Annotated in this window: 104 protein-coding genes and 4 pseudogenes; 70 read left to right on the top strand and 38 right to left on the bottom strand. The window is 37.5% G+C overall.

Features of this window, described 5'->3' with window-relative positions:
• Together J671_RS09590 and fba are read left to right on the top strand one after the other, a co-directional pair.
• A partial coding sequence (locus J671_RS09590; protein WP_031982076.1) for a hypothetical protein occupies positions 1 to 185 on the top strand: 185 nt, incomplete at its 5' end.
• A gap of 121 nt (positions 186 to 306) precedes the next feature.
• Positions 307 to 1,344 carry a class II fructose-bisphosphate aldolase gene (gene fba / locus J671_RS09585; RefSeq protein ID WP_002049840.1) on the top strand — a complete coding sequence of 346 codons (1,038 nt, stop codon included), beginning with the start codon at positions 307 to 309 and terminating at the stop codon, positions 1,342 to 1,344.
• 120 nt (positions 1,345 to 1,464) lie between these two features.
• Here the strand turns inward: fba and J671_RS09580 are convergent, their stop codons facing one another.
• Both J671_RS09580 and J671_RS09575 read right to left on the bottom strand, forming a co-directional pair.
• Entirely contained in the window at positions 1,465 to 2,775 is a 1,311-nt protein-coding gene (locus J671_RS09580; RefSeq protein WP_004887497.1) for a peptidylprolyl isomerase, read from the bottom strand.
• Positions 2,775 to 5,228: an LPS-assembly protein LptD gene (locus J671_RS09575; RefSeq protein ID WP_031959419.1), complete on the bottom strand. Its 2,454-nt coding sequence runs from the start codon at positions 5,226 to 5,228 to the stop codon at positions 2,775 to 2,777. Before J671_RS09575 ends, J671_RS09580 begins: the two co-directional genes overlap by 1 nt.
• Before the next feature lie 120 nt (positions 5,229 to 5,348).
• On the opposite strand from J671_RS09575, the gene J671_RS09570 reads away from it, so the two are divergent.
• From J671_RS09570 to pyrF, 28 genes are all read left to right on the top strand, one after another.
• On the top strand, positions 5,349 to 6,362 hold the full coding sequence (locus tag J671_RS09570) for an aminoglycoside phosphotransferase family protein (RefSeq protein ID WP_004887496.1): 1,014 nt from the start codon (positions 5,349 to 5,351) through the stop codon (positions 6,360 to 6,362).
• Positions 6,362 to 7,051 (top strand): N-acetylmuramate alpha-1-phosphate uridylyltransferase MurU, encoded by a 690-nt coding sequence (murU, locus tag J671_RS09565; RefSeq protein WP_002049766.1) that lies wholly within the window; start codon positions 6,362 to 6,364, stop codon positions 7,049 to 7,051. Before J671_RS09570 ends, murU begins: the two co-directional genes overlap by 1 nt.
• Before the next feature lie 87 nt (positions 7,052 to 7,138).
• Positions 7,139 to 7,771 (top strand): 16S rRNA (guanine(527)-N(7))-methyltransferase RsmG, encoded by a 633-nt coding sequence (gene rsmG / locus J671_RS09560; RefSeq protein WP_002050181.1) that lies wholly within the window; start codon positions 7,139 to 7,141, stop codon positions 7,769 to 7,771.
• A gap of 21 nt (positions 7,772 to 7,792) precedes the next feature.
• Positions 7,793 to 8,575: a ParA family protein gene (locus tag J671_RS09555; RefSeq protein ID WP_002050124.1), complete on the top strand. Its 783-nt coding sequence runs from the start codon at positions 7,793 to 7,795 to the stop codon at positions 8,573 to 8,575.
• Positions 8,572 to 9,459, top strand: coding sequence for a ParB/RepB/Spo0J family partition protein (locus J671_RS09550; protein WP_004709129.1), 888 nt, complete (start codon positions 8,572 to 8,574; stop codon positions 9,457 to 9,459). Before J671_RS09555 ends, J671_RS09550 begins: the two co-directional genes overlap by 4 nt.
• A gap of 49 nt (positions 9,460 to 9,508) precedes the next feature.
• Positions 9,509 to 10,144: a MotA/TolQ/ExbB proton channel family protein gene (locus J671_RS09545; protein WP_004887494.1), complete on the top strand. Its 636-nt coding sequence runs from the start codon at positions 9,509 to 9,511 to the stop codon at positions 10,142 to 10,144.
• A 15-nt stretch (positions 10,145 to 10,159) separates the two neighbouring features.
• Positions 10,160 to 10,588: an ExbD/TolR family protein gene (locus J671_RS09540; RefSeq protein ID WP_004887492.1), complete on the top strand. Its 429-nt coding sequence runs from the start codon at positions 10,160 to 10,162 to the stop codon at positions 10,586 to 10,588.
• Positions 10,585 to 12,312: a lipid A export permease/ATP-binding protein MsbA gene (gene msbA / locus J671_RS09535; RefSeq protein WP_006580783.1), complete on the top strand. Its 1,728-nt coding sequence runs from the start codon at positions 10,585 to 10,587 to the stop codon at positions 12,310 to 12,312. The genes J671_RS09540 and msbA overlap by 4 nt, the downstream gene beginning before the upstream one ends.
• Positions 12,313 to 12,314: 2 nt before the next feature.
• Positions 12,315 to 13,325 carry a tetraacyldisaccharide 4'-kinase gene (lpxK, locus tag J671_RS09530; protein WP_004887486.1) on the top strand — a complete coding sequence of 337 codons (1,011 nt, stop codon included), beginning with the start codon at positions 12,315 to 12,317 and terminating at the stop codon, positions 13,323 to 13,325.
• 9 nt (positions 13,326 to 13,334) lie between these two features.
• Positions 13,335 to 14,096, top strand: a complete 762-nt coding sequence (kdsB, locus tag J671_RS09525; protein ID WP_031982074.1) for a 3-deoxy-manno-octulosonate cytidylyltransferase — start codon at positions 13,335 to 13,337, stop codon at positions 14,094 to 14,096.
• Between the two features lie 11 nt (positions 14,097 to 14,107).
• Positions 14,108 to 15,088: a DNA polymerase III subunit delta' gene (locus J671_RS09520; RefSeq protein WP_004887483.1), complete on the top strand. Its 981-nt coding sequence runs from the start codon at positions 14,108 to 14,110 to the stop codon at positions 15,086 to 15,088.
• Between the two features lie 12 nt (positions 15,089 to 15,100).
• Complete coding sequence (locus J671_RS09515; RefSeq protein WP_001183024.1) at positions 15,101 to 15,442, top strand: PilZ domain-containing protein; 342 nt, start codon at positions 15,101 to 15,103, stop codon at positions 15,440 to 15,442.
• Between the two features lie 17 nt (positions 15,443 to 15,459).
• Positions 15,460 to 16,233: a TatD family hydrolase gene (locus tag J671_RS09510; RefSeq protein ID WP_004887481.1), complete on the top strand. Its 774-nt coding sequence runs from the start codon at positions 15,460 to 15,462 to the stop codon at positions 16,231 to 16,233.
• 37 nt (positions 16,234 to 16,270) lie between these two features.
• Positions 16,271 to 16,879: a TetR/AcrR family transcriptional regulator gene (locus tag J671_RS09505; protein WP_000375838.1), complete on the top strand. Its 609-nt coding sequence runs from the start codon at positions 16,271 to 16,273 to the stop codon at positions 16,877 to 16,879.
• A gap of 9 nt (positions 16,880 to 16,888) precedes the next feature.
• Positions 16,889 to 17,440 carry a type II secretion system protein gene (locus J671_RS09500; RefSeq protein WP_002049902.1) on the top strand — a complete coding sequence of 184 codons (552 nt, stop codon included), beginning with the start codon at positions 16,889 to 16,891 and terminating at the stop codon, positions 17,438 to 17,440.
• Positions 17,430 to 17,810 carry a type II secretion system minor pseudopilin GspI gene (gspI, locus tag J671_RS09495; protein ID WP_004887479.1) on the top strand — a complete coding sequence of 127 codons (381 nt, stop codon included), beginning with the start codon at positions 17,430 to 17,432 and terminating at the stop codon, positions 17,808 to 17,810. The genes J671_RS09500 and gspI overlap by 11 nt, the downstream gene beginning before the upstream one ends.
• Positions 17,810 to 18,625, top strand: a complete 816-nt coding sequence (gene gspJ, locus J671_RS0104345) for a type II secretion system minor pseudopilin GspJ (RefSeq protein ID WP_004887477.1) — start codon at positions 17,810 to 17,812, stop codon at positions 18,623 to 18,625. Before gspI ends, gspJ begins: the two co-directional genes overlap by 1 nt.
• On the top strand, positions 18,625 to 19,584 hold the full coding sequence (gene gspK, locus J671_RS09490) for a type II secretion system minor pseudopilin GspK (RefSeq protein ID WP_004887476.1): 960 nt from the start codon (positions 18,625 to 18,627) through the stop codon (positions 19,582 to 19,584). Before gspJ ends, gspK begins: the two co-directional genes overlap by 1 nt.
• A 229-nt stretch (positions 19,585 to 19,813) precedes the next feature.
• Positions 19,814 to 20,410, top strand: a complete 597-nt coding sequence (locus J671_RS09485) for a 6-pyruvoyl trahydropterin synthase family protein (RefSeq protein ID WP_004887474.1) — start codon at positions 19,814 to 19,816, stop codon at positions 20,408 to 20,410.
• A gap of 50 nt (positions 20,411 to 20,460) precedes the next feature.
• The gene (gene ung / locus J671_RS09480) at positions 20,461 to 21,174 is read left to right on the top strand and encodes a uracil-DNA glycosylase (protein WP_002049829.1); all 714 of its coding nucleotides are present in this window, start codon (positions 20,461 to 20,463) and stop codon (positions 21,172 to 21,174) included.
• On the top strand, positions 21,171 to 22,295 hold the full coding sequence (locus J671_RS09475) for an enoyl-CoA hydratase/isomerase family protein (RefSeq protein ID WP_006580787.1): 1,125 nt from the start codon (positions 21,171 to 21,173) through the stop codon (positions 22,293 to 22,295). Before ung ends, J671_RS09475 begins: the two co-directional genes overlap by 4 nt.
• A 6-nt stretch (positions 22,296 to 22,301) precedes the next feature.
• Entirely contained in the window at positions 22,302 to 22,805 is a 504-nt protein-coding gene (gene tadA, locus J671_RS09470) for a tRNA adenosine(34) deaminase TadA (protein ID WP_006580788.1), read from the top strand.
• A 69-nt stretch (positions 22,806 to 22,874) separates the two neighbouring features.
• Positions 22,875 to 23,315 (top strand): SRPBCC family protein, encoded by a 441-nt coding sequence (locus J671_RS09465; protein ID WP_002050033.1) that lies wholly within the window; start codon positions 22,875 to 22,877, stop codon positions 23,313 to 23,315.
• A 10-nt stretch (positions 23,316 to 23,325) separates the two neighbouring features.
• Positions 23,326 to 24,012 carry a (d)CMP kinase gene (gene cmk, locus J671_RS09460; protein WP_002049899.1) on the top strand — a complete coding sequence of 229 codons (687 nt, stop codon included), beginning with the start codon at positions 23,326 to 23,328 and terminating at the stop codon, positions 24,010 to 24,012.
• Between the two features lie 104 nt (positions 24,013 to 24,116).
• Positions 24,117 to 25,790 carry a 30S ribosomal protein S1 gene (rpsA, locus tag J671_RS09455; RefSeq protein ID WP_002050239.1) on the top strand — a complete coding sequence of 558 codons (1,674 nt, stop codon included), beginning with the start codon at positions 24,117 to 24,119 and terminating at the stop codon, positions 25,788 to 25,790.
• 156 nt (positions 25,791 to 25,946) lie between these two features.
• Positions 25,947 to 26,249 carry an integration host factor subunit beta gene (locus tag J671_RS09450; protein ID WP_002050043.1) on the top strand — a complete coding sequence of 101 codons (303 nt, stop codon included), beginning with the start codon at positions 25,947 to 25,949 and terminating at the stop codon, positions 26,247 to 26,249.
• A 24-nt stretch (positions 26,250 to 26,273) separates the two neighbouring features.
• The gene (locus J671_RS09445) at positions 26,274 to 26,639 is read left to right on the top strand and encodes a lipopolysaccharide assembly protein LapA domain-containing protein (RefSeq protein ID WP_002049904.1); all 366 of its coding nucleotides are present in this window, start codon (positions 26,274 to 26,276) and stop codon (positions 26,637 to 26,639) included.
• A 168-nt stretch (positions 26,640 to 26,807) separates the two neighbouring features.
• A complete protein-coding gene (pyrF, locus tag J671_RS09440; RefSeq protein WP_006580789.1) occupies positions 26,808 to 27,506 on the top strand; it encodes an orotidine-5'-phosphate decarboxylase in 699 nt (232 codons plus the stop codon).
• On the opposite strand, the gene J671_RS09435 is transcribed toward pyrF, so the two are convergent.
• Together J671_RS09435 and J671_RS09430 are read right to left on the bottom strand one after the other, a co-directional pair.
• On the bottom strand, positions 27,503 to 28,414 hold the full coding sequence (locus tag J671_RS09435; protein ID WP_004887467.1) for a lysine exporter LysO family protein: 912 nt from the start codon (positions 28,412 to 28,414) through the stop codon (positions 27,503 to 27,505). The two genes, pyrF and J671_RS09435, sit on opposite strands and share 4 nt — an antisense overlap.
• Positions 28,415 to 28,460: 46 nt before the next feature.
• A complete protein-coding gene (locus J671_RS09430) occupies positions 28,461 to 30,008 on the bottom strand; it encodes a flavin-containing monooxygenase (RefSeq protein WP_079377778.1) in 1,548 nt (515 codons plus the stop codon).
• A gap of 121 nt (positions 30,009 to 30,129) precedes the next feature.
• Here J671_RS09430 and J671_RS09425 point away from each other — a divergent pair, with 121 nt between their 5' ends.
• From J671_RS09425 to J671_RS09410, 4 genes and pseudogenes are all read left to right on the top strand, one after another.
• A complete protein-coding gene (locus J671_RS09425; RefSeq protein ID WP_004887462.1) occupies positions 30,130 to 31,149 on the top strand; it encodes a helix-turn-helix domain-containing protein in 1,020 nt (339 codons plus the stop codon).
• A gap of 83 nt (positions 31,150 to 31,232) precedes the next feature.
• On the top strand, positions 31,233 to 32,375 hold the full coding sequence (zapE, locus tag J671_RS09420; protein WP_002050256.1) for a cell division protein ZapE: 1,143 nt from the start codon (positions 31,233 to 31,235) through the stop codon (positions 32,373 to 32,375).
• Between the two features lie 370 nt (positions 32,376 to 32,745).
• Positions 32,746 to 34,911, top strand: a complete 2,166-nt coding sequence (locus J671_RS09415) for a malate synthase G (RefSeq protein ID WP_004887457.1) — start codon at positions 32,746 to 32,748, stop codon at positions 34,909 to 34,911.
• Positions 34,912 to 35,014: 103 nt separating this feature from the next.
• Positions 35,015 to 35,140, top strand: a pseudogene (locus J671_RS09410) (GNAT family N-acetyltransferase); the annotation flags it as partial.
• Between the two features lie 73 nt (positions 35,141 to 35,213).
• On the opposite strand, the gene J671_RS09405 reads toward J671_RS09410, so the two are convergent.
• The 5 genes from J671_RS09405 to J671_RS09385 form a co-directional block, all read right to left on the bottom strand.
• Positions 35,214 to 35,627: an ExbD/TolR family protein gene (locus tag J671_RS09405; RefSeq protein WP_004709090.1), complete on the bottom strand. Its 414-nt coding sequence runs from the start codon at positions 35,625 to 35,627 to the stop codon at positions 35,214 to 35,216.
• 19 nt (positions 35,628 to 35,646) lie between these two features.
• Positions 35,647 to 36,069, bottom strand: coding sequence for an ExbD/TolR family protein (locus J671_RS09400; protein WP_002050154.1), 423 nt, complete (start codon positions 36,067 to 36,069; stop codon positions 35,647 to 35,649).
• A 15-nt stretch (positions 36,070 to 36,084) separates the two neighbouring features.
• The gene (locus tag J671_RS09395; RefSeq protein ID WP_004887455.1) at positions 36,085 to 36,963 is read right to left on the bottom strand and encodes a MotA/TolQ/ExbB proton channel family protein; all 879 of its coding nucleotides are present in this window, start codon (positions 36,961 to 36,963) and stop codon (positions 36,085 to 36,087) included.
• 43 nt (positions 36,964 to 37,006) lie between these two features.
• The gene (locus J671_RS09390) at positions 37,007 to 37,723 is read right to left on the bottom strand and encodes an energy transducer TonB (RefSeq protein ID WP_004887453.1); all 717 of its coding nucleotides are present in this window, start codon (positions 37,721 to 37,723) and stop codon (positions 37,007 to 37,009) included.
• Between the two features lie 110 nt (positions 37,724 to 37,833).
• On the bottom strand, positions 37,834 to 40,506 hold the full coding sequence (locus J671_RS09385) for a TonB-dependent receptor (protein WP_004887451.1): 2,673 nt from the start codon (positions 40,504 to 40,506) through the stop codon (positions 37,834 to 37,836).
• Between the two features lie 776 nt (positions 40,507 to 41,282).
• On the opposite strand from J671_RS09385, the gene J671_RS09380 reads away from it, so the two are divergent.
• The 7 genes from J671_RS09380 to J671_RS09350 all read left to right on the top strand — a co-directional run bounded on the left by J671_RS09380 (position 41,283) and on the right by J671_RS09350 (position 51,557).
• Positions 41,283 to 43,073: an ABC transporter substrate-binding protein gene (locus J671_RS09380; RefSeq protein WP_006580795.1), complete on the top strand. Its 1,791-nt coding sequence runs from the start codon at positions 41,283 to 41,285 to the stop codon at positions 43,071 to 43,073.
• Between the two features lie 15 nt (positions 43,074 to 43,088).
• Positions 43,089 to 44,912, top strand: a complete 1,824-nt coding sequence (locus J671_RS09375; RefSeq protein ID WP_079377017.1) for an ABC transporter substrate-binding protein — start codon at positions 43,089 to 43,091, stop codon at positions 44,910 to 44,912.
• Positions 44,913 to 46,946, top strand: a complete 2,034-nt coding sequence (locus J671_RS09370) for a M3 family metallopeptidase (RefSeq protein ID WP_081403885.1) — start codon at positions 44,913 to 44,915, stop codon at positions 46,944 to 46,946.
• 12 nt (positions 46,947 to 46,958) lie between these two features.
• Positions 46,959 to 47,897, top strand: a complete 939-nt coding sequence (locus J671_RS09365; protein ID WP_031982073.1) for an ABC transporter permease — start codon at positions 46,959 to 46,961, stop codon at positions 47,895 to 47,897.
• A gap of 7 nt (positions 47,898 to 47,904) precedes the next feature.
• Complete coding sequence (locus J671_RS09360; RefSeq protein ID WP_004887442.1) at positions 47,905 to 49,047, top strand: ABC transporter permease; 1,143 nt, start codon at positions 47,905 to 47,907, stop codon at positions 49,045 to 49,047.
• 12 nt (positions 49,048 to 49,059) lie between these two features.
• Complete coding sequence (locus J671_RS09355) at positions 49,060 to 50,790, top strand: ABC transporter ATP-binding protein (protein ID WP_004887441.1); 1,731 nt, start codon at positions 49,060 to 49,062, stop codon at positions 50,788 to 50,790.
• Between the two features lie 107 nt (positions 50,791 to 50,897).
• A complete protein-coding gene (locus J671_RS09350; RefSeq protein ID WP_031944263.1) occupies positions 50,898 to 51,557 on the top strand; it encodes an SOS response-associated peptidase family protein in 660 nt (219 codons plus the stop codon).
• A gap of 53 nt (positions 51,558 to 51,610) precedes the next feature.
• Here J671_RS09350 and J671_RS09345 read toward each other — a convergent pair whose 3' ends face one another.
• Entirely contained in the window at positions 51,611 to 51,979 is a 369-nt protein-coding gene (locus tag J671_RS09345; RefSeq protein WP_002049893.1) for a hypothetical protein, read from the bottom strand.
• 309 nt (positions 51,980 to 52,288) lie between these two features.
• Here J671_RS09345 and J671_RS09340 point away from each other — a divergent pair, with 309 nt between their 5' ends.
• Both J671_RS09340 and J671_RS09335 read left to right on the top strand, forming a co-directional pair.
• Positions 52,289 to 53,146 (top strand): 3'(2'),5'-bisphosphate nucleotidase CysQ family protein, encoded by an 858-nt coding sequence (locus J671_RS09340; RefSeq protein WP_004887439.1) that lies wholly within the window; start codon positions 52,289 to 52,291, stop codon positions 53,144 to 53,146.
• Positions 53,147 to 53,203: 57 nt separating this feature from the next.
• Positions 53,204 to 53,938 carry a histidine phosphatase family protein gene (locus J671_RS09335; RefSeq protein ID WP_004709064.1) on the top strand — a complete coding sequence of 245 codons (735 nt, stop codon included), beginning with the start codon at positions 53,204 to 53,206 and terminating at the stop codon, positions 53,936 to 53,938.
• 56 nt (positions 53,939 to 53,994) lie between these two features.
• Here the strand turns inward: J671_RS09335 and rpsT are convergent, their stop codons facing one another.
• Complete coding sequence (rpsT, locus tag J671_RS09330) at positions 53,995 to 54,261, bottom strand: 30S ribosomal protein S20 (RefSeq protein WP_000013652.1); 267 nt, start codon at positions 54,259 to 54,261, stop codon at positions 53,995 to 53,997.
• Between the two features lie 212 nt (positions 54,262 to 54,473).
• Here rpsT and J671_RS09325 point away from each other — a divergent pair, with 212 nt between their 5' ends.
• From J671_RS09325 to J671_RS09295, 8 genes and pseudogenes are all read left to right on the top strand, one after another.
• On the top strand, positions 54,474 to 55,139 hold the full coding sequence (locus J671_RS09325; RefSeq protein ID WP_004709063.1) for an NAD(P)H-binding protein: 666 nt from the start codon (positions 54,474 to 54,476) through the stop codon (positions 55,137 to 55,139).
• An 11-nt stretch (positions 55,140 to 55,150) separates the two neighbouring features.
• Positions 55,151 to 55,657 (top strand): ribonuclease E activity regulator RraA, encoded by a 507-nt coding sequence (gene rraA / locus J671_RS09320; protein ID WP_004887438.1) that lies wholly within the window; start codon positions 55,151 to 55,153, stop codon positions 55,655 to 55,657.
• Between the two features lie 24 nt (positions 55,658 to 55,681).
• A pseudogene (locus J671_RS0104340) lies at positions 55,682 to 56,460 on the top strand (glutathione S-transferase N-terminal domain-containing protein).
• A 145-nt stretch (positions 56,461 to 56,605) separates the two neighbouring features.
• Complete coding sequence (locus J671_RS09315) at positions 56,606 to 57,538, top strand: Dyp-type peroxidase (protein ID WP_009504897.1); 933 nt, start codon at positions 56,606 to 56,608, stop codon at positions 57,536 to 57,538.
• 80 nt (positions 57,539 to 57,618) lie between these two features.
• Positions 57,619 to 57,975: a hypothetical protein gene (locus tag J671_RS09310; protein ID WP_004887430.1), complete on the top strand. Its 357-nt coding sequence runs from the start codon at positions 57,619 to 57,621 to the stop codon at positions 57,973 to 57,975.
• Between the two features lie 134 nt (positions 57,976 to 58,109).
• A complete protein-coding gene (gene mfd, locus J671_RS09305) occupies positions 58,110 to 61,571 on the top strand; it encodes a transcription-repair coupling factor (protein ID WP_004887428.1) in 3,462 nt (1,153 codons plus the stop codon).
• Between the two features lie 201 nt (positions 61,572 to 61,772).
• On the top strand, positions 61,773 to 62,207 hold the full coding sequence (locus J671_RS09300) for an HIT domain-containing protein (protein WP_000492048.1): 435 nt from the start codon (positions 61,773 to 61,775) through the stop codon (positions 62,205 to 62,207).
• A 52-nt stretch (positions 62,208 to 62,259) separates the two neighbouring features.
• The gene (locus tag J671_RS09295) at positions 62,260 to 63,729 is read left to right on the top strand and encodes an adenylate/guanylate cyclase domain-containing protein (RefSeq protein ID WP_001175670.1); all 1,470 of its coding nucleotides are present in this window, start codon (positions 62,260 to 62,262) and stop codon (positions 63,727 to 63,729) included.
• Between the two features lie 48 nt (positions 63,730 to 63,777).
• Here the strand turns inward: J671_RS09295 and fdx are convergent, their stop codons facing one another.
• The 8 genes from fdx to J671_RS09255 all read right to left on the bottom strand — a co-directional run bounded on the left by fdx (position 63,778) and on the right by J671_RS09255 (position 69,891).
• Complete coding sequence (gene fdx / locus J671_RS09290) at positions 63,778 to 64,116, bottom strand: ISC system 2Fe-2S type ferredoxin (protein ID WP_004887426.1); 339 nt, start codon at positions 64,114 to 64,116, stop codon at positions 63,778 to 63,780.
• A gap of 18 nt (positions 64,117 to 64,134) precedes the next feature.
• A complete protein-coding gene (gene hscA, locus J671_RS09285) occupies positions 64,135 to 65,994 on the bottom strand; it encodes a Fe-S protein assembly chaperone HscA (protein ID WP_004709050.1) in 1,860 nt (619 codons plus the stop codon).
• Between the two features lie 38 nt (positions 65,995 to 66,032).
• Complete coding sequence (gene hscB, locus J671_RS09280) at positions 66,033 to 66,551, bottom strand: Fe-S protein assembly co-chaperone HscB (protein WP_004887424.1); 519 nt, start codon at positions 66,549 to 66,551, stop codon at positions 66,033 to 66,035.
• Positions 66,552 to 66,636: 85 nt separating this feature from the next.
• Complete coding sequence (iscA, locus tag J671_RS09275; RefSeq protein WP_002050042.1) at positions 66,637 to 66,957, bottom strand: iron-sulfur cluster assembly protein IscA; 321 nt, start codon at positions 66,955 to 66,957, stop codon at positions 66,637 to 66,639.
• A 30-nt stretch (positions 66,958 to 66,987) separates the two neighbouring features.
• Entirely contained in the window at positions 66,988 to 67,374 is a 387-nt protein-coding gene (iscU, locus tag J671_RS09270; RefSeq protein ID WP_002049835.1) for a Fe-S cluster assembly scaffold IscU, read from the bottom strand.
• Between the two features lie 66 nt (positions 67,375 to 67,440).
• On the bottom strand, positions 67,441 to 68,658 hold the full coding sequence (locus J671_RS09265) for an IscS subfamily cysteine desulfurase (protein WP_002050229.1): 1,218 nt from the start codon (positions 68,656 to 68,658) through the stop codon (positions 67,441 to 67,443).
• A 1-nt stretch (position 68,659) separates the two neighbouring features.
• Positions 68,660 to 69,133: an Rrf2 family transcriptional regulator gene (locus J671_RS09260; RefSeq protein ID WP_002050146.1), complete on the bottom strand. Its 474-nt coding sequence runs from the start codon at positions 69,131 to 69,133 to the stop codon at positions 68,660 to 68,662.
• Between the two features lie 110 nt (positions 69,134 to 69,243).
• A complete protein-coding gene (locus J671_RS09255) occupies positions 69,244 to 69,891 on the bottom strand; it encodes a hypothetical protein (protein ID WP_002050024.1) in 648 nt (215 codons plus the stop codon).
• Between the two features lie 210 nt (positions 69,892 to 70,101).
• Here J671_RS09255 and J671_RS09250 point away from each other — a divergent pair, with 210 nt between their 5' ends.
• The 3 genes from J671_RS09250 (at position 70,102) to J671_RS09240 (ending at position 72,996) form a co-directional block, all read left to right on the top strand.
• Entirely contained in the window at positions 70,102 to 70,557 is a 456-nt protein-coding gene (locus J671_RS09250) for a phasin family protein (protein WP_002049921.1), read from the top strand.
• 169 nt (positions 70,558 to 70,726) lie between these two features.
• Entirely contained in the window at positions 70,727 to 70,999 is a 273-nt protein-coding gene (locus tag J671_RS09245; RefSeq protein ID WP_001043034.1) for an HU family DNA-binding protein, read from the top strand.
• Between the two features lie 131 nt (positions 71,000 to 71,130).
• A complete protein-coding gene (locus J671_RS09240) occupies positions 71,131 to 72,996 on the top strand; it encodes a SurA N-terminal domain-containing protein (protein WP_004887420.1) in 1,866 nt (621 codons plus the stop codon).
• Positions 72,997 to 73,035: 39 nt separating this feature from the next.
• Here the strand turns inward: J671_RS09240 and J671_RS09235 are convergent, their stop codons facing one another.
• Positions 73,036 to 73,980, bottom strand: a complete 945-nt coding sequence (locus J671_RS09235; RefSeq protein WP_031982070.1) for an AraC family transcriptional regulator — start codon at positions 73,978 to 73,980, stop codon at positions 73,036 to 73,038.
• A gap of 189 nt (positions 73,981 to 74,169) precedes the next feature.
• Here J671_RS09235 and J671_RS0104335 point away from each other — a divergent pair.
• A pseudogene (locus tag J671_RS0104335) lies at positions 74,170 to 75,393 on the top strand (alkane 1-monooxygenase).
• A 118-nt stretch (positions 75,394 to 75,511) separates the two neighbouring features.
• On the opposite strand, the gene J671_RS09230 reads toward J671_RS0104335, so the two are convergent.
• The 4 genes from J671_RS09230 to J671_RS09215 all read right to left on the bottom strand — a co-directional run bounded on the left by J671_RS09230 (position 75,512) and on the right by J671_RS09215 (position 80,165).
• A complete protein-coding gene (locus J671_RS09230) occupies positions 75,512 to 76,717 on the bottom strand; it encodes an acyl-CoA dehydrogenase family protein (RefSeq protein ID WP_004887415.1) in 1,206 nt (401 codons plus the stop codon).
• A 21-nt stretch (positions 76,718 to 76,738) separates the two neighbouring features.
• Positions 76,739 to 78,022 carry an acyl-CoA dehydrogenase family protein gene (locus tag J671_RS09225; protein ID WP_171073486.1) on the bottom strand — a complete coding sequence of 428 codons (1,284 nt, stop codon included), beginning with the start codon at positions 78,020 to 78,022 and terminating at the stop codon, positions 76,739 to 76,741.
• A gap of 229 nt (positions 78,023 to 78,251) precedes the next feature.
• Entirely contained in the window at positions 78,252 to 79,625 is a 1,374-nt protein-coding gene (locus J671_RS09220; protein WP_004887411.1) for an ABC1 kinase family protein, read from the bottom strand.
• Between the two features lie 237 nt (positions 79,626 to 79,862).
• The gene (locus J671_RS09215) at positions 79,863 to 80,165 is read right to left on the bottom strand and encodes a hypothetical protein (protein WP_004709029.1); all 303 of its coding nucleotides are present in this window, start codon (positions 80,163 to 80,165) and stop codon (positions 79,863 to 79,865) included.
• A 190-nt stretch (positions 80,166 to 80,355) separates the two neighbouring features.
• Between J671_RS09215 and ybaK the strand changes: the two genes are divergently transcribed.
• The 8 genes from ybaK to J671_RS09185 all read left to right on the top strand — a co-directional run bounded on the left by ybaK (position 80,356) and on the right by J671_RS09185 (position 88,823).
• Positions 80,356 to 80,820 (top strand): Cys-tRNA(Pro) deacylase, encoded by a 465-nt coding sequence (gene ybaK, locus J671_RS09210; RefSeq protein WP_031982067.1) that lies wholly within the window; start codon positions 80,356 to 80,358, stop codon positions 80,818 to 80,820.
• 426 nt (positions 80,821 to 81,246) lie between these two features.
• Positions 81,247 to 83,385, top strand: a complete 2,139-nt coding sequence (mtlD, locus tag J671_RS0104325) for a bifunctional mannitol-1-phosphate dehydrogenase/phosphatase (protein ID WP_004887408.1) — start codon at positions 81,247 to 81,249, stop codon at positions 83,383 to 83,385.
• 113 nt (positions 83,386 to 83,498) lie between these two features.
• Positions 83,499 to 84,122, top strand: a complete 624-nt coding sequence (locus J671_RS0104320) for a 2'-5' RNA ligase family protein (RefSeq protein WP_004887405.1) — start codon at positions 83,499 to 83,501, stop codon at positions 84,120 to 84,122.
• Positions 84,110 to 84,628: a bifunctional adenosylcobinamide kinase/adenosylcobinamide-phosphate guanylyltransferase gene (cobU, locus tag J671_RS09205; protein WP_004709022.1), complete on the top strand. Its 519-nt coding sequence runs from the start codon at positions 84,110 to 84,112 to the stop codon at positions 84,626 to 84,628. The genes J671_RS0104320 and cobU overlap by 13 nt, the downstream gene beginning before the upstream one ends.
• A 2-nt stretch (positions 84,629 to 84,630) precedes the next feature.
• Positions 84,631 to 85,686 carry a nicotinate-nucleotide--dimethylbenzimidazole phosphoribosyltransferase gene (gene cobT, locus J671_RS09200; RefSeq protein WP_004709021.1) on the top strand — a complete coding sequence of 352 codons (1,056 nt, stop codon included), beginning with the start codon at positions 84,631 to 84,633 and terminating at the stop codon, positions 85,684 to 85,686.
• Positions 85,679 to 86,278 (top strand): histidine phosphatase family protein, encoded by a 600-nt coding sequence (locus tag J671_RS09195; RefSeq protein WP_031982065.1) that lies wholly within the window; start codon positions 85,679 to 85,681, stop codon positions 86,276 to 86,278. Before cobT ends, J671_RS09195 begins: the two co-directional genes overlap by 8 nt.
• Positions 86,279 to 86,405: 127 nt before the next feature.
• Positions 86,406 to 87,974: a histidine-type phosphatase gene (locus J671_RS09190; RefSeq protein ID WP_004887401.1), complete on the top strand. Its 1,569-nt coding sequence runs from the start codon at positions 86,406 to 86,408 to the stop codon at positions 87,972 to 87,974.
• 108 nt (positions 87,975 to 88,082) lie between these two features.
• Positions 88,083 to 88,823, top strand: coding sequence for an adenosylcobinamide-GDP ribazoletransferase (locus tag J671_RS09185; protein ID WP_004887400.1), 741 nt, complete (start codon positions 88,083 to 88,085; stop codon positions 88,821 to 88,823).
• A 47-nt stretch (positions 88,824 to 88,870) separates the two neighbouring features.
• Here the strand turns inward: J671_RS09185 and J671_RS09180 are convergent, their stop codons facing one another.
• From J671_RS09180 to J671_RS09160, 8 genes are all read right to left on the bottom strand, one after another.
• Positions 88,871 to 90,991 (bottom strand): TonB-dependent receptor, encoded by a 2,121-nt coding sequence (locus J671_RS09180; RefSeq protein WP_004887398.1) that lies wholly within the window; start codon positions 90,989 to 90,991, stop codon positions 88,871 to 88,873.
• 66 nt (positions 90,992 to 91,057) lie between these two features.
• On the bottom strand, positions 91,058 to 91,549 hold the full coding sequence (locus tag J671_RS0104315) for a hypothetical protein (protein WP_004887396.1): 492 nt from the start codon (positions 91,547 to 91,549) through the stop codon (positions 91,058 to 91,060).
• A gap of 138 nt (positions 91,550 to 91,687) precedes the next feature.
• Positions 91,688 to 92,797: a 3-deoxy-7-phosphoheptulonate synthase gene (locus tag J671_RS09175; protein WP_009504867.1), complete on the bottom strand. Its 1,110-nt coding sequence runs from the start codon at positions 92,795 to 92,797 to the stop codon at positions 91,688 to 91,690.
• Between the two features lie 96 nt (positions 92,798 to 92,893).
• Positions 92,894 to 93,778: a sulfite exporter TauE/SafE family protein gene (locus tag J671_RS09170; protein WP_002049910.1), complete on the bottom strand. Its 885-nt coding sequence runs from the start codon at positions 93,776 to 93,778 to the stop codon at positions 92,894 to 92,896.
• A gap of 138 nt (positions 93,779 to 93,916) precedes the next feature.
• Positions 93,917 to 94,213 carry a hypothetical protein gene (locus tag J671_RS0104310; RefSeq protein ID WP_004887390.1) on the bottom strand — a complete coding sequence of 99 codons (297 nt, stop codon included), beginning with the start codon at positions 94,211 to 94,213 and terminating at the stop codon, positions 93,917 to 93,919.
• Positions 94,210 to 95,766 carry a PepSY-associated TM helix domain-containing protein gene (locus tag J671_RS09165; protein ID WP_031982064.1) on the bottom strand — a complete coding sequence of 519 codons (1,557 nt, stop codon included), beginning with the start codon at positions 95,764 to 95,766 and terminating at the stop codon, positions 94,210 to 94,212. Before J671_RS09165 ends, J671_RS0104310 begins: the two co-directional genes overlap by 4 nt.
• Positions 95,759 to 96,058 carry a hypothetical protein gene (locus tag J671_RS0104305; protein ID WP_004709000.1) on the bottom strand — a complete coding sequence of 100 codons (300 nt, stop codon included), beginning with the start codon at positions 96,056 to 96,058 and terminating at the stop codon, positions 95,759 to 95,761. Before J671_RS0104305 ends, J671_RS09165 begins: the two co-directional genes overlap by 8 nt.
• 60 nt (positions 96,059 to 96,118) lie before the next feature.
• On the bottom strand, positions 96,119 to 98,254 hold the full coding sequence (locus tag J671_RS09160; RefSeq protein ID WP_006581554.1) for a TonB-dependent siderophore receptor: 2,136 nt from the start codon (positions 98,252 to 98,254) through the stop codon (positions 96,119 to 96,121).
• Between the two features lie 220 nt (positions 98,255 to 98,474).
• On the opposite strand from J671_RS09160, the gene lpxB reads away from it, so the two are divergent.
• The gene (gene lpxB / locus J671_RS09155) at positions 98,475 to 99,650 is read left to right on the top strand and encodes a lipid-A-disaccharide synthase (protein ID WP_006581555.1); all 1,176 of its coding nucleotides are present in this window, start codon (positions 98,475 to 98,477) and stop codon (positions 99,648 to 99,650) included.
• Positions 99,651 to 99,653: 3 nt separating this feature from the next.
• Here lpxB and J671_RS09150 read toward each other — a convergent pair whose 3' ends face one another.
• Positions 99,654 to 100,295, bottom strand: coding sequence for a CerR family C-terminal domain-containing protein (locus tag J671_RS09150; RefSeq protein ID WP_004887381.1), 642 nt, complete (start codon positions 100,293 to 100,295; stop codon positions 99,654 to 99,656).
• A 116-nt stretch (positions 100,296 to 100,411) separates the two neighbouring features.
• Here J671_RS09150 and J671_RS09145 point away from each other — a divergent pair, with 116 nt between their 5' ends.
• The 4 genes from J671_RS09145 to J671_RS09130 are packed head-to-tail and all read left to right on the top strand — an operon-like array spanning position 100,412 to position 105,445.
• Entirely contained in the window at positions 100,412 to 101,431 is a 1,020-nt protein-coding gene (locus J671_RS09145; RefSeq protein WP_004887380.1) for an HlyD family efflux transporter periplasmic adaptor subunit, read from the top strand.
• Positions 101,424 to 103,187, top strand: coding sequence for an ATP-binding cassette domain-containing protein (locus tag J671_RS09140; RefSeq protein ID WP_004887377.1), 1,764 nt, complete (start codon positions 101,424 to 101,426; stop codon positions 103,185 to 103,187). Before J671_RS09145 ends, J671_RS09140 begins: the two co-directional genes overlap by 8 nt.
• Before the next feature lie 10 nt (positions 103,188 to 103,197).
• Positions 103,198 to 104,322, top strand: coding sequence for an ABC transporter permease (locus tag J671_RS09135; RefSeq protein WP_004887376.1), 1,125 nt, complete (start codon positions 103,198 to 103,200; stop codon positions 104,320 to 104,322).
• Between the two features lie 4 nt (positions 104,323 to 104,326).
• The gene (locus J671_RS09130; RefSeq protein ID WP_004887375.1) at positions 104,327 to 105,445 is read left to right on the top strand and encodes an ABC transporter permease; all 1,119 of its coding nucleotides are present in this window, start codon (positions 104,327 to 104,329) and stop codon (positions 105,443 to 105,445) included.
• A gap of 44 nt (positions 105,446 to 105,489) precedes the next feature.
• Here J671_RS09130 and J671_RS09125 read toward each other — a convergent pair whose 3' ends face one another.
• Positions 105,490 to 106,359, bottom strand: coding sequence for a DUF2797 domain-containing protein (locus J671_RS09125; protein WP_004887374.1), 870 nt, complete (start codon positions 106,357 to 106,359; stop codon positions 105,490 to 105,492).
• 39 nt (positions 106,360 to 106,398) lie between these two features.
• On the opposite strand from J671_RS09125, the gene J671_RS09120 reads away from it, so the two are divergent.
• Positions 106,399 to 106,860: a DUF6231 family protein gene (locus J671_RS09120; protein WP_002049924.1), complete on the top strand. Its 462-nt coding sequence runs from the start codon at positions 106,399 to 106,401 to the stop codon at positions 106,858 to 106,860.
• Positions 106,861 to 106,959: 99 nt separating this feature from the next.
• Positions 106,960 to 107,550 carry a YidB family protein gene (locus tag J671_RS09115; protein ID WP_004887373.1) on the top strand — a complete coding sequence of 197 codons (591 nt, stop codon included), beginning with the start codon at positions 106,960 to 106,962 and terminating at the stop codon, positions 107,548 to 107,550.
• Positions 107,551 to 107,654: 104 nt separating this feature from the next.
• Here J671_RS09115 and J671_RS09110 read toward each other — a convergent pair whose 3' ends face one another.
• The 4 genes and pseudogenes from J671_RS09110 to J671_RS09095 form a co-directional block, all read right to left on the bottom strand.
• Positions 107,655 to 108,716 carry a porin gene (locus J671_RS09110; protein WP_004701846.1) on the bottom strand — a complete coding sequence of 354 codons (1,062 nt, stop codon included), beginning with the start codon at positions 108,714 to 108,716 and terminating at the stop codon, positions 107,655 to 107,657.
• A 254-nt stretch (positions 108,717 to 108,970) separates the two neighbouring features.
• Positions 108,971 to 109,384, bottom strand: a complete 414-nt coding sequence (locus J671_RS09105; protein WP_000312749.1) for an HIT family protein — start codon at positions 109,382 to 109,384, stop codon at positions 108,971 to 108,973.
• Positions 109,385 to 109,402: 18 nt separating this feature from the next.
• The gene (locus J671_RS09100) at positions 109,403 to 109,672 is read right to left on the bottom strand and encodes a YARHG domain-containing protein (RefSeq protein ID WP_004701840.1); all 270 of its coding nucleotides are present in this window, start codon (positions 109,670 to 109,672) and stop codon (positions 109,403 to 109,405) included.
• Between the two features lie 302 nt (positions 109,673 to 109,974).
• Positions 109,975 to 110,228: pseudogene (locus J671_RS09095) on the bottom strand (IS5/IS1182 family transposase); the annotation flags it as partial.

Raw genomic sequence — 110,228 nt, 5'->3', positions numbered from 1 at the left:
GTGCGAAAAAAGAAGAGTCTTCTAAAGCAGGACAAGATGCAGCATCTACAGCAGTTTCTGATAAAGTAACTCCTGAACAGCAAGCTACAATTGATTCGCTTGATAAGCCAGTTTTAGATGAAAAGAATACAGATGTGGTTGAAGGTAGTGCGTCTAGCGAGGCGGCTGCTTCAGAAACTCATTAATTTGTTGTTTTTTGTTAAAAAGTCCCTGCAAATGCAGGGATTTTTTTTGAAATACTGTGATTTGTTGCTGAATTGAAATAAATGACAAGGTAGAATAAGCCGCACTACCTGGGAGGATATTATGGCACTCATTTCAATGCGCCAGCTCTTGGATCACGCTGCGGAACATAACTACGGCGTACCAGCATTTAACGTAAATAACTTAGAACAAATGCGTGCAATTATGCTTGCCGCAGATGCAACCAATTCACCTGTAATTGTTCAGGCATCAGCTGGAGCTCGCAAATATGCAGGCGCTCCATTCTTACGCCATCTTATTTTGGCTGCAATCGAAGAGTGGCCGCACATTCCAGTGGTAATGCACCAAGACCATGGTACTAGCCCTGATGTATGCCAACGCTCTATTCAACTTGGTTTTAGCTCAGTGATGATGGATGGTTCATTAGGTGCTGATGGTAAAACCCCTACAACTTACGATTACAACGTAGATGTAACTCGTCAAGTCGTAGCAATGGCTCATGCTTGTGGCGTGTCTGTTGAAGGCGAAATCGGTTGCTTAGGTAGCCTTGAGACAGGTATGGCTGGGGAAGAGGATGGGGTTGGTGCAGAAGGGGTACTCGATCATTCTCAACTTTTAACTTCTGTTGATGAAGCGAAGCAATTCGTTGCTGACACGAATGTTGATGCCTTAGCAATTGCTGTAGGTACTTCACATGGTGCTTATAAATTTACACGTCCACCTACAGGTGACATTTTAGCAATTGATCGCATTAAAGAAATTCATGCGGCATTACCAAATACTCATCTTGTAATGCACGGTTCAAGCTCTGTACCACAAGAATGGTTAAAAGTAATTAATGAGTTTGGCGGCAATATCGGTGAGACTTATGGTGTGCCAGTTGAGCAGCTTGTAGAAGCAATTAAACATGGTGTACGTAAAATCAATATTGATACTGACTTACGCTTAGCTTCAACAGGTGCAATTCGTCGTTTCATGGCGGAGAATCCAGCTGAATTTGATCCACGTAAGTACTTTGCTAAAACTGTCGATTCAATGAAGCAAATTTGTATCGATCGTTATGAAGCCTTTGGTACAGCAGGTAATGCTGACAAGATCCGTCCAATTTCATTAGAGAAAATGGTGGATCGTTATAAATAATTCCCGATAGGGTTTGATTTATGGAAACCGGTTATTTATGTAACCGGTTTTTTTATTATCTAAATCTTATCCATAAAAAAACCTGTGATAAACACAGGTTTTAATTAAATAAAAATTAACTTACTTTTGCAGATTCTTTTTGTCGAGACTTGGATCTTTAATCTCTACATAAGCATTTGCACGTACTTCACGTAACCAGCTATCAATTTCAGTATTGAATTGACGTTCACCTAAAATTTGACGTGCCATACGCTCTTGATATTCGTGAGTCATATCTTTTTCGCGTTTGTCTGTCACTTGTAGAATATGCCAGCCAAATTGAGTTTGGAAAGGTTCACTAATTTGACCTACAGGAATTTCCTGCATTTTTTTATCAAACTCAGGTACCATCATTCCTGGATTAACCCAGCCTAAACTACCACCGTCACGCGCGGAACCTGTATCGTTTGAATAAGTTGCCGCAAGAGTGGCGAAATCTTCACCTGCCTTCAATCGCTTGTAAATGCTATCAATGATTTGTTTTGCATTTTCAGGACTTACTACTTCGGAAGGCTGAATAAGAATATGGCGTGTTTGATACTGTGGTACCAAGGCTTTTTGTTCATTTTGCTTGCGTTCTAAGAGTTTTAGAACATGTACACCATCTCGTACAGAAATTAGATCAGTGGTTTGACCATCTTGTAGGGGAGTAATACGGGCAGCGAGTTCAGCCGGAATATCAGAAAGGGGACGGAATCCCATGTCTGCACCTTCAACTTTTACTGTTGCAGTTGAAAGTTTTTTGAGAGCATTTAAATCATTGCTTTGAGCCAGCTTTGAACGAACTTCTTTAGCTACACTTTGAACTTCTTGAGGATTGTCTCCAGAAATTCGCATATGGATCACATGTGCCTGATTGCCTAGAGCAGCTTGACCCTGTGGTGATTTTAAGAAATTGTCAACATCTTGATCACTAATCTTAATACGTGACATCACTTGCTGTTGGCGTAGACGATTAATTGCTAAATCTTCAGCAATACGGCCACGTAAATTTTCATACGTTCCTGGAGCAATCGCATCTAATTTTTGTTGAAATGCTTCTAAACTTTTACTGCCAGATTGACTCGCTACTTTAAGTACTGCCTCGTTTAGGCTTTTCTCATCAGGTTTAATACCATAACGTTTTACTTGTTCAAGTTGAGCTTGACGCAAGATGAGTTGGTCTAAAACTTGAAATTGTAAGTATTGTTGAGGTGGTACTTCTTTTTTTTGTGACTGTAACTCGTGAGTGGCTTCTGCCATTCCCTGTTCAAGGTCACTTTTTAAAATTACGCTATTGTCCACAATTGCCACAACTTCATCAGTGGGTTGGGCAAAACTATGCATTGATGAAGATATTAATACAGCAAGGGTTGTTGCTTTAAAAAACTGTTTAAGATGCTTTGCCTTCATTAACGTTGTGTCCAAGATTGATTAATTTTGTTAAAACCTAAAACGCGATTTTCAAGTATAGATGCAAGTTTGTTATTTAAACCACCTAAACCTTTAAGTGTGACTTCAGCCATAATCGCGCGTTTCTCGTTAACATTAGGAGATTTTGGATCATCTAGGTCGTTATAGTAAGAACGACCGTAGACTGAGATACCCCAGCAACATGATTCATAGTTAACACCTAATAACAGCTCACGAGCCACATCATTGTCCATGTCATATTGAACAAGACCCATAATACGCCAGTTGTCTTTAATTGGTTGTATAAACGATGCAACAACTTGGTCATAGTTATCTTGGCGACCAGGGATATCTTTACGATAGAAGTAGCCTAAGTTATATAGGTTGCCTTTGTCACCCGTGTAGTAAACTTGGAAATCACGCTGTGCGTTATCGCCGTTTGACATCCAAGCTGAATTTGCTGCAATCGTAAAGTTCTGGTTAAGTTGGCTTGTTAAGCTTACAACTGGTCCTGTATTGCGTTCGGTATCAAATGTATCAGGTTGATTTTGTAGAGTTACACGTCGATCTTCAAAATAATAGCTTTGACCTACACTTGCACGTAAACGTTCTAAACCTACTGTATCAAAAAGGCTATAACTTACGCCAAGTGATAAGAAATTGTTGTCTTCAAGGCGGTCATGCCCATAGAAGCGGTAAGGGTTAAAGAGTTGATCGTAGTTAACTGAAGCAGAGGTTGAATCGAAGTTTGGATAACCATTCTGATCTTTATAAGGGGCATAGGCATAAAATGCACGTGGAGTAATTGTTTGAAGATATTTACCATCACGTTCAAAAGTAAGACCAGTATCTAAAGTAAACTGAGGTACGACGACTGATTTAGACTCTGAACTGGCATCTAAACCTTGTGAGGCAATGCTATCTTTGTCATAAAAAGTCTGGATAGAACGTACAGAAACTTCAGGAATAACAAAAGCTGCTGGTGTACGATAGTTATAACGTGTTGCAAACTGGTTATAAATACGTGTACCGCTACTTTCCTGAGCAGAACCATCATTAATTGATTTTTTAAAGTATGCAGTATCGTTATTAAATTCGTACTGTAGACCTTGTGGATTACCAGTTACGTAGTTTAATAAGAACTGTGGTAAACGGGCATAAGGTTTATTCGCATCCAAAACTGAAGGATCTAGCGTCTGGAAGTCTTCAACTTTAAGCTGAGCTTTTAAACCCGGAATACCATGTTGATAGTTCAGTTCCCAAGCTCTTCGTAGATTTACATCGGTTTTAGAGTTTGGACTGCTGTCTAAGTCTGCAAAATAGTCTTTATCAGATGCATAGTGATATTCAAGGTTAGTAGACCATTGATCATTAATATTCCAGTTGTGGAGGAAATTAAAATCTTTACGGTCTTTATCGTTATATTCTTTATCAGATGGAAGAATACCGCCTGATATTACCCCTGCACCGAAGCCATCCGTTAAATAGCGAAATTCACCTTTGAGCATAGCTCCACGTTCTGATAGATATCGTGGAGTAATCGTTGCATCATAATTAGGTGCAAGATTTAAATAAATTGGAACAGAAAGTTCACCGCCACCACCACTATTTGAGAAACCTGAAAAACCAAACTGTGGGTTAAGCATACCCGTAGTTCGACGGTCATCAATTGGGAAGTTAAAGTATGGAACTGCTATAACTGGCACATCTTTAACATAGATTTTTGCATTACGAGTGACGCCTCGACCAGTTTCCTGATTTAGCTCAATTTTATTAGCCTGAATTTTCCAAGCAGGCTTTTGGCCTGGTGGACAAGTGGTATAGCTTGCATCATTAAGAACCATTACATTTGGAGAGGTTCTTTCGATTTTTCCAGCGTGACCATGTGCATGCTGCTGTTCAGAAATATAAAAACTATTATTTAAATCACCAGTTTGAGTCTTTAAATTGTAATTAATTTCATCACTTTGAGAGAGTAAGCCGCCTTGGGCTAACTGCACTCGACCTTGTGCATGAGCAAATGTTTGAGTTTTATCGATGGTAACTTTATCGGCACGTACAGTACGACCTTCTTGATCTATTACTACGTTTCCTTCTAGCTCAGAATCGCCAGCAGGGTTGTAATGACCATAATCCGCCGTTACAACCGATGTAGCCTTATCTGCATCTAATGCTTTAGTTTCAGGATTAATCGGTGTAATCCAAGTTCCTTGGCAAAATGCCGAACTCAAATATTTATTATTGCGCAACTGCGCTTCAGGTGCAGATTTATCAACATAATATTGTTGAAAGAATTCCTGCCCAGGATAGGCTTCCTTAATACTCGCCTTAAGTTGATTATTGTCTATGTTGGAGACAACACCAGCTGACTCAGCATAACTTGATTGTATGGAGCCACATAAGAGCGTAAAAATAGCGGTCGCTAAAGGATTAAATTTAAACTGATGCTTCATTGTCTCATTAACCAAGTATGCTAATTCACAATTAATTATTGTCGCATCATAGAGAAAAAGTTTATAAGTGGCTACACTTAACCCTTCAAAAATCTCAGCTTGTTTTAGATTTTATTGCAAATGAATACACAACGTGAACAATTGATACATACATGGCTTACATCTGTTCTTGAAAATGATCAATTTCAGATCGCTTATTTAGCAGGGGATGCCAGCTTTCGCCGTTATGCTCGCATCCAGTTACAAAATAAAACTTATATGCTTATGGATGCGCCTCCTGAAAAAGAAGACTGTGTTCCGTTTGTAACCATTGACGAATTTTTTGCAGGGCATGGGGTTCGAGTGCCTCAAATTGTTGCAAAGGATTTAACACAAGGTTTTCTATTGCTAGAAGATTTTGGTGATGTGCTGTTGTCGACATTATTAAATGATGCAACAGTTGATCAATATTACGAACAAAGCTTTAAACAGCTCACTCATTTGCAATCAATTAATGGTATTGATCATTTCCCAGCTTATTCTTATGAAAAGCTTATGTCTGAAATGCAGCTGCTAACAGATTGGATGTTGCCATCACTTGGGATTCATCCAACGGCTGAGCAAAAGAAAACTATTGATGACGCATTTGATTTCTTAGCTCATGCTGCATTGGCACAACCGCAAGTTATTGTGCATCGTGATTTTCATAGTCGTAATTTAATGAAAATTAGTAATGAAGAAGAATTGGGGGTAATCGACTTTCAAGATGCGGTTATTGGTGCCGACACTTATGATTTAATCTCGATTACACGTGATGCGTATGTACAGTGGAATGCTGAGCGTGTTTATCAATGGTTTAAAGTTTTCTATGAGCTTTTACCAGCATCTGCTAAACAAAACCGAACTTTTGAGCAATTTAAACGTGATGCCGATTTAATGGCAATTCAACGTCATATCAAGATTTTGGGCATTTTTGTTCGTCTGTTTGAGCGAGATGGTAAGTCTGGATATTTAAAAGACTTGCCGCGAGTCATGTGGTATTTAATTGAAGAGAGTCGTGGTTATCATGAGCTTGATGACTTCATGACGTTTATTCGTAACTCAGTCATGCCTAAGTTTATAGAAAAATATGGCCCCTATGAGGTAGCAGCATAATGAAAGCAATGATTCTTGCTGCTGGCTTGGGCAATCGTATGCGTCCACTTACGCTATATACACCAAAGCCTCTGCTTGAGGTGGGGGGTAAGCCACTTATTGTGTGGCATATCGAAAAGCTTAAGAAAATTGGTGTGACTGAAATAGTCATCAATTCTGCCTGGTTGGCTGATAAGCTCATCAGTAGCTTAGGTGATGGTTCTCAATTTGGTGTGGACATCCGTTGGACACGAGAAGAAGAAGGGCTGGAAACAGCTGGTGGAATTATTAATGCTTTGCCACTGCTTGGAACAGATCCATTTATTCTAGTGAATGGTGATGTATGGACCACAATGGGTTTTGAAGCGCTACGCGATATTAAGCTAAATGATGATTTAGCTCATCTTGTGTTGGTTGATAATCCTAAACAACATCCTGAAGGCGACTTTACATTATTGGATGGACGTGCTTTTGCATTCGATCAAGATGTGAAGGGCGAGAATCTCACTTTTAGTGGGGTATCTGTTATCAATCCTAAGCTCTTTGATGGATTGGAGCCTGGTAAACGTCCGTTAGCACCATTGTTGAAGCAAGCGATGCAGAATCAAAGAATATCTGCTGAAAAGCTTAAGGGTGCATGGGTGGATGTGGGAACGCCTGAACGTTTAATGGAGCTAGATTTGCAAATTCGTGAAGGCTTCTACGATTAACTGCGTAATCCCTAATCGTTAAATAGTGTTCCACGATGCATAAATGGGTATACTTTGTTTTAAATTTTACTTAGATGTTATTTGTTTATGCATCCATTTTTTCAAGAGTTACAACAGGGTAGTCAAAAATTAGGTTTGTCGCTTAGCGATGAAGCTTTGACATTATTGTTAAAGTATCAAGATGCTTTGGTACTTTGGAACAAAGCTTATAATCTAACAGCGATTCGTGATCCGAAAGAGATGTTAGTGAAGCATTTGTTAGATAGCCTAAGTATTTTGAAAGATTTACCACCAGGTCGATTGCTTGATGTTGGTACTGGTGGTGGTATGCCAGGCATGATCATTGCTTTATGTCAACCAGAGCGCTCTTGTGTATTGCTTGACTCAAATGGTAAGAAAATTCGTTTTTTGAAACAGTTTATTGCTGACCTTAAGCTTAAAAACGTAGTAGCTGTGCAAACGCGTGTTGAAAATCAAGATACAATTGATGAGCTTGGTCAATTTGATGTGATCACAAGTCGTGCATTTGCATCTTTAACTGATTTTGTTGAGGCTGCACGTCCATATTTACATGAGCATAGTATAATTGCTGCGATGAAAGGATTGATTCCAGTTGAAGAAATGGAAGAGCTTAAGCAGGAATTTTCATGTAAAGTGATTGAACTGCATGTACCAAGACTTGATGAACAACGTCATTTACTTTTACTTCAACGAATTTAAATAAAAAGTATTAGGGTTACCATGGCTCAAATTATTGCGATTGCAAACCAAAAAGGTGGTGTTGGTAAAACAACGACTGCAGTAAATCTTGCAGCATCACTTGCTGTATTGAAAAAACGTGTATTACTTGTTGATATAGATTCACAAGGTAATGCTACGATGGGGTCTGGTATTCAAAAGAATGATCTACTTTACTCAATCACTGATGTGTTATTGGGTGAAGTGCCAATTGAAACTGCAATTCAAAAGGCAGAGGTTGGATATAAAGTTTTGGGTTCAAACCGTGAGCTTTCAGGTGTTGAACTGGCAATTGCCGAACAAGAAGGTCGTGAGTTCATTTTAAAGAATGCTCTGAACGAAATTAGAAATTCTTTTGACTATATTATTGTTGACTGTGCCCCTAGCTTAAGTTTAATTACGGTAAATGCCTTGGCTGCCGTAGATAGTGTAATCATTCCTATGCAATGTGAGTACTATGCATTGGAAGGTTTGGCTGATTTAACCCAAACAATCGATCGTATTCAAAAAGCATTAAATCCTGATTTAGAAATTATCGGTGTTTTACGTACGATGTACGACGCACGTAATGCCTTAACTCGCGATGTATCAGCTGAGTTGGAGCAGTATTTTGGTAAGAAACTTTATGACACTGTGATTCCACGTAATGTTCGTTTGGCCGAAGCGCCAGCGCATGGTTTGCCAGTGATTTATTTTGAAAAGAGTTCAAAGGGTGCAGTTGCATACTTAAATCTTGCAGCTGAGATGTTAAAGAAAAGTAAAGTAAAGAAAGGAAGTAAAGTATGAGCATCAAAAAACGCGGATTGGCGAAAGGGCGTGGTTTAGATGCATTACTTGGTTCAATTCAAAAAGAAAAATTACAATTAGAAGCTCAAGCACTTGATCATGGTCAGTTAAAGCAAATTGATGTGAATTTGTTGAAGCGAGGTGAATATCAGCCACGTCGTTTTATCCATGAACATGATTTACAAGAATTGGCATCCTCTATTGAAAAACATGGGGTAATGCAACCAATTGTTATCCGTCCTGTAGATGATGAAGCTCATCCTTACGAAATTATTGCAGGTGAGCGTCGTTGGCGTGCAGCACAAATTGCCGGTTTAACTGAAATTCCAGCAATTGTTCGTGATTTAAATGATCAGGTCGCGATAGCTTTAGCACTTATTGAGAATATTCAACGTCAAGATTTAAATCCAATTGATCAAGCCTTGGCATTACAACGTTTTCATGATGAATTTGGTTTGAGTCATCAGGAAATTGCCGATACTGTAGGTAAAGCGAGAACAACGGTCAGTAACTTGTTGCGTCTATTGAGTTTGGCTGATGACATTAAAGAATTTATGCAACAAGGCCAGCTTGATATGGGCCATGCTCGTGCCATCTTGACTTTAAAAGGTAAAGAGCAACTTGAAGTAGCTAAAATTGTCATTGAAAAGGGATTATCCGTTCGTCAAACTGAGCAATTAGTACGTGATTGGAACGAACCTAAACAGGAAAAGGAAAAAACTCCTGTTGCACCAGACATTGAGCAATTAACTCAGAAATTATCGGAACGTTTTGGTGCCAATGTTAAAATTGATCATAACCAGAAAGGTAAAGGGAAACTTGTTATTCATTATCATTCACTCGATGAGTTAGATGGTATTTTGAATATTTGTTTGCCAGATTAATTCTAAGTTAGGTCATATATTTCTAATTTATATTCTTGGGGAAGAAAATATGTGGGAACTTGTGAAAGCGGGCGGCTGGTTAATGCTGCCTTTAATTTTGTGTTCAATTTTAACGGTCGCTATTAGTATTGAACGTTTTATACGTTTGAGACGTTCACAAGTTTTGCCTAAAGCACTGATGAGTGATGGTAGTGCAGATATTTCTCATATCATTACAAATTTGGAGCAAGATACTGATGCCTCAAGTACAGCATTAGGAAATATTCTAAAAGCTGGTTTTGAGCATCAGGAGCATGGAGAGCAATTTGCTCGGGCTCAAATGGAAGCAATGGCTTCTCAAGAAATTTCTTATTTAGAAAAAAATATTAACTTCTTGGGAACTTTAAGTGCTATAGCACCTTTGCTTGGGTTACTTGGAACAGTTGTAGGGATTATTGAGTCTTTTCTCGTGATTGATTTTGGTTCGGCAGGTAGTCCAAGTTTAATGATTCCTGGTATTTCAAAGGCCTTGATCACGACAGCGGTTGGAATGCTCATTGCAATTCCTGCACTTATTTCTTATCGTTATTTTCAGAGAGTGGTACAAAATTACATTGCGGAGTTAGAGCAACAATCTACACTCTTTCATGCATCATTGTTTTATAAACGTTCTTCTGTTGTGCAAGAACATCGCCGTGTTGGTTGATGGGTAGGTAGCAATATGAAGTTTAAACGTTCTCAAGTTGAAGACATTCATATCAATCTAACGCCCATGATTGATTGTTTATTGTTCATTCTGGTGTTTTTATTGTTATCTACCACTTTTAATCAGCCAAGTCGCATCAATCTAACTTTACCAGATGCCCAAGGCGTCCCACCAAAACAGTACGATCATAAAATTGAAGTCGTGGTAGACTCTAGCGGTCATTACGCTGTCAATGGTCAAGCATTGTCTACCAAGGAAGTCGCTGATTTGAGCACTGCAATTAAGCAAATTGCTCAAGAGCGCCGTGATTTTATGTTTATCATCGCTGCAGATGCAAAAGCGTCTCATCAGGATGTTATTCGTGTTATGGATGTAGCAGGACAACTCGGTTTTGTTAACATCAATATTAGTACCAAAGTTCCTTCTAGAGGTTTTTCTGAGTGAATCAAGATTTTAAGGTTTATTTGCGTCTCATATCCTATTTAAAACCTTATTGGGGCGTGGCCTTATTAGTTCTTATCGGATTCGGTATGAACTCAGCAACAGAGGTTTCTGTTGCTAAGCTCATTAAATTTATTATTGATGCCATTCAAAATGCGAGTAGAGCGGATCTAGACTGGTTCCCTTTATTAATCATTTTATTAGTATTTTTCCGTGGCTTAGGCCTATTTATGGGCGGCTACTATACTGCTGTTATCTCCCGTAGTTTAGTTTTTAGTATTCGCCAAGAAGTTTATGCAAAGCTTTTAAGACTGCCGGCTCAATATTATCTCGATAACTCTTCGGGACATATTACAGCTAAAATTATGTATAACGTTGAGCAACTCACAGCTGCTTCATCTGAATCATTAAAAACTATTGTTCGTGATGGTATGATTACATTGGGGCTACTAGGTTATTTGTTTTATACAAATTGGCGTCTGACCCTTTGTATTATGGTGTTCTTACCTATTATTGGGGTTTTGGTGCGCAAAGCATCAAAAAGAATGCGTAAACTTTCACTGCAAGTTCAGGACACTATGGGCGATGTTAACCATGTCGTACAAGAAAGTATTAGTGGTAATGCAGTTGTTAAAAGTTTCGCTGGTGAAGACTCAGAACAAGAGCGTTTTTATAAGTCGTCTGAAGAGAATCTAAAACGCGGTTTAAAAATGGTGATTGTACAAAACCTAAATAGTCCTGTTGTTCAAGTTGTAATGGCTTGTGCAATGGCTCTTATTGTATGGTTAGCCTTAAGACCACAAATTTTAGGAAATACCAGTGCTGGTGAGTTTGTTGCGTATATTACAGCAGCAGGACTTCTTTCTAAACCTGTTAAAAACTTAACTGACATTAATGAAAAGTTGCAGCGTGGTTTAGCGGCAGCACATTCAGTTTTCGAATTATTAGATTTACCTGAAGAAGAAAATACCGGTCAACTTAAACCTCAATTGCAAGGTGCAATTCGTTTTGATCATGTTGTGCTTAACTATGCTGATGGTACTCAGGCGATTAAAGACTTTTCTTTAAATATTCGCCCAGGTGAGACAGTTGCATTGGTAGGGCGCTCGGGTGCTGGTAAAACTTCATTAGTGAATATGTTGGTACGTTTTCAAGAAGTCTCAAGTGGTCAAATTTATTTAGATGACTTACCAATACGTGATATAGAACTTTCAAGTTTGCGCACACAAATTGCAATGGTTAATCAGCAAGTTGTTTTGTTTAACCGGACTGTACGTGAAAACATCGCTTATGGTCAGTTACATAATGCAAGTGATGAAGAGGTTATCGCAGCAGCAAAAGCTGCTTACGCCCATGACTTTATTATGAACTTACCAAATGGTTACGATACTGTTTTAGGTGCACAAGGTCTAAACTTATCTGGTGGTCAACGTCAACGTATAGCAATTGCTCGTGCAATTTTGAAAAATGCACCAATTCTTATTTTAGATGAAGCGACAAGTGCGCTTGATAATGAATCTGAACATTTTATTCAGCAAGCATTTGATGAGGCGATGCAAGACCGTACAACGATTGTGATTGCTCATCGTTTATCTACAATTGAAAATGCAGATCGTATTGTTGTATTAGATCGTGGACAAATTGTTGAGCAAGGCACTCATCAAGAATTACTTGCTAAGCATGGTGCTTATTATCAATTACATCAGCGTAATTTTGAGGACAACTAAGCATGTCTTTGGCCCAGCTAATACAAAACGCATGGAATAAGCAATCAAGTTGGTTGATTGTTTTGCGTCCGTTGTCATGTTTGTATCGTGCTGGGTTTTTATTGAATCGTTATTTTTATAATTCAGGTTTAAAAAAAACCTATAGTGCACCTCTACCAGTCATGGTAATTGGCAATATTACAGTAGGTGGTAGTGGCAAAACTCCATTATTAATAGAACTAGTCAATTACTTAAAACAGCATAATGTAAAAGTAGGCGTAATTAGTCGCGGTTATGGTGGAGCTGGTCCTTTTCCTATGTTGGTAACATCGGCCAGTCAGGCAGCTGAAGCAGGGGATGAGCCTGCTTTGATTGTACAGTCAACTGGTGTGCCTATGGCAGTAGGACCGAATAGACAGGCTGCAATCGAGTTATTATTAGCATCCACAAAACTAGATTTAATTATTAGTGATGATGGATTACAACACTGGGCTTTAGGTCGTCAAATAGAATGGATTGTGCTTGATCAAAATCGTGGACTTGGAAATAGAAAGTTATTACCAGAAGGCTATTTGCGTGAACCTGCTGAACGTTTAAAAACGGGTACAGTAATCGAACATACATTTGCCCCTTCAACAGCAATGTATATGCATCTAGAAGCGGGGCATCCTTACTTATTGAATCCTTCTTCAGCAATTGAATTATCATTCAATACACAAAATAATTACCATGCAGTAGTGGGTATTGGTTTTCCTCAGCGCTTTTACCAAACACTTAAAGGTTTAGGTGTAAATCAATTTCAAGAGCATGCATTTCGTGATCATCATGATTACGTTATTGATGACCTTGTATTTAATGATGATCAGCCTATCATTACGACTGAAAAAGATGCGGTTAAGTTGTTACCTTTACTTGAAAAGTATCCAGAATTTAAACGGCCTATTTGGGTCGTACCTGTTAAAGCAGTTTTGTCTGCAGAGTGCTATCAGGTTTTAAATCAGCAATTGCAAAAGCTTGATATTCAAATATCTTAGGAAGAAAAAATGAAACACATCGTTATTCCAGCACGCTTCTCAAGTTCGCGTTTGCCAGGTAAGCCATTGTTACTTATTCATGATCGTCCTATGATTTTACGTGTCGTAGATCAGGCAAAGAAAGTTGAAGGCTTCGATGATTTATGTGTAGCAACTGACGACGAGCGTATTGCTGAAATATGCCGTGCAGAGGGTGTTGATGTTGTTTTAACAAGTGCTGACCATCCATCGGGGACAGATCGTTTAAGCGAAGTTGCTCGTATTAAAGGATGGAATGCTGATGACATTATTGTAAATGTACAAGGTGACGAGCCTTTACTACCAGCTCAACTTGTTCAACAGGTTGCCAAGCTTCTGGTTGACAAACCAAATTGCTCAATGTCTACATTATGTGAGCCTATTCATGCATTGGATGAATTTCAGCGTGATAGCATTGTGAAAGTGGTTATGTCTAATCAAAATGAAGCTTTATATTTTAGTCGTGCAACTATTCCTTATGATCGAGATGGTGCTAAACAAGCTGAACCAACTTTACATACCCAAGCATTTCGTCATTTAGGTTTATATGCTTATCGTGTGAACTTGTTACAAGAATATGTTACATGGGACATGGGTAAACTTGAAAAGTTGGAAAGTCTTGAGCAATTACGTGTTTTAGAAAACGGGCACCGTATTGCTATTGCTGTAGCAGAAGCAAATTTACCGCCGGGTGTTGATCCCCAAGCCGATCTTGACCGTCTAAATAATTTGCCTGTTGAGTCTTTTGAGTAAGTGTTAATTTAATGAATCAGAATGTGACTTCTAAGGTTTATCCGTGGCAACAGACAATGTGGGAAACGTTAACAACACGTTTTCCTAATATTGGGCATGGCTTATTATTTTATGGTAAACAAGGTTGTGGTAAGCATGCTTTTGCCAAGCATTTTTTAGCATGGGTCCTTTGTTTAAATAAACAGCCTCAGGGGGCTTGTGGTGAGTGTAGTAGCTGTCAATGGTTAAAATCAGACACGCACCCGAACTATGTTCATATCACGACTGATGAAGAAAATAAAAAACAGAATGCAAAAATTAAAATAGAAAAAATTCGAGATCTATTGCCATTTGTCCAGCAAACTGGTGAAGGATGGCGTGTTATTGTTATTGAACCAGCCGAAGCTTTAAATCTTGCATCATCAAATGCGCTGTTAAAAACTTTAGAAGAACCCGGTGAGCGTGTTGTTTTAATTTTGTTGGCTGATCACTATTTGAAATTACCAGCCACCATTCGAAGTCGCTTACAGCATTTTGCTTTAGACCGTATTTCATATGAGCAGGCAACATCTTATCTAAATGAGCATTTGGCTGAAATTGCGTCAGTGCCACCTGAATTATTGTTAGGTCTTTCTAATGATATGCCTTTACAAGCAGTTGAAATTGCCACGAGTGATTGGTTTGCGAAAAGACAGTCCTTTTTAGAAGACTGGACTAAGGTAGTTAATCAAAAAAACATGCCTTTATTTTATTCGGTTAAATGGCAAAAAGAGCTTAACTTTAGTGATTTTATGATGCTTCTTGAATACTTGTTAGGAGATTTAATTTGTGTCAAGCTCAATCAACCACAGAAAAATATAGATTTACAGTACGTTCAATTGGCGCAAAACTATAATTTAGAGAGCTTATTCAGTCTTTATGAGGAATTGCAGCAATCTAAAAGATTAGTTGAACAAAATGTACAAACACAACTCATCATAGATCAACTTTTTATAAAATTAATGAACGTTTAAGGGGAAATTATAATGCAACCACAAATGGGTGGAATTATTCAGGTCAATATTCCTGATAGAGCAACCTTACAAGCAAGCTATATGGGGTACGTACAAGGTGGGGGCTTATTTGTGCCATCGAAGCAAAAGGTGAAGATGGGGCAAGAAATTTTTATTTTAGCTACGTTACCAGAACAATCACAAAAAATCCCTTTAACTGGTAAAGTAGTGTGGATTTCACATAAGCAAAGTGGTTTTAAGCCTCAAGGCTTCGCAATCCAATTAAGTGGTGATAAAGGCATTTACTATAAAGCTGAGGCTGAACGGATTTTAGCTGGTAGTATGTCTTTAGATCGTCCAAGTTATACTATGTAAGCAGATAGGAAAGAACAGTGTTTGTTGATACCCATTGCCATTTAACAATGTTAGATTTAACACCTTATAATGGTGATTTAGATCTTGCCCTTGCTGCTGCGCGAGCAGAAGGTGTCTCTAAGTTTATGGCAATTTCAGTTGACCTTGATGATCATATTGCTTTAGCTGAAATCGCAAAGCGTCATGAAGACGTTGGGTATACCGTTGGTGTGCATCCTTGTGAGGATGTAGACATCATGGCCCGAGCAACGACTGAGTATCTGACTGAGTTAGCTCAATCAGAAAAAGTGTGGGCTTTAGGTGAGACAGGCCTAGATTATTACCATAGCACTGATTTTATTAATGAGCAAAAGGCTTGTTTTGCTCGACATATTCAAGCTTCTAAAAGTGTAAGAAAGCCAGTAGTTGTTCATACGCGTTCAGCAAAACATGATACGGTAGATATTATTCGAGCTGAACAATCTACGCATGGTATTTTGCACTGTTTTACTGAAGACTGGGAAACAGCAAAAGCTGTATTAGATTGCGGGTACTATATTTCTTTTTCAGGTATTGTTTCATTTAAAAATGCTCAAGATTTACGAGATGTTGCCAAGCAAGTGCCTTTAGATCGACTTTTAATTGAAACAGATAGTCCTTATTTGGCTCCAGTGCCATATCGTGGTAAAACAAATGAACCAAAATACGTACCCTATGTAGCGAAAGCACTTAGTGAGGTATATGATAAATCGGTTGAGGAAATTGCAAGAATCACCTCGCAAAATTTCGAAAATTTACTCAAAGCGATTTAACTTATAGAAACTATACAAAGAGAGTAATTGCGTGAAGATGGACCGTCAAGCTCAGTTCCGAGCAAGAGAAGCGTTAATATTTCAAGTTGCGGAACAGTTGTTGTTAGAAAATGGCGAAGCCGGAATGACACTTGATGTGCTGGCTGCTGAGCTTGATTTGGCAAAAGGTACTTTGTACAAACATTTTCAAAGCAAAGATGAATTGTACATGTTGTTGATTATTCGTAATGAGCGCATGTTACTCGAAATGGTCCAAGACACTGAGAAAGCTTTTCCAGAGCATTTGGCTTTCTTTATGTTGCATCATTTGCACCACCCGGAACGAACAGTTTTGTTCCATCAAATTGAAGAAAAGCTTTCGATTACAGCACAAGGTGTGCATCATCTTTTTAATGAACTGTATCAAGTAAGAAAACAGCGCTTACGTATTATTATTCGTATGACTGATCATTATTTAGAATCAATCCAGAGTCATATGACTACGCGAGATTACTTGGCTTCAATTTGGTCCCTTACTCATGGAGCTGCGGCAATTCTGAATTCAAGTTTTTACCAGCGTTATTTGGGTTCAAGAGACACTTTGAGAGTAGCTTATATTGATCAGGCGTTGGCCTTACCGAAACAAGCAGTTGAACAATACGCTTAATAGGTCAATATGAAATTGAAATCATTTCAATCACAAAAAGGCTTTACCCTCATAGAGGTGATGGTAGTCATTGTGATTATGACAATTATGACTTCACTTGTTGTATTGAATATCGGTGGTATAGACCAAAAAAAGGCAATGCAGGCAAGAGAGTTATTTTTACTCGATTTACAGAAAATTAATAAAGAATCACTAGACCAATCACGTGTATTAGCTTTAGAAACTCATGGTGAGACAGATGTCTCACCATTTTCTTATGAATTATACGAATATCACGATCAAAGCACTTTACAAGTACAAGACTTAAAAAATCGCTGGCAGAAATATACCGAATTTAAAACACGACAACTTCCTGCGCATGTGTCTTTTTCAGTACAGCCTTTAGATGGTGAGAATTATTCTAAAGCTAAAAATACCGATTTGGTTGGTGGACAAACACCTCAGCTTATCTGGTTTGGCAATGGAGAAGCCAAGACCGTCAAAATACAATTTTATCTAGAGCAAAAACCGATTGGTTCAGAAATACAAATAGATCATTTGGGTAAAATAAATGAAATCTAAAGGCTTTACCCTCTTAGAAGTTATGGTTGCTTTGGCAATCTTTGCAGTAGCAGCTGTTGCTTTAACTAAAGTGGCAATGCAGTACACTCAGTCTACTTCTAATGCCATTTTAAGAACTAAAGCTCAATTTGTAGCTATGAATGAAATTGCTATGATGGAGATTAATCAAGAGTGGCTGCAGGGCACTCAAACTAAGCAAGTAACTTCTCAAGGAGAGACTTGGCAGATTTATAAATCAGCTGAATCAACTGTTAGCCCTAATGTTCAAAAAATTGATGTACAAGTTAGCTTATATGATCCGGATAAGGGAAAAGTACAAAACGGTATTACTCATATGGTCTTTTTTAATTATCCAGTGAAAGCAAAATAATGATAAAAAATAAGAATTTTCGAATTCAAAGCATTGCTTCTCATCTTAGAGCTCAGTCGGGTGTTATTCCGACTGACTACTCTGGGCATAGCTCTTCGTCTTACGCTCAGACAAAGCTTCGCTTTAGAGAGCCTCACACTCGAAACATGGTTTCTCGTCTTGCGGCGCGATCGAGCAATGCTCGATTAACTCGCGCCTTAGGATTTACGTTGGTTGAATTGTTAGTTGCGATTGCTATCTTTGCGGTCTTATCTTTATTGGGGTGGAAAATTTTCGATTACTTGCTTAAAGTTCGTGACCGTAATGCTGAACATGAAGTGCATTTGTTTGAGTTACAAGATGCTTATCAACAAATTCTTCGTGATAGTCTGCAAATTATTCCTTTATCTGCAAATCAAGGTGGCCAACTTCATCCAGCTTTAGAAATTGATAATCAAATTCTGCGTTTTAGCAAAGCAGGTGTAACGGATCCTTTAAAACAAGGTTTATCACCGTTTGAACGAATTGAATATCGTTATGATGCAGACCAAAAAAAATTATATCGTCTTAAATATACAAATTTGAATACTTCGAATAATGAGCAACCTTTATCGAGTACCTTGCTAAGTCAGGTTGACCAATATCAGATTATGGTTTTGACTCCGCAAGAGGTAACAAAGTGGCCTGAGGTTAATATTGATCCAACAAAGCCTAACGAATTGAAAAAATTACCGAAAGGAATAAAAATTCAACTTACTGTAGCAGGAGTAAGTTATGAATGGATCTATAGCTTAAATCAAAGTAATTTATCGCTTTCCCCACAAGGTGGCTCATAATGTTTAAAAATTATAAGCACCAACAGGGTGTCGCTTTACTGACAATACTTATTATGGTTGCCTTGGCTACAATTTTAGCTGCTTCTATTGCCAAACATCAAAATAATACTATGGAAAATACAGCTTATTTAATGCGTCAAAATCAATCTTTGCTCTATGCAAAAAGTGCAGAAGCTTTTTTTTCGGAGTTATTAATTCAAGATGCAAATAATGCGGGTGGAGTAGATCATTTAAAAGAGACATGGGCACAACCTATGCCACCGTTCCCAGTAGAAGATGGTTCTGTCTCAGGGCGTTTGCTTGATGAGTCCGGGAAATTTAACTTAAATAATTTGACCAATGGGGAAGGTATGGTAAATGAAGATGCTAAAAGTTGGTTTGAACGTTTGCTTGTGCGAGTAGGTTTACCTGCTGAGCTAAGTCAGGCTGTGATTGATTGGCAAGACCCAAATGATGAGCCAGCTGGACAAATGGGAGCAGAAAGTAGTTATTATCAAGGCTTAGATCCTAGCTATATGGCTGCGAATACTAAATTTCACCGTATTGAAGAGTTAAAGCTAGTTAGAGGCTTTGATGGGAAAAAATATGATTTGATCGCCCCATATATTTCTGCTTTGCCAGAAAATACGAAATTAAACATCAATACTGCTTCACCATTGGTTTTAGCAAGTATTGATGAAAAACTAGATGTTGGAGCGATCGAAAAAGAATTACAGGCGCGACAGCAAAATTTAAAGTTCTTCCAAAATGTTGATGAATTGTGGCAATTGAGTGCTTTTTCAGCGGTTGATAGTCAAAAGAAAAAGCAGGCAAGTGGTCTTATTGATGTTAAATCTAACTTCTTTCAAGCTCAAATTGAAGTTGTTCTAAACAATAGAAAGCGCCAATTTACTAGCGCATTAATGCGAAAAGATAAGCAAGTATATGTCTACTCAAGGAGTTTGGTTCCATTTAACTAAATAAATTTATTGATATTTTTCCTAAGTCTGTAATACTTGAAGCTTATTAATAAAAGGGATGAGGTCATATTTCTGTATAGACAATATTTAAAGTAAAAATCAATATCTTCAAAATTCCTTCACATCTCTTATCATACTTTTTGCTAATTGTTTCTATTTGAAAAGTGGTGCGAAGTTTTTATCTTTTGCTTTATAATAATGTTCTTAGAAGGAATGATCGATTTGGCACATGTTAATTCGTAAGTTATTTAAGTTTGAAAATGCACATGTAGTACGTAACTGTACATCAGATCGTTGTAAGCGATCGATTCATGGGCACAGTTATAAAGTCGAGTTATTACTTAAAGCTTCGAAATTAGATCATGGACAAATGGTATATGATTTTGGACTATTAAAAGGTGTGATTAAGGACCTTTTTGATAGTTTTGATCATGCGATTTGTTTCTGGGAAAAAGATGATCCACAATATATCGATGCTTGTAAAACTTTTAGTGCACGTTGGATTTCTTTACCAGTGTCTCCATCTGCCGAGCAATTTTCTCGTATTTTCTTCTATCTAGCTCAGCAAGTATTAAAATCAACCATTACCCAAAATGGGGAAGGTGATGTTGAAGTTTATTCAGTGATTGTTCATGAAACTGATACAGGGTATGCCCAAAGTTTTCTTGAAGATATTCAAAATGAACAAATGGGACTACTAAACCTTGAAGGTATTGTTTTCTCAGAACAAGTTCAATCTGAATGGACTGATCCACAAATGTATGAAAATTTAAAACAAGGGATTAAGTTTCAGAATCCATATGTTAACTTACAAGTAGAAGTGTAAGTTAACGTCCTTTTGTTTGTAGAAATGAAAATTGATCTAGGATGACATTAATGCAATTAACTGAGCAACAGCAAGACAAACTCAGTAAAGTTCAATTAGAAGAAAGCTGGAAAAGATCATTAACTCCATTTTTGCTGAGTCCTTACATGGATAGTTTGCGAGACTTCCTGTTTCAACAGAAGCAGGCCCAAAAAACAATATATCCACCAAGTAAACAAATTTTTAATGCGTTAAATATTACACCTTTAGATCATGTAAAAGTCGTGATTTTAGGGCAAGATCCATATCATGGACCGAATCAGGCAAATGGCTTAAGTTTCTCTGTACAAAGAGGGGTTGCATTACCTCCATCTTTACGTAATATTTTTCATGAATTAAATACAGATTTAGGTGTACCAATTTCGCGTCATGGTGATTTAACCAAATGGGCCGAGCAAGGTGTACTTTTATTAAACAGTGTACTTACTGTAGAAGCAGGACAGCCCACATCACACCAAAAACAAGGTTGGGAAGAGTTTACTGACGCAGTAATTGATGTCTTAAATGAACAACGCGAGCACATTGTTTTTATTTTATGGGGTGCTTATGCACAACGTAAAGGGCAACGTATAAATAGAGAAAAACACTTAGTTTTAACTGCTGCACATCCATCACCACTTGCGGCTAATCGTGGTGGTTTTTTTGGTTGCAAAGTGTTTTCAAAAACAAATCAATATTTGAAACAACATGGCATTGAGCCCATAGACTGGCAATTGGACGCATGATGAACTCTCCCAATGTAAATAGCTATCATCCGGATTTGGTAGTTGAAGAAGCGAAAAATGGTTGGCGTATAGTACGTTTGAATCGACCTAAATCATTACATGCTTTAGATGAATCAATCGTAACGGCTTTATTACGAGTATTTGAAGACTTCCGTGATGATGAGCGAGTGAAAGCAATTTGGTTGGACTCGACAACACCAAAAGCTTTTTGTGCAGGCGGAGATGTACGCAAATTACGTCAGCTGGTCATTAATCAAGAAGTAGAAACAGCAAATAAGTTTTTCCAGCAAGAATATGCTTTGGATTTACTTTTGCATAATTATGCAAAACCAGTTGTTGTATGGGGCGAAGGTTATGTAATGGGGGGCGGTTTAGGCTTGTTTATGGCTGCACCTTTCCGCTTAGTTACACCATATTCACGTTTGGCAATGCCTGAAATTAATATTGGCTTATACCCAGATGTAGGTGCAAGCCGTTTCCTTGCTGACCGTGGGCAAATTGGTTTATTTACTGGTTTGACGGGTTCTATCATGACTGCCGCTGGGGCCTACAGCATTGGTTGGGCGACGCATATTTGCGAAGCACAACGTGATAATGTTCTGCAAAAAGTACTGAATATTAATTGGGCTCACTATCCTGCAGGTGATTTCCGTGCGATTGACGATACTTTAAATAGCTTGCACCGTCCGGTTGCAGCAGGACCATTGCAAAATTCTTTAGACGTTATCCATAGCGTTTGTCGTGGTTCAAGTTTTGAACAAGACTATCAGGCGATTGTAAGCTTACGCGATGCAAGCAGTGATTGGTTGCGTCAAGCCAGTGAAAACTTACAAAAGGGTTCGCCAAGTACAGCAGCGATTACTTGGTTGTTATGGCAATGGGGTAAACAAGTTCATTCTTGGGACGAAGTTTTTGACCTGGAAGCGCAAATTTCTGAATGGAAAATTCGCCACCCTGACTTTGTGGAAGGTGTGCGTGCACGTTTAGTCGATAAAGATTTATCGCCAGAATGGAAAGCATGTGAAGACCTTACATTAAGAGGCATTTTGGCCGATGACCCACCAATTACGACTATTGATAGCTGGAATGCATTACTTAGACAGTATGGTGTAGTGTCATAATAAATAATGTCTAAATTTAGTGATGAGTATTGGATGCAGCTTGCTTACGAGCAAGCTGAATTAGCAGCCGAGCAGGGGGAAATTCCTGTTGGGGCTGTAATTGTAAGCCAAAATAAGTTAATTGGAGCTGGTTTCAATGCTCCAATTGGTTTATCTGATCCTACAGCGCATGCAGAGATTCAAGCTATTCGTTCGGCTTGCCAATTATTAAAAAATTATCGTTTACCAGAAGACGCGACTTTGTACGTTACGCTTGAGCCATGCACAATGTGTGTGGGAGCTTTAGTACATGCAAGAATTAAACACGTTGTATTTGGAACAGTAGAGCCTAAAGCGGGCTCACTAGTGAGTACACGTCAATTATTAGAAAATGGTTATTACAACCATAAATTTACTTTTGAGCAGGGATGTTTACATGAAAAATGTGCTCAGCAGTTAAGTCTTTTTTTTAAACAAAGACGTGAACAAAAGAAACAAGAGAAGCAACAAAAAACGTCCTTAAATGATTAAAAAATGTCATGTGGTTATGGCAAACTAACGCCGTTTCATTGACATGATTTATTTAAATAAGGAACTTTCATGCGTAATGTAATTACTATACAAAAAGAATTTAATGCTCCTCTTAGTGATGTATTTAACCTGCTTTCTAAACATGCAACTTACAATAAGGCATTTGCTCCATTACAAGTTGTACGTGTAAAAGACTCAGTAGATCCTGAAAGACCCGATGGGGTTGGTTCTGTTCGTCGTATGGGGTTTGGTACGATTAAACCACTTAAAGAAGAAATCACTTATCTCGAAGAAAACAAGCGTATTGAATATAAATTGATTGATAATCCCTTAGTTAAGCACCATTTAGGTCGTATCGAGTTTTCTGAAATAACCCCATATATTACTTTGGTTACTTATCGTATCGAATTAACGGCAAAAGCTCCTGTTGTAAGTAAATTAATTCTTGCACAGCTAAAACTAGCGATTACACTAGGCTTTTCGAGATTAGCTAAAGCATTTGCTTCTTAGTGAGAGTTCAATGACAGTTCAAATTATTACTATTGATGGTCCGAGTGGTTCGGGTAAAGGAACACTAGCGGCAAAACTTGCTGCTTATTATCAATTTCATTTACTCGACTCTGGCGCCTTGTATCGTTTGTTAGGGTTGTCATTACATAAACATGATTTATTGGAAAAATTAGATAGCCATTTAGATGAGTGTGTGAAATATGCTCGTCAGCTTAATATCAAGTTTGAAACTTCAGCAGAGGGAACATTGGTTTTCCTTGATGGAGAAGATGTATCACAAACTATCCGTACAGAGCGAGTTGGAGAATATGCTTCTAAAGTTGCAGCAATACCAGAGCTTAGACAAGCACTTTTTGAGCGTCAAAGAGCCTTTGCGCAAACTCCAGGTTTAGTGGCAGATGGCCGAGATATGGCAACATCAATTTTCCCTGAAGCGAATGCAAAAATTTACCTGACAGCTTCGGCAGAGTCTCGTGCTGAGCGAAGAGTAAAACAGTTGCAGGGCATGGGTCTAGATGCTAAAATAAACGACATTTTAGCTAATATACAAGCGCGTGACAAAAGAGACATGGAGCGGGAAGTAGCTCCTCTCAAGCCAGCCGCAGATGCTTATATCATTGATAGTTCGGAATTAACGATCGATCAAGTATTTAAGTTAATGGTTGATTATGTCAATAGCCGTACTATTAGCAACTAAGATTATCAGTTGACGCATAGCTTGATCAGTCTATAAAGACTATGTTGATACTTAACTAAACCGGCCTTGTCTGATCCAAGACCGCTGACTTTATCAGGTATATCATGACCGAATCTTTTGCAGCCCTCTTTGAAGAAAGTGAATTAAACCTCAACGTTGAAAAGGGTGCAGTCATCCAAGGTGTTGTTGTAAACATCGATAGCGACTGGGTTACTGTTGACACTGGCCTTAAATCAGAAGGCATTGTTGACCGTGCTGAATTTTTAAATGAACAACGTGAACTTGAAGTTCAGGTTGGTGACACTGTTGACGTAGTTGTTGAAGCTCTTGACAACGGTATGGGTCAAACAGTTTTATCACGTGAAAAAGCTAAACGTGCTGAGACTTGGACTAAACTTGAAAAAATCTTTGAAGATGGCGAAATCGTTACTGGTGTTATCTCTGGTAAAGTTAAAGGCGGTTTCACTGTTGACATCGGTCCTGTTCGTGCGTTCTTACCAGGTTCATTAGTTGACACTCGTCCTATCCGTGACACTACTCACCTTGAAGGTAAAGAGTTAGAGTTTAAAGTAATCAAACTTGATGCTAAACGTAACAACGTTGTTGTATCTCGTCGTGCTGTTATGGAAGCTGAATCTTCTGCTGACCGTGAAGCATTACTTGCTCAACTTGAAGAAGGTCAAACAGTTACAGGTACTATCAAGAACCTTACTGATTACGGTGCATTCGTTGATCTTGGCGGTATTGATGGTCTTCTTCATATCACAGATATGGCTTGGAAGCGTATCAAGCACCCTTCAGAAGTTGTTGAAGTTGGTCAAGAAGTTACTGTTAAAGTACTTAAATTTGACCGTGAACGTAACCGCGTATCTTTAGGCCTTAAACAATTAGGCGAAGATCCATGGTTAGCGATCATGAGCCGTTACCCTAAAGGTTCTATCGTTAAAGCACGTGTTACTAACTTAACTGACTACGGTTGTTTCGCTGAAATCGCTGAAGGCGTTGAAGGTTTAGTACACGTTTCTGAAATGGACCACACTAACAAAAACATCCACCCATCTAAAGTTGTTCAGATCGGTGACGAAGTTGATGTTATGGTTCTTGAAGTTGACGAAGAACGTCGTCGTATCAGCCTTGGTATCAAACAAACTCGTGCTAACCCATGGGAAGAGTTTGCTAAGTCTCATGAGAAAGGCGAAAAAGTTTCAGGCACAATCAAGTCTATCACTGACTTTGGTATCTTCATTGGTTTAAATGGCGGTATCGACGGTCTAGTTCACTTGTCTGATATTTCTTGGAACGAACAAGGCGAAGAAGCTATCCGTCGTTACAAGAAAGGTGACACTGTTGAAGCAGTTATCTTGTCTGTAGACGCTGAAGGTAACCGTATCAGCCTTGGTATCAAGCAATTGAACAGCGATCCGTTCAATGATTTCTTAGCTGCTAACGAACGTGGTGCTTTAGTTAAAGGTACTGTGACTGCAGTTGATGCTCGTGGCGCAACTGTTAAGTTAGCTGACGAAGTAGAAGCTACTCTTAAAGCTTCTGAAATCAACCGTGACCGCGTTGAAGATGCAACTAAATTCTTAGAAGTTGGTCAAGAAGTTGAAGCTAAAATCATCAACGTTGATCGTAAATCTCGCTCTATCAACTTGTCTATCAAAGCGAAAGACGAAGCTGAAGAGAAAGAAGCAGTAGCTAACTTACGTACAGCATCAGCTTCTCAAGAAAATGGTCCTAAGACTATTGGTGACTTGATCAAAGCGCAAATGAAGTAATAAGTTAACAAAGTACAGTTTCATGTAACGAAATTGTACTTTTTATACAAATTACTGTAAACGGTAGCGTAGTATTCAACATACTGCGCTACCGTTTTGTATTTAAACAGGTTATTATCAAACGACTTAGAGTAGTAATAAATAACGAGGTCGTAGATGACTACTGAAGCTCTTAATAAGTCTGATTTGATTGAACGCATTGCGCTAAAAAATCCACACTTGGCTGAACCATTGGTGGAAGAAGCGGTTAAAATCATGATTGATCAAATGATCGAAGCTCTTTCGACTGACAATCGTATTGAAATCCGTGGTTTTGGTAGCTTTGCTTTACACCACCGTGAACCTAGAGTTGGCCGCAACCCAAAAACAGGTAAGTCAGTAGATGTTGCAGCGAAGGCTGTTCCACATTTTAAACCAGGTAAAGCACTCCGTGATGCAGTGAATGAATCTGGAAAATAAATAAAACTCATAAGTGGGGTGCCTATGCGTTATATTCTAATTGCATTACTCATTATTGTATTTGGCTATTCTTTAGCACTTGTTTTGCAGAACCCAACAGAACTTCCTGTTGATTTATTATTTACTCAAGTTCCTGCAATGCGTTTAGGTTTATTATTGTTGCTTACCTTGGCGCTTGGAATTGTAGTTGGACTTTTATTAGGTGTACAAGTTTTCCGAGTTTTCCAAAAAGGTTGGGAAATTAAACGCCTTAGAAAAGATATTGACCATTTGAGAAAAGAACAAATTCAAAGTGCTCAATTGGCAGCAGCAGAAGCAGCTGCAAATGTAAGACATGAAAAAACTGTGGTAGATGTTTATCCTCAAGATAAAAACTCTACTCCTTTATAATTATTCGTAATACTACTCTTTATCTGGTTATAAAGAGTAGTATTTCCTCCCTATATTTCTCTTCATTCATTAAATTCAAAATCAATATTTTTTTATTCAAAAACTTGTCTTCATAGTTTTCTTTATTAGTAGCTGACTTGTCTATTATAATAGCGCTGATTTTATATGATGGAAGAAAGTCTCTTGAGTATCATTGTTGCGTTAGATGCTAAAAGCCAATATGACGCTTTAAAAATTGTTGAACAACTTGATCCTACATTATGCCGCGTAAAAGTAGGTAAAGAGCTTTTTACTCATGAAGGCCCATCTGTTGTAAAAAAACTTCAAGAAGAAAATTTCGAAGTTTTCTTAGATTTAAAATTTCATGATATTCCTAATACAACTGCTCAAGCTGTATGTGCTGCGGCAGACTTAGGTGTGTGGATGGTGAACGTACATGCATCAGGTGGTCGAAAAATGATGGAAACCTGTGTAGAGCGTTTAAAGGCTGGTAATTATCAAACTCAGTTAATTGCTGTAACAGTTTTAACTTCAATGGGGCGTGAAGACTTAAAAGATATTGGTTTAGATATTGAACCTGTAGAGCAAGTTAAAAGATTAGCTAAACTGACTAAAGAGAGTGGTTTAGATGGTGTAGTTTGTTCTGCTCAGGAAGCTAAAATTCTCCGTGAATTAATTGGACAAGATTTCTCTTTAGTTACCCCTGGAATACGTCCAGAAGGTAGTAATGCAGATGACCAAAAACGCATTGTGACTCCAAAACAAGCAATGCTTGATGGCTCTACCCATTTAGTTATTGGTCGTCCAATTACTAAAGCAGAAGACCCAACTCAAATGTTGAAGTCAATTCTTGCTTCAATTGCTTAAAAGTTTAAAAACACAGTAATTAAAAGTGGAGCGAGTAGGCTTAGAAGTAAGCCACTCATCATGGCATGTGGTACATAATGTGTGCCACATGACTGTTTTACCATTGCTAATGTTACATCCATCGAGGTGGCACCAGCACTTGAAATTGCTGGACGTGGAAAACGCCATCCCATGGTGTACATGAGTAAAATTGCAACTATTTCTCTAAATAGATCTGTAAGTAATGCAATTCCACCTAGCTCAGCTGAATGTAATTGTGTAAATAAAATACCTGACATTGAATACCAACCATAGCCTTGGGCTAAAGCCAGCATTTCATTAAGTGTAAAATGATTGCCTAATAAGAAATAGTTGAGAAAACCAGCTATACATGAACCTATAAAGGCAGCCAAAGGTACAATAAGAATTTTCCAGCTTAACCATGTTCGGTTAAAATGAGTAAAAGCTAATTCGATGCCAATTAGAAAAATAAAGACTAATAACAAATACCAACTATTAAATGAAATATGTATATTTAGTCGAGTAAAAAGAATACCTAAAATGATACCTACAGTTAAAGCTAGAAATGCCTTAGCAATATTTTTTAGAGCATTGATAAAAAGCTGAAGTGAAATTTTTCCTTTAACACTTTCTTTATCAAAAATTGCGTAGGCGATTAAACAAGTAAAAAAAGAGCCAAAAGATGTTGTAAATGCAATTAATAGGGCTGGTGGTAATATAGTAGATGGATTATTAATTTGATCAAGTGCAAGTGTTAATTCTAAAGCAACACTTGTTAGTAAAATATATGAAAAATAGGGTAAAATTTTAAAAATAAACTGCCGAATATTTAATGAGAGTTTAGGGCCAAGAAAGTATCCAAAAGCTATTACAATAAAAATTTGAATAATGAGGCTAACAGATTGCATATAATAGATAGATTGTTATTAACCTATCTATTATGTATTGAACATTTTATGCTGCATAGCTCTTAGAGAACTTATTTAGCAGTAAATAATTTTGGGGGTTAACTTTACGGGTTTCTAACCAATACTTCCAAGTATAAGTTGGCCATAAAGAAAAGTTTTTCCCATCAGCAGCCTGATACCAACTATTACAACCGCCTGCTTGCCATACGGTACCTTGAAGTTGTTTCTGTATTTCTTCATTGAAAGTATCTTGGACTTCCGGTTTAATTTCTACAGCGTGTTGACCAGATTTATCTACGAGTTCAATAAGTTGTAAAATATAATTAACTTGAGACTCAATCATAAAAATAACCGAGTTATGTCCTAAAACAGTATTTGGTCCAAGCAGCTGGAATAGGTTAGGGAAATTCTTGGTCACTATTCCATAATAACTTTCTGCACCGTTCTTCCACGCCTGCTTTAATTCAATTTGGTTACGACCAATACAAGTAAAATCTTTTAAGTAAATTCGGGGATCTGTAATAAAGCCAGTCCCATAAATCAAACAATCGATAGATCTTTCTTTTCCATCTTTTGTAATAATGCTGTGTTCTTTAATTTCTTGAATACTATCCGTCACTAATTCCACATTTTTACGGTTAAATGTCGGGAAGTATTTATTTGAAATAAGAATACGTTTACAGCCCATCACAAAGTCTGGGGTAAGTTTTTTAGCTAATTCTTTATCTTTTACTTGGAAGCGTATGAATGCTTCTGCCAATTTTTGGCCATACTTCATGATTTGAGGCTGAACTATTGGTACAACGCGTGATTCGTTACTCCAATAAAGGCGACTACGATGAAGTTGGCGATAAATATTAGAAGATTTGAATAATGCTTTACTTAAGCTTGAATATTTGCGCTCATCACGTGGAATAACCCATGCTGCTGTTCTTTGAAAGACATATAGTTGCTTAACATCTTTTGCGATTTCTGGAATATATTGAATCGCACTACCACCTGTACCAATCGAAGCAACTGATTTACCTTTTAGGCTATAGCTATGTTCCCATTGGGAGGAGTGAAAAACTTTACCCTTAAACTTTTCAATACCTTGAATATGAGGGATTTGTGGAATATGTAATGGACCAGATGCAAATACTACAAATTGTGCTTCTAGAGAAGGTTGGTTGGCAAAATCTAACATCCATACATGTCGCGTTTCATCATACTGTGCATGTGTAACTTCATGATTAAACTTACAGTAGTTTTTTATTTGATATTTATTAGTTATATCTTGAATATAATCAAAAATTTCAGGGGCTTCAGCATAGCGTTTTGACCAGTCTGTTTTAGGTGCAAAAGATAAAGAATACATGTGTGACTGTACATCACAGGCAGCTCCTGGATACCTGTTTTCTCGCCAAGTTCCTCCTACATCAGTGGATTTTTCTAAAATAAGAAAATCTGTTTGCTTGTTCTGTAATAGACGAATAGCCATTGCAAGGCCACCGAATCCAGCCCCAATAATTGCGATTTTAGTTTTTTGAGTAGCATGTTGTTTTGAATTTAGCATTGGAAACCCTGCATATGCGCTAAAGAGGATTGCAGGCAAGACTAACTTCTTTTGAACAGTTTAAACATGATTGTACCGACGTGAAAATTGATATATTCGGCAATTAATTTTATTACTTCTTTATAGTAAAACATTTCAGTCTAGGGAAATTGATAGAAGAATGAAACGATCGGCACTTGGTTTAATCTATTTAATTCAAGGAATGCGCAATGCGGGCATTGATGTCGACTCACGTTTGGCAGATATAGGTATAAAAGTAGATTCCTTAGACCCAAGCTCAACAATTCATGACAGTTTGGAATGGGATATACAACAAATTATTAGTGAGAATGTTGATCCTGAGAAAGGTTTGTTTATTGGGCAACACTATGCATTAGCAGGTTATGGTCCATTGTTAATGCTACTTGTAACAAGTCAAGATATACAAACTGCCCTGGAAAAAGGGATACAGTATCAAAAACTCACTCATTTATTTGGCACTTTGAGTTTACAAGAAACCGAAAAACATATCATTCTTAACTATTTACCGGTCGACTTAAAAACAGAAATTGGTTTACTTCGTGCCCAGTGTGAAATTTCAGGGACTTATAAATTTATTCAAGATATTTACACCATGATGGGCTTATTAATGCCTAATATGCGTATAGATTTGCCATTTCCTAAACCTACTAATCCAGATACTGTTGCTCAATATTTCTCATATTATGGAGATGATCTGCATTTTAATTCTACACATGCAGCATTTAGCCTAAGTAGGAATGTACTTGATATAAAAATTCCTTCAGCAGATATTATTACTCATCGTATCTATGAAGCTAAATGTATTAAAGAAATTAAACGATTAAATGAACAAGATCATCTAATACCACCTATTATTCAATATGTGCAAGATTATTTAGAGCTACAACAAGGAATTATCCCGAGCATGGCGGAAACCGCTTTTGCTTTAAAAATGCCTGAAAGGACATTAAGGCATCAATTGCAGCAGCTTAATACGAGTTATAAACAAATTCGTGAACAGATTATCAAGAATAAGGCGCTTAAGCTTATGGAATATAAAGAGTATTCAATTGAAGTTATTGCAGAAGCACTTGGTTATTCTGAACCTGCCGCTTTTAATCATGCGTTTAAAAGATGGTTTGGACAGAGCCCTCGGCAATATGGAAAAGAGTTTTACTGAGCATAACTCTTGATGCTAAAAGCTAATGTGGTCGGACAAAATGTTCGCTATACTCTCTTAAGTTAAAATTGAAATAAAATGATATGTTAAATTTAAAATCTTCTCATAGTACTGCATTTACTCCTTCTTCCCCAGCAGAGCGCTATGCTGAGGCATTGGCTTCAGGCCAGTTCATGGCAGATGAAGCACAAGCACAGGCAGTGCAAGAATTAGATCGTGTATGGAAAGAACTTTTAAATCGTTATAAAGCTTCTAAAAAAGCTTTTCGTCGTTTTCGCCGTCAAACCTCTCCAAAAGGTGTATATATGTGGGGTGGTGTAGGACGTGGTAAAACTTGGCTTATGGACCAATTTTATGAGTCTGTGCCATTTCGCCGTAAAACACGTATGCATTTCCATCACTTTATGCAACATGTACATAAAGAATTAAATAAACTTTCTGGTCAACGTAATCCACTTGATATCGTGGCTGATCAAATTTATAAAGATGCTGTTGTTATTTGTTTCGATGAGTTTTTCGTGTCAAACGTAACAGATGCAATGATTTTGAGTGATTTATTCCAGAAGTTATTTGTTCGCGGTGTAACACTCATTGCAACTTCAAATATTGCACCAGACGGTTTATATAAAAACGGGATTCACCGTGATCGTTTTATTCCCACAATTGAAATGGTCAAAAAGAACTGTGTCGTTTTAAATGTAGACGCGGGTGTGGATTACCGTTTACGTGTTTTAAAACAAGCTCAATTGTTTAAATCACCACTGGGCAATGAAGCTCAAAACTGGATCGCAGAGCGTTATAGTGCTTTAACTCAAACGCAAACAAATTCTCATGAACCAATTGTGATTAATAACCGTGTTGTTGAAACACTAGGTCACACAGAAGATGTTTTATGGTGTGAGTTCTCTGAGCTTTGTTTAAAGCCGCGTAGTCCTGCAGACTTTATTGAAATTGCCAATATCTATAATACAGTTCTGGTGAGCAATGTGCCGCACTTAACTGACTTCTTGTCAGAAGGTACCCGTCGTTTTATTTATCTAGTCGATGAGTTTTATGATCGTGGTGTGAAATTACTCTTAACTTCTCAAGACAGTATTATTGATATTTATCAAGGTGAGAAATTGGCTTTTGAGATTGAGCGTACACGTTCCCGTTTATTAGAAATGCAATCAGATGAGTATTTGCATTCTGAGCATCGTCATATTGATGCGACTAAAACTTCTTAAGGCATTAGATAGGAAAAGTGCTCTAAATTGAGCGCTTTTTTTTACAACAAAAATAGATAAATTTAGCTAAATAATACTTTTTCATTGTGCAAAGTTTGATATAACTAAATACGCTTTAGAAAAAATAAGATAGTGAAATTTTTTGTCTGTTAACAAAAAGTCTAGTTTCAGTATCTTTCAATATTGAATAAATTGTTGAGAAACCTAGTTAGAATTTTAATATTTTCCTATATAGAAAAATTTATCTTTGTCAATAGTTTTGCAAGAGAAAATGCTTACTATTTAGGAATGTGATATTAGTATTCAGCTTAATTTAAATCGGTATACTAGGTTTCTCTTGGTATAAAAAGTAGCAACTTCAGGAAAGACAATGACTGCACGTATTCAAAAAGGCAAGTTAGCGATTGCTAAAGAACTTTACGATTTTATCGAAAATGAAGCTTTACCAGGTTCTGGTTTAGATAGTGAAACTTACTGGAAGAACTTTGAGCAAGTTGTTGTCGATCTTAGCCCAAAAAATAAAGCATTATTGGCTAAGCGTGATGAATTACAAGCAAAAATTGATGAGTGGCACCGTAATAACAAATTTGAATTAGGTGCTTATAAAGCGTTTTTAACTGAAATTGGATATTTATTACCAGAAGTTGAAGATTTCCAGATTACAACCGAAAACGTAGACGAAGAGATTGCATTATTAGCAGGCCCACAGTTAGTAGTGCCTGTACGTAATGCACGTTATTGCTTAAATGCAGCAAATGCACGTTGGGGTTCTTTATATGATGCACTTTACGGCTTTGACGTAATTTCAGAAGAAGGTGGTGCTGAAAAAGGGAAAGGATATAACCCTGTGCGCGGCGCTAAAGTGATTGAGTTTGCTAAAAATTTCTTAAATGAAATTTTCCCACTTGCAGAAGGTTCACATGCTGATGCAACTAAATATGCAATTGAGCAAAACAAACTTGTTGTGACTTTAAAAGATGGTACTAAAACAGGTTTAGCTCATGAAGCCCAGTTCGTTGGTTTCAATGGTGAAGAAGCAAATCCTTCAGAAGTAGTACTTTTAAGTAATGGTTTGCATGTCATTATTGAAATTGATGCGAATAGCCCAATTGGTCAAACTGATTTAGCAGGTGTTAAAGATTTAACACTCGAAGCGGCGGTTACAACAATTCAAGATCTTGAAGACTCAGTTGCAGCTGTAGATGCAGAAGAAAAAGTTGAAGGTTACCGTAACTGGTTAGGTTTAATGAAGGGTACACTTCAAGAATCTATCGAAAAGAATGGTAAAACAATTGTTCGTGCGTTAAGCAAAGACCGCGAGATTAAAAACTTAATTGGTGGAACAACAAAACTTCATGGTCGTTCACTTATGTTACTTCGTAACGTAGGTCACTTAATGACGAATCCAGCGATTTTAGTAGATGGTGAAGAAATTTACGAAGGTATTATGGATGCATTGGTAACTCCATTGTTATCAGTTGCTGATATCCGTAGTACGAACGAAAATAAAAACTCTCGTAAAGGGTCTATGTATATTGTTAAACCAAAAATGCATGGTCCTGAAGAAGTTGCATTTGCTGTAGAGTTATTTGAACGTGCTGAGCAAGCACTAGGTTTACCAGCGAAGTCTCTAAAAATCGGTATTATGGATGAAGAACGCCGTACATCTGTAAACTTGAAAAACTGTATTGCTGCTGCTAAAGATCGCACTATCTTTATCAATACTGGTTTCATGGACCGTACAGGTGATGAAATCCATACTTCTATGGAAGCTGCACCAGTTGTTCGTAAAGAAGCTGTTAAAACACAAAAATGGATTGCTGCTTACGAAAACCGTAACGTTGCAATTGGCTTGAAATGTGGTTTACAAGGTAAAGCTCAAATTGGTAAAGGTATGTGGCCAAAACCAGACAGCATGAAAGATATGTTGGCAACTAAAGCTGCTCATCCAAATGCTGGTGCTTCATGTGCTTGGGTTCCATCACCAACTGGTGCTGTACTTCATGCGATGCATTACCATCAAGTAAATGTAAAAGCACGTCAAGATCAGCTAAAAGCTGAAGAAATGTTGTCATTAGACGACTTGTTAACACCTCCATTTGCACCTGATACAAACTGGTCAGCAGAAGAGATCAATAATGAGCTTGAAAATAACTGCCAAGGTATTTTAGGTTATGTTGTTCGTTGGGTTGACTTAGGTGTAGGTTGTTCAAAAGTTCCTGATATTAACAACGTGGGTTTAATGGAAGACCGTGCAACATTACGTATTTCTTCTCAACACGTTGCGAACTGGTTACGTCACGGTATTGTGACTCGTGAACAAGTTGAAGAAGTGCTTAAACGCATGGCAAAAATTGTTGATGAGCAAAATGCGAATGACCCATTGTATAAACCAATGGCAGCTAACTTTGAAACGAATATTGCTTTCCAAGCAGCTTCAGACCTTATCTTTAAAGGTTGTGAACAGCCTTCAGGTTATACTGAACCGTTACTACACGCTGCTCGCTTAAAATTAAAAGGTTATACAGGTGACTAATTTAAACCTGTTATAAAAAAAGCCTCTTCGGAGGCTTTTTTTATTTTCGGTATATTTTGTGCTTACAGATAAGGTGTGAATTTATAAATAAAGGATTTCAAGTTTGATTAACTTAAAAAATCTCGATCGTGAGAATTGGCTTCTATGCGCAAAATTATCATTAGATGATTCTCAAAAGGACTATGTTGCACCAAATGTATATTCTATTGCTGAGTCTAAAGTGGAGGATACTTCAAAAAAACGCTAACTGAAAATTCAAGTTAGCGTTGGAGATAATGGAGCTATATAAATTAAAAGAAATACTAGTTGCTACTTACAATTCCAATTTTAGTAACACCTAAACGCTGTGCTGTAGCCATAACCATCGCTACATTTTTATATTCAGCCATCTGGTCTGGTTTGAGTTTGATCTGGTCTTGATCTTTTTTTGCAACAACACCTTGAAATAAAGTCTCTAGTGCCTTTCGGTCCGAAACCGCTTGGTTATTCCAAAATACTTTGCCTGTTGCATCAATTCTTACATCAATCACTTCAGGTGGCTTTTCATTTGTTGGTGGCGGTGTGCCATTTGGCAAATTAATATTAATCGCGTTGTTTGGTGCAGGTATGGTAATAATAAACATAATAATGAGTACCAACATGACATCAATAAGCGGTGTCATGTTGACTTCCAACATCACATCGTCATCATTATTTGAACCGACATTCATACCCATAAAATTCTCCTTAAAATCATTACGGGGTGGCTGGAGGTGTAGTAACAAAGGCAATTTTGCCAATACCAGCTTGTTTGGTCGTACTAATGACCTGATCTATCGCTTCAAAATGGGTAAGCTGATCTCCTCGAATATGTACCTCTGGCTGCGGTCTTTTTTGCGCCACAGCCTGTAATTTCGCTAATAAAATTTCTTTATTTGGTACATAACTTTCATTCCAGAAAATATCTCCTTTCTTATTGACTGAGAGTTGAATATTTTCAGGGGTGGTTGCATACGGCGTATTCTTTTCTTCTGGTAGTTTCACCGGAACTGTATGAGTAACTACCGGAATAGTAATAAGAAAAATAATAAGTAGAACTAACATGACGTCCACCAAAGGTGTCGTGTTAATTGTTCCAATCATTTCGTCATCATCTTCAGAACCAACACTCATACCCATAATGTTTGCTCCTTATTATTTAATGCTGCGGTTAACTGAATTATTAGTATTAATTTCACCGCTTAATAAAACTGCATGTAAATCTGAACCAAATGAACGGACGTTTTCCATTACTGCTTTATTGCGTCGAGTCAACCAGTTGTAACCAAGTACAGCCGGTACTGCAACTGCAAGACCAATAGCAGTCATAATAAGTGCTTCACCAACTGGTCCTGCTACTTTATCAATCGATGCTTGACCTGAAATCCCGATAGCAGTTAACGCGTGATAGATTCCCCATACTGTTCCGAATAGACCCACGAAAGGTGCAGTAGATCCAACAGTTGCTAGAAAGGCTAAACCTCCACCTAAATGGTTTTGTACTTTTTCAATCGCACGTTGTATTGAAATGCTGACCCAAGTATTAAAGTCAATGCGTTCAAGTAATGAACCGCCGTGTGATTTAGTTGAGTTAATACCTTTTTCCGCAATAAAACGATATGCGCTACTTTGTTCCAAACCATCAGTGGCATTATCAAGAGAAGTGGCTTCCCAAAAACTTTTTTCTGCTTCTTTACCTTGACGTTTTACTTTTGCTTGTTGTAAGAATTTAGAGACAATGATGTACCACGTACCAATAGACATAAGTACGAGTATGAATAGGGTAGATTTAGCAACTAAATCACCTTCACGCCAAAGAGCTTCTAGACCATAAGGGTTCTTAACAGTTTCACTCGTTGCCGGCTTTGGAGGCGGAGTAGGAGTACTTGCGTTTGAAGTCGCTTCAGTAGTTGCTGTTGCAACAGGAGTATTACTGGTTTCTTCTGCAAAAACTGTACTTAATGGGAGCAGTGAGCATGCTGCGATTAAACTTGCAGAAGCGAAACGTACTAGTGGTTGAGTTGATTTTTTCATCGTGTTATCTCCAATATTTTTAATTTCTTACTAATTCAATTGTTTATTCAATTACGAATGGATATTCAATTTCATACCAGTCCTGCTGAGGCACGCCATCTTTCATTGCTGGTTTGAATGTACATAAGCTGTAAGCTTTAGTTGCCGCTTTGTCTAAGGTTTTACTGCCACTCGATTTTTTCACTTTGGCATCAATAACTTTGCCGGATGTATCAACTAAAACACGTATACGCACCGTACCTTGTTCTTCATTCATCAGTGCTTCGCGAGGATATTCCGGTTTTTCACAACCTGCGGAACCTTCTGAAACGCCACGAGTCACGCCAGTTGGTTTAGGTGCTGGTGCAGCAGCCGCCACTGGAGCGGGTGCAGCAACAGGGCTCGGAGAAGGAGTATTAGGTGCAGCAGGAGCCGGAGTAGCGACTTTAGTCGGTTGAGCTACCGGAGTAGTTTTTTGTACCGGTGTCGTTACTTTTTCTACCTGTTTAGGCGGCTCAGGAACCTTGGCAACCTTTTCGACCATTTTTGGCGGCTCCGGTGGTTTTTCCTTAGGTTTTGGCTCCTCTGGTTTTGGTGGAGGAGGCGGTTTAATATCCTGAATAATTTGTAATTCCACAGGTTTTTCTGCTGGTTTTTGAATATTGTTTGCTAAACCTGACATCAGAATATAGGCAACAAGAAGATGCAGAAAAAGTACTGCGGCAATACCAATAAGGCGTTTGGCAGATTTATTTTCTATGTCTGTAAAAGTCATGCCCATAGTTACTCCTGAAACTGTAGACAAACAATTTTTTAAAATGACTGTTTGGCTAAGAATGAGTATTTGTTCTGCAAACTAACTTTTGACAGTTATATTTGCAGAACAACCATTTAGAACTTATATGTACCTCGTACAAAGTAAGTACGTCCTAAAGGATCTGCGTAACGTGGGTCATAACCCATTTGGAAGTTATCAATTACGTTAGAAGCAGGTGGATCTTCATCAAATATATTTTTAATACCTGCTGTTAACTCTAGATTTTTAAATCCTTTGTAAGTTCCTGAAATATTGTAGGTTGTATAGTCACTTACTCTATGGTTTTGATCATTTGCATTTTGATCTTGATAACCACGAGAGAAGTTTTGTTGTAGGTTTAAAGCCCAGTTTTCGTAGTTCCAGTTCAGGTTTGCGGTATGTTTCCAGCGCAAAATAATCGATTGATAATCTAAACCGCTATATGACCCTGCAACACCTTTCCAGTCACCATCTGGTTCTGCTTGATATTTGTAGTCAGTGATATATGTACCATCAATATTGAAACCAAATCGGCCTGTGGCTGTCATTGGTGAAACCCAACTTAAGCCCACATCAAAACCAGATGTTTTAATGCCGCCTAAATTTTGTTGTGTAGTAATAATATAATTTAGTGAGCCGTCAGCATTACGTACAAATTTGTCTGCATATTTCACAGGATCTGCAAATATAGCCGCTTCGGATAGAGTAGCAATTTGCTTATCCACTTCTATATTAAAGTAATCAAGAGTGAAGGCTAAATTTTTCACAGGTTCAAATACTAAGCCCGCTGTAAAAGATTTAGACTCTTCTGGATTTAAACTCTTATTCCCACCATTTTGGCGTTTGAACTGCATATTACAGTCGCGCTCTTGTTTACCACCAGGTTGTACAACTCCTCCAGGACAAAGTGCTGGGTCATCATATGTCGCACCTGTATTCGTTACTGAGTTCGGGCCATTAACTTCCCAAAGTGTAGGAGCTCTGAAACCAGTACTATAAGTGGTACGGAACATTAACTGTTTAATTGGCTCCCAACGAAGTGCAAATTTTGGATTGAACGTATCACCAAAGTCATTGTAGTCATCATAACGAGCAGCAATTTGAGCTTCTAAAGTTTTGTGCAGTGGAATGTGAAATTCGGTAAATACCGATTTGATATTACGATCGCCCTTGTTTTCTGGTTCGTCTGGATCAGTACCTGTACTAGGAGCTAGTCGAGCAACATCTGCAACTACCTTTGAAGTCCAATCTTCATAACGATAGCTTGCCCCAACGGCGAATCCGACATCACCTGCTGGTAGTTTGAAAATAGGTCGACTTGCAGTGAAATCGACAGTTGTAGTATCTAAGTTGGCTTTTAGATATTTGCCTTTCACACCTAGTTGATCCCATACACCAGCATCTTCAGAATTTTGCGGTCCGAACGGATTTAAGGTGCCATTGTTTAAAGCTTCTTGAGTTTTGTCATAGTTTAAATAGCCACTCAAGATAGCATCAGAGGCACTACTATGCGCATAAGTCACACCTGAATTGATATCCCAGCCATGAGTTTCACCTTCAATACCGGCAAATATTCGATGTGACTGATTAATACTATTACTGATACGATTACCAGCTTGTGAACGTAAATAAAGATCAATAGGGCCCGTTGCACCAGCAAGAGCAGGAGTTATGCCATTTCCTGGATAATATTTACTACTAGGATCTAGTGTTAAATCAAAGAATACATCTGGTGCTACTGAAGTGGTAACCTCATTTCTTGCATATAAATATTCAGCAATTGCATTAAAATTATCGCTGAGTTTAAAAGTAGCACGGCCCATTACAGAAATATCTTCTGTTTTTGGAACAATTCCAATAACAGCCTGGCTGTTATATCTACAAGTTTTGCCATCAGGACTGCTGACTAGAGGGTCATTGCTACAACCTATAGATGCATAAGGATTGCCTAAACCTGGAACATTGGCTGGGAATGAACCACTACTGGTTTTATTTACACCTAATTCAGGTAATATGCCTCCACGTCGACTGACTTTACGGTCTTGGGCCATGACATCATCGCCTTTTCGGTAATCGACAACTCCAAAAACGTTATAGCCATTTTCCTCTAAGTCACCAAAACCGCCGAAAATGCTGTAGTCTTGTTGATCTCCACCTTTTTCTTCTGGTTTTTGATACCCAGCAGTTAAGTTAAGACCCGTAAACTGCTTTTTAGTAATGAAGTTGATAACCCCACCGATTGCATCTGTTCCATAAATGGAAGAAGCACCATCACGTAAAACTTCAATACGGTCTAACATAGCGAGTGGAATAATATTTAAATTGGTTACTCCGCTATCGTATGCATTGGCAGCTAATCTACGACCATTCAGTAAAATAAGAGTTTTGTTTGCCCCTAAAGCTCTTAGGTTTGCTGCTGACCCCACAGTTTTACTAGCGCCCACGTTGCTAGCAGTTACGAAGTTTGATTGGTTTGCACTAATCTTAGCTAATGCTTCTTCAGTTGAAGTTACCCCTTGTTTTAAAATTTCATCAACTTTTACAACGGTAATTGGTGAAGCACTTTGTGCAGCAACCCCTTTGATTGAAGAGCCTGTAACGGCAACTTTTACAACTTTTGCTGGTTTGTCATCATTACTTGTTTGTTCAGTTTCTGCTGCTTGTGCCATGGTAAGACACATCATGCTTAAACTAAGGGTACTTAATTTAAGTATTGTCTTGCCGATCTTGGGGGTTACCTGAGATCGAACATTGTATTTTTTTTTCATCGTGGACTTGATCCCTTTTTGTTGTAGTTAGCGATATTGCTGTAATGCTTTTAAGCAAAGCAAGTGCCAACTATATATTTTTCTTTTTTTAGTTTATGCAAAATACTGATAAATATTGATTTTATTATGTTTGAAGACAGAGTCTTTATTTGTTTTGATGAAAAATAAATTTTCCGTTTGGCAAATTTTTTTATATTGGCTAAAAGTTTCAAATTTATTTGTATAAAAAATATACATTAATGGACACTTCACATACTTAATAAATAAAAATGTATCGTTTTAGAACTTTACTATATGTAATGTTATACTATTTTCTGTAAGATTTTTTCACATAATTTTATTTAAATATCAAATAATTAAATTTATATTTTTTATTTGGTATAAATGAATTAATATGATGCATAATAAATCATCAATGTATTTTTTTTGTGCATTTAAGATGTTAAATGATTAACATATACAAATATAATATTTGGCAAAAAGTAACTTTTATTTATATAGTTCAAACGGATTTAAGTACCTAATAAAAATATGAATTTCGAATAATCTTAAATATTTTATTATGAATACCAATAGATGGCATGAAATTCGCTTTATATTCAGTAGTTACAAAACTCTGGGTACTTGAATTTATTTTTCCATTTGATCAAATAAAAAGATGATAAAGGAAAGTGAATTCCAAATCCCAAATAGGCCTATCTGCTGAAAAAAGAACTTTTCTTATGCGGATTTAGATGTTACTCAAAAGGTTAATATCTTTTAAAAAAATTAGTTATGTGGATATGAACTTGAAATTAAAATTTTTTAAGCTCGCCATTTTAAGTTTGGCTATTACTTCAATTCCATGTGCTTATGCAATTACGCCAGCACAACCAAACAAGATTTTGCATGTTGCCTATGAAGCACCAGATGACGGTTTTGACATGGTTAAAACCACCAATTTCTATAGTGCTAGTATTGCTGAAGCTATTTTTGAACCACTACTCAAATATGATTATTTAGCTCGTCCATTACAATTAGTTCCTTATACGGCTGAAAGCATGCCTAAGGTTGAGCAAGACGGTAAAGTTTATATATTTAAAATTAAGCCAGGGATTTATTTTACAGATGATCCTGCCTTTAAAGGCAAACGCCGTGAGTTAGTGGCCGAAGATTATATTTATTCAATTAAGCGTATTTTAGACCCTAAAAATCGAGCACCTTCTGTTTCTTTTCTGGATGGAAAATTGCTGGGTGCCGATGCAGTGGTAGCTCAAGCAAAGAAAACTGGAAAGTTTGATTATGCCGCCCCAATTGCAGGGCTTAAAGCGACTGATCGATATACTCTCCAATTTACGTTAACTCGCCAAGACTATAATTTTCCTTATATTCTTGCTTATATTGCTTTTGGGGCCGTTGCTAAAGAGGTTGTTGACTATTACGGTGATCGTATTGGTATGCATCCAGTGGGTACCGGACCGTATATGTTAAGTAAATATGTTCCAAGAAGTAAGGTCGAGTTGGTTGCCAATCCTGATTATCGTGGTTTTGTCTGGAATTTTAAGTCAACAGGAACACCGTGGGATAACCAGCTTGTTAAAGAAATGTCTGGAAAGAAAATGCCACAAATTGGCAAAGTTGTAGTGAGCATTATAGAAGAACAACAATCAAGATGGTTAGCCTTTCAATCGGGTCAATTAGATTTTGACAAACTTACGGCAGATGCCGTTCCTCAAGCGTTAGATGGCAATCAACTTAAAGCTTCTTTTCAAAAAAAAGGAATTAAACACTTTCCATATAAAGAACCTGAAATGACCTATACCATGATGAATATGCGTGATCCGGTTATTGGTGGTTTTAGTCCAGAAAAAATTGCACTTCGTCGCGCAATTACTTTGGCCTATGACCAAAAAGAAAGCATAAAACAGGCATATAAAGGTCAGGCAGTTAGAGCAGAAATGTTTATACCTGAAGGTGTAAACGGGTATAACCCAAAGTATAAAAGTAGCGTAGGATATAATCCTCGGTTAGCAAATAAACTACTTGATTATTATGGTTATAAAAAAGGAGCTGATGGCTATCGGACCTTACCAAATGGCAAGCCTTTAGTTTTAAAAATTAATAATGAAAATAGCTCAGCTGCAGTTATTCTTTCCGAACTCTGGAAAAAAAATTTAGATGCGATTGGCATTCGTGCTGACTTTAAAGTAAGTAATTTTGCAGATAACTTAAAAGCCGCGACACAATGTAAATATATGATCTGGAGTGGGGCATGGATTGCTGACTATCCCGAAGGAGATAATTTTGCACAATTACTATATGGACCAAATGCTGGGCAGGGAAACCATGCCTGTTATCAGTCTAAAACATATGATGCTCTTTATACTCAGGCCATTCATTTACCACCGCAACAACGTCTACCATATTATGAAAAGCTTAATCGCCAGATTGAAGCAGACAATCCTTGGATCATTCATGTAACTCGAATTCGCAATTGGTTGATACGGCCACAAGTTCAGGGTTTTAAACCTCACCCGATGATAAATACAAGCTGGCAATATCTTGATATTACCCCCGTTAAAAAATAATTTTAGATAAAGATCATCATGACTGAAAATTTAAGACTAAAGCTCAAGCACTGTAGTGTAGGCCTATTATTTGCCGGAATGGCATTAACGGGGAACACGACTATTTTTGCCAAAAGTCCAGCCGATCCGAATAAAATTTTACATTATACGTTCCCGACAGCTGAAACAGGTTTCGACCCAGCGTATATCCATGATTTATATTCGGCGCATGTAACTACTTCGATATTTGAAACTTTATATACCTATGACTATTTAGCAAGGCCAGCAAAGCTTATTCCTCAAATCGCAACTGCTATGCCTGAAGTGAGTGCAGATGGTCTGACTTATACTATTCACATTAAAAAAGGTATTTATTTTACGCCAGACCCTGTTTTTAAAGGCAAACCTAGAGAGTTAACGGCTTATGATTATGCATACTCTTTTAAGCGGTTATTGGACCCAACTTTACGTTCACCAAATAGCTGGTTGCTGGAAAACAAAATTGAAGGTATGGATGCGTTAGTACAATCAGCTAATAAAACAGGAAAATTTAATTATGATCAAAGTGTGAGTGGTTTGCAGACCCCTGATAAGTACACCTTGGTTATTCGATTAATAAAACCTGATTATAACTTTCCTTTATTACTGGCACATGACCCTACAGGGGCTGTAGCACGTGAAGTTATCGAAAAATATAAAGATAAAGCTGGCTTTGTTATGGGGCATCCAGTAGGAACAGGACCTTATATGCTCAGTAAATGGGTGCCTGCTTCACGCATAGTTTTAAAAGCGAATCCTGATTATCGTGGCTTTACTTGGAATTTTGTCGCCAGTACCCCTGAAGATCAAGCTATTGTGAAGCATCTTAAGGGAAAACAAATGCCTCAAATTGGTACAATTGATATTCAGGTGATGGAGGAAAACCAGTCAAGATGGTTAGCATTTCAGCGTGGTGAAGTTGATATCATTCAGCTCGAAGGGCAATTAGTCTCGAAAGCCATTAAAGACGGTAAATTAAGACCCGAGCTTGTAAAAGAGGGTGTGCAATTATCACGTATCGTCGATCCAGAAATTAGTTATAACTATTGGAATCTTAAAAATCCTGTAGTTGGTGGAATGAGTAAAGAAAAAATCGCTTTACGCCGTGCAATTGCAATGTCCCGTTCAATAGATCAAGAAATTAAGTTAGTGCGTAACGGTGATGCAGAGCGTCTACATTTCCCAGTTCCACCAGGTGTAGTAGGGGCCGAACCTCAATATAGAAGCAGTATCCCATATTCGGTTAAAGCAGCAAATTTATTATTAGATAAATATAACTACAAAAAAGATGCATCAGGATGGCGTACACAACCAAATGGTAAGCCTCTGGTCATTGAATATATGGCGCGTAATGACAGTATTGGTCAGCAAAGCGCTGAGCTTTGGAAAAAGAACTTTGACAGTTTGAATATCCGGATGGTGTACAAGCCAATGCTCTTTTCAGACCTCATTCGGGCACAAAAACAGTGTGACGGAATGTTCGGTTCCTCTGCATGGATAGCCGATTATCCGGATGGGGATAATTTTATGCAGAATTTTTATGGTCCGAATACCCATATGACCAACTGGTCTTGCGGTTCAATACCGGAGTTTGATCAATTATACCGTCAGTCTCAACAGGTTAAGCCAGGCCCAGAACGAGACATGATTTATCGAAAAATGACACGTTTATTAGAAGTTTATATGCCAGTGCAAGTCTTGTATGCACGTTATAGAAATATGTTGGCTCAACCACGAATCATTGGATATAAGAAGCATCCGATTTTACATGCTGAATGGATGTACTTCGATATTGATACAAATACGAAATCTAATCATTAAATGAAAAAAATTGGAGATACGATGAAAAATAACACACTGAAAATGACTAGTTTATGTATGTTGACGATAGGTATAAGTCAGTTTGCATCGGCAGAGACCACACGTGCAACCTTACCATTACTTAAGGCAGAACAACTCCCAGCATGGTGCGATTCTAATTTAAAAAAAATCCAGCAAGAGATTTCAAACTTTGAAAAAACACCTGTTAAAACTGATGCTGCCGCAGCTCCAATATTAGCAAAGTGGGATAAAATTTTTGCTCATCTTGAAGATTTTTCAGGACCCATAGGTTTATATAGTAATGTAGATCCAGATGCGAAATTACGTAAAGCAGCAGAAGATTGTGAGATCAAAATTAATCAATTTCATACTGATATATTCCAAAACCCAAAACTGTATAACGTAATTAAAAATACAAAAGCAACTGATCCGATAGATCAGAAATACCGTCAGGATATTCTGGATCAGTTTGAAGACACAGGTGTTCAGCTAGAACCAGCAAAACGCGCAAGAATGAAAGCGATTCTTGATGAATTGACTAAACTCGAGCAAGAATATAACCGCAATATTCGTGATAACCCTGAAAAACTTGAATTTACACCTGAAGAGATGAAAGGTCTGCCAGAGAGTTATATTTCAGGGTTAAAGAAAAATGCCAAAGGAAACTATTTATTAGGTTTTGAGTATCCGGAATATCGTCCATTTATGGAACTGGCAGATAATGATGATGCCAGAAAAAGATACCAGATTGCATTTACACGACGCGGTACTGAACAAAACTTAAAATTACTCAAGCAGGCAATAGATTTGCGTTATGAATTGGCGCAATTATTTGGCAAAGCAAGTTATGCTGATTGGGCGTTAAAAGACCGTATGGCAAAAACGCCAGAAACTGTAAATCAATTCTTAGCAGAAGTACAAAAAACGGTAGCACCACTTGAGCGCAAAGAAGTAGAAGAGCTCCGTGCATTTAAAGCACAAACTTTAAAAACACCATTAGATAAAACCGAGATAACACGTTGGAGTGAAGCTTACTGGAGTGAAAAACTTCGTAAGAGCAAATATCAAATTGATCAGGAAAAGCTTCGTGATTATTTCCCGACTTTAGCAGCACAAAAATGGTTATTTGCTATTTCATCTGATCTTTATGGTATTGATTTTAAACCTGTCAAAGTGAAAGCATGGCAGAGCGAAGTTGAATATTACGATGTAGTCGATAAAAAGACAGGAAAACTTCTAGGCGGCCTATATATGGATAAATTCCCTCGCGAAGGGAAATATGGTCATGCTGCCGTTTGGGGAGTATATGGTGGCAGCACTTTAACCAACCGCTTACCGGTTTCAGCATTAGTCACAAACTTTAACCGTAAAGGTTTAAATAGTGATGAGCTCGAAACTTTTGTGCATGAATTTGGTCATGCCTTACATGGCATTTTATCTAATCCCCGTTATGCAAGCCAGTCTGGAACATCTGTAGAGCGTGACTTTGTAGAAGCACCATCTCAAATGTATGAAGAGTGGGCACGCCGTAAAGAAACCTTATCTAAAGTGGCCGATTATTGTGACCCGGCATGCCCACGAGTTGATGATGAATTAATTGCCCGTTTAAAAGCAGTACATAACTATGGGCGCGGTTTACGTTACGCACGTCAAACGCTTTATGCACAGTACGATATGGCGCTTCATACGGCTGATGCCTTAAAAGTAAAACCTTTAGAAACTTGGCAAAAAATGGAAGCAGCTACAGCTTTGGGATATGTCCCAACAACAGAGTTTCCTGGTCAGTTTGGACACTTGATGGGTGGTTATCAAGCAGGTTACTACGGTTATATGTGGTCTGAGGTTTTAGCTTTAGACATGCTTTCTGCTTATGGTGACAACTTAAATAACCCACAAGTAGGACAACGTTATCGCCAGACTATTTTATCGCAAGGTAGCCAAAAACCGGCAGCTGAATTGGTTAAAGATTTCCTTGGTCGTGATCCTGACAATAAAGCATTCTTTAACGAAATTACCGGACAACGGGTTAAATAAGGAATTATCACTATGCTGGCATATGTTATTCGGCGGTTATGGCAGATGATTCCAACCATGTTGGGAGTAGTACTGTTTATCTTTATTCTTTTTAACTGGGTCGGTGGAGATCCGGCCTATATTCTGGCAGGTAAGATGTCTAATCCTGAGCAGATTGAAAACATTCGTAAGCAACTAGGTGTCGATCAGCCTTATTACGTTCAGCTCTGGATTTTTATTAAGCAGATTCTTACTTTTGACTATGGCGCAAGTTGGAGTACTGGCGAGCCAGTTTCACAAATTATTTTAACTCGCTTGGGGCCTTCATTAACGCTCCTAATTCCACTCACTATTTTACAAACCGTTATTTCAATTGTCTTGGCTCTAGCTGTATCGGCAGTACGTGGTTCTTTAACAGATCGTATGGTCATGATGTTATGTACTATTGGTATGTCGATCAGTATCTTGGTTTATATTATTGTTTTTCAATATGTTTTGGCTTATCAGTTAAGTTGGTTTCCAGTGCAGGGCTGGAGCGATAACTTTACCGATAATTTATTTAAGTTTGCCTTGCTTCCAATTTTAATTATGTTGGTGGTGAGTATTGCACCTACTTTACGTTTATACCGTAGTTTTGTGCTTGATGAGATTAACCAAGATTATGTTAGAACGGCACGGGCTAAAGGTGTAGGGGAAAGCCGAATTTTAGGTGTGCATGTTTTACGTAATGCCTCAATTCCTATTATTACCGATGTGATGGCGACTTTGCCTGCATTGCTCATAGGTGCATTTTTAATTGAACGTTTTTTTGGTATTCCCGGTATTGGTCGAGAAGTAATTATCGCGGTTGAGCGAAGTGATTTTCCTGTGATTAAAGCAATTACAGTGTATATCGCAGCTGCAACCATGATATTTAACTTGATTGCCGATTTGGTCTACAAAGTGGTTGATCCACGTGTACAGTTGAAGTAGGTGGGTTATGCTAAGTGTTCTAACAAAAAGAAAATTACAAACCCAGACAGCTCCAGCTTCAGCGGGTTTATGGCGCCTTGCAATGCGCCGTCTTCGGGCTGACAAAATTGCAATTGCATCGCTCATTGTTGTGCTGTTCTATCTGGTCGTATTGCTACTATCATTTACTGGCGTGATTGCATCAGACTGGAATAAAGAAGTTGCTGTCAGTTATGCACCTCCTACATTTATTGGTGCAGATAAAACAAATGAAGCTTTGCAAAAGACAGCTGCTGTAGATGAAGAGTTACCGGAAAATCCAGTCGATCCTTTAAAAGATGTCATTCACCAACTCAAGGCTGAAATTAAACAAGAAAAGACCTCTGGAAGTGCAATTGATTATTATGGTGTAGTTGACCCGCTAGCTGATGATATGAAAGCAATTGATCAGCAACTAGGTGGACACTTACTCGATCAGCAAAGTGAACTAAAAAGTACTCTTATATTTGGGGCCGACAAATGGGGACAAGATGTTCTTAAAAAAACCATTAAAGGTGCTGAAACTTCAATTATTGTAGGGCTAGTTTCTGCATTACTCGCAGTGACCTTAGGCACATTATTAGGGGCAATTTCAGGCTACTTTGGTGGTTGGGTAGATGACATCCTTAACTGGTTTTATAACATTTTTACTTCCATTCCATATTTATTATTAGTTCTTGCGATAGCTGCCGTACTGCAACAAAAGGGCATTTTATCTATTGTTTTGATTTTAGGTTTAACGGGTTGGACTGGTGTTTACCGTTTAATTCGTGCGGAGTATATGAAACATACCTCACGTGAATATGTTCTGGCGGCCAAGGCAATTGGTGTTGGCCATTTTCGCCGTATGTTTATTCATATTTTTCCTAATGTCAGCCATATCGCTTTGGTTCAAATGTCGATTTTGGTGGTTTCCTTTATTAAATCGGAAGTTATTTTAAGTTTCTTGGGCTTCGGTGTTCCTGTAGGGGTAGTGTCTTGGGGCAGTATGTTAAATGAAGCTCAAAGTGAACTTCTTTTAGGAAAATGGTGGCAGCTTGTTGCAGCCTCGGTAGCAATGGCTGTTTTGGTTACGGCATTTTCAATGTTTACTGATGCACTGCGTGATGCATTAGATCCAAAACTAAAATAAGAGGAAACGCTAATGTCAGAACAACAAAAAAATGTCCCATTACTTCACATTGAAAACTTACGTGTAAGTTTTAAAGGTGAAGACAAGCAGTATATCGAAACTGTTAAAGGAATCTCCTTTGATATTCCAGCAAATACGACTGTTGCTTTAGTTGGTGAGTCAGGTAGTGGTAAATCGGTTACTTCTTTGGCAATCATGGGTTTACTACCTGTAGGCCAAAGTAAAATTGATGAAAAAAGTAAGATTGTTTTTGAAGGTCAAGATTTACTCAGCTTATCCCGTAAAGATATGCGAAAAATCTGTGGTAAAGATATTGCCATGATTTTTCAAGAACCGATGTCATCATTAAATCCCGTTTTTACGGTAGGTAATCAAATCGCAGAAGTGTTGTGTTTACACATGGGTATGAGTCGTAAACACGCCCGTCAACGTGTTTTAGAGTTACTCAAAGAGGTCGGGATACCTTCACCGGAAACTAAGATTGATGCTTATCCTAACCAACTGTCTGGTGGTCAACAGCAACGTGTCATGATTGCAATGGCGATTGCTTGTGAACCTAAGCTACTGATAGCCGATGAACCGACTACGGCACTTGATGTCACCATTCAAAAACAAATTATTGATTTACTCGAATCGTTGCGCCAGCGCCGTCAAATGTCGATGCTTTTTATTACGCATGATTTGGCTTTAGTGGGTGAAATTGCAGATCAAGTCATTGTGATGCGTCATGGTGAAATTAGAGAGCAGGGACTTGCAGAACAAGTTCTAGAGCAACCTAAAGATGTATATACCCGAGCATTGCTCTATTGTCGTCCTCAAATATCACAGCGACCTTATCGTTTGCCTGTGACCAGCGATTTTATGCGTCAAGAAGACAATATATTGGTAGAGCAAAGTTTTGATGTTTCAGAAATTCCACAGCGTAAACGTGGTTTAAATGGCGATGAGCAAATTATTTTAGAAGTAAAAGATTTGAAAAAAAGCTTTTATAGCCGTAAGGGGTTATTTGGCAAAGAAGAATTTCAGGCGGTAAAAGGCGTTTCTTTTAAACTTGCTAAAGGTAAAACGCTTGGTTTAGTGGGAGAGTCTGGCTCAGGTAAAACCACTGTGGGCTTGTTGCTTATGCGTTTACATGAAGCATCTGGGGGGCAGGCTTTAATTGAAGGTAAAGATATTCTGTCTTTAACTGAAAAAGAGTTTGCCAAATATCAAAGGAAGATCCAAATCATTTTCCAAAATCCATATGCTTCGCTAAATCCACGCTTTACCATTGGGCAGATTTTATTAGAACCTATGCAAATTCATGGCATTGGTAAAGATGATGCGGAACGTAAGCAAATTGCACTTGGTTTACTTGAGCGAGTGAATTTACCTGAACAAGCTTATTATCGATATCCGCATGAGTTCTCGGGTGGTCAACGCCAACGTATTGCGATTGCACGTTGTTTAACGCTAAAGCCTGAAATTCTAATTTGTGATGAATCTGTTTCGGCACTAGATGTGTCGGTTCAGGCACAAGTACTTAACTTATTACAAGACTTACAAGATGAGTTTGGCCTTAGTTATATTTTTATTTCACATGACTTATCGGTTGTGAAATATATTTCTGATCAGGTCATGGTCATGAATCATGGTGAAGTTGTTGAAATCGCTAACTCAGATGAGCTCTATGCGCATCCGCAACATGACTACACTAAACGACTATTACAGGCCATTCCGCAAGGAATTCAGCACATTTCCTAAGCGTAAAGTTATGTCGTTAAAGGCACTTTCGAGTGCCTTTTTATTTGGTTTATAGAATAAATACTTATAAAATAAGAGATGTAAAAGTACAGTATTTTATTCTTGCTATGTGTGCCAACTTTAAACCTTTAACTCTTGCCCAATTGCAGCAACTTCAGTTGCCTGTGGTCGGCTTTAGCTATGCCGATGAGGTTTATCCGGGTGGGACAATGCCGCTATTATTCAAATCACCGCAAGGTTTTGAGTGGCGTGAAGTCATGTTCGGTTTGGTTCCTAAATGGGCCGAAGATACAAATATAGCAAAACATACTTATAACGCCCGTCATGAAACGATTTTCCAAAAACCGAGTTTTCAAGAAGCCGCTCTTAAATGTAAGTTTGGTGTAATACCCGTGACGGAGTTTTATGAGAGTAAATATATAAATGATAAACCTGAGCGATGGGGCGTCCGCCGTAAAGATGGACAGGCTTTTTTCATTGCCGCAATTTATGAAATTTGCAAAATGAATGAAACCATTATCCGTTCTGCAAGTATGTTAACTATGGATGCGATAGATCATCCCATGATGAAAGATTTTCATGAACCGGGCGATGTCAAACGATCAGTCATTGTGATTCCGCATGACCGTCTAGAAGAATGGTTAAGTTTAGAAACACCAGATATTTCAAGCTTTATTGAAGGTTTTCCTGTTGAGGAATTTGAATGTTTACACGTTCCCAAAGAGAAGATTATAAAGCCCACGCCTCAATTAAGTATGTTTGAATAACAACAGTAGAGTCAGGTTATTGGCTTAATTTTTAAGTCAATAACCTTTGTTATTTAGTCAATATTTTTACTTAAAGTTTCTACCTGCTCATCTTGGGCCAGATAAGCCAATTCAATTGGTGAAATCACAAAAGTCGAATTATCTGAGGTTTGTTTAAAAACAAATCCATATTCAAATGATTGTGTATTCTTACTTGGTAACCAGAATAAATAAGGGCAACCCGTATAGCTACCGTCCCAACCCATTTCTTTAGCTAAAGCCAAAGCTGTATCGGATTTAGCAATAATTTCTTTCAGTGATTCTTTGTCTCTTTGGGAGACATCACCATCATCATCAGCAAATGTTTGTAAAAACTCATTTAATGGGGTTAAGTCTTCCCAGTTATTTTCAATTGTTGAAAAGTGATATCCATATAGCGTCATATTTAGTCTTCCATTTTGTTATTGTGCTATTGAACATAGCAAGAAATGTGTGAAAAGGAAATGGTTGGTTTTACATTAAGTTGTTTATTTTTCATAAGTTATAATATGTTTTTTATACAAAATTTAACGTTACTTTCTCTTGAGTAATAAGTGGTTTAATAAGTAAAAATATAAAGAATCAGCTTTTAAGGTAATAGAAGACTTCTTAGTTAAAGATAAGAGCTTTTTGTAAGAATACTAGACTGTTGGTGAATACTGAATTTGTCACAATTCACTTATAATGAAAAGGAAAGTAAATAGAGCTTATTTATGTTTATAACAACAACTCGCCCCAATGATGTCTTAATTGAACAGCTACTACCAATATTGGAAGAGGCTAGTCAGATCTTATTACAAGAATATCAGAATTATTCAGCTGGATATGAGTTTAATATTCAAGAAAAACATGATGATTCACCTGTGACCCAAGCAGATTTAAAAGTAAATCAATTTTTATTGAAACATCTTGCAGAAATCACACCAGAGTTACCAGTTTTATCCGAAGAAAGCGACTATAGCGCTCGCCACGATTGGTCTTCTTGTTGGATGCTAGATCCTCTTGATGGTACGAAAGAGTTTATACATGAACGAGATGAGTTCACGATAAATTTGAGTTTGATTGAGGGGCGTGAAACTGTATTTTCTGTAATTGTTGTACCGTGTGAACAAGTTGTTTATTTAGGTTATTTAAGTGATTTGCCTTTTAAATATAACTTTAGCCAACAACAATGGTACCAATATCAAAAAGAATCTTATTCGACACAAGCGCCTGTACAAATTGGCTTAAGTCATAGTAGTAAAAACCCGAAGTATCAGAAGTTTATTGAGCCAATTGAAAAGAGCCGTACCGTAATTCGACGTGAAGCGGGAAGTGCTTATAAATTTTGCATGATGTTAGAAGGCGAGATTGATATTTACCCTAGATTTCACCCTACATCTGAATGGGATACTAGCTCAGGTCAGGGATTATTAGAAAGTATAGGTGGAGGTTTGCTCACACTAAAAGGTAAACCATTTGAATATAACCAACGTGATACTGTATTAAACGGGGGCTTTATCGCATTTCGTGATCAGGAAAGCAAAAAAATAGCATTTGAAGCTTTGGCTCAATCGGGTGTTTTGGATTGAGAGTTATTGCAGACATGCTATAGTGGCAAAATATTGAGAAAAGATGACACGATAAAAATGGCACTCGATTTATTGCCTAAAAGCATGTTTGAAGCAATTGATTTATTGCCTGATGCTTCAACTCCTGTAACCCTTTTTACACGTCACTCCTTAAGAGAGCTGGTAGATGGGCAAGGCTTGGCAGGATATGACCTTCAACTTACACCTCAAGGACGTGAGCTTGCACAGGAATGGGGTAGCTATTTAATCAAAAATACGGATCGTGTAATTCAACACTGTATTTCTAGTCCAATTCAACGTTGTGTAGATACTGCTGCACTTATGATTGAAGGTGCAGATGGGGTAAGCCCTGAACCGAATACACATACAATTGAAATTGTTGAACAAGGCTTACTGGTAGAACCGGGGAGCTTTGTACTCGATATTCAACAGGCTGCACCATATTTTCGTAAACAAGGTGCTTTAGGCTTTATTAATAGTTTTGTGAACAATGCATTACCTGGTATGAAACATCCCATTACTGGGGTTTTAGATGTGTTGGAACTTATTTATCAGACTCATCCTAAAACAAAAAGTGGGCTGAGTTTAGCTGTTAGTCATGACACAATTATTGCTGCCATAGTTGCTGTAATTTCAGGCAACAATCAAATACAAAAAGCAGATTGGCCAGAAATGATGGAAGGCCTGTTTGTGTGGTTTGAAGGGGATGAATTTCCAAATTGTAAATTGAAATGGATTTGGCGAGGCGAAGCTTACGAGTTAGATGTCTCTAAATTTCATAAAGTAGAGTAATTATAAAATTATAGGTAATAAAAAAAGCCCTGTTGGGCTTTTTTTACATGCTTCAATTAGTTAGCTAAAGCTTTAACTTGAGCATTTAAACGGCTCTTATGACGAGCAGCTTTATTTTTGTGGATGATGCCTTTATCAGCCATGCGGTCGATTACAGGAACAGCTTTTTTGTAAGCTTCTGTAGCAACAGCATAATCACCACCAGCGATTGCACTTAAAGTACGTTTGATGTAAGTACGAACCATAGAACGCAAGCTTGCGTTGTGTTTACGCGCTTTAACGTTTTGGCGCGCACGTTTTTTAGCTTGAGCAGAGTTTGCCACTCTTGCACTCCTTGAAAATAAGTTGGTCTGGGCGGGCTGTGGTCAATCCAGTAAACTGGTGTAACCATCACCAGCCCGTAAACAAGTGCCATATTGTGATGAATCAATACCGTGAAGTCAAGCCTTGAGAGCATTTTAAGCCGTTTTAGGGGCTGCTAAAACCGTAAGAAAAGGTTAAATTTGATACAAACTTAAAGAAGGTTGGATAAAAAATGACTATAAGCACGAAAAAAGCAATTGTAGTAGGTGCTACAGGACTCGTTGGATTAGCTCTAGTTGAAGAGCTTGAACAAACACCGGAATTTGAAGCGATTACAGTTGTTGTTAGAAAAGAATCACAACTACTTAATACATATAAAAAAGTTACTCAGTTAGTAATTGAAGATTTTTTATTGCTCAACGATGAAGACGTAAATGATCATACTCACGCATTTAGCTGTTTAGGTACAACTTTAAAAATAGCAGGTTCAAAACAAGGCTTTTATGCGGTGGATTATGAGATAAATGCTCATTTTGCAGACTTGATCCAAGATAAACATATCCATTTTTTAATTGTAAGTGCACTTGGGGCAAATGCTAATTCACCAATTTTCTACAATAAGGTTAAAGGACAATTAGAAGACTATATTCAGAGTTTAGGCATCGAAAAATTATCTATTTTCAGGCCATCTTTATTAATTGGTAAACGTAGCGATGTGCGTTTTATGGAAGATTTAGGACAAAGTCTTTTTAAATTCATTGAAAGTAAATGGAATAAACCATTCAAATATAAACCTGTTACAGCAGAGCAATTGGCTCATACCATGGTTGTAGCGGCGCTAACGCAAATTGAAGCATTTAAACGATATGATAATCTCAGCATACAACAAACTCGATAAGGAGAATAAAAGTGTCAACAGTACCATTTGTGACATGTGATTTATTGGATGATAACCCGGAAAAAGATTTACAAGTGGTCACGCCCTCAATGGACGGTAAGTTCTTTAAAAGTTACGGTGCACGTCAAACTTTTGGTGGACAAGTTGTGACTGTAAAGTGTTTTGAAGATAACTCGCGTGTAAAAGAATTATTGGCTACAGATGGTACAGGGAGGGTATTAGTTGTAGATGGTGGTGCTTCAATGCGCTGCGCACTTATGGGAGATATGATTGCTGAATCAGCAGTTAAAAATAACTGGAATGGTGTGGTTATTTATGGCTGTGTACGTGATGTTGATGCACTTGCGACTCTGGATTTAGGGGTACATGCATTGGCTGCAATTCCACAAAAAAGTAATCGTAAGGGCATTGGTGAAGTAGATATTCCTTTGTATTTTGGTGGAGTCACAATTCAATCTGGCGATTTTATTTATGCAGATAACAATGGAATTGTGATTGCTAAGGAAAAATTAGTTTAGCTCCACAATATAAAGGAACGTGTAATGGTGAATCATCAAATTAAAGTGCTGCAAGCAGTAGCATCTGCAATTGCTCAAGGTGGTAGAGGGGTTACAGGTACAGCATTTCCTAATCAGCCTGTTAAAGCTCTAAAACTTTATGAGTTTGAAGGTTCACCATTTTGTCGGCGTGTTCGTGAAGTGATTACACTTTTAAATTTGGATGTGGAAATTTACCCATGTCCCAAAGGGGGAACAAGATATCGTTCAGTTGTAAAAGAAATAGGCGGTAAATTGCAGTTTCCATTTTTAATTGATGAAAATACAGGCGATAAACTATACGAATCACAAGATATTATTCATCATTTATTTAAACATTATGGTAAGACAGGGCAAACGCCTCAGAAATTTTCAAATTATCCTGAAAAACCATATGTTGCATTTGCTGGAACCTTATTAAATGGTGCTCGTGGAGTCTGGATTGATAAAAAAATAGTAAATCGGACCGCACCTGAACATAAACTTGAATTATGGAGTTTTGAAGCAAGCCCATATTCAAGAGAGTAAGAAATGTACTATGCGAACTTGAAATTCCTTATATTTTGCATAATGTGGCTAAAGAAAGGTGGCAAGATATGGGGCCTGCTATTCTTCGCTTAAAACCGGGAAAATATGTGCCCTTAAAGGGTGGTAAACGAGAAAAATCGTTGCAGATTATGCAAGGAAAAATGCAGGTGCCTTATTTAGTTGATCCAAATACAGGCGTTAAAATGTTTGAATCTGCCCAAATTGTAAAATACTTAAAACAACAATATGGTGGCTAAATATAACTTAGAAAAATTACAAGAGATTGGGATCGTTCAATCTCTTTTTTAATAGCTAAGAACCATAAGAAATCGTACGATAAAAACATGAATATGCTAAATTACTACCGTAAATTACCAAAATAAGGCCTGTTTTATGGAATGTATGAGAATTCAACCTGTAACGAGTCATCCTGGAGAAAATGCATTATTTATTGTATTAGGATTAGCTCAAGGTGATTCTGTTGTAGAAAAAGTAAAAGATTTTGCAGCTAATTTTTCAGCGTTAACCAGAAGTTTGTCTAATCGTTATCCAGAAAGTAAATTTAATGCCACGTTCGGTTTTAGCTCAAATGCGTGGGATATCTTATTTCCAGAACAATCAAAGCCTCAAGAATTAGAAACATTCCAAGAAATCAAAGGCCCAAAGTACACAGCCGTTTCAACACCAGGTGATTTATTCTTTCATATTCGTGCTGATCGACAAGCTCTCTGCTATGAATTGGGAAGTATTATCAATGAACAGTTGGGTAAAGTGACTTATCCAATTGATGAAGTACATGGTTTCCGTTATTTCGATGGTCGTGCAATTATCGGCTTTGTAGATGGAACAGAAAATCCTGAACCTGTAATTGCAGCGCAGTGGGCTCTAGTGGGCAGCGAAGATCCCGAATTCATTGGGGGAAGTTATGCATTTATTCAAAAATATACCCATGATATGGAAAAATGGCGTGCTTTAAGTGATGAAGAACAAGAAAAAGTAATTGGTCGTAAGAAGTTTAATGATATTGAACTCGGTGATGATGAAAAGCCTTTAACAGCTCATAATGTGGTAAGTAAAGCGCATGATGCAGAAGGTAATGAGCTAAAAATTATGCGTGCCAATATGCCTTTTTCTAACCCTTCAAAAAATGAATATGGGACTTTCTTTATTGGATACTCGCGTAAATTTAGTACAACCCGTCAAATGCTTGAAAATATGTTCTTAGGAAATGAGCAAGGTCATCTTGACCGCTTACTTGACTTTAGCACTGCCCAAACAGGTACTTTATTTTTCGTCCCGACAGTAGATTTTCTAGATGACTTGGGTGGCGAGTAGGCATTAAAAAATAAACTTAGATGGTAGAGGTGAGTAGATTACCTCTACTATATAAATTGAAACTAATAAGATGTGATGAAATGTTCAAAAAGTTAAGCCAGCTTTTTCAAGACTCGAAAGAGTCACCAGAGCAATTATATTTACAGGAGAATCAGCTCAGTTTTGATTCAGAGCGTGGTCCGGTTATTAAAGATGTCGTGATTAATGAAAAGTGGTCAGAGCACCTTGAATATTTTTCAAATCGTAAATTACAGAACTTTGATGATTTACGTAAGTTATTCCAAATCACACCACAAATTAATGAAAAAATTGATTTAGAAATTGCAAATCAACGCTATATCGAAAGGTTAGGTAATACTCAAGAAAAGTTGCTTGAACTTAAAGCAATCATACAAATATTGAACCAATATTATGTGATGTTTCTACGTGATAAATAAGTTCAAACATTTGTTTAAGAACTATAAAAAAGTATCTTAAAGTAGTAGCTTGATTTCAGAAAAATAACTCAATTCAATAAAAACATCATGCTACTATTAACCTCATACCTTTTTAGCTCATAAAAGCCATATACATGTTTCAACAAGAAATCTCTCAATTGAATTTGCAACAGCTCAAGGCCGGTGAAAAGCGTTGGGTGGGGTCGTTATTAGGTTCATCAGCAGCTTTATTGCTTAAAGAAATTGTAAATCAGCATTCTTCTTTATTAGTTTTAGTCGCTCGAAATAACCAACATGTTGCTCAATTAGAAAGTGAACTTGAGTTTTATGGAATAAAACCGACAATTTTTCCCGATTGGGAAATTTTGCCTTACGATAGGTTATCTCCGCATCAGGATATTGTCTCGGAACGTCTTGCGATTTTATCGAATATGCCGCAGCAAGGCGTATTACTCATTTCAGCAAGTACTTTGGCTCAACGGGTTGCGCCTTACTCATGGGTTTTGGGTAAGCACTTTGATATAAGAGTGGGGCAAAAATTTGATTTAGAACAGCAAAAACTAAGATTGGTTCAGGCTGGCTACCATTTGGTAGATACAGTTTATGATCATGGAGAATTTGCGGTACGCGGTAGTATTATGGATATTTTTGCATCTGGGCAAGAAGCTCCTATCCGAATAGATCTATTTGATAACGAAATTGATTCGTTAAAATTCTTTGACCCTGAAACCCAGAGAACAACCACAACGTTAAAAAGTTTTACTGTTCTACCCGCTAAAGAGTTTCCATTAAAAGAAGCACGGTCAGTTTTTAGAGATCGTTATTCTGAGTTTTTCCCGACAGCAAACCCTAAGAAAAATCCAATTTATCAAGATGTTTTAGATGGTATAGCATCTCCCGGAATTGAATTTTATTTACCATTATTTTTTGATAAAGAACAAATGCAATCGCAAAGTATGTTTACAACGTACTTGCCAAAGAATTGCATTGTAATTACAACTAGTGATGTTGATACCGATTTAACTAACTTCTGGAAAGAAGTTATGCGTCGTTATGAAGATCGACGTCATAATATTGATCAACCTATTCTTGCTCCTGAAGAGTTATTTATTTCTCCAAATAATTTGCTGAGTGCTTTAAATCAGTTTCCGCGCATGCTTGTAAGTGCAGAAACTATTGAAGAAAAAGCTGGTGCACTTAACCTTAAAACTGAGCAACCCCCTAAATTACCGGTCGATCCAAAAAAAGAGAAACCATTTGCAGCTGTAAAAAAATATATTGATGAAGCAAACCATCCTGTTCTATTGGTTGCAGAAAGTGCAGGACGCCGAGAAAGTTTAAAAGATGCATTGCGTTCAAGTTTGGGTGAAATTCCAAATGTAGAGAATTTTGAGCAATTCAAAACCAGTCAATTTGCAATTGCGATTACCAATGCACCTTTAGACCGTGGTTTACTTATAACTGATCAATTAACAGTTATTTCAGAAAATCAGCTTTATGAACACCGAGTTGTACAGCGTCGTCGTAAGCGTCAACAGGAAGTTTCTGAAGAGTTTCTAATTCGAAGCTTAACTGAGCTAAGTATTGGTGCTCCTGTCGTACATATTGATCATGGTGTGGGACGTTATGCTGGCTTAATTACACTTGCTATCGAAGGTCAAGACTATGAGTTCTTACAGCTAGATTATGCTGAAGATGCCAAAGTTTATGTTCCAGTAACCAACTTACATCTAATTAGCCGTTATAGTGGCGGCGACCCAGATTTAGCACCGTTACATAAAATTGGTACTGATGCTTGGAGTAAAGCAAAACGTAAAGCATTAGAGCAAATTCATGATGTTGCAGCCGAGCTTTTGCATATTCAGGCACGTCGTCAGTCAAAACCTGGTTTTGCTTTTGAATTGGATCAGTCGCTTTATATGCAATTTGCAAGTGGCTTTGCGTATGAAGAAACACTTGATCAGGCCAATGCAATTGAAGCCACACTATATGATATGCAGCAAGCAAAACCAATGGATAGATTGGTGTGTGGTGATGTAGGTTTTGGTAAAACCGAAGTGGCCATGCGTGCAGCTTTTGTTGCAGTACAAAATGGTAAACAAGTTGCAGTTTTAGTTCCTACCACGTTACTTGCCCAACAGCATTATGAGTCTTTTAAAGATCGTTTTGCTGATTGGCCTGTTCGTATTGAAGTGTTATCACGATTTGGTTCAAACAAAACTCATTTAAAAAATATTGAAGACTTGGCGGATGGTAAAGTCGATATTGTGGTAGGCACACACAAGTTATTACAAGAGAATGTTCAGTTTAAAGATCTAGGCTTAATGGTCGTGGATGAGGAACATCGCTTTGGCGTACGTGACAAAGAGCGAATTAAGGCTTTGCGTGCTGATGTTGATATGTTGACCCTTACCGCAACTCCAATTCCTCGTACGCTTAATATGGCTTTTTCGGGAATGCGTGATTTATCGATCATTGCCACTCCACCAGCACGTCGTTTAGCAGTAAAAACGTTTGTTCAAGAACATACAGATGCTTCAATCAAAGAGGCGATTTTGCGTGAGTTATTACGTGGTGGACAAGTTTACTTCTTGCATAATGAAGTAGATACCATTGAGCGAGCGGCTGAAAATATTCGTATGCTTGTGCCAGAAGCACGCGTGGCGGTAGCACATGGACAAATGCGTGAACGTGAACTTGAGCAAGTTATGCAGCAGTTCTACCACAAAGAATATAATGTGCTGGTGTGTTCAACCATTATTGAAACGGGTATTGATGTTCCAAATGCCAATACAATTTTAATTGAACGTGCAGATAAGCTTGGCTTAGCACAATTGCACCAGTTGCGTGGACGTGTAGGTCGTTCACATCACCAAGCTTATGCTTACTTATTGGTGCCTTCAATCAAGCACTTGAAAGGTGATGCTGAAAAACGTCTTGATGCAATTCAACGAGCTTCTACATTAGGCGCAGGCTTTATGCTCGCTACGGAAGATTTAGAAATTCGTGGTGCTGGTGAATTGTTGGGTGAGCAACAAAGCGGTTCAATGCAGGCGATCGGATATAGCTTGTATATGGAAATGCTTGAGAAAGCGACTAAAGCAATTCAACAGGGTAAAACACCGAATTTCGATGCACCATTGTCGTTAACTGCAGAAATTAACTTACATATTCCCGCACTTATTCCGGATGATTACTTAGGTGATGTTCATCAACGTTTATTATTCTATAAACGTATTAGTAATACAGATACTCAAGAAAAACTGGATAATATTCGCATGGAGCTTATTGACCGTTTTGGTGTTCCACCGCAATCAGTTAAACACTTGTTTAGCGTGCATCAGATCCGCTTAAAAGCGGAGCATTTGGGTATTACAAAAATTGATATTAATACTCAAGGCGGCAACATTGAATTTTCACCAGATACTCCAGTTCAGGCGATTAGTATTATTCAACTCATGCAAAAGAACCCGACCTATTATCGTATGGAAGGTGGACAGCGCTTGAAAGTGATGGTGCAGCTTGAAGACTATGAAAAACGAATTCAATTTATCAATGATTTACTACAAAAATTGATGAGTGAATTACATGCCTGAGTCCAGTTTTTTGAATAAGCCATAACTGATCAGGGCATTTGTCTTGTTGTGATTGGATTTTATGTACTTTTTTATACCTTGAGATATGAATAAGTGCATAAAATCATTGTTATTTGTAAGTAAACGGACTACTAATAATATTCACATCAAAACTGATGTGATAGTATTAGCCATTATTGTTTATTGTCATTTATAAAAGATATGTTTAGTTTGCATCCACAACTTGCTCAAGATACTTTTTTTGTAGGCGATTTCCCGCTTTCAACATGTCGTTTAATGAATGATATGCAATTTCCTTGGTTGATTTTAGTACCTCGTGTACCAGGAATCACGGAATTATACGAATTAAGTCAAGCTGACCAAGAACAGTTTTTACGTGAATCAAGCTGGTTATCTAGCCAGTTATCTCGCGTTTTTCGTGCTGACAAAATGAATGTTGCAGCTTTAGGTAATATGGTACCTCAATTACATTTCCACCATGTTGTCCGCTATCAAAATGACGTAGCTTGGCCTAAACCAGTGTGGGGTACACCAGCTGTACCATACACAAGTGATGTTTTAGCTCACATGCGTCAGACCCTTATGCTTGCTTTACGTGGTCAGGGTGATATGCCTTTTGATTGGCGCATGGATTAAATCAATGTCATGCCACATGTGAGTGTGGCTACATTGAAATGTGGAGGATAGGGTGCAATTAGAGAGGTTTATAGATCGGGAACCTAAGCAGTTTGCATATTTTCATCGTTTGATGGGGTATTCCATTCTGTCATTGATTTTAGTGATCTATGCCTTTACCTCACCAAATACTAATTATCAAATCTATATTCCTCCTTTCTTTCTTTTTTTACTTTTTGTTAGTTCTAAATTAGAGCACTGGTTACAGTACCAATTTGATAAGAAAACCCAAAAAAGTGTTTTCTTTGCGATAGATGCAATTGTGGTGGCGGTTACTCTAGCAGGCGTACACCTCAATCTTGTTCCTACATTTATTGCACTTTTTGCATTATTTTACTCAGCAATTAATAGTCGTATTTCGTTTGCAGTGATTTGTTTAACGAGTCTGCTTGGTGCGATTATTTTTTATTTAAGTACTTTTTTTCTATTTGGTTTTCATCCATATTTTGAAGCCACAAGCCAAGAATTAACGGTAATTACCCTACTTGGTTTAGTGATGTTTATCACTATTGGAAATTACTACCAACATCGCTGGGTAAAAAAAATTAGTCAGCAACGCCAGCATTATTATGACCAAATGACGCGTTATATCGCTTTTGCTAATCAGTTAAGCCGCTATGCTCCATTGCAATTATGGCAGTCGATTATGCGTGGTGAAGCTGAAGCAAAAATCGAATATAAACGTAAAAAAATGACCGTCTTCTTTTCTGATATTCAAGGTTTTACTGAATTGTCAGAAACCTTAATTCCAGATGACTTGGCCTTCTTGCTTAATGACTATTTAAGTCATATGACTGAAATTGCGAAGCAATATGAGGCGACTGTCGATAAATTTATGGGAGATGCAATCCTCATCTTTTTTGGAGATCCGAATTCACAAGGAGTTGAGCAAGATGCCAAATCGTGTGTAGAAATGGCAATTGCTATGCGACAGCAAATGAAGTTATTGCGCGAACGATGGAAGAAAATGGGATATTCAGCCTTACATATCCGTATGGGTATTAGTACAGGTTATTGCCACGTAGGGAATTATGGTGCAACCCATCGTATGGCTTATACGATTGTAGGTCGCGACGTAAATTTAGCGGCACGTTTACAGTATGCTGCTGAAATTGATGAAATACTCATTTCTGATGATACTTATCAATTAATCAAAAGTGATTTTCTATGTGCGCCTAAGACCCCAATTTATTTAAAGGGTATTCAAGGGGCAGTAAAAACATGGCAAGTCATGGAAAAATACACAGGAAATAAATCAGACCATCAACAATGGTTTGATTATGAATATAAAGGTTTCCATTTAGTTTTAAATTTAGAAGAAGTACAAAACTACGAATACCCTGAGTTGGTTGAAGTGCTTGAAAAAATGATTCAGCGCATTAAAGTTCAACAAACTTTGGTTAATACTCAAGGTGTTGCTCAGCTTAGACTTGAGGATGAAGTTAAGCCTATAAATATCGATGAAGAACAAGATCAGGTATAAATTTATATAAATAAAAAAAGCTGCCTAAGCAGCTTTTTTTATTATTTATTAGTGATTTTCCGAAGCGTGGTTAATTGTGTATTTCGGAATCTCAATTTCAAGATCTTCATCTACAACTTTCACCTGACATGAAAGACGTGAGTCTGGTTCTAAACCCCAAGCACGGTCTAAAAGATCGGCTTCAACATCGTTCATCTCTTCTAAGCTATCAAAACCTTTGCGAACAATCACGTGGCAAGTTGTACATGCACAAGACATATCACAAGCGTGTTCAATTTTGATACCTTTATTGAGCAAACTTTGGCAAAGATTTGCATTTTGTTCAACCTCAAATTCTGCACCTTCAGGGCAAATCTGAGCATGAGGAAGTACTTTAATACGTGGCATATTGATCACCTATACCTTTTAGTTTGATTTTGACCAATCGTCGAGCTTTGTGCCTTTTAAGGCATGGTCAATATGTCGGTTCATTCGTAATGCTGCAAAAGCGTCACTATGTACTTTAAGCTGTTGAACTGCATGCTCAATCGCTTGAATATCACTACCTTCGAGCTGAACTTTTAATGATTCTTTTGAAGAATTGAGTTCTGCAAGTTGCTTTTCATCAAGTAAATCAGCATCTACTTTTAAGGCTTGCTCTAGAGCTTCAAGTTCACGCTCTGCTTCAACTTTGGTTTCTTTTAAGTGACGAAGATTTTTGTCTTCTTCGGCATGTTGGAAACCTTCAATTAATAAGCGTTCTGTATCTGCCTCAGATAAACCATACGATGGTTTGATATCGATATGAGCTTGTACACCAGAAGTTGCTTCACGAGCAGAAACAGTAAGTAAGCCATCAGCATCAACTTGGAAAGTGACTTCAATACGGGCTTGACCTGCAGTCATTGGCGGAATGCCATGGAGTACAAATCTACCTAATGAGCGGCAATGTTCAACTAAATCACGTTCACCTTGAACCACATGAATTAACATGGCAGTTTGGCCATCTTGATAGGTTGTGAACTCTTGACGACGTGCAACAGGAATAGCTGTATTACGAGAGATCAGACGTTCAACTAGTCCTCCCATTGTTTCTAAACCAAGAGAAAGAGGAGTGACATCTAGAAGAAGTGAGCCATCTTGGCTATTACCAATTAACTGGTTTGCTGTAATTGAAGCACCGATTGCTACAACTTCATCTGGGTTAATTGTGCAAAGAGGTTCTTGACCAAAAACTTCACGTACAGCTTTTTGAACTGCATAAGAGCGGGTAGAGCCACCCACTAAAACTACATTTTGAATGTCAGTCAAATCAAGCTTTGCATCACGCAATACACGCTTACAAACACTGATTGTTTTATCTAAAGCAACTTGAATGATACTTTCAAATGTAGGTCGGTCTAGTGTAAGAGTTCTATCAAGCAGTTTTAATTCAACTGAATCTTGAGTAGATAATTGCTCTTTAGCTTGACGTGCTGCAACTATAAATACTGCATAGTCTTCATTACTTAATACATCAATATTAAGCTGCTTTTTTGCCCATTTCACAATGAGGCGGTCTAAGTCATCACCACCTAAAGCGGTATGGCCGCCGGTCGCTAAAACTTCAAATACGCCTTGTGAAAAACGTAAGATTGATACATCAAAAGTACCACCGCCCAAATCGTAAATTACATAATTACGGTCGGTCTCTAAATTACTTTCTTGATCTAATCCATAAGCTACTGCGGCAGCTGTAGGTTCATTTAATAAACGTAATACGTTTAAGCCTGCAAGTTGAGCTGCATCGCGAGTTGCTTGACGCTGAGCTTCGTCAAAATAAGCAGGAACTGTAATCACAGCACCATTAACAGGATTTTGTAAGCTGTCTTCAGCACGATCTTTTAATTGTTTTAAAATTTCGGCTGAAATTTCTACTGGTGTTTTGCGCCCGGCACGTGTTTCAAAAGCAGGCATTTCATTTTCTGAGCCTACTAATTCATAAGGATGCTGAAACTTAATGTCTGCTTTTGAGCGTCCCATAAATCTTTTAACAGATACAATCGTATTTTTGGGATCTGCAATGATAAATGGTTTAGCTTCTTCACCATAATGAGTTGTATTGTCCCCATAATGAACGATAGAAGGAAGTAATCTTCTATTTTGAACATCATTGAGTACTTTAGGTTTGCCTGATAACACTGTCGCAACTAGTGAGTGTGTTGTTCCTAGGTCAATACCAATCGCAATGCGATGTTGGTGTGGGGCACTGGATTGACCCGGTTCAGCAATTTGCAAAAGTGCCATGAGTTAAATCCCTTGAAAATAAAGTAGAAAAAGCAAAATTAAAAATCATCGTCTAAATCAAAGCTGTCTTCTTCATCTAACAGTTGATCTTCTGCTTTATCAATATCGTTCAAAACACGTTGAAAGAAACGTAACTTACGTACGGTATCACGTGCTTCAGCCCAATCTTCTTCGCTGTAATCAATTTTGAATTCACGAACCAGGCCATCAATCCATTGTTGTACTTCTAGCTTTAAAGTACGTAAATGTTCAGTTGTTGTCGCTTCGTCAAGTTGTTCACGAAGTTCTAAAGCAGATTGTAGAAACTCAAAATCACTAATAGATTGATCAAGATGATGATCTTGCTTCTTAAGAGCTAAAAGATAAGCAGCACGACTATCTACTTGTGATAGTGTTTTAAAAGCTTGATTGATTTCACTTGATTTGATTAATGCTTGATCTTTATCTGCGGCTTTATCTGGATGATATTGTTGTTGCAAACTCAAGAAATTTGATTTTAAGCTTGCCAAATCGATATCGAGTGCCACAGGTAAATTGAACAACTCAAAATGATTCATTAGAAATGGGATCCACGTTAATTAAATACATTAAAACAGTGCTGTTGAAAGACACTGTTTTAATGAGAAAAAGGAAAGGAGAGGATTAAACAGTGAAAGACTCACCACAACCACATTCACCCTTTTTATTAGGATTGTTAAATTCGAACCCTTCGTTAAGGCCATTTTTAACATAGTCCATTTCTAAGCCTTCTAAGTAAACTAAGCTTTTAGGATCTACAAAAACCTTAACACCGAATTGTTCGAAAACTTGATCATGTTCATCGATATCGTCTACAAATTCGAGAACATAAGCCAACCCAGAACAACCAGAAGTTTTCACACCAACGCGAATGCCTTCACCCTTACCTCGGTTTTTAAGGTAATTGCTAATATGAGTCGCAGCATTTTCAGTTAAATGAATCATGAAAACTCCAACGTTTATAATGGTAACAAATTAAGCTTTTGACTTTTTACTACGATAATCTTCAATCGCAGCTTTAATCGCGTCTTCAGCTAAAACAGAGCAGTGAACTTTTACTGGCGGAAGAGCTAACTCAGTCGCAATATCAATATTTTTGATTGCTTGAGCTTCATCAAGTGTTTTACCTTTTAACCATTCAGTTACAAGTGAACTTGATGCAATTGCAGAACCACAACCGTAAGTTTTAAAGCGTGCTTCTTCGATTACGCCACTGTCATTTACTTGAATCTGTAAACGCATCACGTCGCCACATGCAGGTGCACCCACCATGCCTGTACCAACATTTTCAGAGTTTTTATCTAAAACACCAACATTACGTGGATTTTCGTAATGATCAATTACCTTTTCGCTATAAGCCATTTTGCTTCTCCAAACCTCGGGGTCAGCCTAATATTAATATGAGGGTTAAAACACTAATTTCAATAATTAGTGTTCTGCCCATTCAACTGTAGAAAGATCGATACCTTCTTTGTACATATCCCAAAGCGGAGAAAGTTCACGTAATTTCTCAACAGCGGCTTTGGTAATTGTAAGCACGTGGTCAATATCTTCTTCAGTCGTGTATTTACCAAAACTAAAGCGAATTGAGCTGTGTGCTAGCTCATCAGATAAACCTAATGCGCGAAGAACATATGAAGGCTCTAAAGTTGCAGACGTACAAGCAGAACCACTTGATACAGCAGCATCTTTAAGCGACATCATTAAAGACTCACCTTCAACAAAGTTGAAGCTGACATTTAAATAATTAGCAACGTTTTGAGTCGGGTGACCGTTTAAGAACACTTGTTCAAGGTCTTGTAAACCGTTCCAAAGTTTGTCACGAAGTTTACGAATACGCTCTTGTTCAGCATGCATTGTTTTGCCTGCAATTTCAAAAGCTTCACCCATACCAACGATTTGGTGAGTTGCCAAAGTACCAGAACGCATACCGCGCTCATGACCACCACCATGAATTTGTGCTTTTAAGCGAACACGTGGGCTACGACGTACATATAATGCGCCGATACCTTTTGGACCATAAATTTTATGAGCAGAGAAACTCATAAGATCAATTTTCATAGTAGATAAGTCGATATCAACTTTACCAGCTGCTTGTGCTGCATCTACATGGAAAAATGTTTTGTTGGCACGTGTTAATTCACCAATCGCCGCTACATCTGTAACTGTACCAATTTCATTGTTTACCATCATAAGGGAAACAAGAATAGTATCTGGGCGAAGGGCAGCCTTAACCATCTCAGGAGTAATTAAACCTGTTTGTGGCTCTGGCTCTAGGTAAGTAATTTCAAAACCTTGTTCTTCTAATTCACGACAAGGGTCTAGAACAGCTTTGTGTTCAATTTTACTTGTAATGATATGTTTGCCTTTAGATGCATAGAATTGAGCAACACCTTTAAGAGCAAGGTTATCTGACTCAGTTGCACCAGAAGTCCAAACAATTTCACGTGGGTCAGCTTTAATTAAATTTGCGACTTGCTCACGTGCATATTCAACTTTTTCTTCTGCCTGCCAGCCATAAGCATGGGAACGAGATGCAGCATTACCAAAGGTACCGTCGAAAGTTAAACACTCCATCATACGTTCTGCAACTTGCGGATCTACTGGAGTGGTTGCTGCGTAATCAAGATAAATTGGACGTTTCATATCAAATACCTGTACCCGATAAAAGAGCTGAATCTGTGCCAGTCACATTTTGGCGTAATGCAACAGTTTGAACGTTGTCTCGGCTAATGAGGTCGGCAAGAGTGATTTTAGCTAAATAGTCGGCAATATGATGAGAGAGTTCTTGCCATAAATCGTGAGTAAGACACATTGCACCATTTTGGCAGTTACCTTTATGGTCACAACGTGTTGCATCAACAGTTTCATTTACGGCTTCAATAATTTCTAACACAGTAATTTCATCAGCGTTTCGAGCCAAATGGTAACCACCATTTGCACCGCGAACACTAGAAACTAACCCATGACGCTTAAGTTTTGCGAACAACTGCTCTAAATAAGCAACTGAAATAGATTGACGTGCGGCAATTTCGGCGAGCGTGATCGTTTGTTCAGTTGGCTGCAAAGCTAAATCAAGTAGAGCAGTCACTGCGTAGCGACCGCGAGTTGTAAGGCGCATGATTCGATACACATGTTAAGACTAGATAATAGGATTTTATGAATCCCGACTAAAATAGTCAAGTTTTTTTATTTTTAATTCAAGTGCAGGATCAAGATAGAAAAAATAAGTTAAGCTACCCACAAATTATATATGAAATAAGCAATAAATATTAGGCTAATTATACCAAAGCACAAGTTAATGTTGCGTTGGCGCTGCTGTAAACGTGAAATTCGATTTTGATACTGCTTAATTTCGACATTCAAAGAATTTATCTCTGAACGCTGTTGATCAATTTTTTCAAGTAAGGGGGCAATTTTTTTACGTGAAGCAAGTGCTTCGGCTTCATCATCTGGAGTATTGAACCATTGCTTCCAGTCAGCTAGAAGCTTAGGTAAAGTGAGATGTGAAATTAAATCGATGAGTTCTTTTTTAGTTTCTGCATCTCCATCAATTCGCATATTGTTTAAACTACGTTGATTTGAAAAAGCAAAAATTTTGATAAGGTCGATGAGAGTACTATTAATTTCTAAGTCAATACGACGATCATAAGAATGAATATCAAATAACAAACCTTTTTCCGTAAATTGCACATAGAAGTTGAAAAATGGCAAGTAGCTATTAATACGGATTGTGATTTTATTTGCGATAAACTTTTTCGCCTGCAAGCGAAGAACACCATCGTGGGTGAGAATAAATGAGAAAAAAGTTTCTAAAATAATTAGAACAATGTTCAGCAACAGACGTGGGTGTTTTTGTCTTTGTTGCGTTTCACTCATAAAAGTTTATCCTTAAATATTAGAGATTAATTAAGAGAATGAGACATCCTATCTCAAACTTAACACATTGTCCTGTTAAATATATTTACATGACATGATTGTTTTGTAGAACAGTTTCATAAATGTATCAAGTCTTGACTTTGTTATTATAAGAATATTTTGTGGTTAAATAAGACTTCATCTGTCTCATCCGATCAGGAGCTTAGGTCAATGGATAATGCAAATATAGAAACACAATCAGAAGAGCAAGGAGATAAAAACAAATTAAAATCAAAAAGTTCTAGAAAGTCTGCATTGGATTTTAGAAAGTATACCAAGCAAATATGGTTAGCTGGTTTAGGTGCTTTCTCTCGTGCAGAAGAAGAAGGCAATAAACTATTTGACTCACTAGTCAAAGTAGGGGAAGAACTTGAGTCTAAAACTGGTGATTTAGCCGATACAACTGTTGGCAAAGTAACCGAAAAGGCGAAAGAGTCAGTGTCTGATACAAAAGACAAGGTCGAAAAAATTTTAGATACCAGTGTAAATCATTCTTTAAATCGAATTGGTTTAGTTACTCCGAAGGACTTACAGCACATTGAACAACTGTTAGTTCAATTGCATATAAAGGTTGATGCTCTTATTGAAGAAAATCAAAAATTGAAGGCAAAATTGAATGAAAAGTAAAAAAATGTAGGGATTTAGCAAATATATAACAGTTTTTTAGCATTTATTTTTGCTAAAAGCTCTGCTCTAGTATTGCGTTTTCCCCCAAAGCATTGCTATAAAGGCGTCATGGCCTTTTAAACTATAGCCTTGGACCTTAAACAAACGATATTAAGAGGATGTTTTATTCATGAATAAATCAGAATTAATCGATGCAATTGCTGAAAAAGGGGGAGTATCTAAGACTGATGCAGGCAAGGCACTCGATGCGACAATTGCGTCAATTACTGAAGCACTTAAAAAAGGTGACACAGTAACTTTAGTTGGTTTTGGTACTTTCAGTGTTAAAGAGCGTGCTGCACGTACTGGTCGTAACCCTAAAACTGGTGAAGAGCTTCAAATTAAAGCAACAAAAGTACCTAGCTTTAAAGCTGGTAAAGGTCTTAAAGATTCAGTTGCTTAATCTTTTAAGATGATTAAACGCGCCGATATAGGCGCGTTTTTTATTAAAAATCTGAATTGACCAATATTGCTCATTCATTCATTGTGGTTTTTCAGTTAAAATTCTCCTCGAAATAAAATATTGGAATACTTATGGAATCGTTTCGTACAGTCATTAAGGGTTGGCTCGGCAAAGTCCTTTTAATTTTGTTTTTGACCCCTTTAGCGCTTGTAGGTATTAATGGATATTTTAATAGGGGAAACAAGGCAGATGTCGCAAAAACTGTAAATGGACAGGACATATCAAAAAAAGACCTTGAAACTTTAACGCAAAGGTATAAAGAACAATATTTAGCTGCTGTAAAAGGTGATGAAAGTTTACTTAATTTACCGGTTATTCAAGCAAAAGCTCTCGATATATTGGTATCTCGTAATTTACTCATTCAGCAAGCTGAAAAATTGGGTATTTCTTTGAGCGATGCTCAAATCGAGCAAATGTTAGCTCAGCAACCAAGCTTGCAAGAAAATGGTCAGTTTTCACAAAAATTATATGAAAATTATTTGCGTTCAATTGGTATGACAAGCCAAGCCTTAATTGCGAGCTTGCGTCAAGATCACGCTTTGAAAATGTTGACTTCAACTTTTTCTGATTATGCTTTAGTGAGTAAAGTTGATGTAATGCAAATTGCGAATTTGCAAACTGAACAGCGTACATTACATTTAGCTAGTATTAAGTTAGATACCTATAAAACGGGTTTAACAGCATCTAATCAAGAAGCGACTGACTACTACAATAAACATCAAAACGAGTTTAAACAGCCTGCTTCTGTTGATGTAGATTATGTTGTTTTATCTCCGTCCTTAATGGCGAAACCTGCACCAGCAACAGATGCTGAACTCAAACAAGCCTATGCTAAATTTGTAGAAACTCAGCAAAAAAATGCTAAACGTGTTGTGAAGCATATTCTTATTACGACAGATGCTCGTGATGATGCGGCAGCTCAAAAGCTTGCTAATGAGGTATATGCAAAAATTCAAGGCGGTCTTTCATTTGCTCAAGCAGCAGCTCAGTTCTCAGAAGATCCAACTTCAAAAACGAAAGGCGGTTTAGTAGAGGCGTATGCACCTGGTGTTTTCTCTGATGCATTTGATAAAACTGTTTCAAGTTTGAAAAATGGTCAAGTTTCGCAGCCAGTAAAAACACAATATGGTTACCATATTATTGAAGCAGAGACTCCAGCGAATCAAATTCCTTCGTTTGAAGCTGAGAAGGCGCGTTTAACTGCCGAAGTCGAAAAGAATAAGGTTGCTACTGTTTATTCAGATACAGTAAATAGTTTGAATGAAACAATTGTAGGTAATGATTCTTTAGATGCAGTTGTACAGCAAGTTAAAGGTACAAAAATTGAATCATTAAATGGTGTAACTTTAGCTACTCAAAATCCACAACTAAGCGATCCAAACGTAAAAATTAAATTGTTTAATGATGATGTGAAAAATGGCGATCGTAACGCTTCATCAAATATTCAATTAGCGAATGGTGATACTGTTTGGGTTAAGGTGCGTGATTATCATGCTGCTGGCGTTAAACCACTTGCTCAAGCAATGAACGAAGCAAAAGCTAAAGTAATTGATGAGAAAGCACGCAAAGCAGCTCAAGCGAAAATTGCTACCATGTTGACTGAATTCAAAACTCAGCCGGCTGAACAAGTTGTTGCGAAAAATAAAGTACCTTTTGAATCTGCAGGTGTGTTTACTCGTTCACAAGGTTTAAAACGTGCAATTGAGCGTGCAGCATTTAGTGTTCCTGCACCGAAACCTGGTATGTGGTCTGTTACAACAGCGAACTTACCTAATGAATTGGTTGTCGTTGCCGTTTCTAATGTAAATTCAGCTGCGGTAAATGCTATGCCAGCGGATCAGTTAAAGCAATTACAACAGCTTTATCGCCAATCTCGTGGTCAGCAAATACTCGAAGATTACAGCGAATACTTAAAGTCACACGCTAAAATCAAATAAAACTTATGTAATAAAAAAAGCGCTTCGGCGCTTTTTTTATTACTGATCTCTACTACCTATATAATTTTGTCTATATTGTTTAGGCGATAAATCAAATACTCTCTTAAATGCCTGACTAAATGCAGTTTCTGATGAATAGCCGACTTTATTTGAAATTTGTTGAACTGATAAATTACTTGTCCGTAGATATTGGCTCCCTAAGCGAAAGCGATAATGCTGCAAATAAGTAAGAGGTGGTTCACCAATAATATTATTAAAGAGATTGGCAAACTTAGATCGTGACATGCAGCATTGTTCAGCTAATGATTCAACAGTCCAGCTTATTTCAGGTTGACTATGAATTGCGGATAAAGCATTACTTAATTCTGGATGTGTGAGGGCACCTAACCAATTTTGTTGATCTGACATTTGTTGAATATGATCACGAATACATTCAATTAAAAGAATACTGACTAAGTGATCAATAATTTTGTCATGACCAGGTTGAATTTTTTGTGTTTCGACCGCTAAAAAATAAAGCCCTATTTGCAACCATTCAGGAGGAGTTGTCTGGTTTTCGTGTTGAATAAGCATAATAGATGGTAATGCATTAATCAGTGGTCCCGCCATATACGTATCAACTTGACAGCGTAGACAGAGCAATAATGTATTTTCAGGCGCTGATGAACCTAACTCAATTGGATCATGACGATGCCCATTAAATAAGGGAGTAATATCGACAGAATCTACCAGTTTGCTTCCAGTCGCTTTTGAATCTGTAGCTTGATGAGCTTTTCCAGAAGGAATTAAAATAATATCTCCAGCTTTTGCAATTATTTTTTCGACATTATTTATTTGAATATATACAGAACCCGTTAAAACGATGTAAGCCAGTAAAGCAGATTGATCTTGTGTTTTAAAAGCCCATTCACCTTGTGCTTTTATATAAATATATTCAGACTTATTTAAGTGGATATCATCAAAAAATTTACTTAGTGCATCCATGTTTATATGATCAATCATTATTTTAATAAAATTATAGTGAGCTATAAGAATAGATCAACATGTGTTTTTAGGACAAAAAAGTGGAAGAAAATGCCAAAGACTTTGAAATAGGTTTTTTGGACGGTTACAACTGTTAAGCAAATAGTATTTCTTTAACTATATAGATATATAGAAAAAGGAAATATGACTATGAATGCACCAGTGAATGTTCAGCAAGAACTTATGCCAGTGCCAGCGTCTATGCGTGAGATAGATCGTAAGCGCTATTTATGGATGATTAGTCCGGCTCTACCTGTAATTGGTTTAGGTATTTTAGCCGGATACCATTTTGGTCCACGCCCATTAAAGAAAGTATTTGCTTTAGGTGGTCCACTTTTATTACATGTTGTGATTCCTGCAATTGATACAATTATTGGTAAAGATGCGCGTAATCCAACTGATGAAGAAATTAAACTTCTTGAGAAAGATCCATATTATTCGCGTTTAGTGAAAAGTTTTATTCCATTGAAATATGCGGAAAATTTTTATGCTTTTTATTAAAAAAGCCGTAAAGATACTTCATTTATTGACAAAATTTTGCTTGGTATTTCGATGGGTGCCATTAATGGTATTGCAATTAATACAGCCCATGAACTAAGCCATAAACATGATCGTATCGACCATATTTTATCTCATCTTGCTTTAGTACCTACTGGTTATAACCATTTCCGTATTGAGCATCCATATGGCCATCATAAGCGTGCAGCTACGCCTGAAGATCCGGCATCTTCACGTATGGGTGAAACATTCTATGAGTTTTGGCCACGTACAGTTGTTGGTTCTTTTAAGTCTGCAATTGAAATTGAGAAAAATCGTTTAAAACGTAAAGGTAAAGAGTTTTGGTCACTCGATAACGAATTACTGCAAGGCTGGGGTATGAGTGCTGCTTTCCATGCTTCTATGGTAGGAATTTTTGGTAAAGGTACGATTCCTTATTTAGCAACACAAGCATTTTACGGGATTAGTCTCTTCGAAATTATTAACTATATTGAACATTATGGCTTATTGCGCCAGAAAAAAGAAAATGGTCAATATGAACGTACAATGCCAGAGCATAGCTGGAATAATAACAATGTAGTGACCAACTTATTCTTATATCAGTTACAGCGTCACTCAGATCATCATGCTTATCCAACTCGTCCATTCCAAGCATTACGTCATTTTGATGAAGCACCCGAGCTACCAAGTGGTTATGCAAGTATGTTGCTACCAGCATTAATTCCTTCATTATGGTTTAAAATGATGGATAAGCGCGTATTTGATCCCTACAAAGGTGATTTAAATAAAGCGAATATTTCACCAAAACGTCGTGCAAAAATCTTCAAAAAATTTGGTGTAGTCGATAAGTCATTAAAAACAACACAAGCCGAATAATTAAAAATATATTCCTGAAATACCAAACCCTCTAGTCATGTGGTTAGAGGGTTTTATTTTTGCTAATAAGTCACAGTGCTAAGAAGCAAGGAAGTAAAAAAACTCCCTTGCAATATCTTTATTTTAGTTCACTTGAAGATTTTCCAAGCTCACGACGAGCAATAATAAGTTGCTGGATTTGTTGAGTACCTTCAAAAATATCAAGAATTTTTGAATCACGTGCCCACTTTTCAAGTAGTTCATCTTCGTTATAGCCAACACTTGCTGCTAATTCGACACACTTCAAAGTGATTTCGTTGCCTACACGACCTGCTTTTGCTTTAGCGATGGAAGCTTCTTTGGAGTTTGGTTTTTTGTTGTCTGCCATCCATGTGGCTTTCAACATAAGTAACCGTGCAGCTTCCCATTCGGCTTCCATTCGGTAAATTTGCGCAGCAAGGTTGGAAGTTTGCAAATATGGAGTCGAGTAATTGGGATCTAATTGGTCTTTAAAAATTTCTTTAATACGTTCTAAAGAAGCTTTGGCACAGCCAATTGCCATTGCGGCAACTAATGGTCGTGTATTGTCAAAAGTTTCCATTACACCGGCAAAACCTTTTGCAACATCAATTTCAGGATTACCAAGCAAGTTTTCAGCCGGAACACGACAGTCAGTAAAACTAATAACGGCTGTATCAGAAGCTTTGATACCTAACTTATGTTCAAGTCGTTCAACTTTCATTCCGGGAGTACCTTTAGGCACTACAAATGATTTGATGGCTGCACGTCCAAGTTTTCGGTCAAGTGTAGCCCATACGACCACCGAGTCCGCACGTTCACCAGAAGTTACGAAAATCTTTTCACCATTTAAAATATAGTCATTGCCATCTTTAGTTGCCGTAGTACGGATCGCAGCAGAGTCAGAACCACAGCCTGGTTCAGTAATCGCCATAGCTGCCCATGTTCCTTTAAAACGTTCTAGTTGCTCATCATTTGCGACCGCGGCAATTGCAGAGTTTCCTAAACCTTGACGTGGCATACTGAGTAATAGCCCAGTATCGCCATAGCACATTTCAATGATGCCTAACGCTGTTGACATGTTAGTTCCGTTACGGACACCTTCATTATCAGATTCACCACGTTTTCCTGCACCGGCAGCACCTGCATTAATTCCTTCACCACCTTCATTCATGCCATCAATGAGTGAAGCGAGCATATCGAGTTCTTTCGGATAAGCATGTTCTGCTTTATCGTATTTACGGGAAATAGGGCGTAATACATTGATCGCAACATCATGTGCTTGATCAATCATCATTTTGAATTTTTTTGGATTTTGTAAATTCATGAAAATATCCTCTGATTGATCTTAAGCATGTAAGCCAGAATGTAAAATTGCGGTTGCACGTAAATCACGATACCAACGTTCAACAGGGTGTTCTTTTGTGAAACCATGACCACCTAAAATTTGTACGCCATCTGTTCCTATTTTCATTGATTTTTCTGCGCAAAGAATACGAGCTAAATATTCTTCACGGTGGAATGGCTTACCTGCTTCGGCAAGGCTTGCGGCATTTAGAATCAGCATGCGCATAGCATCAATTTCAATTGCCATATCTGCAATCATGAATGCGACACTTTGACGATGTGAAATTGGTTCTCCGAAAGCAGTTCGCTCATTGGCATATTTAATACAATAGGCTTTTACCGCTTCACATGTTCCTACAGCCATTGCACACCACATAAGATTGCCTAAATCTAGAAAGGCGGTGTAATCAAAATCTGTTGTGCCTAATCGTAGAGCAGGTGTATGGCTGAATTTTAAAGTAGCTGTCTCTGTTGCTTTGAGACCCATAGCTGGGGTACTTTTAATGGAAATGGTATCGCCCGCTTGTACTACAAACACATCCGGCTTGCCATTAAAATCTGCACTCACCAAGAACACATCAGCTAAATCACCTAAAATGACTAAGGTTTTTTCACCTTCTATAAAATATTGATTATTTTCAAGAGAAGCTTTTGTTTTTAAGATATATGGGTTAAATGCCGGAGTAGCTTCTTGTACAGCGAAAGTGGCGGTAATGTCTGAGTCTTCTGCAAAGCAAGGTAAATACATTGACTGAACTTCAGTAGAACCCCAACGTGTAATAGCATTAATAACGCTAAACGTACTCAAAAGTCCTGCTGTAAGACTAAAATCACCTTCAGCTAGTTTTTCAGCAATCAATAGGTTACTTACAATATTTTGTTCAGCGGCGACACCACCTAGTGCTTCTGGAAGAGCATAATAATTTAGTCCTAAATCTTCTACATATTGCCAAAGGCTTTCTGGAAATTGACCTGCCTGATCAGCATCATGAGCTAATCCTAATAAAACTTCTTGAGCAAATTGAGACATTGCATCTGAAGTCATTTGTTGTTCTTCAGTGAGGCTTAAGTCAAATAGGTTTTTCTTCTGTTGAGGTAGACGCTGTTGGGGGATTTGCTTAGGTTTAAATGCTTTCTGAGTCTGACTTAATGCTCTAAATCCAGCTTTTGAACCTTGATAAAGAGACTTTTCAAGAAATTTACGTAGTTTGAGTTGATCAAGTACATCGCTTCCAGCTAATTTCGTGATCAGCGATAAACCCAACCCTTGGGCTTTATTGATCATATTTGTCATGATTGTGGTGTCCTAACACATTGTTATTGTTTTATGCTGACACGCTGTATAAGAAAAAACTATGTCGTTGCTGACATTCAAAAAATGAGCAGATAAATGGTAAAAGCAAAATAAGTTTTAATACATTTTATTGATTTTATAAAAGAAAAAATTTTTTTTAAAAGAACTATTTTGTTTGGATTGACTAGAATGACACGGAATCATTCTAGTCTTAATAATATTAAGCAAAATTACGAATCATACGTCGTACATTGGTTTTGGCATCAATCACAGTCATAAATGTATATGCGCCAATAAACTTACGGCTAATAAACATAAATTCTTTTGGAGGAACCGAGAAATATCGAGACGCCATTGATTTGCTTGCTTGCTGCATAACACGACTATGTAACTGGCTCTTTTTCCAGTCATAACGTTCATGTTCATCCATTAGGCCCACTGGCATATCTGGATTATTTGCAGGGGTACTGAATGCTTCTGTCGCAAGTAAAAAGACATCGGCCATGCCGGGTTTAATACTTTCAGGCATTGCATCGAAAAACTCATATCCAGTCATTGCTTGGACCATCGCATGTTTATCATGCTGATAACCCGCTTGTATAAGATTACGCGCAACTGAGAGTAAATGTTCATCGAACTGACGGATCGCACCAAAGTCTAGTAGTACAATTTTATCCTGAATATCTTGGCCATTACCTAAACGAACAAGGTAATTACCAAAGTTAGGATCAGTTTGCATTTCACCCCATTCAAAAATCTCACGAACTGCAATCTCTAGTGAAGCTTCACCGAGCTGATTACGTCGTTCTTGAGGAAGGGAAAGCATGACTGGACTATTAATTGGCACGCCACGTTCAAAGGTCATGCATAAGACTTGATCGGTACAGTATTCATCTACAATTGTAGGGACGATATAGCGCTCATCATCCTTTAAACGCTCAGCAAAGCGACGTGTTGTGGCTGCCTCTACGTGATAATTGACTTCACGATGCATCATTTCACGTACTTCATCAAACCATTGATCAAACTCACGAGTTTGAGGAACCATACGTGTAAGCTTAAGCATGTTTTTAAACAGGCTCATATCCGAGTCAATTGCATTCGCAACACCAGGGTATTGAATTTTTAAAACTAACTCTAAACCGTCTGATTTACGTGTTGCGCGATGAACTTGTGCCAGAGAAGCCGTACCGATAGGCTCATGATCAATTGTTAAATCATTTAACTTGGAACCTAGCTGTTCTTGTAAATGAGGTTTAATTGCTGGCCAGTCTAAAGCAACGGTCTGGTTATTTAGGGTATTTAAAGCTTGAGTAATTTCTTCTGGTAAAAAATGTTCACCATAAAGCGCCATCATTTGGCCAATCTTGACAATAGAACCTTTAAGTTTGCCAATTTCAGAGACAAGATAATTAGCTTGTTCGCTCATTGCCTTTTTACGTTTCTTCTCTTTTTCTTCTTCACTAGAAAAGAGGGAAGAGGCACTTGCAGTAGCCCAACGTGTTCCTGCCAGTAAAGAAGCTTTCGCGATTGATAAGCGTCGATCCATGGAAGAAGTTTTTAAACTCTTAAGCTTATCGTTCTGATTTGACATGAAAATAGAATCCTATGCGCATCATGCAGCCAAACGCTGGTGATCTAAAATTGTAACGAATATTACATGTTTTGAACGTATTAAAATAGTTCCCTCAGACTGAATGGTGAGTTGAAAGTCTCATTTGGGATTTTAATTTTCTAAAAATAGCCTAAGCATTAATAAGAAAATCAAAATATCCGCCATTCAGAAAAAATAAACTACTATAAAACGCCGTATCAGATACTAACCGGCAAATTACATTTTAAACTGAATTTTCAATTCAGCCTTTTGCATTAAGTGCATACGATTAGCTTGAATATGCTGAATAACCATTTGCTTGACGGAATCATGCATAAAACCAAGTGCATGAGCCTTTACAATAACGATGCTAGGCAGTGTATAGAAAAAGTACTTAACATCATCAAAAGTCGCATTATTAAAAATGCCTTGTTCGATTAAGGTCTGCTGTAAAAATTGCTTTTCATTTAATACATGATCTGAAGCCTCATCCCAAAAACGGTGACGCATTGCCATCAGATTATTGTGTTTGTAACTCATAAATTCGCCAGTTCAGACTTTAAATCTCAACTAAATATATTGGAGTCATCTACCCAATATCAAGTTTAGATTGTTTTTTGTTCGATGTTCGTTTGATTTTTCATGTAAAGGATGTAAATAGCCTAAGTAAATTTTAAACTTTTTTTAAAATAAATATAATCAAGCTCATTTCATTAAAATCTAAAATCCTATGACTCCTGCATGTAGATTGTTAAAAAGTAACAAAATCGAATTTTCTATCCATGAGTACGAACATGACGCAAATGCTAAAAGTTTTGGTTTGGAAGCCGCAGAAAAGATAAACCTTGATGTAAACGAGGTATTTAAAACACTTCTTGTTACCGATGAGAAAAATTATTTTGTTGCGGTCATACCAGTTAACTATCAACTCAATTTGAAAAAGGTAGCTACAGCATTTGGGTGTAAAAAATTGCAGATGGCAAATCCCAAAGATGCCGAACGTTTGACAGGGTACTTAGTGGGTGGAATTAGTCCATTAGGTCAAAAGAAACGCTTAAAGACAGTGATTGATGCCTCTGCACAAGAGTTAAGCAAAATTTATGTAAGTGGTGGTAAAAGAGGATTAGATATTGGTTTAAATCCTAAAGACTTGGCACACATATTAACGGCGCAATTTGTAGATGTACTTGATTGATTAAAAAAAGGGCATAGCAAGTTGACACACTAAATGAAAATGATTATCATTATTATGTATTGTTTGGTTCTGCCAGAAAATAACAAAAATTATATGAGTTTCTGGTATTGGTAGACCTGCAAGACATAATAAAAAATGCAGGTTTGTTAGCAGTAAATGGACCTAAGAAAAACAAACATGATCAGCGCATAAAAAGAAGAAGCAAAGGTAGCAAGCGAGGAAGGCTTGCTACCTTTGTACTTAAACTCAGTTTCAGAATTATCTATATTGTTCAACCTTTTTGAGTATTTAACTCTTCTCAGTAACAGATTTCTTATATTTATGATTAAAAAATAACCACTAATGTTTCATTTATTATCATCCTGCCTTTTTAAGCAATTTTTTGTATACCCTGAATAAAACATGATCAAAAAAAGAGGTAAAAACGTGCTTATTTTTCATGGAAAACCTGTTCATGGAGCTATCTTTGATATGGATGGGACAATGTTTGATACTGAACGGTTACGGTTTCAAACATTGCAACAGGCATCTCAAGAACTCATTGGACAGGAGTTTTCACACGAATATTTAATGCAATGTTTGGGGTTAAGCGCGACAACGGCGGAAAAGCTTGCACAACGTTTATACGGAGTAGATGTTCCATATAAGGAAATTCGAAAACGTGCCGATGAGATGGAACTAGAACATATTCGAAAACACGGTGTGCCTATTAAAAAAGGTCTGGTTCAAGTTCTAGAGCGTTTAAGAAAATCGGGTCTAAGAATGGCTGTGGCTACATCAAGCCGTAGAGCAATTGCCGAAGAATATTTAATTAATGCGAATGTTTATAAATTTTTTGATGTCATTACTTGTGGAGATGAAGTAGAACAAGGGAAGCCACATCCAGAAATTTTTCTCAAAGCGGCTAGTCAACTTCATTTAGACGCCAACCAATGTTTAATGTTTGAAGATTCAGAAAATGGTTTAACCTCGGCTCACACCTCAAAAGGTTTAACAATTTTATTAAAAGATATTAAAGAACCTAATGATGAAATGCTGGAAAAAGCGCATTTTTATTATGACCAGATGTATGATTTTTTAACTGATCTCGACCAATTTATTCCTGTTATGGATATGCCAGAGATACAGGAACCTTTTCCGCAAAGTCTGAATCAGCTTACTGTTGGAATACATGGTTTCGGTGCTATTGGTGGTGGTTATATAGCACAGATCTTGTCGCATTGGGATGGTTATACGAAACCAAAACGTATTATTGCGTCAACACGAAATAGTCTTTTCCGCGAAGCTGTAAATGCGTTTGGTACCTATAGTATTCGCTATGGGCAATTTTCTTATGATGAACGTATTGAGAATATGACCATTGTTGACTCTGATAATGAACAACAAATGTTAGAGATGTACACTCATTCAAGTTTGATTGCATTATGTTTGCCCGAGCAAGCAATTGAAACTGAAGCACAGATAATCGCAAAAGGGTTATATGCACGTTTTAATTCACAACTTGAAACATGTATAGAACCGTTAACCTTTCTAATTATTTTAAATAAGGTGGGTGCGAAATATTTGGTGATGAAGCATCTTAAAGAAGCTCTACTCGAGTTAACTAACGATGAAGATGTCACCGAGCATATTTTAAAAGAGCATTATTTTTGCGATACCGTAGTTAATCGTATGGTTTCAAAACTTTCTAATCAGAATTTATATCGTCAACTTCGTATTAAGCATAATTTTCTTGAACAGCATTTAGAAGATGTTGAACAAGAAGACCAAATCGAAATTGAAGACTGTAATAAACTGACTCAAGATCAGCAAAATCAGGCTTCTATCTATGTTGATAATATGCGCCGTAATTTTCAGCCGGGACATATCTTACAAAGCATGGATTTAATCTTGTTCCATAGTGAAACAGATATGCCAATTTATGTAGAAAAAGGCAGCCCTTTGCTTGAAAAGTTGCGTCAGGTGGTGTTGGTTGACCAAATTACTGACATTCAACTCATTAAAAACCGTTTATGGAATGGTGTACATGCGATGCTTGCTTGGTATGCATCTTTAATGGGTTATGAATCTATTGGTGTTGCCATGGGTGATCATTCAGTTAAAGCATTTGCAGAAAACTTAATTGCAGAAGTGAAGCAGGGACTTGCAATTGTATTACCTAACTATGCAAAAGATCTGGATCGAATGTCACAAAGTTTTCTAGACTCATGTGAATATGCATTTAAAGATCCTTGTCAACGCGTAGCTAGAGATCCACTACGCAAACTCAATCACAATGAACGTGTTATAGCATCAATTGCAGTGAATATTCGTCATGATTTACCTTATAAAAATTTATTAAAAGGTGCTGCTTTAGGTTATGCCTATGCGATTCAATTTTTAGAAATTGAAGAGACTAAAGCAGTTGAACATCTGCAACAGCAAATTCAGAATTTAGAATTGAATACAAATCAAAGAAGACAGCTTGAAGTTGAGTTGGTTCAACTTATTCAATATTTATTTTCTGAACAAGGTAAACAACCTTTGGACATTAAGTTGAACAATGCCAAAACTACACTCACTTAATATGTTTAAATGTGCTTAATGAATTAACCTCAACAATTGAAAGGCAAACATGTTTTAATACGAAATTTGAATGATTTTGAATTAAAACTGTGCTGTTAAAACCCTCCACACTCATGGTGCCGACGTCTATGCGGGATTATCCCGAATGGCACCTTGGGCGTCAAAATTACGCTTTATGGTATCTAGAAATTAATGATCAGAAATTAGTTCATTATCTAGATCAATTGCGTGCGCATTTTTCAGAATTTCTAATAGAGCCTAATCACCGTCAATATCATGTCACGCTGTTTATATGCGGTTTCTTGACTCATGAAACTAAAGTTGATGATGACTTTTGTTTTAGTGAGTTTGTGCAGCAAAGGGAAATTTTAAGAAAAGAAGATATTGCACCATTTCAATTAAAAATTGGTTCGGTTGATAGCTTTAGTAGTGCTTTATTTGTAGAAATTCAGGATAAAGAAAATATCTTATCTTTCATACGTCAAAAATTAGGCTCAATTTCTAATGAAATTGCCGCTTTAGATTACTATCCGCACATTACATTGGGTTTGTATAAAAAAGACTATAGTAGTGATTTGATTTTACAAAAAATTTCTCAATTACCTGTACAATACGATCAGGCTGAATTTGATCTTAAAGTTGAGCATTTAACCTTTGGTTATTATGAGGCTCAAATTTTACAAGGGCAGCTGTATCCGTATCAGCATTTGTTTTTAGGTGAGCCATGTTGCAATTGATTTTAGGTGGTGCTCGTTCTGGTAAAAGCCGACTGGCTGAACAAACGGCCATATCTATGCAATTAGCTGTCACTTATGTGGCGACGGCGCAAGCGCTAGATCCAGAAATGCAAAGCCGGATTGCCCATCATCAAAATCATCGTCCTGCTCACTGGTCTTTGGTTGAAGAACCATTATTTTTAGCAAAAACTCTGCAAGAAATTGATAGACCTAACCAAATTATTCTGGTGGATTGTTTAACACTTTGGCTAACCAATTTGTTACTTTTAGAAGACAAAAACGTTCAACAATTTGAGTGTGAACAGCTGTTAAAAGTTTTACCTATACTCCAGTCAGAAATTATTTTAGTAAGTAATGAAACGGGTTTAGGCGTTGTGCCACTCGGTGAGATAAGCCGCCGTTTTGTCGACGAAGCAGGAAGGCTACATCAAGCCTTAGGGCAAATTGCAGATAAGGTTGTGTTTTGTGTGGCGGGGTTTCCAATGATTTTAAAAGGTGAGAAATAAAAATGAACTGGTGGTTAGAATCTGTACAGAAACCTAATCTGGACGCAAAACAACAAGCGGAGCAACATCAACTCCAGCTTACCAAACCTACAGGTGCCTTAGGTGATTTAGAGCAGATTGCAATTACACTTGCTAGTTTACAGTCAAATGCACATCCACAAGTTAACCATCCCTGGATTACAATTTTTGCAGGTGATCATGGTGTAGTTGAAGAAAATATCTCTGCATACCCTCAAGCTGTTACCCGTCAAATGTTGCAAAACTTCACAACTGGTGGTGCGGCAATTAGTGTTATTGCTAAATATCATCAAGCCCATTTACAAGTCATTGACTGTGGCACAGTAGGTGAACCATACCAATATGCAGGTGTTGAACGTCACTGTATTCGTGCCGGCACAGCAAATTTTGCCAAACAAGCTGCAATGAGTACTGACGAATGCCGTGCTGCCTTAGAGTTAGGGAAAAAAAGTGTAGATACTGCTAAAGCGAATGGCGCAGATATTTATATTGCGGGTGAAATGGGTATTGGAAATACCTGTTCAGCTTCTGCGTTAGCCTGTCTTTTACTAAATGATACGGCTGAGCAATTAACGGGAGTTGGTACAGGAATTGGTGCCGATCAGTTAAGACATAAAATTGAAGTAATTGAAAAGGCAATTGAACTTCACCATAAACATGTCATTGGTGATGTCTTTAAAACACTATGTGCTGTAGGTGGTTTGGAAATTGCGGCAATTACAGGTGCTTATATTCGCTGTGCGCAAGTGGGTTTACCTGTGATTGTGGATGGTTTTATTAGTTCTGTAGCCGCTTTATGTGCGGTACGAATGAACCCTAAAGTACGTGACTGGATGTTATTTGGTCATCAATCGGCTGAGTATGGACACCTACGTATTTTACAAGAACTTAATGCTGACCCGATTTTGAAGATGAACTTGCGTTTAGGCGAAGGTAGTGGGGCTGGTACTGCCTTGGCATTAGTTAAAATGGCATGTGTCTTACATAACCAAATGGCTACCTTTGCTCAAGCTGCTGTAAGCGGGGATAAAATTGGGTAAATTTAGGATCGATTTGCTCAGACATGGTGAAAGTCAGTATAGCCATACTTTACGTGGGCATTTAGATGATGAGTTAACAGCAAAAGGTTGGCAGCAAATGCAGTCAACCATTGAGCAAGTCACAGACCAGTCATGGGATATTATTGTAAGTTCCTCATTAAAACGATGTGCTTGTTTTGCTGAGGAACTTTCCAAAACAGCAGAACTCCCTTTACTTATAAATCATGACTTAAAAGAAATGTATTTTGGGGAGTGGGAAGGTATCTCAACTCAGCAAATTTATGAAACTTCACCTGAATTACTTGCAAACTTTTGGCAAAAACCAAGTCAATATTGTCCACCTCGCGCTGAAACATTAAACCAGTTTCAAAAAAGGATTCTGAAAGGCTTGCAGGATTTGCTTACGCATATGCAAAAACATAATTTACAGCATGCGTTAGTTGTTACTCATGGGGGGGTGATTAAGCTATTGGCTTTTTTAGCCGAGCAGCAACCTTTTGATGACTTACTTAAAATGTCGGCAGAGCTTGGGAAATTATATTCTTTTGAATTTTCTGAAGCAGATGGTCAATTAACTTTTATGTTGAGATAGATGAATTTTATATTTTTATACACTTGTAAGTTATTATTTTTATAAAGATATTTTAAACTATGTAATAGAACTGTCATTACTAAAAATTAAGCTATTGGCATTTATTAATTAATTACTTATTTGGCTTATGAATATTTTATTTAAAACTAGTGTGCTTGCAGCCTCATTATTGCTCGTGGCTTGTAATAATAATGATGATCAAGAAGTTCAAACTCCACCATCTACAAATTCATCAAAATATTATCAAACCAAAACACCTTATCAACCACAGCAAGATCTAAAAAATTATGAGCAAGCTCCAAATGGGTTCCAGCCAGTTTTTACAGAATTGGTTGCGCGACACGGTTCGAGAGGACTATCAAGTCTTAAATATGATTTAGCACTTTATAATTTATGGAAACAGGCGAAAACAGAAAATGCTTTAACGCCTTTGGGTGAGCAATTAGGTGCTGACTTGGAAGCCATGATGAAAGCCAATATTTTATTGGGCTATGGGGTTGAAGGTATTCGCCAATACGGTTATGGAAATGAAACCATGACCGGTATTTTAGAACACCGCGGGATTGCCGATCGCCTATTACAGCGCTTGCCAACACTTGTAAACTCTCAAGCATCTATATTGGTACAAAGTTCTGGGGTAGATCGTGCGGTGGATAGTGCTAAATTCTTCACTGCTGAACTGATAAAACAACAGCCTCAGCTGAAAGATAAAATTGTTCCTGTGTCTTATACCAATTTATCGAGTTCAAGTGTTCCTAGTCTTGTAGACGGGGGTGTTGATCGTTTTAAACTTTATTTTCATAGTCTAAATGCGACTGAAGATTTAACTCAACCACTTAGTGCTAGCCAACAAAAAATTTATGATGCTAGTCAGGCCTATCAAGATTTCGAAGCAAACAATAAAGATTTAGCCCAAAAGTTGAGTGAGTTATCGAAGAATACTCAAGCAGAAAAAATTGCCCAGTCCGTACTCACTCCGATTTTTAAAGCAGACTTTATTAAAAAACTTGGTACGACAGGTTATAGTTTTAGCAATAATGGGTCTTTTACAGTAACTTCACCAAAAGGTGAGCAAATTACAGAAAAAGGTAAGGGTAAAAATACCATTGCTAGTGCAGTAGATGCTGCGGCTTATGTTTATGAGCTTTATTCAATTTCTGGTGGTATGAAAGATGAGTTAAAAGGTGTTGATTTTGATAAATATATGCCTTTGGAAGCCGCAAAATTTTATGCTGAATTTAATGATGCCAATGATTTTTATGAAAAAGGTCCAAGTTTCACAGAGTCGAACCAAGTTACAAGTGAAATTGCTCAAGGACTCAAACAAGATTTATTCCAACAAGTTGATGCTGTTGTAAATAAAGCTCAACCATATAAAGCAGTTTTACGTTTTGCCCATGCTGAAATTATTATTCCTCTGGCAACTAGCTTGGATTTGCATAATATGATGCAGCCTTTACCACTACGCCAGACTTATAACTATTCAACAAGTACATGGCGTGGTGAAATAGTTTCACCTATGGCAGCCAACATACAGTGGGATGTTTATCAAAATAGTCAAGGCTCGACTTTAGTGAAGATGCTTTATAACGAAAAAGAGACTTTATTTAAATCTGCGTGTAACTATGCGCGTTACACACCAACTAGTTTTTACTACGACTACATCAAATTAAAGCAGTGCTATCAAATACAGTAGTTTTTCACAGTTTTTGAAGTGTTTAATGGGAATAGGGATTGCTATTCCCATTTTTATTTCCTCATAATTCAGTTTGTTTTTATATATAGATCAGTTAGAGAGTGGGATATGACACCTTTTTGGATTGCATTGCAATTTTTAACTGTTCTACCTATTGAGTTAAAGACTACACCAACGGCGCAACAAAATGGTCGGGCTATTTTGTTTTATCCACTGGTTGGGCTGATTATTGGTGGCATACTTTTTCTTGTTGCCTGTCTTTTAGCCAAATTACCCGTTGTTTTACTTGCCGCAATTATACTTACTTTATGGATTTGGCTGACTGGGGGATTGCATCTAGATGGACTGGCCGACACAGCTGACGCTTGGGTAGGTGGCTTTGGGGATAAACAACGTACTTTACAAATCATGAAAGATCCGAGCTGCGGCCCAATTGGAGTGCTGAGCTTAGTTATCATTTGTTTGCTCAAGTTTGCTTTGGTCTTTGTATTGATTGATCAACATCAAACGCTATTCTTAGTATTTGTTCCTGCACTTGGACGTGTGGTGCCATCTATTTTGTTTTTAACTACACCATATGTTCGCGAAAAAGGCTTAGGTCGTTCTTTGACAGACCATTTGCCTAAAACTGTTTCATGGATAGTAGCTGCATTAATTTTACTGTTACCTTTGTATTGGGAATGGCAAGGGCTGATAGCGGTAATTGGTTTTTTAATAAGCCTGATTTATTTAAGATATCTGTTTATAAAACGAATTGATGGCATTACGGGAGATACCGTGGGCGCTACAATTGAAATTAGTGAAACCGTTCTGCTTTTTACTTTTGTCTTAAGTTGTTTTTATTTATAGTTAAATTAATCGTTTGTGGCCAACTGTGACCACAAACTTAAATTTACTTAATTACCAAAATGATAGCGTAGACCTATTAAATATGTACGTGGAGCTGCCGGTGTATAGCTCACTTCATTATTACTAAAAGAAGTGCTTTCAGCATAATGTGTATCTGCCACATTTAAAATCTGACCATATATTTCATAGGCCTTTTTACGATAGTTTGCACGCAGGTTGAGTACCGTATGACCATCATATTTTTGAGTATTGGCGTCATTAATCCAATATGAACCTACATATACACCTTCTGCTGAGAGTAATAATTCGGGGATTGGCTTAATTTGATATTCAAGCGTACCAAAAGTTTTTGGTGCGCTCGGCATATCATTTCCACTGTAATCAATAGTAGCTGACGGCTGGAATTGTTCATAATGATGACGAGCCCAGCTACCTGAAATTTTCAATTTTTGGTCAAGCTGATCGGAAATTTGCCAAGTTCCACCGACTTCAATACCTTCATGAAGAGTTTTACCTGCATTACGTGGTTCACGGGTATTATCGGGTTTAGTATAACTAATTACTTCATCTTCGCCATTTAAACGATAAAGCGTAATTTCACCATCCAATCGGTCATTGAATGTTTTAAAACGGATACCTGCATCAATATTGGTAAAAGTTGCTTCAGTTAAATTCGGCGTAACTAAATTTGCGCCGTAAAGGCTACTGACCTCTGGTGGAACAAAGCCTTGTGACCAGTTTGTATAGAAGTCGATTTGAGGAGTAATATTCCAAATTGCTCCTAATTTTGGACTAGCCTTATGAAAATTTCTTGTTTCATCCGGAGCGCCAGTAACATTAGAAGGAGTTAAATTATTTTGATAGTCATAACGAATCCAGTCATAACGTGTGCCGCCGACTAAGTTTAAGTTAGGCAAAGCTTGCCAATTCACTTGAGCATAGATCGCTTCATTATCAACGTCGACATCAAAATCACGTAAAAGCTTTCGCTGTTTAAAACTCGTATAAATACGTGTAACAGGATCTCGAAAAACTTCAATATCATTAGTTCTGCCCTGAGTCGGTGAGTGCTCAGCCATACTACCCACGACTAACTTGAATTGGCCTAAAGTTGCTGAGTGTTGTAGGTTGACTCCATAGGACTGAAAACTATTATAAGTGGTTTGCCCGCTGTAAGTTCCTGTTGCAACTCCATCTTTCTTGTCAGTTTTTATGTTATAGCTTGGATTTTGCTCAGTTGTATTATCCCGATAATATAAAGTGATTTGACTTTGCTGTTGATCATTCCAGTCATGACTTAGTTGGGAGGATATACGTGTTGCATCTACTTCCCGGTAAGTAAATGTCTGATAGCTATAGCCAGGCCGTTGGCTATAATCTTCAGTATTTAAGCTACCTGTCATATCTGCATATAAGTGGTTATAGGTAAATATATTTTTCAGTTTAGTTGAATCAGAAATTTGCCAGTCATGACGTACTGTAATGCTTTGTTTATCTGCTTCGGCATGATCTTGCCAGCTATCACCACGATCACTGGCATAGGCAGAAACTCTTAACCCATGGGCGCCAGTACGAGTATCAAAGGTATCAGAAGCTCCCACGTCAACACGGCGATAACCTTCACTACTTGCGCTCAGACCAATATCTGCTGTTGGTGTGGCACTCGGCGCCTTGGTTAAAAAGTTGAGGGTTCCGCCAATTGCATTACTTCCATAAACACTACTTGCTGGTCCACGTAAAATTTCAATATTGTCTACACCCGCCATATTCATCTCATACAGGGCATTATGGTTAAACACACCTACAGGTCGAATTGAAAGGCCATCTTCTAGATATTGATAAACAGCAGCAGTAGTCATGGGCTGGCGTATAGACATCATGTGCTGTTCATTACCAAGATCATTCATCAAGACTCCTGGTGTTTGGTTTACAAGTTGTCCAATAAAAGTGGCATGTTTATTCTCTATTTGCTCACTATTGATTTGGCTAATTGCAGCTGGAGTTTTATTCAGTATTTCACCTTCGCGACTTGCCGTAACCACAATAGTCGCTAAGGTTTTTGTGTCATTGTTTGCTGGTGTTAAGTCTTCAGCAAAAACTAGAGAGCTAGATGAAGCAGTTAAGCATGCTGCGCTTAAAACAGATAAGCGAAATTTGAGGGATGACATAGAATGACCCTATAAAAAGCAATAAATTTTGAATCCCTGAAAATAGGAATGAGAAAAGTTATGGTTTTATAGAGCAGTTGGTGGGGCGTGTTTAATCGGTAAAATATAGAAAGTAACGGGAAGTTCTAGTTGTATGGTCCACGTATGGCACAGACATCGTACACGGCTAAACCAACGTAAAATTAAAACAAAAATCAAAGCAATGAGTGGAATTAAAATTGCTGCATCTAGGCCATGCGTACATAACGGGCAATGCTTCATGATTTGAGTAGCTAACGCGAAAACCTCTTGAGCATGCTTGGTATGAAATTTATTCTGAATAGATTCCATATGGTGATGAGCATGTGAAAGGTGATGCTGCTCCATATTAAAATTTTGTTGGTGGGCTGAATGCTCTAATACAACTGGTTGGCAGTGACTAGGCATAGTATACAATTCAGGTACGATGCCAATTTGCACAAGAGTAGGCAAAAAAATGTGCCATAGTAAACACAGCAAAGTGATAGCACTTAAAAGCGTGCGCCACTTCAGCAAATGTTGACGGAAACTCAGCACCATATTTTAGGCGGTCGTAGTGGAAAAACTCGTCGAAGTATAATCAAAAACGAATAGCTGTCATAGCTGAATTCCGACCAAACAAAATAAAAAAAACCCTCAAAAAAATGAGGGTTTAATCTTCAATCTTTAAAAGATGAATTAACGGTTTGGTAAAACTTCTTTTAAAGCTTCATGCATTTCAAGCAATGTCTTTTCAGTAGTTTCCCAGTCAATACAACCATCAGTTACTGACTTACCGTATTCAAGGTCGCAAAGATTTTCAGGAATATCTTGGCGGCCGCCTTTTAAATGGCTTTCGACCATAATACCTACGATAGACTTATTACCATCTAAAATTTGTTCAGTAATATTTTTAAGAACAAGCGGTTGTAAGTATGGGTCTTTATTTGAGTTTGCGTGGCTCGCATCAATCATGATTTTGTTGCTAACTTTTGCTTTTGCTAAAGCATTTTCTGCTTCTGCAACAGAGCCAGCATCGTAGTTTGGCTTACCATTACCGCCACGTAATACTACGTGTGCATAAGGATTACCATTTGTATTAATAATTGAAACCTGACCGTCTTCATTTAAGCCTAAGAAACTATGGCCATATTTAACAGACTGCATGGCATTGGTTGCGACAGTTAAACCGCCGTCTGTACCATTTTTAAAACCTACTGGTGATGATAAGCCAGAAGACATTTCACGGTGAGTTTGGCTCTCGGTTGTACGTGCACCAATAGCAGACCATGAAATTAAATCTTGGTAGTACTGTGGAGAGTTAGGGTCAAGTGCTTCAGTTGCACAAGGTAAACCTTTTTCATTTAACTCAAGCAAAAGTTTACGACCAATACGTAGACCTTTCTCAATGTTAAATGAGTCATTCATATCTGGATCGTTAATTAAGCCTTTCCAGCCAATTGTTGTACGTGGTTTTTCAAAATAAACACGCATAACTAGATATAGAGTATCTTTAACCTTTTCGCTTAATGCTTTTAAGCGGTCAGCATATTCGTGAGCAGCTTTTGGATCATGGATAGAGCAAGGACCAATAACGACAAATAAACGTTTATCTGAGCCATCTAAAATATTACGAATAGTTTCGCGGCCTTTTAGAACAGTTTGGGAAGCAACATCAGATAATGGAAGTTCTGATTTAAGCTCAGCTGGTGTTACAAGAGTTTGGATACTTTTAATGTTAACGTCGTCGATATCTGGCTTTGAAACGGAATTTGAATGTGTAGTCATTGCTGTCACTGGTTCGATCATACTAAAGGTTGTTTTGTGTACTGAATATACCATGAAATAATTATGAAAATACTACATCTCATGGCAATTCAGTTTGGAAAAATCCTATTGATTTTACTATCTTTCAGTCGAGTTGCCTGTTTTTTCAGCAACTACTGCTTGTTGTACCACAGCTGCTTTTGGTTTGGCTTTGACTGGGTGGACCATAAAGTTAACACCAAGAGCAAATAATGTAATACCCAAAATTTTACGGATTAAACGTTCCGGCATACGTGAGCTAATTAATGTGCCAATAATAATTGCCGGAATAGAACCTACCAACAACCACATAAGGAGCATAAAGTCGACGTTACCGGCACTCATATGTCCAAGACCGGCAACTAAGGTTAGTAATACTGCATGTACGACATCTGACCCAATAATTCGAATCATTGGTAAGTTCGGAAACATAATTACGAGTGCCATAATTCCAAAGGCACCAGCACCAACAGATGATAACGTTACGAATACACCTAGAATAATGCCCATAATCACAATATAGGTGCGTTTATTTTGAACAGCTAATTGCTCATTTTCAGTTTGGGTATTCTCTTTATTTCGGAATTTATTAAAGAACTTTTCAATACGAGTACGGAAAATAATAGAAACACCAGTCAAGGTCAGCATAAAGCCTAATACCATTGTTAAAACAGCTTTATAGTGTGTTGACTGACTTAAATAATGTTCCAATACCCAAGCAGTACCGAAAGACGCAGGAATACTACCCACTGCTAGCCATAAAACAATAGGCCACACGATATTGAGTTTTTTTGCGTGAACCATTGATCCACAAAACTTTGAAATTGCGGCATAAAGTAAATCGGTACCAATTGCGATATGCGGTTCAATTCTAAAAAGACCAATTAAAATTGGTGTCATTAATGACCCACCACCAACTCCTGTAATCCCTACACAGAAACCAACTAACATACCCGCTAAGATAAATTCAAAAGCACCAGACATCTTTATCGCCACTTATCACGAAACGCAGATATCTTATTCCTTTTAGAGATAAACAGTTGTCATGAATAATGATTTACTTATGCAAAAAAACGCTAAGCAATCAAAAATATGCCTATTTTGATGAAATTTTATTCAAATTCATGACTTAGATGATGATTTCAAAGCTCTTAAGGGGTTAAGCCAAAGTATGAGTAAAAAGGTAAGGGGTGTTGCAAAGATCCACCAGCTGACAAAACCAATTGAAAAACCATATTTTTTGATGAGAATAAACCCGCTCAACGCAAATAGTAAAAAGGCCAATATCCTTAACAATGGATAATATTTTTGAGCTAAAGATTTGAAATGATCAGTTGATTTCGATGAGCGATACTTTTCAGCCGATATGAATAGTAAATACATGCCTAGTAAAGTCAGGATAAACACAAAGAACATCATGAATTCACCTCAATATTTAACTTATTCAGCTTTTTTTGAATTTTTTCTACGGCTTTATGTTGAATCGGTTTAATTTTAAAAAATATGAAAAGGGCTAAGGCTGCAAATAACCAGAAAAAAATATCTATGCGTGCAAAATCCCAATAAGCGTTAAAGTTTTGGACATAATGATTTTTTAGCAAATAACTTATATTTAAGAGAGGGAGTGCTATACAAAGCAAAATGAAGATGCCAAGTTGAGTTCGCCACAAATATTGTTTTCTAGTGATGAGCGCAATAATCAAGCTTATTAGCCATACCAAGAAGAAGCTATAAATTTCATAATTGATAGTAGTTGTCGTGACTGTAAACAATCGATTTGCATATAAATAAGCAAGTGTTGCACAAGGCAAACCTATAAATGTAGCAACATTTAAACGATCAACTAAATAATGCCCAAAATGAAACTTACTATTTTTCTTTTGAAGTTGGCGTTTTAGGCTCCAAAGTAACAAGCCAGATGCAATCATTACACATCCTAAAATACCAGAGAAAAACAACCCTAAGCGAAGTAAAGGCTGAGCAAAAGTTGCCATATGTAAGCCATATACTCCAGCATAAAGTGTAGCAATAGGACTATGATTACGTGTATCACCCAAGACTTTGCCAGTTGATGCGTCTAGTGTGATTTGTGCTTGATTACGGGTAATAGAACGGTCTTCTTGCTGAATAAATGTAATTTGAGCCTGATTCGTATTTGGGTTTTTAACACTTATAGTTGCTAAAGTTTGATTTCCCCAACGTTGCTGAACTTGACTCAATAAATTCTCAATAGCTAAGTTTTGAGCAGGTTGAATCGATTGGTTCTCAGAGACCGTCTTTGTGCGAATTTCGGTAAAATATTGATATGGATTATCTGGATAGAGTTTTTGCATTCCCCAAGGAAGATATAAATAGAAGAAAATAGCCAAGCCTGTAAAAGTAATAGTCAAAAAGAAGGGCAGTGCAATAACAGATGAAACATTATGAAAATCTAACCATGAACGCTGAGACTTAAAGGTCCGTAAAGTAAAAAAGTCGCTAAAGATTTTTTTATGGGTAATAATGCCTGAGATTAAGGCAATTAACATAATAAAAGCTGCTAAAGATACAACGAGCCGTCCAATTAATATCGGAATACCAAAAAGTTGATAGTGGAAACGATAGAAGAAGTCACCACCTTCAGTTGCTGAAAGTTTTAGTTCTTGACCAGTATTTGCATCAAGTGTTGCATTTCCATAACCACCGTCTGGTTTTTCCCAATACATGGTGTTAGCAGGACTTTCTGCGGTAGCAACAGTTAAATACCAAGATTTGGCATCGGGAGCGTTTTTTTGTAAGTACTGATATGCTGTTTTAATTGCCACATCTTGTTTTATTTCGTACTGTGCAAGTGCTGGTTGCATCCACAAATTAATTTCATGGCGGTAATACGACAAACTCCCCATTAAAAAAATAGTAAATACGAGCCATCCAAAAATTAATCCAGTCCATGAATGCAGCCATGCCATAGATTGGCGTATACCTTTATGCATAACTCACCATCCGTGTCACAATAAAGAAAAGGGTAAATAGCACGATTGATAGCCCAGTCACTTTCCATAACGATTGAATGCAAAAACCTACCATCACAAAAAATACATAAAACAAAATAGAGATAAATGCTGCCAAATAAATGGCTTCAGGTTTATCTAGAGTCAAATGAAAGATACCAGTAAGCCCAAGACTTAAATAAGCCATACAGGCATAACCCATACCGAAAACGACTAAAAATCGATAGAAAACTTTTATACGATATGACATAGGGAGATTTAATGTTTTGGACATCTTTACTGGCACATAAAAAATAAAAGAAAGCCAACACCTAAAGTGGAGTTGGCTACGCGTTTAATATTTAAACTTTACAGCAACCGTATAGTTGGCTGAGGGTCCATAAAAGCCTTGACCATTAGGGAAACTATACAAATATTTCTTATCGAAAATATTATTTCCATTGGCTTGGAGCGTAATGTGGTCATTCACTTCATAGCTCGCCATTAAATTTACTAAGGCATAAGCATCTTGCTTGATGGTGCTGTTTGCTGTCGAGTCGTATAGCTTCACGGCATCTTGCCATTGTAGCCCTGCGCCAACTTTCAGCTTAGGTAAAACTGATGGTGTATAGGTAGTCAGCAAATTAAGGGTTTGGTTTGGATTATACGTTCTCGCTTCGCCACCATTTTTTATATCTTTAATACTAAATTGAGCATAGCCAAAAGCAAGATTGACGTTATCAGTGATTTGACCAGATAACCCGACTTCGACACCTTGTGATTCTAAATCACTGGTTGGCACTTTTCGATTAAGTGGATTTCCGTCCGAGTTACGTAGTGGGTAATTGTTTTGTTCGGTTTTGAATACTGAAAGCGTCCCAGTTAAACGGTCATCTAGCCATGAGCTTTTTACACCCATTTCATAGCTTTTACCTTCAATTGGTTTTAAAGCTTGATTGGTATCTTGATCAATACCAGTTTGTGGACGGAAAATTGAGGTATAGCTCATATAACCTGTATATTCAGGTGTAAAGTTATAAGTTAAGCCCGCATACGGTGAAACTTTACTTTCACTATATTCCATAGGCGAACCATAGCTTTCGCCTTTACTCTCGGCTTTCACATAGTTTGCGCCAAGCAACAGTTTTAAATCTTCGTTGAGATGTAAGCGGGTAGCAGCATAAATTGAATCTATATTTTGCGTATAGTTCGCTGCTTCAGAGAAATCTGACCACGTTATAGATTGAGGTGTCCAACTTGCCCAGTTTGTGGTGGTCGAATTGATAACATTACTATCGTTAATTGTTCCCGTAGATTGTTTATCATGTTGACGACTACGTACATAGTTATAACCTAACGTTGCTTCATGCTCTTGGTTAAAGAGTTTATAAGTTCCCTCAAGATTAAAATCTACAGCATGTTGTTCTTGATGCTCTTGGCCACCCCATGGTGTCAAAGACACTCCTGAACCATCAGCTTTTGGGTAACCATAATAGTAAAGGAGGCGACTGTTATGCTTACTATCAAGATAGTTATAAGTCAGCTTAGCTGCCCATTGATCATTAATTTTCTGTTTTAATTCAACAAAAGCATTCTGTGTTTCATTATCCCAATGTGCCCAGTCAGGGTTTGGGTTATAGGAGCGATCATAAGAAATTTGTTTGCCGTTGGCATCAAGCAAGGGTAGAGCACCCCAGTTGTTTGCATTCGGTTTATTTTTTTCTTGGCTATAACCTAGGGTAAGTAATGTTGTATCTGTTAAATCAGCTTCAACAATACCAGCGAAACCATTTTTTTCTGAAGAATATCGGTCAAGGTATGAGTCACCAGTTTGCTCATAGCCCATAATGCGACCACGGACTTTTCCACTTGGTAGAATTGAGCCAGATACGTCAGCCTCATAACGCTGAGTATCCCAAGACCCGTAACTTATACCGCCGCTTGCTTGAAATTCTTGGGTTGGGCGTTTTCGAATATTATTGATGGTTGCACTTGGGTCACCAAATGCATTCGTTAAAGAGTCAGCACCTTTAACGACTTCTACACGATCATAAAAATAAGTATCAGGATTAGTATTGTTATAGTTATAACCTGAGAGGGGAAAACCTACGCCGTCAGTTAAAATATTTGAAATTTCAAACCCACGAGCCATATAAGTAGTTCGCTCGGTTTCCTGATTGGTTACTGTGACCCCAGGTGTATTGTTTAGAACATCTCGGGTGCTAGTAAGCCCAAAATCTTCAATTTGTTGACGAGTAACGACATTAATAGTTTGAGGCGTTTCTTTAGCCTCAATGTTAAGCTTAGTTGCACTGCTAGAGTTCTTAACATTATAGGCTTTGGTTTGTTCAGAAGACTGCTCTGTACTTGTAGCTTTAACTTGAATCGTCTGCAAAGCTTGTATATCTGCATCTTGAGCATAAGTGAGATTTGCATAACAAATCGCGCAGGCGATTACAGAAAGTTTAAATGGTCGAGGTGGGATGGTCATAATAGTAAAGATAATGTAAATAATTCTCATTTATTTTATTGTTTGTAAATGTAAGCTACAATTCAAATCGCATTGTTAATTTTGATTAAAAGATAGTGCATGAGTGTAATTTTAGATTGTGGTGTGCTTCTGCTGGCTTTAGCCATATATATTTACCAAGTTCAAGATTAATAAGCCTCTATGCTAGAATGCATTATTTCAAATTTTTGGGTAAATCGCCTTGGCAAATCGAAAACTTAAAATAGGCATTGTAGTTGGGGAAGTTTCTGGAGATACACTGGGTGTGAAACTTATGCGTAGTTTCCGTGAACAAGGAATCGATGCTGAGTTTGAAGGAATCGGTGGACCCCAAATGATTGCTGAGGGTTTTAACAGTTATTATCCAATGGAAACTTTATCTGTAATGGGGATTGTTGAGGTATTAAAAGATTTAAAAAAACTATTTGCCGTGCGAGATGGTTTAATTAACCAATGGACTCAGCAACCGGTTGATATTTTTATTGGTATTGATGCACCCGATTTTAACCTCAGACTTTCTAAAAGTATTAAAGAAAAGAGTCTTCCAATAAAAACAGTTCAATACGTGAGTCCATCTGTTTGGGCGTGGCGCCAAGGGCGTGTACATGGCATTAAACAGAGTATAGATTTAGTACTTTGTTTATTTCCGTTTGAAAAAGTCTTTTATGAGCGCTATGAAGTTCCAGCGGCCTTTGTAGGTCATCCGCTAGCAAAACAATTACCACTCGAAAATCCAATTCAAATTGCTAAACAGCAATTGGGTCTTAATGAAAATCAGAAGTATATTGCTTTATTACCAGGTAGCCGAAAAGGTGAAGTAGAGCGACTTCTTCCTATGTTACTGGGTGCTGCTAATATTTTGCATACCAAATATCCAGATATCCAATTCTTGATTCCGGCCATTAATGATGCCCGTAAGCAACAGATTGAGCAGGGTGTTCAACAACTAGCACCTCATTTAAAGGCTTGCATTAATATTTTAGAAAATACAGATAGCGAATCGAAAATTGGCCGTATGGTCATGAATGCAAGTGATATTATTGCTTTAGCTTCTGGGACTGCGACATTAGAAGCAATGTTAATGCATAGACCGATGGTCACTTTCTATAAATTGCATTGGCTGACCTATATAATTGCTAAGCTTTTGGTCAAAATTCCTTATTATTCTTTACCGAATATTATTGCGGGTAAAAAAGTTATTGAAGAGCTGATTCAGGCAGATGCTACGCCAGAAAATTTAGCAGCTGAAATAGAAAAACTAATGAATGTTGAAACGGCGCAAATTCAAGTAATGCAACATTTAACCATGCATAAACAACTTATTTCTGGAAATACGGAAGATCCTGTTCAGGCTATTTTGAAATGTCTGAATAGCTAACCTTTAGGATTTTGATTGGCTAATTGCTTTTAATCCTGCTAATGAAAATTTTTTGAAATGTTCAATTAAATCATGCAATGGCATCTGAGCAATATTTTTAAGAGGCTCAGGTGCTTGAGTATTTGGTCCAGCAATAATGAGCATCATACAAGGTGTCATCACGCTTAAAATACATGGTAAAACCGCTGGATCATTTTCCTCTAAACCTGCAACTTGACTAATTAACTTACGAATAAGAAAAAATTTTCTCATACCTGTAAGTTCAATAAAACTTAATAAATGCTCAGAAGGTGAAAACAGTTCACGAATAAAAACTTTGCCATGCCAGACATCTTTTTCTGTCAATTTATGCAGTAAAGTTTCAAGTAGTAAACTCAATTTTTCTTCAGGAGAGTAAGTGCTTTCGACAAGTTCTAATAAATATTTTTCATCTAGATAGTGGGCATGTGCTTCCACCAAAACTGCTTGATATAAACCATCTCGACCATCAAAGTGATAGTTAATTGCAGCTAAATCGACATTAGCAGCGTTAGCAATTGTTTTGTTCGCTGTTTTTGCAAAACCATACTGGGCAATTAATGGTCCTGCTGCCTCAATAATTTTAGTCTTTGTTAAGTCACCATCACTTCGTCTAGATCTGGACATGTTTAAACCTAATTTTCATTCACCATAAAAGTATATCTTTTATTCAAAGATTGGAGTAATTTAAATTTAAATTGAATTTAAACCAAGAAAATTTGAATTTAATAAAGGATAATAAGATGAATAAAAAAGTGATTGCCATAGTCCTAGTTATTATAGCTCTGGTTGTCATCGGTTTTTGGGTGTGGGGATATAAGACAAAAAATCAAGAAGATAGTAATTTGACTCTATATGGAAACGTGGATATCCGCCAAGTTTCACTTGCATTTGAACAGCCGGGCCGTATTGAAAAACTCTTAGTTCAAGAGGGTGATAAAGTTAAAGCCGGTCAAGTATTAGCAACTCTGAATACTAATGCATTACAAATTCAGGCAAAGCAAGCCCAAGCACAACTCAAAGCTCAACAAGAAGCTATCGTTAAACAACAAGTCGGAGCTCGGCCAGAAGAAATTAGTCAAGCAAGAGCACAACTCGCTTCTGCTCAAGCTGATTTAGATAAAGCCAGTAAAAACTTGCAAAGGTTACAAATATTGGTGATTAGTACGGATGGTCGGGCAATTAGCCAACAAGAACTCGACTATGCCAAAAGTAATCAACATAGTGCTGAAGCAGCGGTCCGTGAAAGACAAGCTAATTTAGAATTGGTCATTAAAGGCGCTAGACAAGAGGATCGAGAAGCAACCAAAGCACAATATGACGCAACCAAAGCGAATTTAGATCTAATCAACTATAACCTTACTCAAGCTGTACTAAAGTCTCCTGTAAATGCAGTGGTGAGAGCGCGACTACAAGAAGTTGGAGATATGACCACTGCGCAAAAGGCAGTTTATACATTGGCCTTGACCGATCCAAAATGGGTTCGTTTATATGCAAATGAAAAAGATTTGAGTTCCATTCATATGGGTGGTACGGCACAGGTCATTCGAGATGCTGATCCGAATCAACCTATCAATGGAAAAATTGGCTATATATCTTCTGTGGCTGAGTTCACGCCTAAAACTGTACAGACTGATGAGATAAGAACAACTCTAGTTTATGAAGTTCGAGTTTACGTAAATGACCCGAATGATCAATTGAAAATGGGTCAACCAGTGACTGTAAAAGTACCACTTGTTTCAGGTGAGAAAGCTCATGACTGATAATAATGTAGTGGTTCAAGCCCATCATTTATCGATGATTTTTAAAGGTGAAAATAAAAAGTTAGCAGATACTAAGGCAATTGATGATTTGGATATGCAAATCAATAAAGGAGAACTTACTGCTTTAGTTGGCCCAGATGGCGCAGGAAAAACAACTTTATTAAGATTAGTTGCTGGACTATATAAAGCTACTTCAGGTTCTCTGAATGTGCTTGGGTTTGATATCGATAAAAATCCTCAAGCTGTGCAAGACCGTATTAGTTATATGCCACAACGTTTCGGTCTGTATGAAGACTTAAGTGTACAAGAAAATTTAAATTTATATGCCGATTTACATGGCGTTCCCAAAGATGTACGCAGTCAAAGATTTAAACGGTTATTAGAAATAACGGATCTTACTCAATTCATTCAACGCCCAGCGGGGAAACTTTCTGGTGGAATGAAACAAAAGCTAGGACTGGCATGTACGTTAGTTCGTTCCCCAGAATTACTATTGCTTGATGAGCCTAGTGTTGGAGTAGATCCTTTATCAAGAAGAGATTTATGGACTATTATTGAACAGCTTGTTCAAGAAGAAAATTTAAGCGTTATTATAAGTACTGCTTATATGGATGAAGCAGAAAAGTGTGACTATGTATATATCATGTATGAGGGCAAAATTTTAAAGCAAGGCTCACCTGAGCAATTAAAAGAAATAGCACATGGACAAACATGGAAAGTAAAACTTTCAGAGCAAATTAAGGCACGGACTTTACAAGCCCAATTGCTTGGAAATTCTGTTGACATTATTGATGCTGTTCCAAAGGGTGAACAGGTAAACTTTATCAGTCGCCAAAAAGAATTATCAACAGATATTTTACTTCAGGGGCTAGTCGCTCATAGGCGATCAGCTGAACTTGAAGATACGTTTATGATGTTGTTGCAGCAGACTCAAAAGCAACGAAAACTAGTATCTGTTCCTGAGCAGAATTTTCAATTAGAACAAAACAATAATTTGAAATCACAACAACCCGTCATTGTTGTTAAAGATCTAGTCAGAAACTTTGGCGATTTTACTGCCGTTGCCAATACATCATTTGATGTAAAGCGAGGCGAAATATTTGGATTACTTGGCCCAAATGGTGCGGGTAAAACCACAACATTTCGGATGTTATGTGGATTGTTACCAGCAAGTAGTGGCTATCTAGAAGTTGCTGGTAAAAACTTACGCACAGCTCGTGCTGAGGCACGGGGCAAAGTGGGGTATGTCTCTCAGAAATTTGCACTGTATAGCAATTTAACTGTTTTAGAAAATTTGAAGTTTTTTGGTGGGGCCTATGGTCTAACAGGCAAAAAACTAAATCAACAAATTGATAATGCATTAGAGCAATACGATTTAAAACCTCATATTAAAAGTGGTGATTTACCCGGTGGTTATAAACAACGACTATCTATGGCTGCAGCACTGTTGCATGAACCAGAAATTTTATTTTTAGATGAACCTACGAGCGGGATAGATCCTCTTACACGGCGTTCATTTTGGTACAGCATTGGCGAGCTAGCAAATCAGGGAATTACCATCATTATTACGACTCATTTTATGGAGGAGGCGGAATATTGTGACCGCATCGCCATACAAGATGCTGGAAAATTATTGGCCTTAGGCTCACCCCAACAAGTACGCGATTTAGCCAGTCGAGATAAGTATATTGGTGATATGAATGAGGCTTTTATAGCAATTGTAGAGCAAGCCCGTGCTTTAAGGCATGCTGTTTAGGAGGTCTACAATGAGCTTTGGATTTTGGAATCGATTGACAGCGTTAGTAAGGAAAGAAACTAAGCAGCTCATTCGTGACAAAAGCAGCCTCGGGATTGGTCTGGTTTTGCCTGTTATTTTAATTTTATTGTTTGGTTATGGACTTTCCTTTGACTTAAATCAGGCACGAGTTGGTGTCGTAGTTGATCAGTCCTCACCACAGATTAATCAGATTTTAGCGGGTTTAAAGGGTTCGCGATATTTAGCAAGTCAAGAGTTTCCTAGTTTACCTAAAGCAGAACAGGCCATTCGAGATGGAGAAATTGATGCCATTTTGCACTTTCCTTCAGATTTTACGAGTCAGACACAACAAGGTAATGCAAAGGCTCAACTACTATTAAATGGTACATCCACCACCATAGCAACAGCTTTGGAAGGCTATATTACAGGGGCTTTGACTACCGCGCCGTCTATACAAGTTGACCGTGGGCAAATATTAGCAACGTCAAGCGCCGTTAATATTGAACAACGAATATGGTTTAACGAATCTGCTAATAGTACTTGGTTTTTAGTCCCTGGCTTAATGGTATTAATTTTAACTTTAATCGGTGCATTTTTAACTGGTTTACTTATTGCTCGTGAAAGGGAGCGGGGAACACTAGAGGCCTTATTTGTCACACCTGTAAGACCATTTGAAATTGTATTAGCAAAGCTCATTCCTTATGTTGTTGTCGGCATGATTGATATCGTAATCTGTATTATTGCTGCCTATTTTATTTTTGAAGTACCCATGCGCGGTTCATTATTCTCAGTTTTATCGGCTTCATTTCTCTATTTAGTTGTTTCTTTATTACTTGGTTTAACCATATCGGGTTTTGCTCAAAGTCAGTTTCAGGCAAGTCAAATTGCTTTATTGGCAAGTTTTATGCCCGCACAGATGCTTTCAGGATTTGTTTTCGATACACGTAACTTACCTTTAGTGGTGCAAATTATTAGCCAGTTACTGCCAGCTACACATTTTATGATTTTAATTAAAACCTTATTTATGGGAGGTGATGACTGGAAGTTATGGCTTAAAGAATGCGGTTTTTTACTGGGATATATTATTGTTTTGATATGTGCCGTGAACTTTTCACTAAAAAAACGGTTGAGATAAAGTTATGTGGCAAAAATTAATCACGTGGCTGAAGCATTTAAGTTTTTTAGTCAAAAAAGAATTCTTAACTATTTTTAGTGACCCTGCAAATAGAGTCATTCTATTTGTACCAGCACTGATGCAAGCACTTTTGTTTGGTTACGCTGCAACTTATGATGTTAACCGTGTGGATTATGCAATTCTAGATCAGAGCAATGGCCAAGTCTCACATGAACTCATCTCAAAATTAGATGGCTCTGGTATTTTTAAGCGTGTTGCAACACTTCATTATACCGAACAAATCAAACAGGTGATTGATAGCCGTCAGGTATTGCTTGTAATCACGATTCCGTCAGACTTCGAGAGTAAATTAAATAATAACCAAAACTCTCCTATACAGGTGATTGTTGACGGCAGGAATTCATCAACCGCAGTCGTAGCAGGTTCATATCTAAACAAAATAGTTGGACAGTTTAATCAGCAAAAATTTAATTCAGCTTTACCTATTAGCCTTGAAACAAGAACATGGTATAACCCAAATCAAGAGTCTCGATGGAGCTTAATGCCTTCATTAATTGCGGCATTAAGTATGATGCAGACACTACTTTTATCTGCTTTGTCAGTCGCACGTGAACGTGAGCAGGGAACATTTGATCAGTTATTAGTAACACCGTATACGCCATTACAAATTATGATTGGTAAAGCTTTGCCGCCAATTTTTGTAGGACTGATGCAGTCAACTATTATTTTATTGATTATTTTGTTCTGGTTTAAAATTCCCATGAATGGCTCTATTGGGCTGCTTTATTTTGGGTTATTGAGTTTTAACGTGGCTATAGTTGGAGTGGGCTTATCAATTTCTGCATTATCATTAAATATGCAACAAGCCATGCTATTTACGTTTCTACTAATTATGCCTTTGATGTTGCTTTCAGGCTTACTGACACCTGTAGAAAATATGCCAAAAGCACTTGAAATAGCAACTTACGCAAATCCTTTAAGGTTTGGAATTAATTTGGTACAACGGGTGTATTTGGAAGGAGCAAACTTTACACAAGTTCAATTTAATTTTATTCCAATGATTATACTTGGACTGATCACTTTACCTTTAGCAGCTTGGCTATTTAGGAATAGATTATCTTAATCGTATTAATGAAAAGCCCCATTTTAGGGGCTTTTTAAATTTACTTATGCACGTACGATCAGTTCGTAACCCGTATATTTACGAATGTTGATAACACCAATATCAAAAATTAAATATTGGCCTTTGATACCTTGTAATAAACCACGAATTTTTGGTGTTTTATCTAAGTTTAGAGACTTAATTTTTTCAGGATATTGTTCAACAGGATAAACAAACTCACGCGGTAACTCATTTTCTAGTAATTCAACTGTCTCGTTAAATTCAAGATTTTGGCTAAACTCTTCACGTATAGTTTGAATTTTAGGTGCAAACTCTTCAATTAATTGATCACGTTGTTCAACCATATTTAGAGGTTCAGCTTCACCCTTAAGAAGTTTACGCCAGTCAGTTTTATCAGCAATTAGGGAACTAAACATGGTTTCAAGTTGACCAGATAAACGACGTGATCCAACTTTTAAAATAGGTAAAGCCTGAGTTGCTCCCTGATCTAGCCAGCGACCTGGCATATGGCTAACACGGGTAATTCCTACTTTTAAAGCACTTGAATTTGCCAAATACACAATATGTGGTTGGAAGCATACACTGTGGGCAAAGTCATCTTCACGACATGTACCTAAATGATAGTGACATGTTTCAGGTTTCATAATGCAAAGATCACACTCAGCTTTCGTTTTAAAACATTTAAAACAGTGACCTTGAGAATAGGACTTCGGTGTTTTGGCGCCACAAGATGTGCAATAAATATTACCTGTCCATTCGATTTCTAGTTCTTGTCCTAAATTAAAAGGAAGATCAATTTCTGAACGGTCTAATACAAATTTGTATTCAACATTTGCCTTGGTTGTCTGTTGATCAGTTACACTAGCATCTTTTAGGCCTGCATGCATTTTATGGCAAATGCCTTGTAGTTCCATAAAGTTTAAACTCACATCTTTCAATTAAGGGTTGCAGTTATGGCTGAACAAAATGTCATCACTTCTATGCTAGACGATTTATCAAACGAACAGCCCATTCATACTGCACTTTGTATTGGCCAGAAAATTGACCAGAATAACGCAATTCAATGGCACTATTTTACCGTAACTGAGCTTTTAAGTCTGCCTTTTACTCAGCGTTATGATTTAGGTTTTGTATTGTTTGATACAGATGAAATGCAAAGCGTTAGCGATGTACATAAATCACAATTATTAGTGAAGTTAAGAGATTTATTAGCAAAACGAATTGTTGTGGTAAGCAAACGCAGTGATGAACAGCTATTACGTTCTTTGGGGTTCACGCAACTCATCGATAAAACTTCACATGATAGTGATTTCGCTTTATGGCAATTTAATATCTTGACCTATAAACATGTTCCAGACTGGTTTAATTCAAAATTTTGGGCAAACCCGGAAAATTGGAATAAATTCCGCTGGTAAAAGGCTATTTAATCTCTTTCAAAATTTAACAATTTCGCTTTTGCTGTCTTAACAAAAAAACGCGTATGCTCCTGTATAAACCATACATAAGAGTTACTCATGACAAATTTAAGCAACATTGTAGAAGTTTTGGCTCAGCAAGCTTTAGGCGGGAACCAGCAAGCATCAAACCAAGGTGGTTTAGGTGGAATTTTAGGTTCTGTATTGGGACAAATGGGTGGTAATACTTCTTCTGGTACTCAAGGTGGTCTAGGTGGAGTATTAGGTTCGGTATTAGGCCAAGTGACTGGAAATAACAATACACCTCAAGCTGGTGGCGGTGTACAAAGTTTATTAATTGCTGTAGTACCTTTAATCTTAGGCTGGGTTCAACAACAAGGTGGTTTACAGGCTGCTTTAGAAAAGTTAAAAGGTGCAGGTTTAGGTAGTCAAGTTCAAAGTTGGGTTGATCCAAATCAAAGTAATAGTGAAGTTCCAACTCAGCAACTGCAAAGCTTATTTAACCCTGCAGATGTTGAACAAGTTGCCCAACAGACTCAAGCGCCAAAAGAGCAAGTTTACGGGGCGATCGCGTCTGTGTTACCTCAGGTTATTGATTCTTTAACACCACAGGGTGAAAGTACAGATCATCAAGAAGCGAATCAAGACATTCAAAACGTGATGAATCTTGTGAGCAGTTTCTTAAAATAAGATTGAGATTAAAAAAAGCCGATATAAAAATTATCGGCTTTTTTGTTGGTACAATAAAATAAAAGGGCATAAGCCCTTTTATTTTATGCAAGATGGTTAATAACTTAGAAGTTATATTCCATACCAGCACCTACAACAGTACGTTTATCGTCTTGAGCAAGCCAGTCACGTTTTTGTTGAGCAACAATACCGTAGAAACGTGCTTGTTTATTGATTTTGTAGTCTAAGCCTACGCCGTATTGATCAATTTTACGATCTTGCTGACCATCTACAGAAGCTTTAGAGGATTGGTATTGTCCTTTTACAACAAAAGGTGTTTCACCAATTTTGTAAGTTATAGCACCAACCCATGCATCTTCTTGTAAGCCTTTATATTTAGTCAACTCATCAGTTGGTTCAGCATGTTGCCATAAACCACCCAACACAAGACCAGTTGCACCAAGCTTGCTAAAATCGTAAGAGCCAGTTACACGGTAAGCATCAGAGAAAATATTGCTAAGGCCATAGGCATTGTATTTACCTTGTACGCTGTAGTTAGCAGCAGCAGCCAATGCTAAACCAATGTCTTTATTTTCGTAGCCGAGAGAGCCTGAAACTGAGTCACCAAAACCATTACGTTTGTCATCGTTACCAGATGCGCCTGGAGTTGGATCAGCAGGCGTTTCACCTTGTTGGAACATTACGTTGAATGTTACACCAGCAAGAAGTTTAGGATCAGATTCAAAACCAATAACGTTATTTAGACGTTCTTCACCATACATTGTGTTGGTAATATCTAAAATAGTGTGGTCGTTATAGATGTCTTGGTAGTTACCAGCGGCATTTTTGAAGTAAGAGTCAAATTTACCAACTTTCAATGTACCAACATTATTTGATTTGATACCGATATAACGGTTACGTTGACCAAGATCTGTACCATCACCATCAGCATTAATTTGCCATTCGGCTAAATAAACTGCTGACAAGTTATCAGTCAATTTCTCTTCGCCTTTTACCCCAATACGAGACGCGTTAGAGTTAACTTCGGTAACGTCACTTTTACCATCGAAATTTTTGTTGTCAACTTGGTCAATGGTAACATTGAGTTTACCGTACAAAGTTGGCGCTGCTTGCACCGCGTTTACGCTTAGAGTTGCAACTGCGGCAGCGAGAAGCAATTTCTTCATTGAGATTTCTCCAAAAGGTATTTTTAAATGGCGTATGCCTAGCTAACTTTTATTTTGTAGTTGGCTTATGTACAAAAAGTTACAGAAGCTCACCAACTTGCTAAGAAGTATCTGTAAACTTTGTGACAGTGGAGTGAAGAAGAAATGACAGTTTTATGACAAATAAGAATTAGAAATACTTTATTTTATTTTGATTTTATTACACTTTTTAAATAAAAAAAGCGGAGCCTAAGCTCCGCTTTTAACTCTTTAAATCAAAGAGCTGCTTTAATTTTTTCGGCTAAGGCCTTGATTTTATCTTGATCTCCTAATTGCGCAGCATGTTTACCAAGCTGGTGAACATTTGTTGGAATTAGGTGAAAGTGAACGTGAGGCACAGTTTGTCCAGCAGCGGCCCCAGATAATTGCATGAGAACAATACCATCTAGGTTTAGTGCTGTTTCCATTGCTTTCGCAATCTTTTGCACAATCTGGATGGTGTAAGCTGCTGCCTCAGGGGGTAAATCAAGTAAAGTTACTGCAGGAGTTTTTGGAATAACTAATGCATGACCATCGGCTTGGGGCATAATATCCATAAAAGCTAGAACTTGATCATCTTCATAGAGTTTTATCGCTGGAAGTTCACCACGTAAAATTTTTGCGAAGATATTTTGATCATCATATGCCATGAATTATTCCTTTAAGTACTATTTACACTTCAATTCTTTTTGACGTTCTTTAATTGCGTCTAGACGTTGCTGCTCTTTATCAGAGAATTTTGGCTTAGTCGTATGACAGTTTTCATTACCATATTTTTCTTTAGCATCTTGGTCTTTAAAGCAAAAGCCTTTTGATGCATAAATCAAATTGTAATCATCTTGCAATTTTTGACATTCTTGCTCAGGTGTTGCAGCTTGAGCACTGAAGCCGGCAAGAGATACCATTCCAGTGAATACTGCAACCAATAATTTATTCATGAGCTTTTCCTCAGTTAAGGTATGAACCTGTACTCAATATAAGGTTTATTCCCAATATTTCAATGACTATTAATTACTCAAGTGTTATTAAAAATCATGTTTTATCTTATAATACAAAAAAGCTTTACATATCAATATCTTTTTTAAAATTTAAATTAAATCAATTGGTTATATTTTATTTTAGATTAAATAATAAAAATATATACATAATAAATATTTAAAACGATTATTAAAATTTCATAGTAGACCTGGCTTTGTTGCATAAACATTCAAAAGCTGAGTTCTCCCCAATCCATTCAAATTTAAGACACAACTTGGGTGCGAGGTCTACCTAATTCCGTAAATCTATTCAGAACTGCCACACGCGCATGAATTTCATTGACCTGACTTTGAAAATGTCTTGCCGTCAGCCTATCACCTAATAATTTGATGCAATGCATCTTGGTTTCCACCAAACTACGACGGTGATAACCCGACCATTTTTTCCATAGGGTTCTGCCTAAATGTTTAACCGTTTGAAGTAACTCATTTCGTTCTATTGAACTTATTTTAGAAT

The organism is Acinetobacter sp. 1130196, assembly GCF_000588095.1.
GTDB lineage: Bacteria > Pseudomonadota > Gammaproteobacteria > Pseudomonadales > Moraxellaceae > Acinetobacter > Acinetobacter nosocomialis.
Note: the sequence above shows the minus strand (reverse complement) of the source record. Positions and strands in the feature narration are given on the sequence as shown.

Coding starts and splice junctions, on each gene's coding strand:
- fba (WP_002049840.1), top strand. CDS start 307: ATGGCACTCATTTCAATGCGCCAGCTCTTGGATCACGCTGCGGAACAT.
- J671_RS09580 (WP_004887497.1), bottom strand. CDS start 2,775: ATGAAGGCAAAGCATCTTAAACAGTTTTTTAAAGCAACAACCCTTGCT.
- J671_RS09575 (WP_031959419.1), bottom strand. CDS start 5,228: ATGAAGCATCAGTTTAAATTTAATCCTTTAGCGACCGCTATTTTTACG.
- J671_RS09570 (WP_004887496.1), top strand. CDS start 5,349: ATGAATACACAACGTGAACAATTGATACATACATGGCTTACATCTGTT.
- murU (WP_002049766.1), top strand. CDS start 6,362: ATGAAAGCAATGATTCTTGCTGCTGGCTTGGGCAATCGTATGCGTCCA.
- rsmG (WP_002050181.1), top strand. CDS start 7,139: ATGCATCCATTTTTTCAAGAGTTACAACAGGGTAGTCAAAAATTAGGT.
- J671_RS09555 (WP_002050124.1), top strand. CDS start 7,793: ATGGCTCAAATTATTGCGATTGCAAACCAAAAAGGTGGTGTTGGTAAA.
- J671_RS09550 (WP_004709129.1), top strand. CDS start 8,572: ATGAGCATCAAAAAACGCGGATTGGCGAAAGGGCGTGGTTTAGATGCA.
- J671_RS09545 (WP_004887494.1), top strand. CDS start 9,509: ATGTGGGAACTTGTGAAAGCGGGCGGCTGGTTAATGCTGCCTTTAATT.
- J671_RS09540 (WP_004887492.1), top strand. CDS start 10,160: ATGAAGTTTAAACGTTCTCAAGTTGAAGACATTCATATCAATCTAACG.
- lpxK (WP_004887486.1), top strand. CDS start 12,315: ATGTCTTTGGCCCAGCTAATACAAAACGCATGGAATAAGCAATCAAGT.
- kdsB (WP_031982074.1), top strand. CDS start 13,335: ATGAAACACATCGTTATTCCAGCACGCTTCTCAAGTTCGCGTTTGCCA.
- J671_RS09520 (WP_004887483.1), top strand. CDS start 14,108: ATGAATCAGAATGTGACTTCTAAGGTTTATCCGTGGCAACAGACAATG.
- J671_RS09515 (WP_001183024.1), top strand. CDS start 15,101: ATGCAACCACAAATGGGTGGAATTATTCAGGTCAATATTCCTGATAGA.
- J671_RS09505 (WP_000375838.1), top strand. CDS start 16,271: ATGGACCGTCAAGCTCAGTTCCGAGCAAGAGAAGCGTTAATATTTCAA.
- J671_RS09500 (WP_002049902.1), top strand. CDS start 16,889: ATGAAATTGAAATCATTTCAATCACAAAAAGGCTTTACCCTCATAGAG.
- gspI (WP_004887479.1), top strand. CDS start 17,430: ATGAAATCTAAAGGCTTTACCCTCTTAGAAGTTATGGTTGCTTTGGCA.
- gspJ (WP_004887477.1), top strand. CDS start 17,810: ATGATAAAAAATAAGAATTTTCGAATTCAAAGCATTGCTTCTCATCTT.
- gspK (WP_004887476.1), top strand. CDS start 18,625: ATGTTTAAAAATTATAAGCACCAACAGGGTGTCGCTTTACTGACAATA.
- J671_RS09485 (WP_004887474.1), top strand. CDS start 19,814: ATGTTAATTCGTAAGTTATTTAAGTTTGAAAATGCACATGTAGTACGT.
- ung (WP_002049829.1), top strand. CDS start 20,461: ATGCAATTAACTGAGCAACAGCAAGACAAACTCAGTAAAGTTCAATTA.
- J671_RS09475 (WP_006580787.1), top strand. CDS start 21,171: ATGATGAACTCTCCCAATGTAAATAGCTATCATCCGGATTTGGTAGTT.
- tadA (WP_006580788.1), top strand. CDS start 22,302: ATGTCTAAATTTAGTGATGAGTATTGGATGCAGCTTGCTTACGAGCAA.
- J671_RS09465 (WP_002050033.1), top strand. CDS start 22,875: ATGCGTAATGTAATTACTATACAAAAAGAATTTAATGCTCCTCTTAGT.
- cmk (WP_002049899.1), top strand. CDS start 23,326: ATGACAGTTCAAATTATTACTATTGATGGTCCGAGTGGTTCGGGTAAA.
- rpsA (WP_002050239.1), top strand. CDS start 24,117: ATGACCGAATCTTTTGCAGCCCTCTTTGAAGAAAGTGAATTAAACCTC.
- J671_RS09450 (WP_002050043.1), top strand. CDS start 25,947: ATGACTACTGAAGCTCTTAATAAGTCTGATTTGATTGAACGCATTGCG.
- J671_RS09445 (WP_002049904.1), top strand. CDS start 26,274: ATGCGTTATATTCTAATTGCATTACTCATTATTGTATTTGGCTATTCT.
- pyrF (WP_006580789.1), top strand. CDS start 26,808: ATGGAAGAAAGTCTCTTGAGTATCATTGTTGCGTTAGATGCTAAAAGC.
- J671_RS09435 (WP_004887467.1), bottom strand. CDS start 28,414: ATGCAATCTGTTAGCCTCATTATTCAAATTTTTATTGTAATAGCTTTT.
- J671_RS09425 (WP_004887462.1), top strand. CDS start 30,130: ATGAAACGATCGGCACTTGGTTTAATCTATTTAATTCAAGGAATGCGC.
- zapE (WP_002050256.1), top strand. CDS start 31,233: ATGTTAAATTTAAAATCTTCTCATAGTACTGCATTTACTCCTTCTTCC.
- J671_RS09415 (WP_004887457.1), top strand. CDS start 32,746: ATGACTGCACGTATTCAAAAAGGCAAGTTAGCGATTGCTAAAGAACTT.
- J671_RS09405 (WP_004709090.1), bottom strand. CDS start 35,627: ATGGGTATGAATGTCGGTTCAAATAATGATGACGATGTGATGTTGGAA.
- J671_RS09400 (WP_002050154.1), bottom strand. CDS start 36,069: ATGGGTATGAGTGTTGGTTCTGAAGATGATGACGAAATGATTGGAACA.
- J671_RS09395 (WP_004887455.1), bottom strand. CDS start 36,963: ATGAAAAAATCAACTCAACCACTAGTACGTTTCGCTTCTGCAAGTTTA.
- J671_RS09390 (WP_004887453.1), bottom strand. CDS start 37,723: ATGGGCATGACTTTTACAGACATAGAAAATAAATCTGCCAAACGCCTT.
- J671_RS09385 (WP_004887451.1), bottom strand. CDS start 40,506: ATGAAAAAAAAATACAATGTTCGATCTCAGGTAACCCCCAAGATCGGC.
- J671_RS09370 (WP_081403885.1), top strand. CDS start 44,913: ATGAAAAAAATTGGAGATACGATGAAAAATAACACACTGAAAATGACT.
- J671_RS09365 (WP_031982073.1), top strand. CDS start 46,959: ATGCTGGCATATGTTATTCGGCGGTTATGGCAGATGATTCCAACCATG.
- J671_RS09360 (WP_004887442.1), top strand. CDS start 47,905: ATGCTAAGTGTTCTAACAAAAAGAAAATTACAAACCCAGACAGCTCCA.
- J671_RS09355 (WP_004887441.1), top strand. CDS start 49,060: ATGTCAGAACAACAAAAAAATGTCCCATTACTTCACATTGAAAACTTA.
- J671_RS09350 (WP_031944263.1), top strand. CDS start 50,898: ATGTGTGCCAACTTTAAACCTTTAACTCTTGCCCAATTGCAGCAACTT.
- J671_RS09345 (WP_002049893.1), bottom strand. CDS start 51,979: ATGACGCTATATGGATATCACTTTTCAACAATTGAAAATAACTGGGAA.
- J671_RS09340 (WP_004887439.1), top strand. CDS start 52,289: ATGTTTATAACAACAACTCGCCCCAATGATGTCTTAATTGAACAGCTA.
- J671_RS09335 (WP_004709064.1), top strand. CDS start 53,204: ATGGCACTCGATTTATTGCCTAAAAGCATGTTTGAAGCAATTGATTTA.
- J671_RS09325 (WP_004709063.1), top strand. CDS start 54,474: ATGACTATAAGCACGAAAAAAGCAATTGTAGTAGGTGCTACAGGACTC.
- J671_RS09315 (WP_009504897.1), top strand. CDS start 56,606: ATGAGAATTCAACCTGTAACGAGTCATCCTGGAGAAAATGCATTATTT.
- J671_RS09310 (WP_004887430.1), top strand. CDS start 57,619: ATGTTCAAAAAGTTAAGCCAGCTTTTTCAAGACTCGAAAGAGTCACCA.
- mfd (WP_004887428.1), top strand. CDS start 58,110: ATGTTTCAACAAGAAATCTCTCAATTGAATTTGCAACAGCTCAAGGCC.
- J671_RS09300 (WP_000492048.1), top strand. CDS start 61,773: ATGTTTAGTTTGCATCCACAACTTGCTCAAGATACTTTTTTTGTAGGC.
- fdx (WP_004887426.1), bottom strand. CDS start 64,116: ATGCCACGTATTAAAGTACTTCCTCATGCTCAGATTTGCCCTGAAGGT.
- hscA (WP_004709050.1), bottom strand. CDS start 65,994: ATGGCACTTTTGCAAATTGCTGAACCGGGTCAATCCAGTGCCCCACAC.
- hscB (WP_004887424.1), bottom strand. CDS start 66,551: ATGAATCATTTTGAGTTGTTCAATTTACCTGTGGCACTCGATATCGAT.
- iscA (WP_002050042.1), bottom strand. CDS start 66,957: ATGATTCATTTAACTGAAAATGCTGCGACTCATATTAGCAATTACCTT.
- iscU (WP_002049835.1), bottom strand. CDS start 67,374: ATGGCTTATAGCGAAAAGGTAATTGATCATTACGAAAATCCACGTAAT.
- J671_RS09265 (WP_002050229.1), bottom strand. CDS start 68,658: ATGAAACGTCCAATTTATCTTGATTACGCAGCAACCACTCCAGTAGAT.
- J671_RS09260 (WP_002050146.1), bottom strand. CDS start 69,133: ATGCGCCTTACAACTCGCGGTCGCTACGCAGTGACTGCTCTACTTGAT.
- J671_RS09255 (WP_002050024.1), bottom strand. CDS start 69,891: ATGAGTGAAACGCAACAAAGACAAAAACACCCACGTCTGTTGCTGAAC.
- J671_RS09250 (WP_002049921.1), top strand. CDS start 70,102: ATGGATAATGCAAATATAGAAACACAATCAGAAGAGCAAGGAGATAAA.
- J671_RS09245 (WP_001043034.1), top strand. CDS start 70,727: ATGAATAAATCAGAATTAATCGATGCAATTGCTGAAAAAGGGGGAGTA.
- J671_RS09240 (WP_004887420.1), top strand. CDS start 71,131: ATGGAATCGTTTCGTACAGTCATTAAGGGTTGGCTCGGCAAAGTCCTT.
- J671_RS09235 (WP_031982070.1), bottom strand. CDS start 73,980: ATGGATGCACTAAGTAAATTTTTTGATGATATCCACTTAAATAAGTCT.
- J671_RS09230 (WP_004887415.1), bottom strand. CDS start 76,717: ATGAATTTACAAAATCCAAAAAAATTCAAAATGATGATTGATCAAGCA.
- J671_RS09225 (WP_171073486.1), bottom strand. CDS start 78,022: ATGATCAATAAAGCCCAAGGGTTGGGTTTATCGCTGATCACGAAATTA.
- J671_RS09220 (WP_004887411.1), bottom strand. CDS start 79,625: ATGTCAAATCAGAACGATAAGCTTAAGAGTTTAAAAACTTCTTCCATG.
- J671_RS09215 (WP_004709029.1), bottom strand. CDS start 80,165: ATGAGTTACAAACACAATAATCTGATGGCAATGCGTCACCGTTTTTGG.
- ybaK (WP_031982067.1), top strand. CDS start 80,356: ATGACTCCTGCATGTAGATTGTTAAAAAGTAACAAAATCGAATTTTCT.
- J671_RS0104320 (WP_004887405.1), top strand. CDS start 83,499: ATGGTGCCGACGTCTATGCGGGATTATCCCGAATGGCACCTTGGGCGT.
- cobU (WP_004709022.1), top strand. CDS start 84,110: ATGTTGCAATTGATTTTAGGTGGTGCTCGTTCTGGTAAAAGCCGACTG.
- cobT (WP_004709021.1), top strand. CDS start 84,631: ATGAACTGGTGGTTAGAATCTGTACAGAAACCTAATCTGGACGCAAAA.
- J671_RS09190 (WP_004887401.1), top strand. CDS start 86,406: ATGAATATTTTATTTAAAACTAGTGTGCTTGCAGCCTCATTATTGCTC.
- J671_RS09185 (WP_004887400.1), top strand. CDS start 88,083: ATGACACCTTTTTGGATTGCATTGCAATTTTTAACTGTTCTACCTATT.
- J671_RS09180 (WP_004887398.1), bottom strand. CDS start 90,991: ATGTCATCCCTCAAATTTCGCTTATCTGTTTTAAGCGCAGCATGCTTA.
- J671_RS0104315 (WP_004887396.1), bottom strand. CDS start 91,549: ATGGTGCTGAGTTTCCGTCAACATTTGCTGAAGTGGCGCACGCTTTTA.
- J671_RS09175 (WP_009504867.1), bottom strand. CDS start 92,797: ATGATCGAACCAGTGACAGCAATGACTACACATTCAAATTCCGTTTCA.
- J671_RS09170 (WP_002049910.1), bottom strand. CDS start 93,778: ATGTCTGGTGCTTTTGAATTTATCTTAGCGGGTATGTTAGTTGGTTTC.
- J671_RS0104310 (WP_004887390.1), bottom strand. CDS start 94,213: ATGATGTTCTTTGTGTTTATCCTGACTTTACTAGGCATGTATTTACTA.
- J671_RS09165 (WP_031982064.1), bottom strand. CDS start 95,766: ATGCATAAAGGTATACGCCAATCTATGGCATGGCTGCATTCATGGACT.
- J671_RS0104305 (WP_004709000.1), bottom strand. CDS start 96,058: ATGTCCAAAACATTAAATCTCCCTATGTCATATCGTATAAAAGTTTTC.
- J671_RS09160 (WP_006581554.1), bottom strand. CDS start 98,254: ATGACCATCCCACCTCGACCATTTAAACTTTCTGTAATCGCCTGCGCG.
- J671_RS09150 (WP_004887381.1), bottom strand. CDS start 100,295: ATGTCCAGATCTAGACGAAGTGATGGTGACTTAACAAAGACTAAAATT.
- J671_RS09145 (WP_004887380.1), top strand. CDS start 100,412: ATGAATAAAAAAGTGATTGCCATAGTCCTAGTTATTATAGCTCTGGTT.
- J671_RS09140 (WP_004887377.1), top strand. CDS start 101,424: ATGACTGATAATAATGTAGTGGTTCAAGCCCATCATTTATCGATGATT.
- J671_RS09135 (WP_004887376.1), top strand. CDS start 103,198: ATGAGCTTTGGATTTTGGAATCGATTGACAGCGTTAGTAAGGAAAGAA.
- J671_RS09130 (WP_004887375.1), top strand. CDS start 104,327: ATGTGGCAAAAATTAATCACGTGGCTGAAGCATTTAAGTTTTTTAGTC.
- J671_RS09125 (WP_004887374.1), bottom strand. CDS start 106,359: ATGGAACTACAAGGCATTTGCCATAAAATGCATGCAGGCCTAAAAGAT.
- J671_RS09120 (WP_002049924.1), top strand. CDS start 106,399: ATGGCTGAACAAAATGTCATCACTTCTATGCTAGACGATTTATCAAAC.
- J671_RS09115 (WP_004887373.1), top strand. CDS start 106,960: ATGACAAATTTAAGCAACATTGTAGAAGTTTTGGCTCAGCAAGCTTTA.
- J671_RS09110 (WP_004701846.1), bottom strand. CDS start 108,716: ATGAAGAAATTGCTTCTCGCTGCCGCAGTTGCAACTCTAAGCGTAAAC.
- J671_RS09105 (WP_000312749.1), bottom strand. CDS start 109,384: ATGGCATATGATGATCAAAATATCTTCGCAAAAATTTTACGTGGTGAA.
- J671_RS09100 (WP_004701840.1), bottom strand. CDS start 109,672: ATGAATAAATTATTGGTTGCAGTATTCACTGGAATGGTATCTCTTGCC.